At 38.5% G+C, this 99,768-nt stretch carries 85 protein-coding genes, 2 tRNA genes, 1 rRNA gene and 3 riboswitches; of the genes, 78 read left to right on the forward strand and 10 right to left on the reverse strand.

Annotation, left to right across the window (positions count from 1 at the left end; genetic code table 11):
- Positions 1-13: 13 nt before the first annotated feature.
- The 7 genes from rrf (at position 14) to tsaD (ending at position 3,244) form a co-directional block, all read left to right on the forward strand.
- Positions 14-130, forward strand: a 5S ribosomal RNA gene (gene rrf, locus F7732_RS19715).
- A 33-nt stretch (positions 131-163) separates the two neighbouring features.
- Positions 164-237: transfer RNA gene (locus F7732_RS19720), tRNA-Met, on the forward strand.
- A gap of 9 nt (positions 238-246) precedes the next feature.
- Positions 247-323, forward strand: a tRNA-Asp gene (locus F7732_RS19725).
- Positions 324-592: 269 nt separating this feature from the next.
- Positions 593-1,048, forward strand: coding sequence for a tRNA (adenosine(37)-N6)-threonylcarbamoyltransferase complex ATPase subunit type 1 TsaE (gene tsaE, locus F7732_RS19730; RefSeq protein ID WP_151575778.1), 456 nt, complete (start codon positions 593-595; stop codon positions 1,046-1,048).
- Positions 1,045-1,749, forward strand: a complete 705-nt coding sequence (gene tsaB, locus F7732_RS19735; protein ID WP_151575779.1) for a tRNA (adenosine(37)-N6)-threonylcarbamoyltransferase complex dimerization subunit type 1 TsaB — start codon at positions 1,045-1,047, stop codon at positions 1,747-1,749. The genes tsaE and tsaB overlap by 4 nt, the downstream gene beginning before the upstream one ends.
- Before the next feature lie 20 nt (positions 1,750-1,769).
- Positions 1,770-2,219: a ribosomal protein S18-alanine N-acetyltransferase gene (gene rimI, locus F7732_RS19740; protein WP_151575780.1), complete on the forward strand. Its 450-nt coding sequence runs from the start codon at positions 1,770-1,772 to the stop codon at positions 2,217-2,219.
- Positions 2,216-3,244: a tRNA (adenosine(37)-N6)-threonylcarbamoyltransferase complex transferase subunit TsaD gene (tsaD, locus tag F7732_RS19745; RefSeq protein ID WP_151575781.1), complete on the forward strand. Its 1,029-nt coding sequence runs from the start codon at positions 2,216-2,218 to the stop codon at positions 3,242-3,244. Before rimI ends, tsaD begins: the two co-directional genes overlap by 4 nt.
- A 245-nt stretch (positions 3,245-3,489) precedes the next feature.
- Here tsaD and F7732_RS19750 read toward each other — a convergent pair whose 3' ends face one another.
- Positions 3,490-5,409, reverse strand: coding sequence for an ABC-F family ATP-binding cassette domain-containing protein (locus F7732_RS19750; RefSeq protein ID WP_151575782.1), 1,920 nt, complete (start codon positions 5,407-5,409; stop codon positions 3,490-3,492).
- A 165-nt stretch (positions 5,410-5,574) separates the two neighbouring features.
- Here F7732_RS19750 and moaC point away from each other — a divergent pair, with 165 nt between their 5' ends.
- Complete coding sequence (gene moaC, locus F7732_RS19755; RefSeq protein WP_151575783.1) at positions 5,575-6,060, forward strand: cyclic pyranopterin monophosphate synthase MoaC; 486 nt, start codon at positions 5,575-5,577, stop codon at positions 6,058-6,060.
- Between the two features lie 24 nt (positions 6,061-6,084).
- The gene (locus tag F7732_RS19760; RefSeq protein WP_066450597.1) at positions 6,085-6,729 is read left to right on the forward strand and encodes a redox-sensing transcriptional repressor Rex; all 645 of its coding nucleotides are present in this window, start codon (positions 6,085-6,087) and stop codon (positions 6,727-6,729) included.
- Positions 6,730-6,786: 57 nt separating this feature from the next.
- Here F7732_RS19760 and F7732_RS19765 read toward each other — a convergent pair whose 3' ends face one another.
- Complete coding sequence (locus F7732_RS19765) at positions 6,787-6,993, reverse strand: YdiK family protein (RefSeq protein WP_151575784.1); 207 nt, start codon at positions 6,991-6,993, stop codon at positions 6,787-6,789.
- The gene (locus F7732_RS19770) at positions 6,990-7,718 is read right to left on the reverse strand and encodes a CPBP family intramembrane glutamic endopeptidase (protein WP_151575785.1); all 729 of its coding nucleotides are present in this window, start codon (positions 7,716-7,718) and stop codon (positions 6,990-6,992) included. Before F7732_RS19770 ends, F7732_RS19765 begins: the two co-directional genes overlap by 4 nt.
- A gap of 340 nt (positions 7,719-8,058) precedes the next feature.
- On the opposite strand from F7732_RS19770, the gene groES reads away from it, so the two are divergent.
- From groES to F7732_RS19785, 3 genes are all read left to right on the forward strand, one after another.
- The gene (groES, locus tag F7732_RS19775) at positions 8,059-8,343 is read left to right on the forward strand and encodes a co-chaperone GroES (RefSeq protein WP_066450589.1); all 285 of its coding nucleotides are present in this window, start codon (positions 8,059-8,061) and stop codon (positions 8,341-8,343) included.
- Between the two features lie 56 nt (positions 8,344-8,399).
- Positions 8,400-10,031: a chaperonin GroEL gene (groL, locus tag F7732_RS19780; RefSeq protein ID WP_151575786.1), complete on the forward strand. Its 1,632-nt coding sequence runs from the start codon at positions 8,400-8,402 to the stop codon at positions 10,029-10,031.
- Positions 10,032-10,480: 449 nt separating this feature from the next.
- Positions 10,481-11,332, forward strand: coding sequence for a DegV family protein (locus F7732_RS19785; protein WP_151575787.1), 852 nt, complete (start codon positions 10,481-10,483; stop codon positions 11,330-11,332).
- Between the two features lie 480 nt (positions 11,333-11,812).
- On the opposite strand, the gene F7732_RS19790 is transcribed toward F7732_RS19785, so the two are convergent.
- Positions 11,813-13,597, reverse strand: coding sequence for a sigma-54-dependent transcriptional regulator (locus F7732_RS19790; RefSeq protein WP_151575788.1), 1,785 nt, complete (start codon positions 13,595-13,597; stop codon positions 11,813-11,815).
- A gap of 219 nt (positions 13,598-13,816) precedes the next feature.
- On the opposite strand from F7732_RS19790, the gene F7732_RS19795 reads away from it, so the two are divergent.
- From F7732_RS19795 to F7732_RS19835, 9 genes are all read left to right on the forward strand, one after another.
- A complete protein-coding gene (locus tag F7732_RS19795; protein WP_151575789.1) occupies positions 13,817-14,971 on the forward strand; it encodes an iron-containing alcohol dehydrogenase in 1,155 nt (384 codons plus the stop codon).
- 13 nt (positions 14,972-14,984) lie between these two features.
- Complete coding sequence (gene pdxA / locus F7732_RS19800) at positions 14,985-16,025, forward strand: 4-hydroxythreonine-4-phosphate dehydrogenase PdxA (RefSeq protein ID WP_192913063.1); 1,041 nt, start codon at positions 14,985-14,987, stop codon at positions 16,023-16,025.
- 9 nt (positions 16,026-16,034) lie between these two features.
- Entirely contained in the window at positions 16,035-17,276 is a 1,242-nt protein-coding gene (locus F7732_RS19805) for a four-carbon acid sugar kinase family protein (RefSeq protein WP_151575790.1), read from the forward strand.
- A gap of 18 nt (positions 17,277-17,294) precedes the next feature.
- Entirely contained in the window at positions 17,295-18,203 is a 909-nt protein-coding gene (gene dapA, locus F7732_RS19810) for a 4-hydroxy-tetrahydrodipicolinate synthase (RefSeq protein ID WP_151575791.1), read from the forward strand.
- A 45-nt stretch (positions 18,204-18,248) separates the two neighbouring features.
- Entirely contained in the window at positions 18,249-19,238 is a 990-nt protein-coding gene (locus F7732_RS19815) for a hydroxyacid dehydrogenase (RefSeq protein WP_151575792.1), read from the forward strand.
- Positions 19,239-19,343: 105 nt separating this feature from the next.
- Positions 19,344-20,672 carry an SLC13 family permease gene (locus tag F7732_RS19820; protein ID WP_151575793.1) on the forward strand — a complete coding sequence of 443 codons (1,329 nt, stop codon included), beginning with the start codon at positions 19,344-19,346 and terminating at the stop codon, positions 20,670-20,672.
- 226 nt (positions 20,673-20,898) lie between these two features.
- Entirely contained in the window at positions 20,899-21,543 is a 645-nt protein-coding gene (locus F7732_RS19825) for a nucleoside deaminase (RefSeq protein WP_161598913.1), read from the forward strand.
- 362 nt (positions 21,544-21,905) lie between these two features.
- Positions 21,906-24,260: an ABC transporter permease gene (locus F7732_RS19830; protein ID WP_151575795.1), complete on the forward strand. Its 2,355-nt coding sequence runs from the start codon at positions 21,906-21,908 to the stop codon at positions 24,258-24,260.
- A gap of 501 nt (positions 24,261-24,761) precedes the next feature.
- Complete coding sequence (locus F7732_RS19835; RefSeq protein WP_151575796.1) at positions 24,762-25,529, forward strand: ABC transporter ATP-binding protein; 768 nt, start codon at positions 24,762-24,764, stop codon at positions 25,527-25,529.
- 137 nt (positions 25,530-25,666) lie between these two features.
- Here the strand turns inward: F7732_RS19835 and F7732_RS19840 are convergent, their stop codons facing one another.
- Positions 25,667-26,917 (reverse strand): anaerobic sulfatase maturase, encoded by a 1,251-nt coding sequence (locus tag F7732_RS19840; RefSeq protein ID WP_151575797.1) that lies wholly within the window; start codon positions 26,915-26,917, stop codon positions 25,667-25,669.
- Between the two features lie 298 nt (positions 26,918-27,215).
- Positions 27,216-28,052, reverse strand: a complete 837-nt coding sequence (locus tag F7732_RS19845) for a class II fructose-bisphosphate aldolase (RefSeq protein WP_151575798.1) — start codon at positions 28,050-28,052, stop codon at positions 27,216-27,218.
- A 161-nt stretch (positions 28,053-28,213) separates the two neighbouring features.
- On the opposite strand from F7732_RS19845, the gene F7732_RS19850 reads away from it, so the two are divergent.
- Genes F7732_RS19850 through F7732_RS19865 form a run of 4 tightly spaced genes read left to right on the forward strand, consistent with a single transcriptional unit; the run spans position 28,214 to position 32,866 of the window.
- Positions 28,214-29,062, forward strand: coding sequence for a MurR/RpiR family transcriptional regulator (locus F7732_RS19850; RefSeq protein WP_151575799.1), 849 nt, complete (start codon positions 28,214-28,216; stop codon positions 29,060-29,062).
- 59 nt (positions 29,063-29,121) lie between these two features.
- Positions 29,122-30,489, forward strand: coding sequence for a GntP family permease (locus F7732_RS19855; protein WP_151575800.1), 1,368 nt, complete (start codon positions 29,122-29,124; stop codon positions 30,487-30,489).
- A 45-nt stretch (positions 30,490-30,534) separates the two neighbouring features.
- Positions 30,535-31,434, forward strand: coding sequence for a 2-hydroxy-3-oxopropionate reductase (gene garR / locus F7732_RS19860; RefSeq protein ID WP_151575801.1), 900 nt, complete (start codon positions 30,535-30,537; stop codon positions 31,432-31,434).
- Position 31,435: 1 nt separating this feature from the next.
- Positions 31,436-32,866 carry a four-carbon acid sugar kinase family protein gene (locus tag F7732_RS19865; protein WP_151575802.1) on the forward strand — a complete coding sequence of 477 codons (1,431 nt, stop codon included), beginning with the start codon at positions 31,436-31,438 and terminating at the stop codon, positions 32,864-32,866.
- A 61-nt stretch (positions 32,867-32,927) separates the two neighbouring features.
- Here the strand turns inward: F7732_RS19865 and F7732_RS19870 are convergent, their stop codons facing one another.
- Positions 32,928-33,713, reverse strand: coding sequence for a sulfite exporter TauE/SafE family protein (locus tag F7732_RS19870; protein ID WP_151575803.1), 786 nt, complete (start codon positions 33,711-33,713; stop codon positions 32,928-32,930).
- A gap of 195 nt (positions 33,714-33,908) precedes the next feature.
- Here F7732_RS19870 and F7732_RS19875 point away from each other — a divergent pair, with 195 nt between their 5' ends.
- The 21 genes from F7732_RS19875 (at position 33,909) to F7732_RS19975 (ending at position 60,044) form a co-directional block, all read left to right on the forward strand.
- A complete protein-coding gene (locus tag F7732_RS19875; RefSeq protein ID WP_151575804.1) occupies positions 33,909-34,820 on the forward strand; it encodes a LysR family transcriptional regulator in 912 nt (303 codons plus the stop codon).
- Between the two features lie 637 nt (positions 34,821-35,457).
- Positions 35,458-38,106 (forward strand): beta-glucosidase H, encoded by a 2,649-nt coding sequence (locus tag F7732_RS19880; RefSeq protein ID WP_151575805.1) that lies wholly within the window; start codon positions 35,458-35,460, stop codon positions 38,104-38,106.
- Positions 38,107-38,267: 161 nt separating this feature from the next.
- Positions 38,268-39,650, forward strand: a complete 1,383-nt coding sequence (locus tag F7732_RS19885) for a glycoside hydrolase family 30 protein (protein WP_151575806.1) — start codon at positions 38,268-38,270, stop codon at positions 39,648-39,650.
- Between the two features lie 485 nt (positions 39,651-40,135).
- On the forward strand, positions 40,136-40,816 hold the full coding sequence (locus F7732_RS19890; RefSeq protein ID WP_240056699.1) for an ABC transporter ATP-binding protein: 681 nt from the start codon (positions 40,136-40,138) through the stop codon (positions 40,814-40,816).
- 14 nt (positions 40,817-40,830) lie between these two features.
- Positions 40,831-41,574, forward strand: a complete 744-nt coding sequence (locus F7732_RS19895) for an ABC transporter permease (RefSeq protein ID WP_066450540.1) — start codon at positions 40,831-40,833, stop codon at positions 41,572-41,574.
- A gap of 58 nt (positions 41,575-41,632) precedes the next feature.
- On the forward strand, positions 41,633-44,281 hold the full coding sequence (locus tag F7732_RS19900; protein ID WP_161598914.1) for a lantibiotic dehydratase: 2,649 nt from the start codon (positions 41,633-41,635) through the stop codon (positions 44,279-44,281).
- Positions 44,281-45,462: a hypothetical protein gene (locus F7732_RS19905; protein ID WP_151575809.1), complete on the forward strand. Its 1,182-nt coding sequence runs from the start codon at positions 44,281-44,283 to the stop codon at positions 45,460-45,462. Before F7732_RS19900 ends, F7732_RS19905 begins: the two co-directional genes overlap by 1 nt.
- 13 nt (positions 45,463-45,475) lie before the next feature.
- Entirely contained in the window at positions 45,476-46,975 is a 1,500-nt protein-coding gene (locus F7732_RS19910; protein ID WP_151575810.1) for a hypothetical protein, read from the forward strand.
- Positions 46,976-46,977: 2 nt separating this feature from the next.
- Positions 46,978-48,930 (forward strand): TOMM precursor leader peptide-binding protein, encoded by a 1,953-nt coding sequence (locus tag F7732_RS19915; protein ID WP_151575811.1) that lies wholly within the window; start codon positions 46,978-46,980, stop codon positions 48,928-48,930.
- Positions 48,931-48,942: 12 nt separating this feature from the next.
- Positions 48,943-49,866: a thiopeptide-type bacteriocin biosynthesis protein gene (locus F7732_RS19920; protein ID WP_151575812.1), complete on the forward strand. Its 924-nt coding sequence runs from the start codon at positions 48,943-48,945 to the stop codon at positions 49,864-49,866.
- Positions 49,844-50,674, forward strand: coding sequence for a SagB/ThcOx family dehydrogenase (locus tag F7732_RS19925; RefSeq protein ID WP_151575813.1), 831 nt, complete (start codon positions 49,844-49,846; stop codon positions 50,672-50,674). The genes F7732_RS19920 and F7732_RS19925 overlap by 23 nt, the downstream gene beginning before the upstream one ends.
- A gap of 17 nt (positions 50,675-50,691) precedes the next feature.
- Positions 50,692-51,642, forward strand: coding sequence for a hypothetical protein (locus tag F7732_RS19930; RefSeq protein WP_151575814.1), 951 nt, complete (start codon positions 50,692-50,694; stop codon positions 51,640-51,642).
- Positions 51,643-51,656: 14 nt separating this feature from the next.
- Positions 51,657-51,812, forward strand: coding sequence for a thiazolylpeptide-type bacteriocin (locus tag F7732_RS19935; protein WP_151575815.1), 156 nt, complete (start codon positions 51,657-51,659; stop codon positions 51,810-51,812).
- Positions 51,813-51,846: 34 nt separating this feature from the next.
- Complete coding sequence (locus F7732_RS19940) at positions 51,847-52,002, forward strand: thiazolylpeptide-type bacteriocin (protein ID WP_151575816.1); 156 nt, start codon at positions 51,847-51,849, stop codon at positions 52,000-52,002.
- 43 nt (positions 52,003-52,045) lie between these two features.
- Entirely contained in the window at positions 52,046-52,201 is a 156-nt protein-coding gene (locus F7732_RS19945) for a thiazolylpeptide-type bacteriocin (RefSeq protein WP_151575817.1), read from the forward strand.
- Positions 52,202-52,506: 305 nt separating this feature from the next.
- Entirely contained in the window at positions 52,507-53,961 is a 1,455-nt protein-coding gene (locus tag F7732_RS19950) for a hypothetical protein (protein WP_151575818.1), read from the forward strand.
- Between the two features lie 16 nt (positions 53,962-53,977).
- The gene (locus tag F7732_RS19955; protein WP_161598915.1) at positions 53,978-55,252 is read left to right on the forward strand and encodes an aminotransferase family protein; all 1,275 of its coding nucleotides are present in this window, start codon (positions 53,978-53,980) and stop codon (positions 55,250-55,252) included.
- Between the two features lie 16 nt (positions 55,253-55,268).
- Positions 55,269-56,006, forward strand: coding sequence for an SDR family NAD(P)-dependent oxidoreductase (locus tag F7732_RS19960; protein WP_161598916.1), 738 nt, complete (start codon positions 55,269-55,271; stop codon positions 56,004-56,006).
- Positions 56,007-56,036: 30 nt separating this feature from the next.
- Positions 56,037-56,858: a DUF4097 family beta strand repeat-containing protein gene (locus F7732_RS19965; RefSeq protein ID WP_151575821.1), complete on the forward strand. Its 822-nt coding sequence runs from the start codon at positions 56,037-56,039 to the stop codon at positions 56,856-56,858.
- A 322-nt stretch (positions 56,859-57,180) separates the two neighbouring features.
- Positions 57,181-58,449: a diguanylate cyclase domain-containing protein gene (locus tag F7732_RS19970; RefSeq protein WP_151575822.1), complete on the forward strand. Its 1,269-nt coding sequence runs from the start codon at positions 57,181-57,183 to the stop codon at positions 58,447-58,449.
- 155 nt (positions 58,450-58,604) lie between these two features.
- Positions 58,605-60,044, forward strand: coding sequence for a glycoside hydrolase family 1 protein (locus F7732_RS19975; RefSeq protein WP_192913064.1), 1,440 nt, complete (start codon positions 58,605-58,607; stop codon positions 60,042-60,044).
- Positions 60,045-60,142: 98 nt separating this feature from the next.
- On the opposite strand, the gene hmpA is transcribed toward F7732_RS19975, so the two are convergent.
- On the reverse strand, positions 60,143-61,339 hold the full coding sequence (gene hmpA / locus F7732_RS19980; RefSeq protein ID WP_151575823.1) for an NO-inducible flavohemoprotein: 1,197 nt from the start codon (positions 61,337-61,339) through the stop codon (positions 60,143-60,145).
- Between the two features lie 275 nt (positions 61,340-61,614).
- On the opposite strand from hmpA, the gene F7732_RS19985 reads away from it, so the two are divergent.
- The 6 genes from F7732_RS19985 to F7732_RS20010 all read left to right on the forward strand — a co-directional run bounded on the left by F7732_RS19985 (position 61,615) and on the right by F7732_RS20010 (position 66,669).
- Positions 61,615-62,058 (forward strand): Rrf2 family transcriptional regulator, encoded by a 444-nt coding sequence (locus F7732_RS19985; protein WP_151575824.1) that lies wholly within the window; start codon positions 61,615-61,617, stop codon positions 62,056-62,058.
- Positions 62,059-62,304: 246 nt separating this feature from the next.
- Positions 62,305-62,391: riboswitch (cyclic di-GMP riboswitch) on the forward strand.
- Positions 62,392-62,652: 261 nt separating this feature from the next.
- Entirely contained in the window at positions 62,653-63,030 is a 378-nt protein-coding gene (locus F7732_RS19990; protein WP_066450492.1) for a hypothetical protein, read from the forward strand.
- 41 nt (positions 63,031-63,071) lie between these two features.
- Entirely contained in the window at positions 63,072-63,782 is a 711-nt protein-coding gene (locus F7732_RS19995) for a hypothetical protein (RefSeq protein ID WP_151575825.1), read from the forward strand.
- A gap of 612 nt (positions 63,783-64,394) precedes the next feature.
- Positions 64,395-65,090: a methyl-accepting chemotaxis protein gene (locus F7732_RS23520; protein WP_420837706.1), complete on the forward strand. Its 696-nt coding sequence runs from the start codon at positions 64,395-64,397 to the stop codon at positions 65,088-65,090.
- 195 nt (positions 65,091-65,285) lie between these two features.
- Positions 65,286-66,125, forward strand: coding sequence for a hypothetical protein (locus F7732_RS20005; protein WP_151575827.1), 840 nt, complete (start codon positions 65,286-65,288; stop codon positions 66,123-66,125).
- 331 nt (positions 66,126-66,456) lie between these two features.
- Complete coding sequence (locus F7732_RS20010; RefSeq protein WP_151575828.1) at positions 66,457-66,669, forward strand: hypothetical protein; 213 nt, start codon at positions 66,457-66,459, stop codon at positions 66,667-66,669.
- A 134-nt stretch (positions 66,670-66,803) separates the two neighbouring features.
- Here F7732_RS20010 and F7732_RS20015 read toward each other — a convergent pair whose 3' ends face one another.
- Complete coding sequence (locus tag F7732_RS20015; protein ID WP_151575829.1) at positions 66,804-68,288, reverse strand: glycine betaine uptake BCCT transporter; 1,485 nt, start codon at positions 68,286-68,288, stop codon at positions 66,804-66,806.
- Positions 68,289-68,462: 174 nt separating this feature from the next.
- Between F7732_RS20015 and F7732_RS20020 the strand changes: the two genes are divergently transcribed.
- The 3 genes from F7732_RS20020 (at position 68,463) to F7732_RS20030 (ending at position 70,930) form a co-directional block, all read left to right on the forward strand.
- Positions 68,463-69,005, forward strand: a complete 543-nt coding sequence (locus tag F7732_RS20020; RefSeq protein WP_151575830.1) for a TetR/AcrR family transcriptional regulator — start codon at positions 68,463-68,465, stop codon at positions 69,003-69,005.
- 224 nt (positions 69,006-69,229) lie between these two features.
- Positions 69,230-69,745, forward strand: a complete 516-nt coding sequence (locus F7732_RS20025; protein WP_151575831.1) for a CueP family metal-binding protein — start codon at positions 69,230-69,232, stop codon at positions 69,743-69,745.
- 219 nt (positions 69,746-69,964) lie between these two features.
- Positions 69,965-70,930: a 2-hydroxyacid dehydrogenase gene (locus F7732_RS20030; protein ID WP_151575832.1), complete on the forward strand. Its 966-nt coding sequence runs from the start codon at positions 69,965-69,967 to the stop codon at positions 70,928-70,930.
- A gap of 212 nt (positions 70,931-71,142) precedes the next feature.
- Here the strand turns inward: F7732_RS20030 and F7732_RS20035 are convergent, their stop codons facing one another.
- Entirely contained in the window at positions 71,143-72,183 is a 1,041-nt protein-coding gene (locus F7732_RS20035; RefSeq protein ID WP_161598917.1) for an ATP-binding protein, read from the reverse strand.
- A gap of 814 nt (positions 72,184-72,997) precedes the next feature.
- Here F7732_RS20035 and F7732_RS20040 point away from each other — a divergent pair.
- The 23 genes from F7732_RS20040 to ptsG all read left to right on the forward strand — a co-directional run bounded on the left by F7732_RS20040 (position 72,998) and on the right by ptsG (position 99,110).
- Entirely contained in the window at positions 72,998-73,777 is a 780-nt protein-coding gene (locus tag F7732_RS20040; protein ID WP_151575834.1) for an SAF domain-containing protein, read from the forward strand.
- A gap of 11 nt (positions 73,778-73,788) precedes the next feature.
- A complete protein-coding gene (locus F7732_RS20045) occupies positions 73,789-74,940 on the forward strand; it encodes an AAA family ATPase (RefSeq protein WP_151575835.1) in 1,152 nt (383 codons plus the stop codon).
- Positions 74,941-74,952: 12 nt separating this feature from the next.
- Complete coding sequence (locus F7732_RS20050; protein ID WP_151575836.1) at positions 74,953-76,302, forward strand: TadA family conjugal transfer-associated ATPase; 1,350 nt, start codon at positions 74,953-74,955, stop codon at positions 76,300-76,302.
- Positions 76,302-77,228 (forward strand): type II secretion system F family protein, encoded by a 927-nt coding sequence (locus tag F7732_RS20055; protein ID WP_151575837.1) that lies wholly within the window; start codon positions 76,302-76,304, stop codon positions 77,226-77,228. The genes F7732_RS20050 and F7732_RS20055 overlap by 1 nt, the downstream gene beginning before the upstream one ends.
- A 4-nt stretch (positions 77,229-77,232) precedes the next feature.
- Positions 77,233-78,165 carry a type II secretion system F family protein gene (locus F7732_RS20060; protein ID WP_151575838.1) on the forward strand — a complete coding sequence of 311 codons (933 nt, stop codon included), beginning with the start codon at positions 77,233-77,235 and terminating at the stop codon, positions 78,163-78,165.
- 17 nt (positions 78,166-78,182) lie between these two features.
- Entirely contained in the window at positions 78,183-78,389 is a 207-nt protein-coding gene (locus F7732_RS20065; protein ID WP_151575839.1) for a hypothetical protein, read from the forward strand.
- Between the two features lie 26 nt (positions 78,390-78,415).
- Complete coding sequence (locus F7732_RS20070; RefSeq protein ID WP_151575840.1) at positions 78,416-79,804, forward strand: vWA domain-containing protein; 1,389 nt, start codon at positions 78,416-78,418, stop codon at positions 79,802-79,804.
- A gap of 15 nt (positions 79,805-79,819) precedes the next feature.
- Entirely contained in the window at positions 79,820-81,526 is a 1,707-nt protein-coding gene (locus F7732_RS20075; RefSeq protein ID WP_151575841.1) for a hypothetical protein, read from the forward strand.
- Entirely contained in the window at positions 81,519-82,112 is a 594-nt protein-coding gene (locus F7732_RS20080; RefSeq protein WP_151575842.1) for a hypothetical protein, read from the forward strand. Before F7732_RS20075 ends, F7732_RS20080 begins: the two co-directional genes overlap by 8 nt.
- Before the next feature lie 375 nt (positions 82,113-82,487).
- Complete coding sequence (locus F7732_RS20085) at positions 82,488-82,865, forward strand: hypothetical protein (protein ID WP_151575843.1); 378 nt, start codon at positions 82,488-82,490, stop codon at positions 82,863-82,865.
- Positions 82,858-83,502 carry a hypothetical protein gene (locus F7732_RS20090; RefSeq protein WP_151575844.1) on the forward strand — a complete coding sequence of 215 codons (645 nt, stop codon included), beginning with the start codon at positions 82,858-82,860 and terminating at the stop codon, positions 83,500-83,502. The genes F7732_RS20085 and F7732_RS20090 overlap by 8 nt, the downstream gene beginning before the upstream one ends.
- A gap of 14 nt (positions 83,503-83,516) precedes the next feature.
- On the forward strand, positions 83,517-83,987 hold the full coding sequence (locus F7732_RS20095) for a hypothetical protein (protein WP_151575845.1): 471 nt from the start codon (positions 83,517-83,519) through the stop codon (positions 83,985-83,987).
- Positions 83,953-84,354, forward strand: coding sequence for a pilus assembly protein (locus F7732_RS20100; RefSeq protein WP_151575846.1), 402 nt, complete (start codon positions 83,953-83,955; stop codon positions 84,352-84,354). Before F7732_RS20095 ends, F7732_RS20100 begins: the two co-directional genes overlap by 35 nt.
- A complete protein-coding gene (locus F7732_RS20105) occupies positions 84,351-85,052 on the forward strand; it encodes a hypothetical protein (protein WP_151575847.1) in 702 nt (233 codons plus the stop codon). The genes F7732_RS20100 and F7732_RS20105 overlap by 4 nt, the downstream gene beginning before the upstream one ends.
- A 133-nt stretch (positions 85,053-85,185) precedes the next feature.
- Entirely contained in the window at positions 85,186-85,752 is a 567-nt protein-coding gene (locus tag F7732_RS20110) for a hypothetical protein (RefSeq protein WP_151575848.1), read from the forward strand.
- A gap of 234 nt (positions 85,753-85,986) precedes the next feature.
- A complete protein-coding gene (locus F7732_RS20115) occupies positions 85,987-87,690 on the forward strand; it encodes a transglutaminase domain-containing protein (protein WP_151575849.1) in 1,704 nt (567 codons plus the stop codon).
- 285 nt (positions 87,691-87,975) lie between these two features.
- Positions 87,976-88,932: an AAA family ATPase gene (locus F7732_RS20120; RefSeq protein WP_151575850.1), complete on the forward strand. Its 957-nt coding sequence runs from the start codon at positions 87,976-87,978 to the stop codon at positions 88,930-88,932.
- Positions 88,933-90,150, forward strand: coding sequence for a DUF58 domain-containing protein (locus tag F7732_RS20125; protein ID WP_151575851.1), 1,218 nt, complete (start codon positions 88,933-88,935; stop codon positions 90,148-90,150).
- On the forward strand, positions 90,147-92,348 hold the full coding sequence (locus tag F7732_RS20130; RefSeq protein ID WP_151575852.1) for a transglutaminaseTgpA domain-containing protein: 2,202 nt from the start codon (positions 90,147-90,149) through the stop codon (positions 92,346-92,348). Before F7732_RS20125 ends, F7732_RS20130 begins: the two co-directional genes overlap by 4 nt.
- A gap of 63 nt (positions 92,349-92,411) precedes the next feature.
- Positions 92,412-92,513: riboswitch (purine riboswitch) on the forward strand.
- A 177-nt stretch (positions 92,514-92,690) separates the two neighbouring features.
- Positions 92,691-94,211 (forward strand): glutamine-hydrolyzing GMP synthase, encoded by a 1,521-nt coding sequence (guaA, locus tag F7732_RS20135; RefSeq protein WP_192913065.1) that lies wholly within the window; start codon positions 92,691-92,693, stop codon positions 94,209-94,211.
- Between the two features lie 93 nt (positions 94,212-94,304).
- Positions 94,305-94,406, forward strand: a riboswitch (purine riboswitch).
- A 135-nt stretch (positions 94,407-94,541) separates the two neighbouring features.
- On the forward strand, positions 94,542-95,870 hold the full coding sequence (locus tag F7732_RS20140; RefSeq protein WP_151575854.1) for an NCS2 family permease: 1,329 nt from the start codon (positions 94,542-94,544) through the stop codon (positions 95,868-95,870).
- Between the two features lie 126 nt (positions 95,871-95,996).
- On the forward strand, positions 95,997-96,839 hold the full coding sequence (glcT, locus tag F7732_RS20145) for a glucose PTS transporter transcription antiterminator GlcT (protein WP_151575855.1): 843 nt from the start codon (positions 95,997-95,999) through the stop codon (positions 96,837-96,839).
- Positions 96,840-97,046: 207 nt separating this feature from the next.
- Entirely contained in the window at positions 97,047-99,110 is a 2,064-nt protein-coding gene (gene ptsG, locus F7732_RS20150) for a glucose-specific PTS transporter subunit IIBC (RefSeq protein WP_151575856.1), read from the forward strand.
- The last annotated feature ends 658 nt before the right edge of the window (positions 99,111-99,768 follow it).

The following is a 99,768-nucleotide window of genomic DNA, read 5'->3' on the forward strand; positions in this document are numbered from 1 at the left end:
TTCAATTAAATAGTCCGGTGGCGATAGCGAGAAGGTCACACCCGTTCCCATCCCGAACACGGAAGTTAAGCTTCTCAGCGCCAATGGTAGTTAGGGGCTGTCCCCTTGTGAGAGTAGGACGTTGCCGGGCTATTTATTTAATAAAAGAATCTAATACTATTATCGCGGGGTGGAGCAGTCTGGTAGCTCGTCGGGCTCATAACCCGAAGGTCGCAGGTTCAAATCCTGCCCCCGCAATCGTTAAATGGTCCGGTAGTTCAGTTGGTTAGAATGCCTGCCTGTCACGCAGGAGGTCGCGGGTTCGAGTCCCGTCCGGACCGCCATTTTTCATAGATTCAAAGTGAAAGATCGAAACAGTGTTTCGGCTTTTTTTATTTTATACAGATTTGATCATTAACATAAAAAGTGAATGTTTTTTAACACCTTTAGTTGTTTTTGCCCAATGACTGTAAATCATGTACACTACATATAAAGAGTAATCCTTAGGATCAATCCTAAGGATTTTTTTAAGAGGATAAATAGAGTACAGCCAGCTTTGCCGCTGCTGTACCAAACGATAAAGACTGAAATGTTAGTAGGTGCTGAAATAGATATGAATCAATTTCAATTAAGTTCTCTTAAACCGGAAGATACAAACAGATTGGCCATAAAGCTTGCAGAAAATCTTCAGCCTGGCGACGTCATTGCATTAGAAGGTGATTTAGGAGCAGGTAAAACTACTTTTACTAAAGGATTGGCGGTAGGATTAGGCATCACGAAAACCGTTAGCAGCCCAACCTTTACCATAATAAAAGAGTATCGAGGCAGATTGCCTTTATACCATATGGATGTCTATAGAGTTCAAGACTCATTTGAGGATTTAGGTTTTGACGAATATTTTTATGGAGACGGTGTGACTGTTGTGGAGTGGGCTCACTTAATCAAAGATCAGCTTCCAGACGAGCTGCTTACAATCTACTTGTATCATAGCGGGGAGGAAGAGAGAAGAATTGAATTCTCTCCAGCCGGAAAAAGATACGAAGTTTTATGCAAGGAGTTACTAACATGAAAATATTAGCGATAGACACTTCAAATTATCCATTAGGTATTGCTTTGCTTGAAGATGATAAAGTACTGGGAGAGTATATAACAAATATCCAAAAGAATCATTCCATTCGGGTTATGCCAGCAATTGAAGCACTGCTGAAGGATTGTGATACAAAGCCCGCTGATCTGACGAAAATTGTTGTCGCAAAAGGGCCAGGGTCTTATACTGGAGTTCGTATTGGCGTTACAATTGCTAAAACATTAGCCTGGTCATTAAATATTCCTCTAACAGGAGTTTCAAGCTTGGCTGTGCAAGCTGCTTCAGCAGGGAAATATTTTAATGGGTATCTTTCCCCTTTATTTGATGCCAGAAGAGGACAAGTGTATACTGGCTTATATCGTTATGAAAATGGAAAGTTAATGAATATTAGAGAAGATCAGCTGCTGCTATCGAAAAATTGGGCTGAGGAACTGACTCAGCAGCCAGAAAACATTCTATTCCTTGGAAACGACGCAGCTATTCACCGTCAGCAGATAGAAGATATCATGGGTGAACAGGCAATCTTTAGCGGTATAACGGAAATGAATCCGCGTCCTGCTGAATTAGCATTGATAGGGAAAGATATGGAGCCTGAAGATGTCCATGCCTTTGTACCGAATTATATTCGCTTGGCAGAAGCAGAAACAAAATGGCTGGAAGAGAATAAGAAGCAGAAGCTTTGAATAAATGGGGAAGTGTCAAAATGAATAAGTCGTTAACATTTCGGTTTATGAAGGAAGAAGACATAGAGGATGTTTTACAGATTGAACAGGCCTCATTTACAACCCCATGGACGCGAGAGGCTTTTTATCATGAAATGACTCAAAATCGTTTTGCGGTATATGTTGTACTCGAAGAAGATGGAAAGATCATTGGCTACTGCGGCTCCTGGGTGGTTGTGGATGAAGTGCATATCACCAATGTTGCCATTCATCCTAATTTCCGCGGCCAAAAGCTTGGAGAGGCATTAATGAGAAATATGATTGAAGTGGCGATTGAACTTGGTGCCGTATCAATGACACTTGAAGTGCGTGTCTCCAACCATATTGCACAAGCACTGTACCGCAAACTTGGTTTCCAAGATGGAGGCATTCGCAAAAATTATTATACAGATCTTCAAGAAGACGCTTTAGTAATGTGGGTGAACTTATGAGTGAGCAAAATCAATGGATAATGGGAATTGAAACAAGCTGTGATGAAACAGCTGTAGCAATTGTGAAAAATGGGAAAGAGATCGTTTCGAATATCGTCTCTTCTCAAATAGAAAGTCATAAAAGATTTGGCGGCGTAGTTCCGGAAATTGCCTCCAGACATCATGTTGAACAAATGACAATTGTCATTGAAGAGGCGATGAAGGAAGCAGATATTACGTTCTCTGATTTAACAGCCATTGCTGTAACGGAAGGGCCAGGGCTGGTTGGTGCTCTGCTGGTAGGAGTTAATGCGGCAAAAGCTTTGGCATTTGCACATAATATTCCGCTTGTTGGTGTTCATCACATAGCAGGTCATATTTATGCGAACCGCTTATTGACAGAGATGAAATTTCCGCTGCTGTCACTAGTTGTTTCTGGAGGACATACAGAGCTTGTATATATGAAAGAGCACGGTCATTTCGAAGTAATCGGAGAAACACGAGATGACGCTGCAGGTGAAGCATATGACAAAGTAGCGAGAACGTTAAATCTGCCTTATCCAGGCGGACCTCATATTGACCGGCTTGCACAACTAGGCGAGCCAACCATTCCGCTGCCGCGTGCATGGCTGGAAGAAGATTCTTATGATTTCAGCTTTAGCGGATTAAAATCAGCGGTTATCAACACTGTCCACAATGCAGAGCAGCGCGGGGAAAAAATAGAGCCGGAAGCATTAGCTGCCAGCTTTCAGCAAAGTGTGATTGATGTACTTGTTACAAAAGCAGCAAAGGCAGCAAAGGCCTATAAGGTTAAGCAAGTTTTATTAGCTGGTGGAGTGGCGGCTAATAAAGGTCTGCGTGCAGCCTTACAGGAAACCTTTGAACCTCTTGATGAGATTGAACTGGTCATTCCTCCTTTATCATTATGTACTGATAATGCAGCGATGATTGCAGCTGCTGGCAGTATTTATTATGAAAAAGGGATAAGATCACAGTTAAATCTTAATGCTAATCCTGGTCTCGATATATCTATCCACAATTCTTAAACAGTAGGAAAAAGTCCCTGTTCATACAGGGGCTATTTTTTGTGGATAAATAAATTAATTTTCAGAAAAATATAGTGGATATGTGGATAAGTGAACAACTTTTTGTGGATATTGTGGAAAAGTGTGTGGAATACTTATTTTTCAAGGTTTGTTTTGTTAATAAATTTGTGGATAAAAAAAGAACCGAGATGACTATAGTCCCGGTTCTTTCTAGAGAGAATAAATGCCTAAAGGGGGTACGATAATTAATCTGCTAGCTCAGTCCATTCTTCAAGAAGGGTTTCAAGCTCAAGTTTTGCCAGATCATTATCTGTTGTTATCTTTAGTACCCTCTCATGGTCCTGATAAACCTCAGGATCACATAAAAGTTGATCAAATTCTTCTATTTTGAGTTCAAGCTCTTCAATTTGTTTTTCGATCTCTTCTATTCTTCGTTTTCGCTGCCGTTCCAGTTTCTTGGCTTCTTTATCTAATTGATAATTGTTTTTTTCAGTCGAAGATACAGATTCAGCAGTTGCAGAAACAGCATCAAACTTTTCAAGCTCTTCCTGCTCCTTCTTTTTATCCACATAATAATCGTAATCCCCGAGAAACTCCTCGGCACCCTCTTTTGATAGTTCAATTACTTTAGATGTAATGCGGTTAATGAAATAGCGGTCATGAGAGACAAATAAGATAGTGCCAGGATAATCAATTAGAGCATTTTCCAGAATCTCTTTACTGTCTAAGTCCAGGTGATTGGTAGGCTCGTCCAGTATTAGAAAATTGGATTTTTGCAGCATTAATTTGGCTAAAGCAAGACGCGCTTTTTCGCCGCCGCTTAACGTAGACACGGTTTTTAATACATCATCCCCTGAAAAAAGAAAGTTACCTAAAACGGTTCGAACGTCTTTTTCCAGCATTTGCGGATAATCGTCCCAAAGTTCATTTAAAACTCGCTTATTGGATGTAAGCTCTGCCTGCTGCTGATCATAATACCCAATCGTTACATTAGAACCGTGCAGGATCTTCCCTTGTAAGGCTGGAAGGTTTTCAATAATAGTCTTCAGCAAAGTCGATTTCCCAATCCCATTAGGTCCCACTAAAGCGACACTGTCTCCTCTAGTAATCCGGAAAGAAAGGTTTCCAGCAACTGCTTCACCTGCATAGCCAATAGCGAGATCCATAACCTGCAGCACATCATTGCCTGATTGTCTTTCAATTTGAAAGCCAAAAGATGCTGATTTCTCATCGCCAAGGGGACGATCCATTACATCCATTCGTTCTAATTGTTTACGGCGGCTCTGTGCCCTTTTGGTCGTTGAGGCACGTGCTAGGTTTCGCTGAATAAAATCCTGAAGCTTTGAGATCTCTTCCTGCTGCTTTTCATACTGCTTCATATCACGTTCAAAATCTGCTGCTTTCTGATCTAAATAGCGGCTGTAGTTTCCGGTGAACCTTTTGATCTGATGACGTGAGATTTCATATACCTGTGTAACAACCTTGTCGAGGAAGTACCGATCATGCGAAACAATTAAAATAGCTCCTTCATAGCTCTGCAGGTAGAATTCGAGCCATGAAAGGGTCTCGATGTCCAAATGGTTTGTTGGCTCATCAAGAATAAGCAGATCAGGTTTTGTTAAGAGCAGCTTTCCGAGCGCAAGCCGTGTTTTCTGTCCGCCGCTTAAGGATGATATTTTCGCATCATATCCTATGGTATGAAAGTTCAAGCCGTGTAAAATGGAGCGGATATCTGCTTCATACTGGTAGCCTCCATTCTCTTTAAAGCTGACCTGAAGGCGATCATATTCTTTTAAAATGCGGTTATACATTTCTTCGTTGCTCATTGCGTTAGGATCAGACATCTTTTCTTCTAATGAACGCAATTCTTTTTCTTGCTGCTGTAAAGAAGCAAAAACGGTCAGCATTTCATCCCAAATTGTCAGCTCAGATTCAAGTCCTGTATTTTGCGCCAAATAGCCGATTTCAACTTCCTTTGGCTTCATGATTTCCCCGCTGTCATAAGAGATATGGCCAGCGATTATTTTTAATAAAGTCGATTTGCCTGCTCCGTTTCGTCCAACGAGCGCAATGCGGTCTCTTGTTTGTACTTCCATTTTTATATTCGTTAAAATTGGATCAGCACCAAAGCTTTTATTGAGCTGATTAACTTGTAATAGTATCATGATTTTCACCTCTGCAGTATAAGACAAGTGTATCGTATTCCGCTGAGGTTCGGCAATAAACCGGCGTTATTTGAAGAAATTTGCAAATAAATATGTGAATATGAATACAAACTATACACAAATGCACCTAAAATAGTGTATGATTCTGTTGTGAGGTGTTAGTATATGGGAGATTTAACGCATTTTAATGAAGAAGGCAGAGCTAAGATGGTTGATATTGGCGAAAAAGCCGAAACCGTTCGCACAGCTATTGCCCATTCAAGTATAAAAGTAAATGAGGTCATATACGACAAGATTACGTCTAACAGTATGAAAAAAGGAGACGTATTAGCCGTTGCACAAGTTGCCGGAATTATGGCAAGTAAAAAAACATCTGACATTATTCCAATGTGCCACCCAATTATGCTTACAAGTGTGGACATTTCTTTTGAATGGAAGCTGACAGATTCTGATCATATTCTGCAAATTACGGCTACTGCCAAAACAAAAGGCAGCACAGGTGTTGAAATGGAAGCGTTAACAGCTGCTTCAGCTTGTGCGCTGACTGTATATGATATGTGCAAGGCCGTCGATAAAGGGATGATCATTGGGGAAACCTACTTAATAGAAAAAACAGGCGGCAAAAATGGGGATTTTAAAAGAACGGAGTAGGACGGAGAATACGGAGGTACAATGATGTCAACAGAACAAACCAAAATTCCGCAGGCTACTGCAAAGCGATTACCGCTGTATTATCGATTTTTAAAAAATCTGCATGCATCAGGTAAGCTTCGGGTTTCGTCTGCGGAATTAAGTGATGCTGTAAAAGTTGATTCTGCCACGATCAGAAGGGATTTTTCTTACTTTGGAGCACTTGGAAAAAAAGGCTATGGCTACAATGTGAATTACCTGCTGTCCTTTTTTAGAAAAACGCTCGACCAAGATGAAGTAACAAAGGTTGGTTTAATTGGTGTTGGTAATCTGGGGACTGCTTTATTAAACTATAATTTCTTAAAAAACAACAATACAAAAATTGAAGTGGGCTTCGATGTTTCGCCCGATAAAGTTAATCAAAAAATTGGGGATGTATCCGTTTATCATATGGACGATCTTGAAAAGGTCATTGAAGAAAATGACATCCAAGTTGTGATCTTAACTGTACCTTCTCAGCATGCTCAGACGATTACAGATAGAATTTCACAAAGCACAGTAAAAGGAATTTTAAACTTTACTCCTGCTAGATTAACTGTGCCCCCAGCAATCAGGGTTCACCATATCGACTTAGCCGTGGAATTGCAATCATTAATTTATTTCTTAAAACATTACCCGGCAGATATGTAGGAGATCCCTCCAGGAAAGCATGTCTTGTTCAAAATAAAAATGAGCCCTTATACAGGCTCATTTTTTGTTTTCAAGATTTTTAAGCTTAAAGTGGAAGCTGATCATTTTGAGGCCAGCTCCAATGTCAAAGGTAGCAATGATAATGAGAAGGTTTGTCATGAATCCCCACTCTCCGTTTTGCTGAAGACTTTGAATAGCGATGTAGACAAATAGTATGCCAAGGATCAAATAAATGATGCCTGAAAACAGAGGAGTTCTTCTCATAGTAACCCTCCAATAAATGCTGCCACATGTTCCATTTCCTCCAGCCATTTTTCGATTTCTTCCATGTTAAGCTGCATGACGACTACAAGAGAATTCATGGCTACGTGAGCAAAGATCGGCACAAGGATCCGTTTTGTTTTTACATATAGAAAGGCAAACGTGAACCCCATCGCTGAATAGAGAAGCAAATGTTCAAATTCAGTATGTGCTGCCGCAAAGATGACAGAGCTAAGGAGCGCTGATATGAAAAAGTTAAAGCGTTTATGCAGGCTGCCGAAAATAATCTTCCGGAAAATGATTTCTTCTAAAATCGGTCCAATGATCGACACAACAAGAATAACAATTGACGACGTTTCAATGATACTCATGATTTGCTGTGTGTTCTCTGAACCCATTTCAATGCCAATCATATATTCAATATTTGCAGCAACAGACTGTGCAATCAGTGCTAAAAACACCCCGCCAATGGCCCAGGCGATCGATTTTACAACGGATGATTGCTCAGATAAACTCCGCTCCACTTTCATATCCTTTCGCAGCAGGAAAAGAATGATGATGAGGGCTAGAGAAAAGCTAATCACAAGCCAAGAAGACACGGCCGTACCTTGATCCATTCTAGTGCCAGTTATAAGCTCACTTCCAAACACCATAAGCGGCAAGCCGACAATGGAGGAAAGCTGCATGGCAATATACACAATTAAAATAATCCAGTATTCTTTTTTCAAATGATGATCTCCCTTATGACATAGAATCAAGCATATGCTCTTTTAACCATTTTACTCATAAAGAGGGACTTCTTTCAAATAGAAGGCTACCCCGAACAGCCTTTATGCATAAAAAGAATGTGAATGTATATAATGAAGAGGTTGCCAGAAATGGATCTTTCTGGACTCTGGCATAGGCAATAATAGACTTCCTTTTAAAGTCTAAAATTTTTTATGAAAAATACAGCATCATGCTTGCAAATAAAAGTCAGAACTATTAATATAATAAATGTGTTAGCACTCAAGTCGATAGAGTGCTAATAAATAAATCACTACATAATGATTGAGGAGGTTGTTTCACTTGTTAAAGCCACTAGGTGATCGAATTATTATCGAGCTTGTTGAAACTGAAGAAAAAACTGCAAGCGGTATCGTGCTTCCAGACTCTGCAAAGGAAAAGCCGCAGGAAGGCAAAGTCGTAGCGGTTGGTACTGGACGCGTGCTTGAAAATGGTGAGCGTGTTGCATTGGAAGTTGCTGATGGTGACCGCATTATCTTCTCAAAATATGCTGGAACTGAAGTTAAATACGAAGGCAAAGAATATTTAATTCTTCGTGAAAACGATATTCTCGCAGTAATCGGATAAATCAAAAATAGACTTAGACTTATATTAATTTAAAATCTTTGAGGAGGTTATTACAAATGGCAAAAGAGATTAAATTCAGTGAAGAAGCTCGCCGCTCTATGCTGCGCGGGGTTGATACACTTGCAGATGCAGTAAAAGTAACTCTTGGACCAAAAGGACGCAACGTGGTTCTTGAGAAAAAATTCGGATCTCCGTTAATTACAAATGACGGTGTGACAATCGCGAAAGAAATCGAACTTGAAGATGCATTCGAAAACATGGGTGCGAAGCTTGTAGCAGAAGTAGCAAGCAAAACAAATGATGTTGCTGGTGACGGTACTACAACTGCAACGGTTCTTGCTCAAGCAATGATCCGCGAAGGTCTTAAAAACGTAACAGCTGGCGCAAACCCAATGGGTATCCGCAAAGGTATGGAAAAAGCGGTTCTTACAGCTGTTGAAGAGTTAAAAGCTATTTCTAAGCCAATTGAAGGCAAAGAGTCCATTGCACAGGTTGCTGCAATCTCTGCTGCTGACGAAGAAGTTGGCCAATTAATCGCTGAAGCAATGGAGCGCGTTGGCAACGATGGTGTTATCACAATTGAAGAATCTAAAGGTTTCACAACTGAGCTTGATGTGGTTGAAGGTATGCAATTTGACCGCGGATATGCATCAGCATACATGGTTACAGACACAGATAAAATGGAAGCTGTGTTAGAAAATCCATACATCTTAATCACTGACAAGAAGATCTCCAGCATTCAAGAAGTTCTTCCTGTACTTGAGCAAGTTGTACAGCAAGGTAAGCCATTATTACTAGTTGCTGAAGATGTAGAAGGAGAAGCACTTTCTACTCTTGTTGTAAATAAATTACGCGGAACATTCAACGCTGTTGCTGTTAAAGCACCTGGCTTCGGTGACCGCCGTAAAGCAATGCTTGAAGATATCGCAATTCTAACTGGCGGTGAAGTGATCACAGAAGAGCTTGGCCGTGATCTGAAATCTGCTGGTATTGAAGCTTTAGGACGCGCTTCTAAAGTAGTTGTAACAAAAGAAAACACAACAATCGTGGAAGGTGCTGGAGACAGCGCGCAAATCCTTGGCCGCGTAAACCAAATCCGCACTCAAATGGAAGAAACAACGTCTGAATTTGACCGCGAAAAATTACAAGAGCGTCTTGCTAAATTAGCTGGCGGTGTAGCAGTCGTGAAAGTCGGCGCTGCAACTGAAACTGAATTAAAAGAGCGCAAACTTCGCATCGAAGACGCCCTAAACTCTACGCGTGCAGCTGTAGAAGAAGGAATCGTTTCCGGTGGCGGTGTTGCCCTTCTAAACGTATACAACAAAGTGGCTGAGCTTCAAGCTGAAGGCGACGAAGCAACAGGCATCAACATCGTTCTTCGCGCTATGGAAGAACCAGTTCGCACAATCGCACACAACGCAGGCCTTGAAGGCTCTGTTATCGTTGACCGCTTAAAGCGCGAAGACGTAGGCACAGGCTTCAACGCAGCAACTGGCGCATGGGTAAACATGATCGAAGCTGGTATCGTAGACCCAACTAAGGTTACTCGTTCTGCACTACAAAACGCAGCATCTGTTGCAGCTATGTTCTTAACAACTGAAGCTGTAGTAGCTGACAAGCCAGAAGATAACGCTGGCGGCGGAATGCCTGATATGGGCGGCATGGGTGGAATGGGCGGCATGATGTAAGGTTCTAAGCCTTCATCTTGAGAAATAAGTTAATACTATTTCTCACCCATTATGACTAGTCATGTAAATGATTATGTTTTAAAGTATAGACTACTTCCTGGTTTTTAGGAGGTAGTCTTTTTATGTTTGGAAATATGTTATTCAGATTTATGGATGATAGATGTTCAAAACTTGAGGAGTTTTGTAGTAATGAAGGAAGTATGGAGAAGGTTTCCTGTTGTTTTCCGTCTCTGAAATTTCAAAATAGGTCGTATTTAACGTAGTATAGCAAAAGTATTATGCAGCAGTTTAGCTCACTGCACCGGCATTAGTAAAGAAGGTCACTAGAATAAGAGGCTTTTTTAAGTAAATCAATGAGCTGCAAGAAGGACTTGAACCATCTCGTGTATAATTAAAATACAATACGGAAAAGTGAACGCGGACCTTACTATAACCAAGGGGGAAATAGAATGCGAAGAATCATCTTATCGACCGAAAGTGGTGCCGACATACCGGGTGATTTAGCTGAAAAGTACGATATTCAAGTCGTTCCGATGCACATCATTATGGATGGAAAAGATTACTTAGATGGTGATCTGCCGGTCCAGGAGATTTATGACTACTATGGCCGTACGAAGAAAATACCTTCTACTACCTCGACAAATGCTCATGAGTATCAGGAGTTCTTTACAAATATAAGAGGGAAGTTCCCTGATTGCATCATTGTACATATTGGCTATACCTCAAAAGCTTCTTCCTCTTTTCAAAATGCTGTCATTGCTGTGGAAGAATTTGAAGACATTTTTCTGATTGATGCCCTGAACGTTACTGGAGGATTGGCGGCGATTGTACTGTATGCCGCTGAGTTATTAGAAAAAGAACAGAACATTGCTCCGGAACATTTAGTTGAAAAAATAGAGGAAATTGTTCCTAAATCAAGGCTGGCTTTCATCCCAGGCAGTCTCGAGTTTCTGAAAGCGGGAGGGCGAGTAAGCAATATGGCTTCTCTGATTGGAACTCTGTTGAAAATAAAGCCATGTATAGAGTTGAAGGATGGAAAGCTGATGTCGACCAAAAAGTACCGCGGGAAAATGGGTGGAGCTGCTGAAAAACTCTTGAGTGATTACTTAAATCATTTCAACATCGATCGAAAGCAGCTTTATTTTATTTACTCAGTAGGGCTTGATGAAAGAATTATGCAGCGGATGGATGAGCTTGCAAAAGAAAGTGGTTTCCACAATGTAAGATGGATCCAAGCGGGCGGAATGATTTCTACTCATTCTGGTGCTGGGGGCTTCGGAGTAGCAGGATTAGAGCAATAGTACGGAAGACTATATGCCAAAGGACATCATATTCTCAATAAAAAGCTTATATTTTTGTACATGTCATTAAAGATACTACACACTTTAAACTTACGGCTAGCATGATAGATAAGCCAATTCATCCCTTGATAAATATGGTTTTTTAAAGAGGATGGGACATAAGTATTTAACACACCTATTGAACCGAATGGTAAGAAAGGTCATCTTTCTAATCATTCGGTTTTTTTATTTATAATTATAAAATATATTTTATTTACATGAGTGAAATGGAGCGGAGGGCCCTCGACTCCTGCGGGCTGCAGAGCAAAGGGTGAGACCCCGCAGGAACGAAGTGACGAGGAGGCTCAGCTTGCTCCCCGCGGAAAGCGAGGGTCCGCAGCGCAATGGAACGGTCTTGATTAAATACCGAAACCAAGATATTGAATATTCGTGTTTTAGAAATATTAATTTCGTTTTGTCCCTATACGGATAAAATAATCATCAACTCGGAGCCGAATTAATCTTCCTCCATAAAGTGCTTCGGCTTATTCCTAATCTCTTCGCGGTACTTTCTTTATTTTGTCCTTCTTCCTCTAAGACAGCTTGAATGATATAGTAATTAATTTCATCTAATGTTTTGTTAAGTGGTATTGAAGATACTTTAGGTGGATTCACCATAGAAGTTCGTGTCTCTTGTGATAATATTTTTTTTACTAGATCTTTAGATATATAAGATCCTTCTGCCAGAATAACAAGTTCTCTCAGCACGCGATGAAGCTGATCTAAATTGTTCTCCCAAGTAAATTCTTTCATAAATTCCAGTGCTTCTTGCTCAAAGCCAATGATTTGCTTGCCCATTGAAGTATTAAGTTTATTGATATATAAAGCAAGGATACTGGGCAAATCAGAGATTCGCTCGCGGAGAGCCGGTAAAAATAACTGCAGACAAGAAAGTTTATATTTTAAAGAATGGATGATTTCATCATTGTTTAAAGTATCGTTAAGCGTTGCTGAAAAAATTAAACGGTTCCGCTGTGCGAGATTTGATTGCGAAAAGAACTCAAACAGTTTGTTAAACTGTTTTGGATCGAGCGCAATAATTTCCTTAAAATAGATCGTTGTTTGTACATTGTATAATGGCGAATTATAATGCGACAGCAGGGAATTCCACTGCTGTTCATTAATCGTTGCGCAATCTATTGTATAAAGGGGATTATTATTAAAAGGCCCCTTTTTATAAATAATAGATGCTGCTTTTTCCTTCCCTGTCCCACTTTCTCCAATAATTAAGATAGGTAGATGCGTACGGCTATATTCCTCTATTTGCTTTCGAACCATCCCGATAAAATTTGCGCTGCTATAATCATCGTCGTATATAGTTTGATCTGCAGAATCTAAGTTATAGATCGAAAATACATCCTCTTGAATAAGAGGTGCATCTTTCTTAGTGATTTTAATCAAGGTAAATTGTTCGTCATTATGAAAATAAAAATCGTTGGTAATGGTAAAGAGAAAATGATCCACAATTATTTCAAACTTTTGATTTGGAAAAGTTATAAGCTTTTCAAGATAATCATTCACAGTACTAAAAATAGTATCATGATAATCCGAAGCTGTTATATGAGAGAACCATAAATTTCCCTTTTCATTATAGATTAGAAAGTTATCGAAATGGCTTGTGGAAATCTGCTTAAAAATTTCTTTTTCTTTATGAAGCGGCCGCAGTGATTGAACAAGCTGAATAGCTCTATTGAATGAAGAAGCTACACTTTCATTCCCTGAGGAGATAAGGATGGAATTTAATCCAATCTCCTCTGCAACAGTGGATCCTATTCGATCACTTACAACTAAATCGTATTGATGATCTTTCAATCTACTAAGAATAGGTTCGACATCTTCTTCGCTCTCAAAAGTAATGATATCCAGCTTGTACTGAAGCAGATCGGATAGCAATTTTGCACGCTCCGTTATGGTTGAGAAACCTACTACTGCAAACCTGGCATCATACAACTCTGCCATTTTAATCGCGCGCAGCACATCGTAAACGGATATGGATATTTCAATTACAGGAATTTCTACAGCAGTTCGAAGTAACTCAGCGGTCCCGCCCCGGGATATGATAGCGTCAAAGTTTTCATCTGCATGTTTCTTTGCCAATTGAACCCCTTCGCTTAAGTCACCGACTTCTATTGTAAGCATGACGTCTTCACGTTTCATTGAAATGGAGCGTAAAATTTCGGCTAATCCCTCATAAGGCGCAATTGCTAATAGTTTCACTTTGTTCATTAACCAAAACTCCTTCGTTAAATATTACTAATAGTATAAAAATAAAAAAGAAATAAAACAATGAAAACGTTTCAAATTTAAACGTTTTTTTATTTTTATCGGGTTGAAACGAAACAGGAACTGAACGATACTAGAACTGTAAAGAATTTTCTAAGTAATTCTAAATAAAGATTAAATATATGTTTCAAAATGAAACGATTGAGAAAGGGGTTTTAAAATATGGGCTTTCAATTGACAATACCTGCAAATTTATATGGTGGCAGCGGAAGTTTACATGAACTCTCAAATATATTGAAGAAGGAATCAGCAAGAAAGGTTATTGTTTATACAGATAAAGGCATCCGAAATGCCGGCCTTGTAGATGAGCTTTGCAAAGTGTTAGAGGAAACAGGTGTAGAATTTAATGTATACGATGACATTAAACCAGAGCCTAGTTATATAGAGGTTGAAAAGATTCAGGAAGAAACAAAAAATGCTCAAGCAGATTTAATTATTGGCTTTGGCGGAGGAAGCGTTATGGACGCAGCCAAATTATGCTCTGTTTTAATTGGTGCTTCTTACAGCGTGAAAGATTTACTTGATACACCGCAAATAGCTGCGAAGAAAATCAAAACCATTATGATTCCTACAACGTGCGGAACAGGTTCTGAAGCTACTTGTAATGCAATCGTGGCTGTGCCAGAGGAAAAGGTGAAAAAGGGAATCGTGAATAATGAAATGATTCCGGATTATGTTATTTTAGATCCGCAGCTGATTCGCAATTTACCTAAACAAATTATTGCTGCTACTGGTGTAGATGCTCTTGCACATGCGGTAGAATGCTATACGTCAAATAAAGCTACACCGTTTTCCAATGTTTATGCACTTGAAGGGGCAAAGCTTATTTTTGAGAATATTAGACAAGCATACAATGAGCCAGAGAATATGAAAGCAAAAGAGGCCATGTTAATAGGAGCATTCTACGGCGGAGTTGCGATTACTGGAAGCGGCACGACTGCGGTCCATGCCTTGTCATATCCTTTGGGAGGCAAATATCATATTCCTCATGGTGTTTCCAATGCGATTCTTTTTGAAACCGTTATGAATTTCAACAAAGATGCGTGTGCTGATCAGCTCGCTGACATATGTGATGCAATTAATCCTTCTTATTCAGATAAAAGTGTTAATGAAAAAGCACAATATGTCATTGATGAAATTGCAGACATCGTAAAGGTAACCAATATACCAGTGAATTTAAATGAATTTGGTATTCAAAAAGATGATCTGGAATTTTTGGTTCAGGCTGGAAGCGAACAGAAGAGATTGTTAGTAAACAATAAAAAAGAATTATCAAAAGAAGATATCAGACAAATATATTCAAAAGTAATTGGTTAGGAGTTGAGTTATTTTGAATAAAAAACCAATCATCGGAATTACAATGGGTGACCCTGCAGGAAACGGCCCAGAGTTATCAGTAAAAGCTTTGGCGAAATCAGAAGTTTATCAGCAATGTAAACCATTCATTATTGGAGATGCGTCTTGCATAGAAGAAGCAATCGGAATACTTCAGCTGGAAAACGAACTTAAAGTGAATTCTTTTAACGATGTAAAACAAGCAAAATATGAATATGGCGTTATTGATGTACTCGATATGAATCTAGTAGATATGTCCAAAAAAGAATTTGGAAAAGTGCAGGCTATGTGTGGAGAAGCAGCATTTCAGTATGTAACAAAAGCCATCGAGCTTGCTGTTAATGAAGAAATTGATGGGACCGTAACGAATGCTTTAAACAAAGAGGCAATGAACTTAGCTGGCCACCATTATTCAGGCCATACTGAAATATATGCTGATTACACTAATACCAAAAGCTACTCGATGATGCTGGCTCACGATAGTATGCGGGTTGCTCATGTTTCGACACATGTTTCCCTGCGCGAGGCATGTGACAGAGTGAAGAAAGATCGTGTGCTGGAAGTAATCCGTCTCGCTGATGAAGCTTGTAAAAAATTAGGGATTGAAAAACCAAAGATCGGCGTAGCGGGATTAAATCCTCATGCGGGTGAGAATGGATTATTTGGACGAGAAGAAATAGAAGAAATTCAGCCGGCAATTGAACAGGCGATGAAGGAAGGTATCATCATTCCAGATGAACAGTCTGTTCCATCTGATACGATCTTTTCGAAGATGGCTGGCGGCTGGTATGATATTGTGGTCGTTATGTATCACGATCAAGGTCATATACCAATCAAATTAAAAGGGTTCGTTTTCAATAAAGAATTAAATAAATGGGATGCTGTCTCAGGCATTAACATTACGTTAGGTCTTCCTATCGTTCGCGTATCGGTTGATCATGGTACTGGGTTTGACCAAGCTGGCAAGGGTACGGCAAGTCCGGTTAGTCTGCTGAATGCAATTGAATACGCTACTTTATACGCCAACAATAGATAGGAGAAAAAAATGGTAAAATTACTGATTATCGCTGACGATTTTACCGGAGCTCTTGACACTGGTATTCAATTTGCAGAAAAGGGGATTTCTACACAGGTTTTCAATAACTTTAATTTTAAAACGGATGAAATCCCTTCAAATACAGAGGTTTTGGTCATAGACACTGAATCTAGACCTCTATCAAAAGAAGCGGCTTATGAATCTGTTAGGAAGATTTCGGATTGGGCGAGAGAACAAGGAATTGAGATGATCTTCAAGAAAACGGATTCAGCCCTTCGCGGGAATATTGGATCAGAGCTCCAGGCTGTTTGCGACTCTTACCCGGATGAAACACTTTTCTTTATACCTGCGCATCCTGAAATTGATCGAGTGATAAAAGAGGGCACGAGTTATATTTCAGGTCAATTATTAGAACACAGTGTATTTGGCAAGGATCCTTTTGAACCGGTCACAAAATCATTTATACCCGATATTATTAAAGATCAAAGCGACATTGCTGTGGATGTGATCACCAGTGAAGAAGCAATCGACTGGGATACAATCAAACACACTAGAATTCTAGTGTGTGACTCGAGCACTGTTGATGATATAGATAAACGATTGAATGAATTAATGCAAAATAATACAGTGAAATATTTTGCTGGGTGCACAGCGCTGGCAGATCGATTAGCGAATATCCTTTCCTTTAATCGTACAGAAACTGCATCTTATCGGAAAACAGAAGGACTGTATATAGCATGCGGCAGTCTAAATAAGATAACGGGAAAACAATTGGATTTTGCTGAAAAGCACGGTTTTAGTCGTAAGCGCTTAACCCTTCGGCAAAAAAGCCCAATGAATTATTTTAATAGCCCAGAAGGAAAAACATTTATTCAAGAGCTGCTGGAAATCAGTCAGGAAAATAATAAAGTCATAGTTGATACATTCGAGGACGTCATAAATGACAATGGAAAAGACAATAAACCTCAAGAAAGTCTAAGATTCGCTATTGCCGAAGCCCATGGACATCTTGCTGAAGAAATCATGAATAGCGAGAAGGATTGCACCATTTTGATGACGGGCGGCGATACGCTGATGGGTTTCTTAAATGTAATCGGATCCACACAAATTAAACTATTATGCGAAATCGAGAAGGGTGCTGTTTTATCCATCATTGAACATAATGGGAAAAAACTGCAAGTCATATCCAAATCAGGCGGCTTCGGCACTGAAGATGTTTTTTGCAGAATAGCTGATAAGATTCTGAAATAAAAAAAGGAGTGTTTTCATATGAAAAACATTAAATTAGAAGGAATCATTTCCCCAATCTTAACACCAATGAAACAGGACGAAAGTGTAAATTTAGAAGAGCTGGGAAACCAAATTGATCGGCAAATTGACGGCGGGGTACACGGGATCTTTCCTTTTGGAACGAATGGGGAGGGTTATATCCTAAGTGAGGCTGAAAAAGTCGAAGTTTTAGAATATACCATCGATAAGGTGAAAGGCCGTGTTCCTGTATACGCTGGTTCTGGACTGATCTCTACTAAAGATACAGTGCGAATGAGTGTAAAGGCACAGGAATTAGGAGCCGATATTCTATCGATTATTACTCCTAGCTTTGCTCTAGCTTCTCAGAAAGAACTTTACGATCATTTTGTTGAAGTAGCGAAACATGTAGACGTACCAATTGTTCTATATAATATCCCTGCTCGTACTGGAAATAAACTCTTGCCGGAAACAGTGGCTAAATTAGCGAAAGATGTAGATGTGATTGTAGGGGCGAAAGATTCAAGCGGTGACTGGGACAATCTGCAGGCTTATATTCATCTGACAAGAGAATTAGAGAAAGATTTTTATGTTCTATCAGGTAATGATTCTCTTATTCTGCCTTGCTTAAAAGAAGGCGGTACCGGTGGAATTGCTGGCTGTTCTAATGTGTACCCTCAAGTACTGTCTTCCATCTATAATCTGTTCAAACAAGGAAAATTAGAAGAAGCGCAAATGGCACAAGATTCCATTGCTAGTTTCCGTTCGGTATTCCAATACGGAAACCCTAACACTGTAGTGAAAAAAGCAGTATCATTACTAGGTTATCCAGTTGGGGATTGCCGCCGTCCTTTCAATTATCTAAGTGATGAAGGCGTTGCAGCGTTAGAAAAAGTATTGAGCGAAAATAAAGAAAAAGGCATGAATTAATATTTTTATATAAATGGACCTGATCCAAATAAGAGGAGGTACAGCATGAAATTTGTTATGACACAAGCAGTTACATCTGAAGGGATGGAACTGCTTGACGGGATAGCTGATATTTATGTTGCAGATAATCAAGACCCCAATAATTACTTAGATGAGATGAAAGATGCTGATGCCTTAATTGTGCGAATTGCAAAGTGCGATGGAAACGCTATCGAGAACAGTCCGAACTTAAAGGTAATCGGCCGTACTGGTGTTGGTTACGATACTGTGGATGTCGAAACGGCATCCAAGCATGGAATTCCTGTGGTAATAACTCCCGGAGCTAACAACCGCAGTGTTGCTGAACACGCAGTTGCTTTAATGTTTTCCTTAGCGAAAAATTTATTTGAAGGGCAAGTAGAATTGGTCGCCGGAAATTGGGAAGTGCGGGGACTGAAGAAGGCTTTTGAATTACAAGGGAAAACAGTAGGGATCATTGGGTTAGGTTCCATTGGACAAGAAACAGCAAAAATTTGTAAAGGGATCGGTATGAATGTTGCTGGATACGATCCTTTCTTTAAACCAGAGGATGCCGAAAAAATGGGCATTGAATACTTTGGAGATTATCGGAAATTGCTGGAGGAATGTGATATTGTTTCTGTACATGTTCCTCTTACGAAAGAAACCGAAAATATGATATCAAAAAAAGAACTATCAACGATGAAAAAAACAGCACTCATTATCAATACAAGCCGCGGCGGAATTGTAAATGAAGGCGACTTAGTGGAAGCGCTTAACAATGGAACGATTGCAGGAGCTGGCTTTGATGCATTCTGTAATGAACCACTAGGGGCAGATGATCCTTTGTTAAATTGTCCTAATTTAGTGCTTAGTCCGCACTCGGCGGCCCAAACTCGTGAAGCGGTAATAAAGATGGCTACATCATGTGTAGAAGGATGTCTGGCAATCGTTAATGGCAAAAGGTGGCCATATGTTGCAGACCCAGCCGTCTATAACCATCCAAAATGGGAAGGTACTGAGTGGGAAGAAGTATAGATTTTAATAGCAGGAGAATACAGGTGCAAAATGTATTTGTATTCTCTGAAACTTATAGAAAAACCTTATTTCCAGCTAGTATCTTAACTAAAAGGAGGCTGCACAATGGACTCGAGTTATATTGCGATAATCATATCAATTATAACAATAATACTATTCATTTCTAATAAATTGCCAATGAGTGTTATAGCTATTTTTGGTTCTTTAGCAATGGCGTTCTTTATTCCTGAAATGGAATTATCCTCTGTATATTCAGGTTTTAGTTCACCAGGCTGGCCAATGGTAGTCGGGATGCTGATTGTCAGCGATGCATTATTTGAAACAGGTGTTGCTCAAAAAATTGGGCAAAGAATAGGCAATAGTTTTATGGCTAAGACGGAAAGGCGTTTTATCATAACAGTCGCTATTATTTGTACCGTTATGTCTGCATTTATGAGTAATAATGGTTCGGTTGCGATTTGGATGCCAATTATTGCTGCTGTTGCTGCAGGATCAATGGGACGTATCCGCTCGAAAATGGTTATTTTCGTAGCAGGAACGGCTGCTGTTATTGGTGGGGGAAGCACGCTGATTGGATCAACTTCACAACTTTCAGCCAATGCCATTCTCCAAGGATATGAAGGTTTTGAAGCAGGGATGGCCATGTTTGATATGACGAAAATCATGCTTCCTGCTGCTATTGTACAAATTCTTTATTGGGCAACAATCGGTTACCCAATTTTAAAATGGGCTTTGAAACCAGAAAGTCCAGATTTCGATAAAGGGAATGTATATGCAACCGCTTCACAAGATGCACTACAAGAAAAAGCCGATGGTGTACCTAAGTGGAAAGGAAGAGTTGCCTTATATACAATGATTCTTTGTATTGTACTCTTCTTGATTGCTGGCTTTGACCCATTTAAGAATTATTTAAATATCGGGATTATAGGTCTGGTTGGAGCAATGATTGTGTTAGGATCTAAGGCTGTGTCTGCAAAGAAAGCGTTTGCTAACCTACCGTGGGACATTTTAATCACAATTGGTGTCATTTCCGGATTAGGAGCTGGTTTGGATGCCTCAGGCGGCGGAGAGCTTATTGCAAATTCTGTTTTATCCCTGTTTGGTGGAGAAACTGCCTCTATTGTAGTATTAACAGTAGTTATTATAACATTGACAAGTCTCTTGACGAACATCATGCAGAACAATGCTGCTGCTGCAATGCTCACGCCAATTGTTATTTCAATAGCATTTTCTCTCGGTATTAGTCCACTGCCTTGGGTTATTGTTATTGCAGCTTGTTCGAATTTAGCGATCGCAACTCACTATGGTACAGCGGTAAATATGCAAATTCTCCCTGCAGGATATAAATTCATGGACTTTGTTAAAATTGGCGGACCGTTATTAATTCTATTAATCATAACGTTAAGCATCAGTACTTTGTGGGTCTTTTTCTAAGAGAAGTACAAATTTAAATTATATAAGAGATCTGCCATGGTGTTTTCAAAGAGTCAGTTTTCGATGTGAAACTGGCTCTTTTTATTTTATTCCGAAATAATTTATATAAGGTTTTATTCATTTTTTATAGAAGGATATTACTTCCAATCTATTGAATATAAAAAGTTTAGAAAGGTTAATAGGTTTTTCCTTTTTTTATGATTATTTTCAATATGGAGTGGTTCAAGTGAAATGGACAGATTTTACAAATGAATGGCAGGAATGTTTTCAAATAGCATGGGAGTCTTTCCAAGAAGGTTCTAAACCGGTCGGGGCAATAGTTTTTAATGACAAAGGGAATATTGTTTCAAGAGGGAAATGTGCTACGTTTAATCAATTATCGAATACAGTTATATCGCATAATGAATTGGCGCATGCGGAGGTTAATGCATTATTAAAATTAGACAACAGAATACATAAGAAAGTTAACGCGTATGTATTATACTCAACTCTAGAGCCTTGTCCATTATGTTTTAGTGCATTCTACATGAGTGGAATCCGCAATCTTAAATATGCTGCGAAGGATAAATATGGCGGCAGTACAAATTTAAAAGATACAACACCATATCTAAGCAGAAAGCCTATAAGTATAGATGGACCAATCATGTATCTTGAACAATTATCAATCCTCATTAATGTGTACTTTGATTTAAGTATTGATTACGAAAAAGCGAAGCCTGTTCACCAATTAATGTCAGAGGATTACCCGCAGGTCATTAAAATGGCGGAAGAGTGGGTGGAGTCTGAAAAATTAAAGGACGCACGGAATTTAAAAATTGAAGATGTTTTCGATATGTATATAAAAGATTTCCATCAAATTATGCAAGTCTAGTTTATGTTTGAAGAGGTTCTAATTAATAAGGAAGCTTCCCATGAGTTTTGTGGCAGGCTTCTTTTTTTCTGCGAAATTTCATCAGCAAAATGTTATTAGCAAAACTCTCGTAATTGCTAGCTTTAATAACTAGTTCTCCTTATGCTTCTCTTCCTCCTTTCCCTTACGGAAATACAGCTCAAGACGTAGTAAACAATCAGTCTTAAACACCTGTACCCAATAAATACCATTTCGTATGATTGCTACAGCACAAACAATTATCATCATTGAAATCAAAGAGAACAGTATAAAAAGAGGGGTTGATTCCTCTAAAGTAAAAGATAGCTCGAATCCAGACAAAGGTGAAGGAGGGAGAAAAGTTAATGTTTCTAAAAATGATTAAGAACGATTTCAACCGAAATAAACTGGTCACGATCACGGTCTTCTTATTTATTACAATGGCCGTTATTTTAGCAGCCAGTGCAACTAATAACATTGCCAATCTGATTCAGGGGATGTCAAATTTTCAGAAACGTGCAGTGCCAGCTGACATTACGGTGATGCATGCCGGGGATTATGATCAGGCAGAGATCGATCGATTCACTGAACAATATCGTGACCATATTGCCATGCAGGAGACGATGGTGCTTCAGAATATTGATGGAAGCAATATTCATTTCGGTCAAAATCAAACGATGGCTGGAACGATACAGGATATTTCTTTTGTGGTGCAAAATAAGAATTTTGATTTTATCTTGGATCTTGATAATGAAAAGCTGAATGTAAATCCAGGTTCCGCAGCTGTTCCGATCTATTTTATGGAAAAATATGATTTAGAAATTGGTGATCATATTGCAGTGAAAAGCGGTGGGTATAATAAGGAGTTTATCATTTCAGATTATGCAAGAGATTTTGAGATGAACTCTCCTCTTACTTCTTCGAAAAGATTTGTGATCCATCAGGATGACTATAATGAGATGCTGAAAATGCAGGCTGGGGAATTGGAATTTTTGATTGAATTTAAGCTGAAGGAAACTGGTGATTCTGCTGCTGTTCAAAATGCCTATCAGGAATCTGGCCTTCCGGCAAACGGTCCGATTATTGAAGGAAAGATCTTTATGTTGTTTAACGCCATGTCAGATATGATTGTTGCGCTTGTCATTATATTGATCAGTATTCTGCTTATTGTGATTGCTTCACTCTGCATCCGGCTTACATTTCTGGCAACGATTGATGAGGATATTAGAGAAATCGGTGTGATGAAAGCCATGGGGCTAGCCAAAAAAGATATTCAAAAGGTCTATCTTAACAAATACAGATTCATTTCCATTGCTGCCGGTCTGGCTGGGTATCTCCTTTCCTTTGCTATTGTAAATCTATTAAACAGTCATATGAGACTTTATATCTCCTCTGATTTAACAGGGAGTTTAAAATACATCCTTTCGCTTATAGCTCCATTGCTTGTCTATCTCATGATTGTGATGTACTGCAAATCAATACTGAAAAGAATCGATAAGATCTCGGCAGTGAAGGCTTTGCGTGGAGATATCATGGAGTCCGGTAAGACTGGGAAATACAGTTTTCCACTGCTAAATAACAAGTTCTTCAGCACGAATATTTACATGGGACTGAGGGATACAGCGAAGCGTTTCAAGCTATACAGGCTTTTATTTGTTATTTTTATTATATGTACATTTATTATCATACTCCCAGTAAATATCTATAACACGATCCATTCCCCTCAGTTTTCCACCTATATGGGGATCGGAAAACAGGATATGAGAATGGATCTTCGCAGAACGGATACCATTACAGAAGATTTTATCAAGCTGCAGGAAGAGTTGAAAAATGATCATGATATAGAAGAGTTTGCACCCTATAAAACAAGCTCTTACCAGGTGAAAAACGAAGATGGTTCCTGGAACACTATGAATATTGAAACCGGGGATTTTTCCTTGTTTCCATTAACATTCCTGGAAGGCAGAGCTCCGGAGAGGGAAGGAGAAATAGCGCTATCATTTGCAAATGCTGCAAAAGACGGGTTAAACAAGAAAGTTGGAGATGAAGTAACTGTCAGGACTGGCAGGAAGGAACAGACGCTAACCGTTACGGGTATCTATCAGGATATTACGAACGGAGGAAAAACAGCAAAGGCGCATAGCAGTCTTGGAGTAAATGAAGAAGCTATTCTTTGGTATATTGTGAGTCTGGATTTGGCTGAAGGCGTTAGTATACAGGAGAAAATGGATTACTACCAAAATGCTTATCGCTCAGCACAGGTAAATGATATTGAAGAATATACGCAGCAGACACTTGGAAATATCATCGATCAGATGTTTGTCGTGGTAATCGGCGGAATCTCCATTGCTATTATCAAAGCTGTTTTAATTACTGCATTATTTCTTCGGATGCTCTTATCAAAGGATATGTCTCAGATTGCCATCATGCGAAGTGTGGGATTAACGCTAAAACAAATTCGCCAGCAGTATATGGCTGGAACTTTAATGGTACTGCTATTGGGGATCTCAATTGGTGTTCTTGCTTCGGATCTTCTAGGTGAATGGCTTGTAAGTTTGGCTATGTCTTCTATGGGAGCAGCAAGAATAGATTTTATTCAAATTTTATGGCAGACGTGGCTGCTTTGTCCTTTAGCACTGCTTATAGCCGTTGGATTGACGATATTTGTATCTTGTAGGACGGCTGTAAAAGGTGATTTATCTGTTGTTTTAAGAAGTTGATACGGCTAAGCAGAGATGTGGGAAGGGATAGGTAGATCTTTTACACTTTGCAGTTGGAAAATGTGGTTGCGAGGGGGTGAAAACACCCCTTTATAATCTAGATTCTGGAAAATGGTGTCGCGAAAAGTGGAGAAACACTCGTGTGAAATCCAGAATCTAGAAAATGGTGTCGCGAGAAGTGGAGAAACACCCCCTGTGAAATCCAGAATCTAGAAAATGATGTCGCGAAAAGCGGAGAAACACCCCGTGTAATCTAGAATCTGGAAAATGGTGTCGCGAAAAGCGGGGGAACACCCCAATGGAATCCAGAATCTGGAAAAAAGTTTCGCGAAAAGTGGTGAAACACCCTTCTGAAATCCAGAATCTAGAAAATGGTGTCGTGGAAAGCGGAGAAACACCCCTGTGAAGTTTAGAATCTAGAAAATAGCAGCACAAAAAAGAGAGAAACCCCCCACAATAACCTTAGGACTCACAGAAAAAATGGCATGGGAGGAATCATAAATGACCAATATACTTGAAGCAAGCGAGATGACCAAAATAGTAAAGTTAGGAAAGGGAAATGAGATTCATATCTTAAAGGATATAAATCTGACGGTAGAAAAAGGCGAGTTTGTATCGGTTATGGGGCCATCCGGAAGCGGGAAGTCAACACTGTTATACAATATAAGCGGAATGGATCGTATTTCGTCTGGCAGTGTGAGGTTTAAAGGCCGGGAAATCAGCAGTCTAAAGGAAGAAGAATTGGCAAAGATCCGACTGAAAAAAATGGGATTTATCTTTCAGGATATTAACCTATTAAAAAACTTGTCCCTGATTGACAACATTATGTTTCCTGCACTTGTTTCGACAGGGGCAGATAAAAATGCTATAAATCAAAAAGCAAAAAAACTAATGAGGATGACAGGGATAGAAAAACTTGCAGACCATACGATCACACAAGGCTCTGGCGGACAGCTGCAGAGGGCAGGCATCTGCAGGGCGTTGATTAATAATCCAGATATCCTTTTTGGAGACGAACCGACCGGATCCTTAGACAGCAAATCGGCAGAAGAGATTATGGCCATTCTGGCTGAGATTAATCAAAATGGAACAACGATCATGCTCGTTACGCACGATGTAAAGGTAGCTGCAAAAACAGAAAGAATCCTGTTTATGACAGATGGAAAGATTGTTTCTCAGAAGAAAATGCGTAAATATGACGGACAGCAAGACGATAGTAAGAGAAGAGAAGAAAGCATTATGAAATGGTTAGTGGAGAATGGGTTATGATTTTTTTTGATCGGAATATAGTTCTGGAAATTAACTGACCTAAGCAGATTCTATAAACAGATCATGAGACTGCTTTCCCCAATACATTAAATGAAAATGCCTCCTTTCAAAGGGAGGCATTTCTATATCTAATACGATTAGTTAAAACTCAACAACGGCTCGCAGCATTTCTTGAATTTTTTCATGCTTCCACAAATACAATGATCATTTCTTCCAGGCATCTTATAACCAGCATTAATAAGGTCTTGGATTCTCTTTTTCTTTACATTGGATGCGACAATTTGCATTCTTTCATGTGCATAGCGGTACACTTGTTTGTGGCTTTCACAAAAATACTCGACGCCGAATTCGTTATTGGATTTGATTCTGTTGCGAGGACAGCCTCCATGACATAAATGAAGGAATTCACAAGACTTGCATGGATCCGGTAAGTTTGGCTTTAGATCATGAAAATTCTCCATCAATTCATTTGTAAGCAGATCTTCCAGAGTATCAACTCCGACATTTCCTAATCGGTACTCTTCATGTATAAAGAAATCGCATGGATATGCGTCACCGTTTTGTTCTAAAACAAGGTGTTTGGGACAGGTTTCAAGGTGAGAGCATAGGCCGGCATGCTGATTAAGGTACACTGCTAACATGTCATCAAAGAAACGGATGGATGTCTGAGGCATACCATCGTTATACCACTCGTCAAAAATATCGCATAAGAAATCACCGTATTGTTTAGGAGTAATAAGAAAAACACCTGGTTTATTAATTTCCTGTGCTCTAAAATCCATGCAGGGAATGAACTGAACAAAAGGGAAATTTTGTTCCTGATAAAATTTCATTAGATCAGCTGCTCTTGTAATATTATTCTCATGTAAAACGGTCAGGATATTAAAGTCTGCATTTGCATCTTTAAGATACTCAATTCCTCGCATTATTCTTTTATAGCTTCCTTTACCAGAACCCATGACCCGTCTGGCATCATTCATGTCTTCTGGTCCATCCAAGCTTACGCCGACCAGAAAGTTATATTCTTTAAAGAATGAAGCCCATTCTTCATTTATTAACGTACCATTTGTTTGGATGGAATTACTGATGATTGTGTTGTTTGGTGCATGTTTTGCTTGTAAGTGAACCACTTTCCTGAAGAAGTCTATTCCTGCTAACAATGGTTCCCCGCCTTGCCATACAAACGAGACATACCCTTTTGATATATTCATATATTCAGTAATGAATTTTTCTAATACGGTGTCATCTATGTGTTCGATCTTCTTAGGCATTCCGTTGCACTGACTGTAATAGCAGTAGTCACATGCCAGATTGCATGCTTCAGAAACGGTTTTCCACATGACGGATGTTAACGCAGGTTTGAGAGTCGGAATTTCTCCATAAGACATCATTTTCTTCTCCTTCATAACAGCCAGGTTAAGAAAAATGGTAGGTGAAATGGAGAGTGGTTGTCTGTGATATCGGTCACATGGCTATTGATGAGTTTATCTTTATAAAGAGAAAAATACGAGTGTAAAATCAATGTTTAAATAACTCTTAGAGGCTATACATTACTCCTAAACAAAGAGACAGGTGTCTAAACAACCTGTCTTTTTCATAATATACTAGCCCTTTTGGGAGCTTTGTGTTCGGGGGGATATCAGAATGATTGGTTACATACGCAAACGGCTATAACGTAATAATCAATTACTTATTCTTATACAGCTCAATAATCTGATACATCTGTTCAGCCATAACATCTTGAGCAGCGGTCATTAAATTGCTTAAATGAATTTGCGGCTGCTCATTCAGCTGATTTGCGATTTCTGTCACAGCAGCTAATGACACTTCTGTATTTACATTGATTTTGCGTATACCTAGATTAATCGCTTTTAATACTTGATCCTCAGGTGTTCCAGAACCTCCGTGCAGAACGAGTGGGATTTGAATAGATTCTGCAATCGTTTTCAGCAGCTGGTGGTCTAATTTCGGCTCGCCTTTATACATGCCGTGTACAGTTCCGATGGATGCGGCAAGGAAATCTACATTGGTTTCTTTAACAAACGAAATTGCTTCGTCAGGATCTGTTAGTTTTCCATCACCTTCTTCCTCATCAGAGAAGTCACCTTTCGCCATTGACCCGATCTCAGCCTCAACAAATACGCCTGCAGCATGCGCCATCTCAACGACATGTTTGGTTGTTTTCACGTTTTCTTCTAAAGAAAGAGCTGATCCATCGTACATAACAGAAGAAAAGCCTGAAGCAATTGCGCGTTCAATTGTAGAAATTTCATAGCTGTGATCCAGATGAAGAGCAACTGGAATGGAAGCTTGTTCTGCCAGTGATTTTGTAAAGGCAGCAAAGGCTTCCAGATTCATATAATCCTTGTATCGTTCACCATAGGCAATGATGACACCCTTGTTTGCACGTTCTCCAGCCTGAATGGCTGCTTGTGCGGTTTCGGCATTATAGCAATTAAAAGCGGCAATTGCGCTATTTGTTTCTTCTGCTAGTTGAAGTAATTTTTTTGTTGTAGTAAACATTACAAATCTCCTTGCTGTGTAGTTTAATTACAAAGTAATCGTAATATATTACTCTAATTTTGTCGATATTTTGAACAAAAAGTGATGAAAATCACTTTTTTCTATTGTGAAAGCGTTTTTTATGTAGTATTATTACTACAAACTTATATGGAGGTGTGTAGATGCTAAGTTTTCAAGAGCGAATTCTTCAAAAAGAAGATTCTCTTACTGCCTCAGAATTAAAAATTATCGATCAGCTTAAGAAACACGATAAGCCATTTTTATTATCAATGAATGAGCTTTCTTTATTAAGTAATGTAAGCGAACCCAGTATTATCCGTTTATATCGAAAGCTTGGATATACAAGTTATCAAGAGCTTAAGGTAACGCTGGCTCAAGAACTTGCCAATCAGCATTCCAATTTAGCTGCAAATGAAACCGCCATCTTGGAGGACGATTTAGCAGACACAGTGTTTACGAAGATAGGGGATCAGTTTTCGGCAGCAATGCTGATGACGAAAGAAAAGATAAAAGTAGAAGAGATGGAAAAGGCTGTTAAGCTCATCGCTGAAGCTGGACGAATTTTCTTCTTCGGACAAGGGCTCTCAGGTACGATTGCTGAAGATGGCGCTCATAAGTTTATGAGAATTGGCGGCACCGTTTTGGCAGAGAAAGATCCTCATTATCAGGCGATATATGCAAGCCAAATGACAGAGAATGATGTTGTCATTGCTATCTCGCACTCTGGTGAAACCGTCAACATTATTGAGGTGGTTCATATGGCTAAGTCAAGTGGTGCGACTGTCATTATGATTACGTCAAATGAAAATACGACACTAGCAAAAATGGCGGATATTTTACTTTTGACACAGGCACAAGAAACAGCAACACGATCGGATGCGATGACAAGCAGACTCGTGCAGCTTGCCTTTTTAGATACTCTTTATACAAGAGTTGTAGCGGTTGGGGGAGAAACCATAAAGAAAGCGGTTAATAAATCAAGATTAGCTGTTACGAAAATGAAAAAATAAAAAAGTGAAACAATTGAAAACGCTATCTGTTCAATATATTCACTAAAGGGGAAACGTATATGTTAACTGGAAATGCCTTAATTATTGCCTTTATTATTGCATTAGCTGCATTGTTTTTACTCATCATTAAATTCAAGTGGGATGCATTTGTCTCTCTTTTAGTAGTCGCATTAGGTCTTGGATTTGTGTCCAGTATACCTGTTCGAGACGTAGCGGGTATTATGGCAAGCGGATTCGGGAGTACCTTAACGGGTGTTGGTATTCTTATTGGTCTCGGAATTATATTTGGTCAGTACTTAGCTGCTTCCGGGGCAATTAGTAAAATTGCTTCGGGAATGCTTAAAGCATTTGGAATTAAAAAATCTCCTTACGCTTTAGCGGCAACATCCATTACCGTATCCATTCCTGTATTTTTTGATGCAGCATTTATTATTTTACACAAATTAATTCAGAGTCTTTCAATCAAAACAAAGATTTCACTTTCTGCTTTAGTGGCAATCTTAGCAATTGGACTTATTACAGCACATAGCTTAATTATCCCAACTCCAGGTCCATTGGTCGTAGCAGACCAAACAGGTTCTGATATTGGAGTATTCTTCTTATATGGTCTACTTGTTTCAATCCCAGCGGTTCTCGTTGGCGGAGTAATCTATGGGAAATTTATCGGGAAGCGCATTACAAATGAAGGGCGTCTTCATGATTCAGAAGTTTCTGATGAGATGATTGCAGAAGACAATACTGGCAGAAAAGAAATCTCAACAGTTCTTTCTTTTGCAATGCTGGCTCTTCCGATTGTCTTAATTTTATCAAATACGGTTGTGAACCTATTCTTTGCTGACAATCCTGAACATGCTGTTCCGACGTTCTTTGCCATTATCGGTGATAAAAACGTCGCATTGTTAATTAGTGTGATTGCCGCAATGTTTGTTCTAAAACCTTATATTAAAGAAGATACGAAAACGATTTTCTCAGATGCTTTCGATCAAAGCGGGATGGTTCTTCTTATTACAGGTGCCGGTGGAGCATTTGGAAAAATTGTTCAAGAAACAGGATTAGGCGATTTAATCATTGATTTAATGCAGGGACTAAGTATCCCAGCGTTATTGCTTGCTTTCTTATTCTCACAAATTCTTCGCGCATCCCTTGGTTCTGCAACGGTGGCCCTTGTAACCACATCAGCAATCTTAGGGCCAATGGCTGTGGAGCTTGGCGTATCGCCAGTTTTACTAGGATTAGCGATCTGTGCAGGTGGTGTTGGGTTATCAATGCCAAATGACTCTGGTTTCTGGGTTGTAAGTAAATTCGGACGCCTATCAATGACAGAAACATTAATGGTATGGAGCATAGGCGGATTCCTGTCAGGTGTAACTGCATTAACAGTTGTATATATTTTAAGTATGTTCCAAGGATTTTTACCAGGACTATAAACCTTTTGAATACTCTTTAATGAACTAGAAACGGAGATGACTAGAATGGCAAATAAAGTTGGATTTATCGGATTAGGAATTATGGGATTGCCTATGGTGCGGAACCTTTTGAAAAACGGAAACACTGTAACGGTTTTTGATATAAACAAAGCAGCGGTAGATACTTTAGCGGCAGAAGGAGCCGAGCCAGCTGCTTCAGGCAAAGAAGTAGGAGCGGCAAGTGATGTTGTGATTACAATGCTGCCAAAAGGAGAACATGTTCGCCAAGCGGTATTCGGAGAAAACGGAGTAATGGAAGGGACAAGTGAAGGAGCGATTATCATTGATATGAGCTCTGTCTCTCCTGTCGAGTCAAAAGAAATGGCAGAAATGGCTGCAAAAGGTGGAGTACGATTCCTTGATGCACCAGTTAGTGGCGGCGAGCCGAAAGCAATTGATGGAACACTTTCCATTATGGTTGGCGGAGACGAAGAAGCCTTTGAATCTGTGAAAAATGTACTTCTTGCAATGGGTACAGATATCGTACGTGTAGGAGATTCAGGCTGCGGAACAACTGCGAAGCTGGCGAATCAAATTATCGTAAACCTAAATATTGCAGCCGTATCTGAAGCGCTGATTTTAGCAGCAAAAGCCGGCATTGATCTTGAAAAGATGTACCAGGCAATCCGCGGAGGACTTGCTGGAAGTACGGTTATGGATGCAAAAATCCCAATGATTTTAGAACGTAATTTTAAAGCGGGCGGCCGTGTAGATATCAACATGAAAGACTTAACAAATGTAATGAATACAGCTCATGAACTGGCTGTTCCGCTCCCTCTTTCCAGCCAGCTGCTTGAAATTTTCCATAGTTTAAAAGCGGATGGGAAAGAAGCACTAGACCATGCAAGTATTGTTCAGCATTATGAAAAGCTTGCGAACATCGAAGTTTCTAAAGAGGTGAAATAACATGGACACAGTAAAGGCTTCAGCATTACTATCGAATCTTAAAGAACTTAATCGAACTGACATCCAGGCACGCTTAGAAGCTGAACAAACGAATTTCAAGCACAAAGTTGTTGTACTGGACGATGATCCAACGGGCGTGCAAACAGTGCATGGAATCTCAGTTTATACAGATTGGACGAAAGAAAGCATTGTAAAAGGCTTTCGAGAAGAAAATCGTATGTTTTTCCTGCTGACTAATTCTCGTGGATTCACATCGAAGGAAACGAAGATCGCCCACGAAGAGATTGCCCAGCGTGTTCAGGAAGTTTCCGAAGAAGAAGGTATTCCTTTTATCCTTATTAGCCGTGGCGATTCAACGTTACGCGGACACTATCCATTAGAAACAGAAACGCTGAAAACAACGATTGAGCAGCAATCAAGCACTGTATTTGATGGCGAAATTATTATGCCATTTTTCAAAGAAGGCGGCCGCTTAACCATTAATAACATCCATTATGTCCAATACGGAGATGATCTTGTTCCGGCTGGAGAAACAGAGTTTGCTAAAGACCGGACATTCGGCTTTCAGTCCTCGCATTTAGGTGAGTGGATTGAAGAAAAAACAGAAGGTGCGTATACAAAAGAAAACACCATCTACATCAGCCTTGATGATCTTCGCTCAGGCAATAGTGATGCTGTAAAACAGCAATTAATGAGTGCTGCAAACTTCCAAAAGATAGTCGTGAATGCTGTTGACTATGTGGATGCTGAAGTGTTTGTCACTGCGTTATTACAAGCATTAAAAGAAGGAAAAACATTCTTATGCCGCAGTGCTGCTGCTCTCACGAAAGTCATAGGCGGAGTATCAGATAAGCCATTATTATCGAGAGATGAGCTAATCACAGAAGATACAAACCATGGCGGCTTAATTGCAGTAGGATCACATGTACAAAAGACAACAGAACAGCTGAACGAACTATTGGCAAGCGGACTAGTAACACCAGTTGAATTTGATGTACATCTTGTCCTTGAGCCAGAAAAATTTGAAGCAGAAATTAAACGGGTTCGTACGACATGTGAAGATCTAATTAAACAAGGAAAATCAGTTGTGTATTACACACGCAGAGAACGACTTGATTTGGGCGAAAACAAGAAAGAAGAAGAACTGCAGCTTTCTGTTAAAATATCCGATGCGGTAACAAGTATTGTGCGTGACTTAGAAGTCCGTCCGAACTACATCGTTGCAAAAGGTGGAATTACGTCATCAAGCATTGGCACGGTTGGGCTTTCTGTAAAACGAGCGGAGGTTGCCGGCCAAATTAAAAAAGGAATTCCTGTATGGAAAACAGGCGCAGAAAGTAAATTCCCAGGCGTTGCTTATATCGTTTTCCCAGGGAATGTGGGAACAAAAGATACATTAAAAGAAGCTGTTGAAGTATTAGAAGGAAAGTAACGTATTATAAGTTAAATGAAAGAGAGGCTTCTCAATTGAGAAGCCTCTCTTTATTCCCATCCTACAAAAATGCAACCTTCACAATATTATACAAGTTAATGAATATAATAATAAGAATGGCAATGTTAAATATCTTTTCTACCTGGCTATTTGTGATTTTGGTAACAATGCTGGATCCGATCCAACCGCCTAATATACCACCTGGTATCATCACATAAAGCATGGATAGATCGTAGTCTCCAAAGCCGCCTGAAAAAGCAATTAGCAATAAAGCTGACAGTTGTGAAAAGAAAATGATAAAAATAGAATTAACACCGGCATTCTTTGTGCTCATTGAAAATAGAAGGCATAAGATGGCTACATTTAATGGTCCTCCGCCAATTCCCAGAAAGGCTGAGAGAAAGCCGAGAGTACCTCCAACAAGAAAGATGATAAACCCATTCTTCAGCAGATAGGATTTTAAGCTGTGCTTCTTTTTAAAATAAATAAGAATCAGCGTAAGTAATATGGCTAATAAAGAAGATTGAATAATTGCCGTAATGGTTGGAACGTTTAGAGAGATAGCAATCGTGTTAAAAATAGCTTTACCTGCAAGTCCTCCTAAAATGGATCCTGCGGCGAGGATCGAACTTGTTCCTTTATCAATTTTTACTTCCTTATTTCTCAATTTAATCAATGACACAGCAGCCATTGATAATACGGTAGCGGCTGATAATACACCTATCGTTGGCAGGTCAAAGTCACCGAATAGGTCAAGCACAGGCTTGATAATCACTCCGCCCCCAAGTCCAGCAACAGCACCAAATACGGTAGCAATAAGACCAATAGCAAAATATAAAATAAACATACCCTTCAGCCCCTAGCTTTTCTTATGTCAGGAAAACTTTCCTTGATTAAGGATAACAAACATCCTTTACTTTAAAAAATTCCATTATAGAATGAGGTATAACGAGAAGTTATACATAAGTTAACTGCCCAGTAAAGTGGGATAGAGCTGATATATAATAAAACAATAAAATGGAATCGTTTGGGAGGATCAGATTTGAACATTGATAATTTAAAAATGTTCTGTGCAGTGGTGGAAGAAGGAAGTATCACACAAGCTGCTAAGAAGGGTTATGTTTCACAGCCTGCTGTGACGAAACAAATCCGCCAGCTTGAAAACGTATATGGTGCGGCTTTATTTGATCGGTCAGAAAATAAGTTAATTCTTACTGAAGCTGGAAAAGTATTATATCCGTATGCAAAAGAAATGGTCTTACATTATCAGAAATCGAAGGATGCCATCCAATACTTGCTGGAAGAGCAGGATATTAAGCTTAATGTTGGCGCCAGCTTAACAATAGGAGAGTATATCCTGCCTGAATTGCTGAAGCGATATTTGAACAGTCATGAGAATATTAAGTTTCATTTGGCTTTGAGCAACACACCTGATATCTTAGCGAAGCTTAAAATGAATGAGATTGATGTGGCATTAGTGGAAGGCATGCTGGAAAAGGATAAAGAAGATCAGGAACTGCTGACTGAAAAGTTTTCAGAAGATGATTTAGTGTTAGTCACCTCGTACGACCATCGCTGGAAAGATCGAACTGAAATCAATTTAGAAGAATTAACTGAGGAAAAGATGATTTGGCGTGAAGCAATATCAGGCACTAGGGGGTTAGTGGAGCATTATCTTCATGAACGGGGAGTTTTAGTCAATATCCAGGCTTCCATTGAATTAGGCAGTTTGCAAGCGATTAAAAGCTCGGTTGAAGCAGGGCTCGGGATCAGCATATTGCCAAAATTAACGATTGCAAAAGAATTAAAATACAGCTTATTGAGAGAAGTGAAGATTAAAAATTTTTACCTTAAACGAGATTTATATGTAGTAAGGAAAAAGACACGTTTCAGCCAAGCGGGATTGGATCCGTTTGTTGACTATATTAAAAAAAGTTCGGATATTCCGAAATGATGAATGTTCCATTAGCTTTCTACAAGAGGCGTTCTATCAGTTGAAACAGCTGATCGGATAGCCTCTATTTTTGTATTGATTGGCAATGTCCATCATCATTCTTTCTCCTGCGAAACTCTGCCATTTTATATCATTGATAAAAATTAATATCCCCCTTTTATTTTACTATTCTTCAAATAATGTCCAATTTATATTTCTAACGTTTTTCAATAACATGCAGATATCCCTATCAGGTATGCCATTTATATGAACATCATTACAAATAAAAAACAAATTTATCATAGCTTCTAACAAAAGTCCGGGTATGTAAGCAGGCTACAAGGATACAGGGGTAATTTGAATGAATTTTCATAAATAATGAAGCCGATTACACCTAAGTGTAAGCGTTTGTTAACTCAATAACTAACTGGACTCTAGGTAATTAGAATGCAATAGTGCTGCACTTTGAGAGAGGATTGACGTGTATTGGGGCTGCCGTTAGATTGAAGAATGTAAAAAGATAACTGAAAGGTGGGCGGCATAATAGTACCGAATTTGTTGAGGTTTCAGATTAAGAATTTTATAGAACCTTAATTTTAAACCATCACTACATAAAACATAGGCGGAAGAGCAAAATGAGAAAATAGGGGAGGGCAACATGAAGAAAAAGCCAAAGATGAAATTTAAACTAATCATGCTGACATTAATCTTAAGTTTGATGGTTACGCCATTCTCCGCTTTAGCTGCTGAAACAAGTCAGCCGTGGATGAACAAATCTTTATCAGCGAAAGAACGTGCGAATTTACTTTTAGAGAAGATGACATTAGAAGAGAAAGTGAGTTTTGTGACAGGAAACCTTAATAACTTTTATGGATTTTATAATGAAGGATTAGAGCGTTTAGGGATCCCTGCTTTAACAATGGCGGATGGACCAGCTGGTGTCCGTATTGCGAATCCAGATATTCAGGATAAAAAATCAACGGCTTTGCCTGCACCAATCGCTTTAGCTGCAACTTGGGATGAGAAAGCAGCAAAAACCTACGGAGAACTTATAGGAAATGAGGCATTTAATACCACACATAATGTTGTGTTAGGCCCTGGTTTAGATATTGCCCGTTTTCCTTGGGGAGAGCGTAACTTTGAATCACTGGGTGAGGATCAGCTGCTTCAATCTAAATTGGCTGTACCTTATGTTAATGGAATACAAAGTTATCCTGTTATGGCGACAGCGAAACATTTTTTGCTTAATAACCAAGAAACAGAACGATTTACAATCAACTCGGTTGCAAGTGAACGAGCGATCCAGGAAGTATATGCCCGTCCATTTGCAGATGTTATTCAAAAGGCCGATCTAAGCTCAGTAATGTGTTCATTTAATGAAGTAAACGGTACAAGTGCTTGTGAGAATGAGACATTACTATCTGATATTCTAAAAAAACAAATCGGCTTTGAAGGTTTTGTCATGAGTGATTATGGTGCTAACTATACGACTGCTGAATCAGCAAACGCAGGTTTGGACCTAGAGACACCGGGTGCTCCCAATGGACACTGGGAAGAAAAGCTACTTAAGGCAGTTAAAGAAGGACAAGTGTCAGAAAAACAAATTGATGACATGGTTTCCCGGGTACTGACAGAGATGTTTAGCAAAGGATTATTTGATCAGCCAGTTCAAAACAATCTAATTCCAGCTGAAGAGCATGGAGAGGTTGCACGAGAAATCGCTGAACAAAGTATGGTACTTATGAAAAATGAAAAGAATGCATTGCCGCTAGACAAAGATGCATTGGATTCCATAGCTGTTATTGGACCAGATGCAGATAATGCTTCAGCGGCAGGGGGCGGAAGTTCGTTAGTGATTCCAACCTATACAGTTAGCCCGCTGGAAGGCATTAAAAACTACGCAGGCGAAGATACAAAAGTAACGTATGCTCCGGGCAGTGATCCAATTAGTGCTGGAGATATATTACCAGGACCTTCTGCAGTTCCTTCATCTCTTTTAAGTCCTGGAGGAAATGGGAAGGAATCAGGTTTAAAAGGTGAATACTGGACAAATCTTCATTTTGAAGGTGAACCGTATCTTACACGCACAGACAATCAAGTGAATTTTAATTTAGGTTTTTACAATTATGATGGACTTAATGCTCAATCACCTAAACTTCCAAAAACACCAGGTGAGTTTAATCGTGAGATGTCAGCACGCTGGACAGGCGCTATTGCTGCACCAGAAACTGGAGAGTATGTCCTGTCCCTGTCCAGTCTAGGTACTGGAAAACTATACCTTGATGGTAAGCTTTTAATCGATAATGAAAGTAAAAAACTAGTTACAGATCAGAAAACTGTTTCCCTGGAGAAAGGTGAAAAACACCAAGTTCGAATTGAGTACAGCACAGGTGAAGCAGGAGATGCACAAGATTTTGGCGCAATGATCCGCTTTGGATGGGAGCCGCCTAAAGATGCCATAGATCAAAAAATGCAAGAAGCTGTGAATTTGGCAAAGAAATCAGACGTAGCAGTTGTCGTTACACATACGTACGATAGTGAAGGTTATGTAGATAACAATAGTCTTGATTTGCCGAATAACCAAGCGCAGCTGATTGAAAAAGTTTCGGAAGCAAATCCGAATACAATTGTTGTACAAATGAGCGGAAGAGCTGTTCAAATGGATTGGCAGGATGATGTGCCGGCCATTGTTCAAGCTTGGTTTGCCGGACAAGAACAAGGGAATGCCATCGCTAATGTGTTATTTGGCGAGGTCAACCCATCAGGGAAGCTTCCGATCACATTCCCTGTAGATGAACTAAATACACCAGTTTCTGATGAAATTCAATTCCCTGGGGTAGAGGGGATTTCTGAATACTCTGAGGGAGTATTCACTGGCTATAAAGGATATGAAAAAGAAGGAATCAAACCTGCTTTTGCCTTTGGTCATGGTCTATCCTATACAACGTTTGACTATAAAAACGTAAAGGCTAAGGCAAAGACAAAAGGCAAGAATAAAGATACTGAAATTACGGTCGACCTGAATGTCCGCAATACTGGAGACGTAACTGGTTCAGAAGTTGTTCAGGTTTATGCAGGAAAATTACCAGCGAAGGTAGATACACCTGCCAAACAGCTAGCAGGATTTAAGAAAGTTGAACTAAAACCAGGTAAGCAGCAAAGAGTGAAAATTACTCTAGATGCAAAAGCATTCTCATATTGGGATGAAAAATCTGATCAATGGGTTATGCCATCTGGAAAGGTGCCTATTTATGTAGGAAGCTCTTCTGAGGATATTCGATTAGTTGGCAGTGTTCACATTCGATAAGTTCATTAAGTAGAAGCTGGGGTGTTTATGCACCCCGGTTTTTTCAATTAATTAGGAGTCAGTTGAATGAAGTGAAGCTTTAAGGAGGGGATCATATCTATTGGAATAAGTCTTTTTTATTAGCAGGCATAATTGCAATTATAGGAGTATTTATTATCTTCATGAATCCTTCAAAAAATCGAACCGTTGAATTATGGTTAACAACAGCCGACCAGAAAAATCTATTAACCTATCAAGAACCAATCCCTTTAGAAGAGGATCTTGCTCGAGATCTCCCTATCATTCAAGTCGATCCAAATGTAAGGTTTCAAACAATGGAGGGATTTGGAGCTGCAATTACAGGATCTGCAGCCTACCTAATGAACAATAAATTGAGCTCTGATCAGAGAGAGTCACTGCTTAAAGACTTATTTACAGAAGAAGGCATCCATATGAGTTTTATCCGACATACAATTGGAGCTTCTGATTTCTCTGTTAATCAAGACGGCAGCCCGGAAAGTTATACTTATAATGATATTGAAACTGACCATGACTATAATTTAGATCACTTTACAATAGAGAAAGATGAAGATGTTATAACCCTATTGCAGGATATAGTGTCTAAGAATGAACAGATAAAGATATTTGGCACTCCATGGACAGCACCTGCTTGGATGAAGACTGAGAAGACTTTAAATGGCTGGTACTTAGATTACGAAAATAAGAAAGTTTATCAATCTTATGCCGATTATTTTGTGAAATATATTAAAGCCTATCAGGATAAAGGAATTCCGATTGAGGCTATAAGCATTCAAAATGAACCTGAATTTACTTCAGATTCATATCCGAGCATGAGCATGAACGCTGAGGAACAGGCGATGTTTATCAGGGAATATCTTGGTCCAGCATTTTTACAGAATAATATTTCGACGAAAATTTTGGGGTTTGATCACAATTGGAGTGAAGGGCTGGATTATGCAAGTCAATTATTTCATGATGAGGAAACAAGAAAATTTACAGATGGAACAGCTTTTCACTGTTATGAAGGAAATCCTTCTAGCATGTCCGATGTCCATGCTGCCTACCCCGACAAAAACATTTATCTTACGGAATGCAGCGGAGGGGAATGGAGTACAGATTTTGGAAGCAACTTAAGCTGGTATATGACATATCTGCTGATTGGCGGACCTCGAAATTGGGCAAGTACAGTGATGCTGTGGAATACAGCACTTGATGTGAATGGCGGACCGGCGAATGGTGGCTGCACCAATTGCAGAGGTGCTGTAACCATCGATCAGAACAGCGGCAAGGTAAGCAAAAATGTTGAGTATTATGCAATTGGACATGCAAGTAAGTTTGTTGAGCCAGGTGCAATAAGGATCGGGTCGACAAGCTGCAAAGGAGAACTTGAATCAGTTGCTTTTCAGAATCCTGACGATTCTATTATATTAATCATGTTCAACTCTGGAAAAGAAGATCAATCATTTCAAGTAAACCTTAATAGTGAGTATTTTTCTTACACATTGCAGCCAAATAGCGCTGTTACATTTAAATGGGATTCTTAAATAGGATTATTCAACTATTATTTAGGTATAGTAATATGGCCGATAGGAAATCGATCTTTTCAGAATAATATATTTGTATTTATAACAGAAAGTTACAAAGACCTTTTATCAATTTTTAAGGCTATTAAAAAGTCTTTCTTTATCCTTAGATATGATCTGTGCTCGCCACACCTTTAAATTTCTTTAACAATGTAATGAACTTTTAACATTTGAAATACAATCAAATCTATAACTTTTCTTTGATGAAAATTTAGTATTACAGAAATGCAGACTTTCTATAACGGCCCTATTTAGCTGTAAACTTTAGTCATATTTTAATATATATTTTCTTTAAAATGATCTCTTAATCGATTGTGAATTAGGAAAAAATGGTTAATTTGGCCTATTAATACCAATAGATCATACTGTTATATTGGTAATGAAAAAGTCAAAAATGTAAGAAATATTGAAAAATTGAAAAAATAAGGGAGGCGAAATCCATTTTGATGTTAGAAATTCAAGATATTAAAAAACGTTTCGGTAAAAAAGAGGTTCTTAAGGGTGTTTCTTTTCAAGTTGAGAAGGGTGACTTCCTCGCGATTATTGGAAAGAATGGAGCGGGCAAAACGACTCTAGTTAATATTATTTGCAAACTTCTTAAGCAAGACAGCGGGACAATATCTTATAGCTTTCACGAAGGGCAATTATACAATAAAATTGGTGTTCAAACACAAAGTGGAGACTTTGATGACCGTTTAAAGGTTCAGGATATGTGTGAATTATGGAGAAAAATACATAAAGTTGAAAAAGAGCAAGTAGATCAGCTGCTGGAAAAGTTCGATTTGGCAGAAGTGAAAAAGCAATATATTAAAACATTGTCGGGAGGACAAAAGCAGAAATTAAATATTCTTCTAAGCCTAATCAATGACCCAGAGCTTTTAATATTAGATGAGCTGACAACCTCATTAGATGCAATTAGCAGACATGAGATGAGGAAATATTTAAAAATGCTTAACAGCCAAGGGAAAACAATTATTATGGTGAGTCACTATATGGATGAGGTAGAGGAATTATGCAATAAGGTTGTGCTGATGCGTGACGGGATTGTGGAGAGCACCTCTACGCCAAATGAGCTTGTGGGGAACAGCTATAGTAATTTACAAGAATATTTCGTGAAAAGTGTATAAAAGAGGAGGAAAATATGAATACAGTAAATGCCTTGTTTGAATTAGAAGTAAAGAAGCTATTAAGAACATGGATAATATTAGGGTTTGGAGTAATTGCGCCTATCTTTTTCTTAGTTATGCAAACAGAGATAAGCAATAATACTTTAGAACTTTATGGGATGGAAGTTGCTGCTATAGATTTCACGTTTCCCATGTTTGCGTTCCTGAGTATTGTGGTTCTGGCAATAGGAAATGTTGGAATTGGTTTTTCCTATATGAGAAGTATTTACTTTTTTAGAAGGTTGCGATTAGCCTCAGTGAAAAGCATACAGTTCATTACGGCTAATTTTTTTGTGCAATTTCTCTGTGCATTATTTACATTAATCGTATTAATTACCGTTGCAGCAACTAGATACTCACTCACACTTGAAGGCAAAAACCTTTTAAGTTTTGGATTAATTCTCGTCTTATCTTTTATGATGTGCTATTTTATTGGCGTATTTATCGGGAACCTGACAACAGACCCAAAAACGAGCCAAACTCTGTCAATGGCTGTATACTTTGTGATCATCTTCTTAGGCGGTGTTACTTACCCTGTCGAGCTAATGCCTGATTTTATGCAAAGCATCGCAAATATTTTGCCAACAACACATGCTGTAAAAGTGCTTCAAATCTCGTGGAATGGCGGCGATATTTGGGAAGAGATTCATCTAATCTATATTATGGTGACGACAGCTATATTCGCATTACTGTCTGTCAAATTCTTTAAGTATGACTAAAACGATCAGAAAAGAGACTGTTGATTTGTTTCAGCCTTCCTTTCATGGAGCTGAACAAATGAGATTTGACAAACTGCCAGTGTTTTTAGTTAGAAAGAATAATATTCCGATTCGCTATATACAGAAATTTAGCTCCCCAGAATTATACCGCAAGATTCAAATCCACCAGGAATCTCAGAATAAATTAAAAGGTTATATTGATCACTTTATTAAGAATATTGAAGTTGTAATAAAGGAAGTTCACGATAATCAAGAGCGTAAAAAGCTAATTAATTTAAAAAGGGATATCTACAATTTAAGACCTCGTTTTATTAATAACATTCATAAAAATAAAGAAGTTCTTTTACAAACCAGCCTATATGATCAAGCAGAAGCTATACAGCAAGAATATGAGTTCTGCCATTCTTTACTTGAAGAAATAAGAGAGTATTTCGAGGACAAGAAACAAGCAGAACGCTCTGCGCTATATGAGGCATTTTCCAAAGAATACACATTAATGAACACACTTAAATTTATTCAGCCGACCATCATGGAAAAAGCAAGAAGCTACTTTGATCTGCCGGTTGAAAAACATGGCGTAAAACAAAGAAAACTCGATTATACCCTTATAAAACTATTAACACGCGCCACTCTGAAAACCAGCCCTTTTAGTACCCTCACAAAAGTTGGTTTAGGTGAGTTCAGTGATCGTTCACCCATGTATAAAGAAATTTCAGAAGGACGGCAGTATACGGTAACCAATTTAAATATTACCTATATGCTGCGCTTATTTGAAAGAGTGCTCTTAAGGCCAAGTGTCATAAAGAAATTATCATTTCGTTTTAATGAGACCTTAACGGTATTGGAGAATCATTTTTATTGGACCACATTGGCTGATTATCCGCAAAAAAGGAAGAAAATATATCGAACAGCAGATACCTTAATTAAGATTAAATATAATCCTTTAATGGGTTCTATTCATGAAAGATTGAAAAATCAGGAAATAGTTTCGTATGGAGAGCTGGAAAGTGTCTTTGCTGAATTAGGGATTAATAAACAGCAAACTCTGCAATATATTACGAAACTAGCAAGCAATGATTTTATACAGCCTGCAAGAATGTTAAAGGAACAAAGCAATCACGTTTTAGCTGACTTTCTAAAACAGATAGTTGAGTTAGAAGTCATAGAGGAAGATGAAACACTGTTTAAAGTGTATCAGGCGCTATCCCAAATAAAAAATGAATTAGAGACGTTTGACCAGTTAGATGTAAAACAAAGCTACATCAGCTACCAGAAAGTAAATCAGTTATTTAAAGACATTTCAGCAGAATTGCAAATGCCGCCGCTGGATGAAAAATTACTGATCTATCAGGACTTTTTATCTGAGGAAAAACAGTACTTAAATCAGGAAGAGTGGGCAGAACGGGATCACCAATTAGTAACCTTTCAGCATCTTACTGTCCTATTCGATGCTGTCTTAAGACTGCAGTATATATTGGGCAAATGTGTTTTTGAAAAATATGGTGATATGCGGGTTTCTCTCAAAAGCAATGGGCAGGAGGATGTCATTGAGGAACTGCTAAATGCCATATTAGAGCATGCCGGAGAAATATGGGGCAGCCAATTTACTGAGACTGTTCCTAGTTCTGACATTGAAGAAATCAATGAACTGGATCATGCAAAAAATCGTTTTATTCAATATTTAAAAAAGCATGCAATAGAAGAGGATCAGGAAGGTATTAATATTTCGAATGGATTTATTCAAGAATTACTGGAAGGCATCTCTGCGGATTTAAGTGACTATGTACAGTCCAATAGCTTTTTTATCCAGGAAGAAGGCCAAAAAGGACAAATTGTCATTAATAATATGTATGGCGGCTATCTTTCATACTTTTTAAGATTCTTTTATAACATGGAGGGAATTTTAGATTTTCCTCAAGTATCTCAATATGTTAAAAAGAATGTTCATTCCAGGAATATAATCGACATTTATAAATCTTATGGCTTTAATGCAAATGTTAGGCCAAAAATCACCGAATATAGCATTGATGTGCCAAATAGCAGGGTTTCTGACGTGGAAGGATTTGCAGGCATTTTCAGCTGGAAAGACCTTGAGATTCAATACAACCAGAAAACAAAGAAAGTGGATATTTTTGCAAAAGGGCAGCAAGTCAATATTTTATTCCTGGGTTCATTAATGACTAGGCTCATTCCGTCTATAAGTGCGATGCTGCATGCTTTTTCTGCAAATGGAGTTTTGTTTAGGGATGTTGGATCAATTCTATTAGATGATTTTCTGATAAATACTGATGGAAGTTTTACAGTTAAGACTTTTCCGAGAATTACCCTCGAAGAAAGCACGGTTTTAAGCAGAAAAAGCTGGCTTGTAAATACAAATGTAATAGTAAACCACTCCGATGATGATATGGAAAACTATCTCAATTTTATTAAATTAATTGACCATTATCAAATTCCTCATAGAGTATTTCTGCGCAAAAAGATCGGACAAGCTGATGAATCAGGTGAGAACGAAGAAAATGCCGATGGAGCATTTGAAAAACCGCAATATATTGATTTTACTAGTCCGCTGTTATGGAATTTATTTAAAAAGGAAATTGAAGGGTCACCCTATTTTCTGTTAACGGAAGTATTTCCGGATTTTAAAGACAAAGAGAATGAATTTGTTGAAGAATATTTAGTTGAATATACATCAAAAGGAGTTAATTGATGAAAGAAAAAGAATTTCAGCTATTTAGAATCTATATTTATGAATCGCCCAATTTAAGGAAGTTTTTTTATGAGTTACTGGAAATTCTTCATAATGAAAATACCCTGTTAAATCAATGCATCCTGTTAAAAAGCTGGGTTCACGGACCTCACTTTCAGCTTTATTATCAGGTTCCAATTGAAGAACATCCAGAACGTGTGAATAGCAGAATGGAAGAGTTAATACGAAAAAAACTTTCAAGCTATGAAGATACATACACAGACGAGCATTATGAGAAATATGGGCATATTTCAGAACGTCTGGCAATAGCAGAACGATACAGCGGTGAGTATCTGCCATTGAAGAAAAATCATACAATTGAACAAAGTACAAGTGATTTATCTCATATTCATTCTGTTTATGCACTTGATCTATATAAACAAATTGAAATAATGAAAACAGCATTCTTTATTTCAAACTACAGTGAACTATCAAAGTTTAATAATGAGCAGAGAGAATTGCTGTGTTTTAAGTTTATGATCATAGCTGCAGATCAATATGAAATTTCATTTGGAGATGAAACATATAAAGGAACAAAGTACGGATATTTATCCTTTAAGTCACATTATGAAGGCTTCTTAGTTCAGCTTCAAAATGTGGATGCAGTTAAAAAAGACGCTATTTTGCAAAAGATAAATGATCGATCAGCCATAATGGATCAGTTTATAACTGAAGAGTTTTCTTCTTTTGTAAAGAATGTTGAATCAGGATTACCAGATGATAATCTTGAAGATTTCCATGTTTTGAATGGTTGGAAAGAAATGGTAAATGAACTGAAGGAGAGAATTAAAATCGCTTTAGATTCTAACGAGGTGAAGTTAGAGGATTATCATGATATCGCATCATTTTTAAATAGTTCTAAGGAGATAAGTCAATTTCATGATGAATTTGTAAAAGATGATGCATTTAGATCTTTCTCTCAGTCAAAAGGATTTTTAACATATCGGCTGCTCGTTAACTTTTTGTATCAAGTGTTTCCATTTTTGAATATATCACCATTACAAAAAAATAAGCTCTGTAAGCTTATAAGTGAGAATGCACAAAATCATTATGATTTCTCATGGCAGGACTTAAAGAAACTTAGAGGCGATTCATACGAAGGTGATGATATTTACCAAAATATCGGAAGTGGGAAAGGGTAGGAGGCGAGAGATAATGACTCAGCTTATTAAGGGGGATATTTGGTTAACAGGTCATAGTGACAAAATAGATATTAAAACAAAAAACAAAAGATTTCAGATAAGTGATGCAAAAGCCGTCACTGCTTTAAATAAGGTGTTTCCAGATATGAATAAGATGATACTTTCACGAAGGGATATCGCTAATCTGGAGCATGATCAAATAAATCTTATCATGAATAAGTTTCTAAGTGCTAAGGGAACAGACTCGCCGAAGCAGCCTGCTGATTATGAATATATCAATATATTGGAACAGGCATCAGATCATGAGAATGCGTTAGAGGCTATCCATAAAACGGATGGAGCCAGCCTTCTAATAGTGGTGCTGCCAATAGAAAGTGTTCCATATATCTTTATTGGAATGAAACAATCAATTATAAGTTTTATTTTGAGTAAAGATTTGCAGATAAGAAGCGGTAATATTCAGCTGATCCATTCTATGAATTTAAAAAACTCCATACACTATTGTTTATTAGGGCATATTGATCAATCGAAATTGCATGTATTTACTGTGAGTGATGATGATTCTCATCGATTTACTCCGGTAAATATAGTAGATGATCTTGTCAGTGTGGACGAAATGGAGAATCAAGAAGAACTGCTTCATTTTAAAGAGAACAAATTTTTACATGAACCTATAAAAGGATTAAAGAATTTTATAAAGCAAACTCCCTATCTTTTCGGGGACTTTGGATATGGTGATTTAAAGCAGGTGCCGTTTAATATTGCACAATTTACATACATAAAGGAGCACAAAGAAGTCTCTCATTTATACAGTGATACTCATCCTCTCCATGCATTGTTCCATGTATTTAAAGAGGGGATGAGCAAAATGTTAAGTGAAGCTGAACCTGACGGCGATCATTGTCATTGGCTATGCTGCTCCAATGCAGAAGAGTTATATAGGAAGGGAGTTATTCCTTTAATCTTTCATTATTATGAAAATCACTTCCCGGCTCAAATAGAGAGTGTTCATACTAAGTTAAATGAACAGGAACTGGATTCAGAAATATTAAATATGATTCTTAATGTTCATAAAAATCATGCTGCGGCACAGGATGATGTTCAAATCGTACTGGAACATTTACAAGGTACAAATTTTTATTGTATACAGATTGCTGTAAATGGGTATGTTCTGCTGACCGATTATGATGTGAACATAAATAGGTTATTGAATAACGGTATACAGCAATATTATGCAAAACATATTCAGAACAAAATGAGCATCAAGGAAGATAATCAGAGACTCCATTTTAAGCACGGTGCCATTATAAAAAATACTGTGGCCGAATTCATCGTTCCTGATCATTCCGAGGATGTAGGAACAGAGACAGAAAATTTCCTGAGGACGAACAACTTAACGATTCATCTATCACCTTGGAAATATAACCATTATCTTGAAGAAGCAAATCTTAAATGTTTGAAAATAAAGCTGGGGAGCTTTCAAAATGCTAGTGGGGAAGCGGGAGGTGAATAGAAGTGCAGCTTTTTATATTAGACCGGGAGTCTGTACTGCAAAACGAGTTTCTCTATCAGTATAGAATGCTAAACGATCTTCATGTTGTGAAAGATGTAAAGGATGTTAATCCCAATAGTATTTTGATCGGGCTATATGACTTTTTTGACTATGATTTTGAAAAAGAAGCTGTAAAGTACTGTCAGGAGCATGAGATTAGCTACCTTCGGGCAAATTTATTATTTGAAACAGCAACAATTGGTCCTTTTTATACCGAAAATAGCAGCTGTATCGATTGTTTGTATGAACGCTTGTCTGTAAACCAGCCAGAAGAGTTAATGGTTTTATATCGCAATTATAACTATAGTGCAGATTTTCTTGGTGAAAAGCATTTAATCTGGAGAAAGGAATTCATCACCTTTGTATGTCAGGAACTGATCTCTTGGCTGCAAATTTTTCTCCAGAACCCAAAAGAGATCATAAATAAAATCGTTGTCATTAATGATGACAAGAAAAGTATTCAAGAGCATCAAATAAATAAAAATGAATATTGTGATTCATGTTTTCATCTGCCAGACGATTCCGAGGAACTTGGAGCCATTCACTTAAAAAGCCGTTTAAAGCCTTCGAAAGATAAATATCGATTACGGGAAGATTTTGATCCAAAGGTATTTAAGAAAAGAATGGTCGATTTAAAAACAGGTAAAACGATGCATAGTTACTTTGAAGTAGAGTCTAAATATGTTCCGATGGTGGGAACTGAAAATTATATTGAACAAGGTGCAAATGAAGGAGCATTTGGGCGGACCTTTGATTTTCAAAGCTCAGAGTTATCCGCCTATTTAGAGGCATTAGAGCGATATTCAAATGTAGTAAACCGAAAGTCCTTCAGTCGAATTTATGCTTCTTATAATGAAGTAAAGGAATATGCTATAAATCCTCATGAACTTACATTGCATGATGATGTGTTAAAAAATGAATACTTCAGGCTACACGATTATTCTGAGGATTTAAAGTTCCACTGGGTATGGGGATACTCATTTAAGAAAAAGAAGTCTGTTCTGATGCCAGAGCAAATGGTGTTTTATAAGGATGAATTAGTAAGAGATAAACCGAAGCGTTTTGTGTATGAAACATCGAATGGGTGTGCCTTAGGATCAACGATTGAAGAGGCGGTCCTTTACGGGTTGTTTGAAGTAATTGAGAGAGATAATTTTCTAGTTTCCTGGTATAACCGATTAGATCTTACTGAAATAGACATTAGCGGGTTAGATGAAGACTTTCAAATTTTACATGGACTTATAGAAGCAGATGGCTATAGAGTGAGATTTTATGATACGACGATGGAGCTGGGCATTCCTTCTGTGTGGGCTTTTATGGTAAATGAAAATGAAGATGCAGTTGTTAAGACGTATTCAGCTGCAGGGTGTCATTTTAATCCCGAAAAAGCTCTAATGAGTGCATTTATTGAAGTCGTTTCGTCAGTGCCTGTGTACAATAAAGTGTTTGGGGAAGAGCATTTGGTTGAAAGGAAGAATATGATCTTTTCGGATGGAGATAAAGCGACTGAATTTCAGGATCATGTATTGCTCTATTCACACCCTAAAGCACTGGAGCGGCTTGATTTTTTATTGAATAGTACACAAAAGAAAACATTAAATGAACTATATCCAGAATGGTATACAACAGATCATTTTAAACATGCTGATTTAACAGCTGATTTAAATGAGCTGATAGATCGTTTATTGGAGCAATATGATGATGTATATGCAGTTGATATTTCGGGTGATTTTATCAAATCATTTGATCTTCGATGTGTAAAAGTATTTGTTCCCGGCATGTTAACGATGACATTTGGACATCAGTATCGCCGTTTGAACATGGAGCGAATCATCCAAGGTCCTATTATGGCAGGACGGGTACATCAGCCTATTGATGAGAGAGATGTTAATCCATTTCCGCATCCATTCCCTTAAAAGGAGGATTGTATGAATAACAAATGGGTTTCCTTGCATATTTTTGACCATGATATGAGAAATTATGATCCTTTCATTCTATCACTATATGAAAAAATGACCGATTATAAAAATTCCAGACTGGTACAGAAATGGTTTTTTATCCGATATTGGGAAGGCGGACCACATCTCCGCCTCCGATTTATAACGGAACAGCAAGATTTGCTGATTGAACAAATTGAAAATCATGTGAAGTTATACTGGGCAAACACACCAGATGAAAAGCCTTTGACTAAAGCAAACTACTATCAAAACCATCAATTTGACGGAGAAGCTATTTCGATGGAAGAACTGCCCTGGTATGATCATCGGAGTGTGCAGAAAATCCCATACCTGCCGGAAATTTCTCGATATGGCGGAAAAGAAGTTATGAGCCATTCTGAGACAATATTTATGCATTCAAGCGAGTTGATTTGTTCCTTATTAAAGTTATTAAAGCCAGATCCTGCAAAAAAGTTTATTGCAGGACTTGCGATTACAAGGATCTTAATAGAAGAGCTGCTGGAGTTCGAGGATATGGAGGATAATAAACAATTTACGATTTTCTATAAGAAATACTGGGAGTCCTTTGCAGCTGGTAATGAAACAAATGACGTGATGAAACTATTCACTGCAAATGAGAATAGTATATCCAAATTTTATGCTGCACTAAATAATAATGGCACTGTAAAAACATATATTCAGCGAATGAAAAAAGAACTGGCACAAGTAAGGGAAGCTATAGATGATGAGTTATATATTCATAGAATTGCTGCTTCTCATTTACATATGACAAATAACCGCTTTGGGATTTCACCTTTTATTGAATACTGTATCAGTGATTATTTGAGTCAGCATTACAGCAGTGACCAGTCTGGGATAGGAGGGGCTGTCCTTGAAAACCCTGCGGGAATATAAAAATAAAATACATTACTCTTTCTTTGACTCTGAACTTTTTCAGCAGATGGAGCAGCAAAGTAAAATCATCCATGATCTCTGGGAAGAACAAAGACCAAACCACCACTATGATTTTCCGTCACATCGATTACTAACGGAATCAGCTGACATAATTGAAATACCCCTGCTGAAAAAAGAGAGTGTAGAAGAAAAGGCTAGAGTTTTCTTCGATCGGCGTACACATTCACTAGCTGAATTTGACTGCCAATGGTCGAAGGATGAAGTATTCAAATGGATGAACCTCTCTTTTGGTGTATCGGGAGAAAAAGAAATTCCCTATCTGAATAAAAATGGAGAGCCAGCACATAAAACATTAAAGCTTAGAACATATCCATCAGGCGGTTCGATGCTGCCGATTGAGCTATACCTATATTTAAAGGATATTGAGGGATTAGAAGAGGGCTTGTATAAATATCATGGCGACGATCACTTAATACAGCGATTGAAAGGGAAATCAGCACTGGAGCAGCTTGAAGAGCTCTCTCCCATAACAAATTTAGAACTGGAATATCCTTTTTCATTCAAGAGCACCAAAATATTAACTTTCATGGTGGCCAATTATCAATGGGTATTTGCAAAGTATGGGCTCTTAAGTAAACGGCTGGCGACTATTGAGGCTGGGCATATTGGACAAAACATTCAATTAGCTGCGACGATTTTACAGAAAAAATCCTTGCCTATGTGCGGATTTTATGAAGATAAGGTAGAAGAGTTTTTAGAAATTGATCATCGTGAGTGCAGGTGTATTTATATGGTCGCTTTAGGATAGAAAGAGGAGGGGTTCATTTGGCTGCAGCACAATCAGCAGATAATCTTATTTCCATTAATCATAGAATTGATCCATATTATGAATTGCAGCTAAAGGACGAACATTTACTCATCATTAATAAAAGCTCTAAGCTACCGAAGTATAAAATACCTGTACATAATTGGCTGGATGAAGAGTTCTCTATCATTCAAAAATGGTCCAGCGGTTCAGTCGTTGAGCATCAGCTGAAGGAGATTGAATTAACAGGCAAGCAGTCCAATCTATTGACCCTGATCAGACATTTAAAGGGGAAAATCTTTATTGAAATTAAAAGCTATAAGGTTAGAAATTGGCTTTATCATGGGTTATCCCAATATCAAGACATGATCAGCCCTCGAGAAATTTATCATTTATATCAGAATTTAGTAAAAAAAGCAGAGGGAGGTCATTTTCATTTTATCCTTTCACGAGAATATAAAGATCTTCCATTTACAAGCAGATTGATAGATATTAGCAGCTTCTCAAAACTGAATGAGGATGTATTCCATCATGAAATAAGAGGCCGATGGGTGATTGTGATAACTAGCCAAGCCCTAAGCTATTTTCAGCAGCAGCAGATATATAGGCTGGGTGAAAGTAATCCATTTATTCTTGTTTTTACCTTAGATGTAAAAAAACAAAGAATGTTAATGGGGCCAAGACTAAATCAAAAAATTCATGGGTGCCTCCATTGTATTGATTCTATCAATGAAAAAATGATCGAACATTGTGCAAGTTTAAGTGCAGCGGAGGATGATTTAATAGAATATTTTTCTAAAACAATAGAGAATGAGTTGCTGGGTCTAATGATCGATGAATCCTATCAATACAATAGCGGTTTCTCAAGTATTATAGGAAAGCAATTTATTATTGATTTACAGCAACATTATGTTGCATACAAGCAGATTAGAAGAAATATAGCTTGTCCTGTTTGTATGAATATGGCTTGAAGGGAGGTGAAAAAATGAATAACGATATGAATTTAGATTTGGATTTTGAAGTAATTGAGCTTGATGATGTTACAGCTCTTCCAGAAACAGCTGCATCAAGCGGGAGCTCCGGAGACAATGTGTACTCAACATGCGGCTCCAGTTCTTGCTGCTCTTCTTGCTGTACTTGATGAAGGTATTCGGACAATTAAGGAGGTGAAAAAAATGAAGGTGGATGTGAACTTAGACTTAGATTTTGAAGTAATTGAACTTGATGATGTAACTGCCCTTCCAGAAACAGCTGCATCAAGCGGAAGTTCAGGAGACAATGTATACTCAACATGCGGCTCCAGCTCTTGCTGCTCTTCTTGCTGTACGTAATGAGGGAATTGAATGATCACATCAATATTAGGAGGTGAAAAAGATGAAAAACGAAATGAATTTAGATTTGGATTTTGAAGTGATCGAACTTGATGATGTAACTGCCCTTCCAGAAACAGCTGCATCAAGCGGAAGTTCAGGAGACAATGTTTATTCAACATGCGGCTCCAGCTCTTGCTGCTCTTCTTGCTGTACTTGATGATTTGACTGATCAATGGACACTGGGAATGTTCATTGATCAGTCTCCTCTTTCTGAGAGTATCAATTACTGCTTATTGATGTAACTGCCCTTCCAGAAGCAGCTGCTTCGTATTACGCTATTCACATTATATGCAAAGCGGATTCCGATCATACATCATAATTAGGTCATCATACTCTCATAAAAGTAATCTTATCATAAATTTGAAAAAACAAAAATCTAATGAATTTATATGCAAGCTATAAGAGAGTGTGTCTAAAAATATTGTTATCTTTTTTATTTACTTATTATGAAGGAGTTAAACCATGGGGAAATACTTGGTAAATATTAATCAAGAGGCCAGCGGATTATTTGACATTAAATTGACATACGAAGAACCCCTTCTTTTAAGTAAGGAAGAAAGGAAAATAAAACTTCAATCGTATCAGCAGCTGATCGCATTCCTTAACAAAGACGTATTTAGTGAATACATCTTTTTTAAAAACAAAACAAATGGAAGAATAATCGATAGGATGTTACAGCTTACAAAAGAGAGAAGTTCCTCTTTAGGAAATATTCATGTCATTGAGCAAGCAGTTGAGCCAGTTAATGAAAGTCTGCTTATAAACTCTCTGTTAAATGGCTTCAAAACCTTTATTACAGGTATGTATCCGCCGCATTTTCGTTATACAAAATTAAAGCATCTTTTCTTAGAAACAGCAGATATAATAACGCATCACGAGACACAGCAGCGCTTATTGCACTCTAGTAATATTAACTCTTCAATCATTTTCCGCGCTGAAGAACCAATCCATCATCCTGATTGGTTTGGTATTGCACAATTGCATATTCAAGAGATTGATGATGGTTTCTCTGTCAAAATACATACTCAAACCCAAATATATAACCAGAATTTTACCGTCCTTGGCTTTAACGAATATTTCAGCAGCCAAACAAAACTTAACCATACCGGCGAGCCAATATTTTTAACGATGGATACAAACGAAGACTTTGAGATGTTTTCGAGTCTATTGAATGATTTCTATAATGGCGGATTTATGTCAGTAAAAGAAATACTGCCGCATATAAAAGATGAATGCATGTGGGCACAAAAATCGATGTGCACCTTAAAAACAGGGACGAGGATGGCGTTAGGAGACGAAGAGAGGGTTTTAAATTCACCCGTTTGTTATACCGTTCAGCCTGATCAAATCATTCATCAATCATTTAATGATTTATTTGAAGAGCGTTATTCAAAAGCCTTTATTTTATCTAATTGCAGTAGCTGCCCCGTGGCACATCATTGCCCAAGCTGTGTCAAAATGACGGCTGAAACAGAACTAAAGGAAAAATACTGTCAGATTCGCCAGCAGCAAGCCTTTGTTCCAGATTACATAAAAATCAGAAATATACTTAAAAGTTTTGTGAATAGCAGAGTAGATCAATTAGCAGAATCAGATGTGATTCAATTTTCCACAAAAGAAAAGATATTATTTTACCAAGCTGATCATATTCAAGACCAGTCTGTTAGTTATCAAAATTTTTTTCTGTTTTTAATAAAAGATGAAGTTTATGTATTTATTAATCACTCTATGAAATTTTATAAAATAAATACCCTGCTTGCTGTTATACTTGAAGGATTTTTATTTGAAGAGAGCAGGGAAGATATTCAAGCATTTATGATGAAAACGTACAGTTTAAATGGGAACTCGTTTGAAAAGCTTTTATACATGGCTAATCAATTTGGTGAAAAAGCTGGAATTAGCATAGAAGTTAAATGAGCGGAGGAGCATGCGAATGGACGATTATAAAATCATACACCCAATACTGCCTCGTAAAGATTATGGAAAAATAGTAAACGTAAACAAGGCAGAGGGTGTCGTTGTATATAGCGAAGACAAAGAACTATTGGACGGGATTGGCGGCTTGTGGAATGTGATTTTAGGACATGGAAATAAAGAGATCGAGCAAGCCATCGCAGAGCAAATGGCTGAAGTCGGATTCATTAACCCTTGGACATGCTGTACAGATGTTGTGTATAAGTTAGCAGACAGATTAATACACTTTGCAGATGGTGATTTTGCTAAGACCATGTTTACATGTACGGGTTCAGAAGCTGTAGAACTAGCTATAAAATTGGCTAGAAGGCATCAGGCAGCAAAGGAAAAGCATGAGAAAAAATACATTGCCGTATTTGAAACGTCTTATCATGGAACACATTACGGTTCAATGACCGCAACGGGTGTTGATCGGGAATATTATGGACCTTATGGGCCGATGCTGCAGGGTTTCGCTTATCTGCCAATTCCGTTTGAGTCAAAGCAGACAACACAGGCTGCTATACAATCTTTAGAAAAGTTCTTCACTAAGTATGGAGAAAAATTAGGAGGGTTTCTGCTTGAACCGATCCTTGGGGTATCCGGGGTTGTGAAATTACCTCAGTCGTATGTTAAGAGGTTAAAAGAATTGTGCCGAGAGTATGAAGTACTGCTGATTTTTGATGAAATTAGCACGGGTTTTTACCGCACCGGACCTAAGTTTGCTTATCAGGAAATGAACATAAAGCCTGATATATTATGCTTATCAAAAGGGATGAACAATGGCGTTTTGCCGATTGGGGCAGTCCTGATTGGCAATGAAGTGTCACAAATGATCAAAGACCATGACTTTATTAATCATTTTTCGACGCAGAATGCAAATCCTCTTTGCTGTGCAGCAGGTGTTAAAACAATCGAAATCTTAGAGAGAGAAAATTATGGTGAAATTGTTAACCGCAAGGGAGCTTATTTTAAACAAAAACTAGAGGCATTGGAAAAGGAAGTTTCCTTTATTAAAGAAGTAAGAATACACGGTCTGATGATTGGAATTGAATTAGAGATGGAAAATGATTTTTCCAAGGTCCTTGAGTTTGTTACAGACTTAAAGGAAGAGGGCTTGCTGTCTTATCCCTATAATAATAAATATTCAACAGGAATTATGCTGCTTCCGCCTTATATTGTAACCTTGGACCAGATCGACTCAATGGTCACTATTTTAAAAAATACCATCGTAAAACAAATTCAATACAGTTAAAATGGGTGAAAAGACTATGGCTAAGACTGTTTTAATCACAGGGGCGGCGAGCGAAATTGGGCAAGAAATTCTTTCAGTGTTTTTAAATAGGAATTATAAAATAATAGCTACTGAGATCTCCAGCGAAATGGCCTCTCTAAAAGAAATGATTAAGCATGAAGAAGAAAGGGTCAAAACATTTGTACTTGATTTAGAAAAGGATGAAGACATTACATCTTTCACTGCGTCTGTTCTCGCCGATTATCCTATACATGACTTAGTAAACGTTGCCGGAATCAATATTTTAAGAAACTTCTTTGAGTGGACCGCGGAGGATTTAAGAAAAGTCATGAATATTAATTGGGTTGGGACATTTTTGCTGTCTAAGGCTGTCGCAGAAAATATGATTCTTCATTCAATAAAAGGATCCATTACGACCATTTCATCGCAGCATGCTGTTGCTGCCAACAAAGAGAGAGTGCCATATTGCGTAAGTAAAGCCGGACTCGTTCAACTGACAAAAGTTCTTGGATTAGAGCTGGCACCATATAAAATAAGAGCCAATTGTGTTTCACCGACATTTGTTCTTACAGAGAAAAATAAACATTTATTATACAGTAATCAATTTTTAGATCAGGAATTAACAAAAATCCCATTAGGTTCTTATGCTGAACCAAGAGATATTGCGGGTGCAGTTGAATTTTTAAGCTCAGATTCCTCCAGTATGATTACAGGGCATAATTTAATTGTTGATGGAGGCTGGACAATTCAATAGTCCACAAACTTTAATAAGGGAGTAAATTGGATGAAGAAAATAAGTTCTTATATATTTTTAGCTGCCACTGCCTTAATATTGAATGCCTGCCAGCCGTTTGAAGGCGAGAAAATCTCTCAATCCTATCAATATAGCGAAGAGGAAATTAAAGATATTCATACCATTAATATTGATGCACCAAGTACTAAATTAATTGTCGATACAGTGGATGATGACAAGATTTCCGTTCATTTAAATGGTACCTATAGCGGGAAAGAAGAAGATAAGGACGGTATTCTCGAAACAGGGATAGAAGGAAGTACATTTCATGCTGCAGTTGCAGAACAGATTAGTACCAAGTGGATTGAATCCGGGCTAGAGCTTACTGTACAAATACCAGAAAAGCAATATGAACAAGTAAACATCAATGTAACTAGCAAGGAATTAAACACGTCTCCTATTGATGCGAAATCCTTCAATTTAATCTCAACATCAGGTGATCATAATATTGGCGGCTTTAAGGGAGAACGGTTTACTGTTCAATCTACGTCCGGGGACATCAAAATGTATAATATCACTGGTCAGGGGAACATAGAGATGACCTCTGGCAGCCTTATGATTGAAATGGGGGAATTAAAAGATAACCTTTCTATATTAAATACATCTGGAGATATAACGATCCTTTCACCCCAGGATGCATCCTTTTTTATTGAGACAAATGTAAATACCGATACATCCAGTGTTGATGATCAGTTTGATCTTCAGCTGGACGATGGAGATATATTATCCGGACGGATTAATACGCCAGAAGAAACATCTCCGATAATAAAGATGGATACTAACTCTGGTAAAGTGAAAATTGAAACTTATTAATATTATTCTTCCAAAAATTGGTTTACTAGTTAAGTAGATGAGATTTAAAGTATTTGCCGTTTAAACAGTTAATAAGTATTTTTACGAAGTAGGACATTAATTTGACATGTATAGTATGAATTCAATAAAAAAAGAAGTCTATTTTAAGCTATCTGAGCTTTTGAAGGCTTCTTTTTTTTGTATTATAAATCTGATTGCCAGTGAGATATTATATGGAAAAGTCAGTGATAAGGTTGCTAAAAACGCAATTTCCAAGTCCATTTATCTCTCCTAATTTCTGTTATAATAATCCTATTGGTTTAACACTATAGGATGGTGCACAATGGAAAATCTATCTAAAGAGAAAGCACATTTTTGGACTGACGAAGAAAGATATCGTGTATTAGTAGAGCATGTTAGTGATTGGATTTGGGAAGTGGATGAAAAAGGTATTTATACGTATGCGAGTCCTAGAATAAAAGATATATTAGGATATGAACCTTGTGAGGTAATCGGCAAAACACCATTTGATTTAATGGATCCAAAAGAAGCAGAAAAGATTGGTTCAATTTTTGAATATCATGTTGTTAATAAGCTTCCTATTAAAAGCTTGGAGAATATTAATCTGCACCGTGACGGACATGAAGTGATATTAGAAACAAGCGGATCACCTATTATTGATGCTGACGGGAATTGTATAGGCTATAGGGGAATAGATCGGGATATTACGCTAAGAAAGCAAAATGAGCGCAGACAGCAGCAGCTTTTAGAAATAATTGAAGCTTCTCCAGACTTTATAGCAACATTAGATACAGAAGGAAATAGTTTATATTACAACCCGGCAGCACGCAGAATGCTGGGAATCAGTGAAGAACAATCGGGAAGTAAAACAGCGAAACAAAGATGGGTAAATGAGACAATTAAACATAATGGAATTCCAGCTGCCATGGCGAATGGGCATTGGAAAGGGGAAACCTCCATTCTTAAAAGTGACGGGGAACAGGTACCGGTTTCGCAAATGATTGTAGCACATAAATCGGACAATGGAAGGATCGAATTCCTTTCTACAATTGCTCACGATATAACAGAAAGAAAAGAACTGGAAAGAGTGATCGAATATCAGGCGTATTATGATGCATTAACGAATTTGCCGAACAGGCGCTCTCTCTATAAAAAAGTATCGGAATTAATGAATGGGATGATGGAACACAAAAATGCAGCTGTATTGTTTATCGACCTAGATAACTTTAAAGATTTTAATGATCAGTTTGGTCATGAAACAGGAGATCTCATTTTAGTAAGAACAGCAGAACAAATTAAAAAGTGTGTTGGGGAAACCACTTTTGTTTGCCGCTATGGAGGCGACGAGTTCATTGTTATTTTAGAGAATCCAGACAATGTATTGGCAGTAAAGACAGAGGCAGAACGAATCTTAGATTCACTGCAGCAGCCTATTGCGCTTAATGGCCATACGTTTCAAGTGACTGGGAGTATCGGCATCAGTATGTATCCAGTCGATGGAACAGATGTAGCGACATTAATTAATAAAGCAGATCATGCTATGTATGAGGTTAAAAGCGATGGAAAAAACAATTATACAGGCAACTTTTAAAAAAGACCTATGGCTGTTTTTCCATTTGTTGAGATCTTTTTATAGTACATTAGCTATGATTTGATCATAACTGGTGCATGCTAATTTTTGGATGAACATTAAAAAGGTTATCAAAATCAAATTTTTTAAGTCCTACCATTATAGGAGGTAATAAGATGCTGAGTGAAAAAAGTTTTCCAGAACATTTTCTATGGGGTGGAGCAACTGCGGCTAATCAAATAGAAGGCGGCTATCTTGAGGGAGGAAGAGGTCTGAATCTCGCGGATGTCCTGCCTGGCGGACCAGCTCGATTGAAGCTTTTGTCGCAGGCTGGTTTTGACTTTGAAATGGATAAAGAGAAATACTCCTATCCGAACCATGAGGCAATTGATTTTTACCACCGATATAAAGAAGATATTGCTTTGTTTGCGGAAATGGGCTTTAAGGTATTTCGTCTGAGTATTGCTTGGAGCCGTATTTTTCCATTAGGTGTGGAACAGGAGCCAAATGAAGATGGTTTAGCCTTTTATGACCGTGTATTTGATGAGCTTGAGAAGTATGGAATTGAGCCGCTGGTAACCATTGCTCATTATGAAACACCCTTACATTTAATTAAAGAATATGGCGGATGGAGGAACCGAAAGCTAATTGAATATTTCGAGCGCTATGTGACGGTTATACTGAATCGCTATAGGAACAAAGTAAAGTATTGGTTAACTTTTAATGAGATCAATAGTGCTACACATTTTCCGCTCTTTGGTCTGGGCTTTTCTGCAACAAGTGATGAAACCCGTTTACAGGAAAGCTTTCAAGGCCTTCATCACCAATTTGTGGCAAGTGCGATCGCCGTAAAACTTGCGCATAAAATAATTCCAGATTCACAAATTGGCTGTATGCTTCTTTACGCACCGACCTATTCCTATGATAGTAATCCGGTAAACGTTATGTACGCACTAGAAGAAGGAAGAGTCTTTAATTTCTTTTGTGGAGACGTACAAGTCCGCGGGGAATATCCGACATTTATTCAGCGGTATTTCAAGGAAAATGATATAAAAATTGATATGCAGCAGGGTGACTTAGAGTTAATTAAAGAAGGAACAGTTGATTTTATTTCACTTAGTTATTATATGTCCAGAACAGAGAAGAAAGAAAAGAAAGCAGAAGAGATTGGGGAAGGAAACCTTATTGGCGGTGTGAAAAATCCATTCCTTAAATCAAGTGATTGGGGATGGGAGATTGACCCAGCTGGACTGCGGATTGGATTAAATGAGTTATATGGACGTTACCAAAAGCCTTTAATGGTAGTTGAAAATGGATTAGGAGCATATGATAAGGTTGAAGAGGATGGCAGTATTAACGACGATTACCGCATTGACTACCTGCGGGATCATATAAAAGCAATGGCAGAAGCCATTAAAGATGGTGTCAACCTGATTGGTTATACTACATGGGGCTGCATTGACTTAGTGAGCAATTCCTCCGGACAATATTCAAAGCGATATGGATTCATTTATGTAGACAAGCATGATGATGGAACTGGCACGCTAGAGAGAAAGAGAAAGAAATCTTTCTATTGGTATAAAGATGTTATCAGCTCTAATGGGAAAAATCTTTAATTTTTATATGAGATATGGAACCGTAAAGTAACTTTAAAAATAGTCATATGTTATAAAAGCCCGGCTGAAATGCCGGGCTAATTGTATTTATAGTAAATTTATTCAATTTCACCAGCAGGTCCAAAGAATTCAAAATGCATTTGTTCTGATGGCACTCCCCATTCTTTAAGAGCAGCATAGATCATTTTCATAAATGGCACAGGGCCGCAGAAGTAAAAGTCGGCCTGAGAAGTTCCAGCGATTGATTTAAGCCACTCTGAATCTATGAAACCTTCTTTATCATAATTCTGATTTTTTCGATCCTGTTCAGATGGATTGGAATATGCAACATAACTTTTCACATGCTTTGATCTGCTTGCAGCCTCTGTCACTTCATCTCTTAAAGCATGGACATTACCGTTCAAAGCACCATGAATAAACGTAACCTCTCTGTTAGGCTGTTCTTTTATAATGGTGTGCAGCATGCTGACCATTGGAGTCAAACCGACACCGCCGCTGATTAAAATAGCTGGAAGTTTGTTCTGTCCCAGTATAAATTCACCAGCCGGAGCACTAACTTCCAAAACATCTCCTTCCTGAACATCCTGATGAAGATAAGAAGATACCACACCATGTTCTTCACGCTTTACACTTATGCGGTAATAGTCTTTTTCAGGTGCAGCAGATAAGCTATAGTGACGGATATGGGTATATGCATCTCCGTCAGGCTGAACTCTTACAGTAAGATACTGGCCGGCTTGGTAAGAGGCAATGTCCAAACCATCCTCAGGCTTTAAATAAAACGAAGTGATGACATCACTTTCTTTTACTTTGCGCTCAACAATAAAGTTTCTAAAGCCATCCCATCCGCCTGGCTGTTCCTTCGCTTCTTTGTACATTTCTGCTTCAATGCCAATAAACGCATCAGCAATTACTCCATAGGCTTCTGCCCAGGCATTAATAATTTCATCGGTAGCGGCATCTCCTAATACAGCTTTAATGGCAGCTAATAAATTTTCTCCTACAATTGGATAATGTTCTGGCAGGACGCCAAGTGCTCTATGTTTTTGTCCGATCTGCTTAACAACAGGAATAATTGCGCCTAGGTTATCAATATTTGCAGCGGCTGCATAAACAGTATTTGCTAAAGCAGTCTGCTGACGCCCTTCCCTTTGGTTGGCATGATTAAAAATGTTCAGTAACTCAGGATGTTTGGATAACATTTGACTGTAAAAATGTGTTGTAATTGCTTTGCCATGTTTTTCAAGAACAGGAACTGTACTTTTAATGATTTTAACGGTTTCTTGGCTTAACATAATAGCATCCCCTCTGGATTAACATGTATTTTATATGCATGTTTATAATATAATAATAGTGGCAATAAAAGATATATTTTAGATGCATCTTTTGAAAAGTTGTCACATTTAAATAGGAGATTTTGATCATTTTTTCAGCCTGGAGAACTAGGAGCCGCTGCTTAATACAATCTGAAATGCTGGGAAGTCAGACAATGCCAGTGTCTCTTGCGCTTGCCACTTGTCTGCATTTCTAGATATAATACTAGGAAACGAATTAAGGAGCATTAACAAGGATGAGGCTAACAAACTATACGGATTATTCTCTCCGTGTTTTAATATTTTTAGCTCTAAAGGGATCTGAGGAATTAAGCACCATTCAAGAAATAGCGGATTCTTATAATATCTCCAAGAATCATTTAATGAAGATTATTCATCACTTAGGACAATTAGGATATGTCGAAACTATACGCGGACGTAATGGCGGAATTCGACTTGCTAAAGACCCAAAGGAAATTAATATTGGAAAGGTAGTCTACGAAACAGAAGAAGACTTTCACATTGTTGGCTGTTTTAAACAGGGAGAAGGCTATTGTTCAATTTCACCGGCTTGTAAATTGAAAAACGCACTATACGAGGCATTGCAAGCTTTCCTGAATGTTTTATATGGATATACATTAGAAGATTTTGTTTTAAATAGAGTAGAATTAAATAATTTATTTGAATTTAGAGATGTCTAACCAGGTAGCTGCTGCATTTGGGAGGCATTTTTTTTGTGTGTAGGACAGGTCAGTTGACCCAAATGGGAGAGAAGTCTGACCCGCTGCCGAATGTGAAAGTGGGTCGAGGTACCTGTCCTTGAAACCCGCTAAAATCGAATTTGTGTAAAGATTGTTAATCTATAGTAACAATTATCGACAAAACCTGCCAGTTTCTATATAATTAAGTAGGATATTTTCATCATGATATAAGTACTATTTTTCTGAATATGATAAAGGCAAACTTATCGAAAGGTAAGGACGCAAAGCTACGAGTCTAACATCCGTATGGATAATGATAGTCGGGTTGCCAAAATTAATGTAAAGTGATTAATTGGCTATCCTTGTCTAGGATAGCCTTTTTTATACTTTCAAAAAGTATAAATGAGCGGCGAGAAGAAGGCTCGATGCAGTGGTTGATTTTAGGATTGTAGTATTAGTGCAACTAAGCCCTCTGTCTGTGTCCTTTAGGACTTGTCACTCGGCAAGTTTTCTTTATGTTTATTAGACTCAGGTTGGAAAAGAGTGCAGTACAGCAGAGAAGTAAACGACAACATAAAAAAGGAGATTTAGAGGATGATTGTAGTAGATAAAAAGAAATATATGATGGCCATTAATGAGAATCAGAAGGAAGTTCATGTCCAGGTGCGTGCAGGCGCAATGAGAGAAGAAGATGCAGCAGAGTATATGGGAGACTTGCAGGAAACGATTAATCGGGTGCCAAGACAAGAATACACATTTGTTATTGATGCAACGTATCAAAAACCAACACCTTCAAAAGTAGTTCCGCAGATGGAACAAACGATGAAGTTTTATAATTCATTAGGTTTTAAAGATTTCCTGGTTCTTAAGCCAACTTCTAAAATTGCTCAAGTTCAAATTAGAAATGTACTAGAGAGAATTGAATTTACCGGTACTTTTGTGGATCAATTACCTCATTCGATTAAAAGGTAATTCAGCAAACAGTAATCAATCTGAATAAAGGGAGATAGCATATGCAAACGACACAATCACTTTATACATATCATATTGTCGGGCAGGGACAGACAGAATTGATTTCAAAGAGTGCTGAATGTTTGGCACGCTCTTTTTTTGGTATTGATGTTTCAGGGAAATGGGTGCAGGAGCCTATGGTCGGCCAGCTGAATTTTGAATATGAAGACCTTTACGATTTTATTCACGGCTATTTAACTTCTGTTGCTGGCCAAGGATATTGTGCAGTGGCTATGGATGAGCAGGACCAAGTAGTAGGAGCTCTTGTTGGAGATACGAATGCACCTGAAATTATCGGAGAGGATATTTTCGAAGGGTCATTTTCTGATATGAATATTCTTCTTAGTGTGCTCGAAGATGTGGACAAGCGTTTTATGGAAGATTTTCAAGCACGCCATGGCAGAGAGATAGCAGATGGTGAACTATTGCACCTTTTTATGTTAGGAGTCATAGCTGAACATGGGCGTCATGACATTATTAAGCAGTTAGGTGCTATGCTGATTGATAAGGCGAGTACAGAAGGAGTAAAGTTTGTCCTAGGTGAAGCGACAAACCCGAAATCTATTCGTGTGATGGAAAAGTATCATAATATGACCAGATACAAAGATCTTGGCGGTAATTATATTGTTTATGAATATAAAAACCATGATCGATTAAAGGGAATTCCTTCAGAGGTAGCAGACGGAACATATATCCTTGTGAAGGAGCTTTAGGATTTCATCTTAGCATGCATGCTCCTTGTGAAATGTATTGTTAAATAATAACAAATATGTATAACAACTTATTAAATATAGAGTCAGGAGAATTAATTGATTATGGAAGCTATTTTAATTGGAATTATTGTGGTCTTATTGGTAACAACCGTTTATTTTGCTTTCCGCTATTTTTCACTGAAACGCCGCTCACATATTCATAGTGAAATTTTAATTGGCATGAAGGAACTATCAGCTGGAAAGATGATCAGCAAAGTGGATGAGAAAAGTGAAATTCATGCACACTTTAACCAGCTGATTGAATTTTTAGCTCATGCCAGAGAAAAGTTTTCTGTGTTTGCAAAAGATGTTCATACTACTTCGGAAACGCTTGTTGAAAGTGGTGAATACGCTGCTGAAAAAGCTGATATTGTACGAGCGGCCATTGATGAGGTAGGGAGAGGTCTTCAAAAACAATTAATTTCTACAGAAGAAAGCTCTGTATCCATGGAAGATATGGCACAAGCTATTGAAGATTTATCGATTCGCTCTAATCATATCTCTGAACAATCAAACACAACCGTAGAATTAACGCAAGAAGGCAATGAGAAGCTAAAAGATTCATTAAAGAAGATGGAGAGGTTCAATCAAACGGTCAACGTTACCTATGATGCCATCCAAAAGCTTGGGGAAAAATCGTTTGAAATCGGCACCATTGTAAAAGTAATCACAGGCATTTCTGAGCAAATCAATTTGCTGGCTCTAAATGCAGCAATTGAAGCAGCACGTGCAGGAGAGCATGGTAAAGGATTTGCGGTTGTGGCCGATGAAGTCAGAAAGCTTGCGGAGCAATCCCGCCAATCTTCCTCAGAAGTATCGGACATCGTGAAAAATATTCAGGAAGAAACCACTATTGTTGTAAAATCAATGGAACAGGGAACTTCTGAATTCGCAGATACGAACTCTACGATTATCGAAGTTGGAAACATGTTCGAGAAAATTTTAGAAACGACAAAAATTATTGCTGATAATAATGTCAATTCTTCAGCGAGCACAGAAGAGATTTCATCCAGTTCACATCAGATCATGTCAACGATTAGAGAAATCGCAGCTATTTCACGAGAATCCGTTGAAATGTTTGAAGAGCTCATTGAAATCAGTGATGATGAACTGCAAACAATGCAGATTCTTGTGCACGAAGCAAATAATATTAAAGAGTTAAAAAACGATGTTGAAGAAATAATAGTTGCTTGGAATCACCGTGGTGAAGAGACAGCAGCAGAAAACATAAAAGAAACTGCAGGAAATATAAGTGCAGCGGCAGTGTGATTTACAAAAGGAGCATCCATCAGTTCATTGATGGATGCTCCTTTTACTATGTTGTTCAGGACCCAAATTCCTTTTCGACTGTTTCTAAAGCTGCACCAATAACAGTTGATGTATTAAGAGAAAAATCCATACAGTTATCAGATGCATACCAAGCTATCTAATGCATAAGCTAACTGAAAAAAGGAATTAGTATTTATGCCTAATTTTGTGCCATATCTTATTTTAACGGTAATTAGTGTGGCCATTTTGGCTAAAACCATCGTCCAGCAGCGTCAATTTGGCTATTTTGTGCTTTTTCTTAGCTACTCGGGTATGGTTTATATAGCAGAGCTTTTCGTTATGGTGCTTGGAAATTGTTATGTATATAAGCCTGAGGTACTTTCCATTGCATACTATGATCATATCTTAGGAGCTATTGTCTCTAATTTATTTGTGATTCCCGCATTAGGGGCGGCAGCAGCAGTCTATCACCTCAAGGTCCGATGGCTTTTTATCTTCGCAGTAACCCTGGTTGGTGTAGAAATACTTTTTGAGTGGCTAGGGATTTATTATGCAAATTGGTGGAGGAAGGAATATACTTTTATTGCCGTTTTCTTCTTCTTTATTCTCAGCAGGGTGTGGCTGTGGATTCTGCAGACAGGTAAGAGGTGGGTACAGTTCTTATCATTGTGGATGCAGGGCTGGGCTGGAGCAGCAACGGTCATGTACACCATGTCCGTCATAGGGATACGTTATTATCAATATGGCTTTTTTGACAACCCTTATCGTGATGATATTTTTATTTCTGCACTTTTAGCTTTGCTAAAAGGACTGATTTTTGCTGTAGGGGTTTTTTTCATAAGAAAGTTACGCTATCGTTTATTGACGCCATTATTTGTATTCGGAGCAGATATGCCTTTGTATGTATCAGGGGTGCTTGTCATTGAGATTCAATTCTGGCTTTACTCAATAATTTATTTAATGCTAGGTCTTTTGCTGCTATGGTGGAACCATTATGCCTGTAATGTGTTTAGAAGAATGCGGCAATCATTATAAAATTACCAGTTCAGCTGGCTGGAAACTGGGGAAAATACGAAAGAGTATATGGTAGGACCATTTGTACCAGCAGGATCAACGATAACAGAACAAGACCACCATACATTTCTAAAAAGACATGAAATTTTCGTTATTGGTATTGCTGGGCTAAACAAAACGGCGCAAAAAACATGAAATACTATTTTTGAACTTGAAGTGGAACAGCAAATAGCATCAAACCATTGCTGTGAGTACGGTGCAAAAGAAAATGCGATAGTAACTGTACTTCCTGCAGTAGGATTAACTGGCAACTATAAGTTTCACACGCACAGTGTAGTAAGATGAGTACTGCATGAAAATGGAAGCTACAGGTGTTCTTTGTGTGGATACACGTAGTGGAGAAGAGTATATCCAGGAAGAAGAAGTGGTTGTATTATTAGTTTTCCAAATGAATAATGTTAAATTGATGCTGAAATCTGGTCTAGGAATCCAGAAACAGGTCAGGGTGTTGTCGGTAAGAACTATGCTTATCAAAACCACAAAGGGAACTCTAAAGGGAGACTAGAGATATTTGCATCGCCATAATAGAAAGTTTATGAAAATAATCTGTATAAAAAGAGTGATCACCGACTGTGTTTCTTCTATTATATATCCACCTCTATTTCAACTATAAAAGCTCTCCAAATGGAGAGCTTAGATTTATTTCAGCTTTTGATAATCTTCCCTCATTGCTTTTGTTAAGGAAACAATCATAAATAATAAGATAAAGATGAATGGAAATGCAGAGACAATGGATGCTGTCTGCAGCGCCTGAAGTCCTCCTGAAGCGAGAAGGACAGAAGCAGTCGCTGCCTGAATAACGCCCCAGCTCAGTTTTACCACATTAGGAGGGTTCAGACTGCCATTGGTACTTTGCATGCCCAAAACAAAGGTAGCCGAATCGGCTGATGTAATAAAAAATGTGCCGATCAGGAATAGAGCTAAGATGGTAGCCAATGTGCCTAATGGCAGAGAGGAGAACATTCCAAACATCGCCTCCTCTGTTGCTAAATTCTTTAGTCCTGTATTGATCCCTTCTAATTCTTGGAATAACCCGGTTCCGCCAAAAACAGCAAACCAGACAATACAAAAGATCGTAGGAACAAAAAGGACTCCGGAAACAAATTCGCGGATCGTGCGGCCTTTAGAAATTCTCGCAATAAACATTCCTACAAACGGTGACCATGCGATGAACCATGCCCAATAAAAGATAGTCCAATCTTTGACCCATTGGTTAAACTCTGGATCTGCTGGAGACACTCTAAACGTATCTGCAGGCAAATTCTTTATATAAGACCAGGCGGTTGAAAAGATACTTTCAATTATAAAGCCGGTTGGCCCAAGGATAATTGTTAGTAATAAAAGAGCAATAGCTAAAAGAATATTAATGTTGCTCAAATATTTAATTCCACGGCTAATACCTGACCATGCTGAAATCATAAATAATACCGTGACGACAACTATGATAATGAACTTAGTTGAGATTGTATTTTCAATATCTGAAATAAAGGCAAGACCGCCGCCAATTTGAGAAGCGCCAAGACCGAGGGAAGTGGCTACTCCAAAAATGGTTGCAAATACAGCGATAATATCAATGATTTTCCCAATGCCTCCATTTACTTTTTCTCCGAGCAGCGGCTCAAAGGTTGCACTGATCATGCCGGGAGCTTTTCTTCTAAATTTAAAATAAGCAATTGAAAGAGCAATGATTGTGTAAATGGCCCACGTATGAAGCCCCCAATGGAAGGTAGAGTACCTTAAAGCTTTAGCTGCTGCCTCAACCGTTTCTGGATCAGATTCTGGAGCTGATGCAAAATGTGCAAGAGGTTCTGCAACACCCCAAAATATAATCCCAATTCCCATTCCTGCACTAAATAACATAGCAAACCATGTTAAGCGATTATATTCAGGTTTGTCATTTTGATTTCCTAATTTCATTTTTCCATACTTGCTAAATATAAGATAAATAGAATAAAAGAGGAAAATAGCGACGGAGAATATGTATAACCAGCCAAACTTATCAGTTAGAAAAGATTGAATACTCGAAGAAACGTTTCCGAGGTTCTCGGGAGCGAATCCACCCCAAAGAACAAAAATGACACAAATGATTAATGAAATCCAAAATACATCTGTTACTTTTTTCATAGTAATCTCCTTTCTTTCTAAATTAGATAGAACGACCTTTCTATTTTAAACATAAGTTGAATAAGTTATCAACCTTTAGGATTACATGAAAGGGATAAAAAACGTTTGACGATCAAAGCTATAACTTGATAGTCTAAGGAATATTGTTATTTTTTCAAAAGGAGATTTAAATCTATGAGCCGATCTTCAAAAAAAGAAAATTTACTTGCTGTCGCTGAAAGGTTATTTTATGAATACGGGTTCCGCGGGGTGGGACTGAAGCAAATTATTAATGAGGCAAATGTCGCTACGATGACTTTGTATAACCATTTTCCTTCAAAAGATAAATTAGTTGAAGCGGTCCTTAAGCAGCGGGAGGAACGGTATTGGTCATATTTAGATTTGTATATAGAAAAAGATACAGATTCTCCTTTTATTCTAGCGGTTGAGGCTCATTGTCATTGGCTGAAAGAAGAATCACATAGAGGTGATATGTTTTTAAGAGCAATTGAAGATTACGCTGGAGCGGATAATGAAATAGAAAACATTGCACGGGGGCATAAAGCTAAATTGTTAAGCTATTTTCAAAAGCTTGCCCAAAGAAAAGGGAAAGAAAATGGTGTAGATTTAGCAATTCAAATGACATTGCTGCTTGAGGGTGCTACCTCTATGACAACCCTTATTGGGGCAGAAAAGGCAACTGAATACACAGTTGCGATTGCCAGAAAAATTATTTAGCACACATTATAACTGTTCATCAACTCTGATAATATTTATAGCAATTCCATGAATATGAAGTGATAAAATCTACTTCAGATCATAAAATAACAGCACTTTATGAAAAGAAACTAAGGTTCCCGAAATAGAAAAATATTTGTGCAAAATTCTCCACATTCTTTCTTCCTGCTACATGCTATTCTATAAATGTATTGGTTTGTATTTGCAGATTAGGAGGAGAAAGTATGAGGAAAAAGGCAATCATATTGGGGATCGCCTTAGTGGCAGCAGCTATTATTTTTTTAGTCTTTAATTTTGACGAGGAAGCGAAAGACATAAAGGAACTGATAAAATCTTACAGCACAAGTGATATGGGGGAAGATTCGGCTTCGATTACTTCACATGATTTAATTGTTGCAAAAAGTGATGGAAGTAAGCATAGTTATGAGCTGCCGAAAGATGAGTTCTTTGTGTCAATTGCTCCATATATAAATGAAACACATCCCTGTGCTCTTCATAATTTAACCGGATGCCAAGGAGAAATGGCAAATGAAAAATTTGCCGTATATATCGAAGATGAGGAAGGAAATGCAGTTGTAGATGAAGTGATGAAATCTCACGATAACGGCTTTATCGACTTATGGATTCCAAGAGATCAGACATATAAAATTTCTATTGCATATAAAGGTAAAAAAGCAGATTCAACCATTTCCTCTTTTAAAGGAGACCATACTTGTATTACTACCATGCAGCTATCATGATATTAGGCATATTTAGAGCTCTACTGCCCAATGGCAGGAGAGTTTTTTAGTATATAACTATAGATTGGTAAGTAGTTAGTAGGATTCAGAGTTAATAATTATCTTCTGGATATGCAGTGTTTCACGAATATAAAAAAGAGGTAATATGTTATAATTTTCTATATATCCTTAAGCGTTTTCATTAAGATGCTATGAGGATTAGAGAGGCGGGGGATAAGGGTGAAACCAAAAGTTTTTATCACAAGACAAATACCTGAAGCGGCTATACGAAAATTGGAAGAAACATGTGAAGTGGCAGTTTGGAAATATGAAGATATTCCTGTGCCCAGAGATGTTCTGGAAAAAGAAATTACTGAAGCTCATGGATTATTTTGCATGCTTACAGACAGCATTGATGCTGCCTTAATTCAGAAAGCGAACAAACTTAAAGTCATTAGTAATCTAGCTGTTGGCTACAATAATATTGATATAGAAGCTGCGAGTGAGAAGGGGATTAAAGTAACGAATACTCCTGGTGTTCTAACAGAGACCACTGCAGATTTAACTTTTGCCCTTCTTATGGCGACGGCTCGAAGAATAACCGAAGCTTCTGACTTTCTAAGAGCTGGAGATTGGAAAACATGGTCGCCAATGCTGTTGACAGGTCAGGATATCTATAATCGTACATTAGGAATCATTGGACTTGGAAGAATTGGAGAAGCAATTGCACGACGAGCAATAGGGTTCAATATGAATGTAGTGTATCATAATAGAAGCCGGAAGCCAGAAGCGGAAGAGTCGATTGGTTTGACCTATGTATCAATGGATGAACTCCTTCAGACTTCCGATTATGTTTGTATTATGACGCCATATACAAATGAAACGAAAAATCTCATTCATGCTGAACATTTTAAAATGATGAAAGAAAATGCAATTTTAATTAATACAGCACGCGGTGGAATTGTAAATGAAAAGGATTTGTATGATGCCCTTATAAATGGAGAGATATGGGCAGCTGGCTTGGATGTATTTGAAGAAGAACCTGTTCCGCTAGACCATCCATTACTGACATTGCCAAACGTTGTCACACTTCCCCACATTGGAAGTGCTAGTATAAGTACGAGAAGTATCATGGCAGAAGTTGCAGCGTCCGATCTTCTTAAAGCCGTGAATGGAGAAACTCCTGTTCATTTAGTGAATCCATAAGATATAAGAAAGAGCCAAGATTGCTTAATATAACAATCTTGGCTCTTTTATTGAATAGTAATGGTTATTATGTCAGGTTTGCATAAAATTAAGTATGAAGATGAACATTTCCTTTGTATTCTGAATGCTTCAACTGATGAATGGCAACCTAGTTTGCCTAGTCTCTTTAATGAAACTTATATATTTTTAAGGCAAGCAACTAAATCTTATCATTATATGTTTACAGCCTCAGAGCCCGGGTATGTAATTGGTAGTGTTACTATAATTGAAGTGCCCTTTGCATCGCTGGAAAGATGAAAGCGGCCACTATGATTTTCAATAATCTGCTTGCTGATCATTAAACCTAATCCAGTGCCCTTTTCTTTTGTCGTAAAAAAAGGTTCTTGCACTCGATTGAGTAAATGATCTGGAATTCCTGGTCCATCATCACGGAAGGCAATTTGAATAGAATCCTGTATAACATCAAAATCAATGATGATTTTTCCTCCATCCGGCATTGCTTCAATACTATTTTTTAGTAAGTTGATAAAAACTTGTTTTAGCTGGTTTTCGTCACATTGAATAGAAGGTGTGCAGGAACTCATATTTGTTACAATCTCAACATTGTTTAGGATGGCCTGTGTCTCTATTAAGGTGGTAACATCCTCAAGCAATTCCTTCACCTTGTTCATGACTTTAAACTTCATTTCTTTTGGCTTTGCCAAAGTTAACAACTCAGACAGAATTAATTCAATTCTGTCTATTTCTGCGTGAATAATTTCAAAATATGGCTTTGTATCGTTATGATGATCTTCAGTTAATTGAAGAAACCCTTTTATGGCTGTTAATGGATTGCGTATTTCGTGAGCAATGCCGGCAGCCAGCTGACCAGCGGCCATTAGTTTTTCCGTTTGCAGTAAAAGTTCTTCTGTTTTCTTTCGTTCTTTGGTGTCTCTTATTAGCAGATAAACAGCTTTTTCTTCATGGAATACTACGGGAATTGCTTTAACCTCCGCTTCAAAGCAATCTCCTCCATGCCGGTAAAATATAAATTCTTCAAAATGAATGGTGCTCGCTTGTTTCTGGTTCAAAAGTAATTGCTGAAACGGGAGCAGCGAAGAAGTTGATACAGACATAAAAATATTGCTGGCCTCCAGTGCATTTTTGTGAAGAACTCCAAACAAATCCGCAGCATGTTGATTGTTATAGATAATCATTCCGTCCCGTAATAGCATGACTGGATCAGGAGAATGATCCACGAGACTTTTAATCACTTTTTCTCCTATTTTGATTACCCCCTTATATCCGTTTATTACCTGTGATAATTTCCATATTAACAAAAACATCCTTTTGCAGGAAAAATAGGGAAATAATAATACTACCCCTTACCCTGCACTTATCAAAGTTAAACCTCTTTTTGTGAAATATTTTATTAAATAAAGATTGATTTATTTCTATCTCTCTGCCTCCTTCTAAATTAAGTAGGAAATGGGAAGCTTGTCCGCCTAATTTCTCATAACCATCCTGTTCTTTAAAAAGAACAAATACCCTAGAAGTGAAATATTACTCTTAATTCAAACTATTTATCCACGAACAATCACATTTCAAAACACCTGATTAAAAAGAAAATAAGAAAAAATAACTACTATTTGTAACATTTGTAATATAAGGAAAGTGAATTTTAAATTTGTTTTGAAAAAAATATCTATGCTCCTATTAATCGATAGGAATATGGTACCAAGGAAAAATCTCGATTTTGAGAGAATAATAGGGAAAATTTATCAGACATATTTCGACATTGTCCCAGAGAGTTTGACGGGAATGTGAACGCGTGTTAGTTAATATATAGCATCAAAAAAGAAAATTTTTCTAAAAGCATAGGTTTAGTTAAGTGTAACCGAGGTATAAGGTAGGGAAAAGTTTTCCAATATTTCTTATGTTTTGAAAAAGAAAACAGCTTGATAAACGAAATAGAGAACAGGAGCTAATTCTTCTCAAAATGTAAGAGCTGCTGACCAGTGTATTACTTGGGCAGCTGAATAGCTTTTTAAAAAAACAAAAGAACTACTGTGGGAGAGAAGAAACAGGATGTTAGAGTCGAAGAGAAGAGCCGCCATATTTCTATTGCTTGCCTTTCTGCTAGCAGCTGGAGCGGGATATCTTGTTCTGGATAAGGTAAGAGATCTGAATGCAGAATTGGGAGGGATGACGAAAATATATATTGCCAATGGCAATATCCCTGTTAGGACATTAATTGAGGGCAGTCAAATTAGAACAATGGACATCCCGAATAAGTTTCTGAATGATGCGCACATAACAGATAAAGACGAAATTATCAATAATGTTTCAGTTGTGCCATTAGCAGAAGGAGAAATCATTACTAATAACATGTTAAAGCCGTTTACTGAATTGCGGGATGAAAATAACCGTCTTGTCGCTATGTATCCTTCTGAAAAGGTTCAGTTTGATCAAGTGGTTGAGACATTGGATCGTGTCGATATCGTTGTTTCAACAGACAATAATGGTGAGCAAAAGACAGAAGTATTCATGAGAGATGTACCTGTTGCCTTTGCGCAGGGAACGGAAGAGGACTTCGCTGGTGTGGCGCTTGAAGTTAGCATAGAAGACGCTCCTAGACTCATACATATGCAAAATTACGCAGACAAGGTAAGAGTCTTAAAGGCGAATGTTGGGAAAGAGGATATATCTCCAGCTCAGTTGCCAGATCAGCCAGATCAAGACACCGCGGAGGAAGAACAGCCGCCAGCGAATGATGAGGAAGCAGCAAATGAAGAGGCTGAAGCCGAGGATGGTGCAGCTGATTCATCCGAAGAGAGTGAAACAGAAGCCGATCAAAATAATAACTAAGAGGGAATCGTATGGAGTCGAATCTAAAAGTATTATTAGTCAGTGATGATGAGGTTATTCATAATCAGATTTTAAATGCCATGTCAGGAAGCTACTCGGTTCAGCTGATTGAATCAAGAGATGTTGTCAGAGAAATGAACCGTGAAGATCGGGACATTGTCATTTTTGTACAGCCTGACACTGATATTGCAGTTGAGAGTATTGAATATATAAAATCGGTAAGTCCGACTACTTTAGTTATGTTTATTGCGAAAAGCTCCGACTTTAGCCAGCTTCGCAGTATTACAAAGGCTGGTGCTTCTGAGTTCTTTGTTTACCCGGAAGAACATAGTTTATTCATCAGCAGAATACCTGCTATTTTTCAAAGCTATGAAGCTAATAAGTCAAAACAAACTGAAACGTTGTCTTCTTTTACAAGAGGAAGAGGGCAAATCTTTTCGATTTTCAGCGGGAATGGCGGAAGCGGCAAATCTAACTTGGCATCCGCATTTGCACAGACAATTAAGGTCGAGTCAACAGCAGAGGTAATTCTGATTGATTTGAATTTACAATTTGGCGGGCTTGAAACGTTAATGGCCATTGAGTCTAACCGCTCTATAGCTGATCTTATGCCGGTTGTGAGTGAACTTAATGAAAGTCATATCCGAAATGTCTCGCAAAAGCTGGAAAGCTCTAAGCTTGAGGTGCTGATCAGTCCCTGTGATGCTGAGACTGCAGAGAAAATAACAGAGGATTTTGTAGCTAAATTGTTGAGAACATGCAGACGAAGCTTTGATTTTGTCATCGTTGATCTGCCTTCTTATATGAATAATCATGTTGTAACAGCGCTTGAAGAATCAGATCGTATTTTTTATGTGTTAACACCAGATACACCATCTTTAAAGGTGCTAAAGCAATTTGAAGAGCTTTCAGTGAGACTGGGAATTGAATTGCCGTCACGCACTTCCATTATTTTGAATAAAACAAGCAAAGATAATGAGGTGCAGGTAAAGGATATTAAAAATGTACTAAGATTTCCGCTCGCAGCAACTGTCAGATTGGATAATAAAGGACTACAGCCTTTCTTGAATAAAGGAGAGCCAATTAGAAAAACAGCGAAGGAAAGAAGGCTCATTCCATTTGCAAAAGATGTGAAGAAATGGGGACTTTCTGTACTGGAATAGGAGGTTTGGCGAATGGCATCCTTATTTGATAAAAGAAAAGAGAAAATCATCAGCTCAGCCAAACTGCAATCCTATCAATATGAAAATCACTTAGTGGACGAATTGGTTGAGCATTACAAGTCAAGGCTGCTTCGAGATACGAATTTAGAGGCGCTGACCAAGCTGTCCCAAGGGGAAATGCGTCTTAGCATTGAACAGTTTGTGAGCCAATTCATGGCAGAGGAGAAAGTGATTATCTCCCGCCATGATAAAGAGATATTAATTACAAGAATACTAGATGAATCGGTTGGTTATGGACCACTTGAGCCCTTAATAAATGATTCATCGATAACAGAGGTCTTAATCAATGGCTTTGAAGAGGTTTATGTTGAACGGTTAGGGAAGCTGGAGCTGACGGATGTAAAATTTCGCGATGATGATCATGTCAGACATATTGTTGACCGAATCGTAGCTCCAATCGGGAGAAGAATTGATGAAAGCTCTCCAATGGTTGATGCCAGGCTGCCGGACGGAAGCCGTGTCAATGCCGTAATACCGCCAATAAGTCTGAATGGCACATTGGTATCGATCCGTAAGTTCCGGAAAGAGCCGTTTACAATGGATGATCTATTAAACTTCAATGCTCTTAATTCTGCTATGTCCCAATTTTTAGATGGTGTTGTAAAGGCAAAAATGAATACGTTAATTTCCGGAGGTACGGGAAGCGGAAAAACCACGATCCTAAACGTATTAGCAGCATCAATCCCGCATGGAGAGAGAGTTGTAACCATTGAGGATTCAGCCGAATTAAGGCTGAACCGCCCAAATGTAGCTGGTCTTGAAGCACGTCCGGCCAATGTGGAAGGAAGCGGAGAGGTAAGTATTCGTCAGCTTGTGAAAAACGCACTCCGGATGAGACCGGATCGTATTATTGTCGGTGAGGTCAGAAGTGGTGAGGCCTTTGATATGCTGCAGGCAATGAACACGGGTCATGAAGGCTCGCTGACGACTGTACACGCCAATTCACCGGATGACGCTTTAAGAAGGGTAGAAGCAATGGTTGTTATGGCTGGAATGGAGCTGCCCAGTCATATTGTCCGGGAATATATCGTCGGTGCACTAGATATCATTATTCAAGCTACCCGACTAACCGATGGTACAAGAAAAATCATCTCCATTTCTGAAGTTGTCGAAGAGCAAGATGGCTCACATTCTGTAAAAGAAATATTTCATTTTAAAAGAACAGGCATGTCATCAGATGGAGCAATCGAAGGCTTTTATACACCGACAGGTTACATCCCAGCTTCCCTTGATAAGTTAAAGGTCTTTGGAATAAATATCCCTGAGTCTTCCTTTACGCCTGTTTATGAGGAGGTAAAGTAATGGCCGAGTTTTTTCTATCCATGTTTGCCGCTCTTATGTTGATTATCTCCATCTATTTCATACTCGATTACCGGATGAAAAAACGGGAGTGGCGCAAGGATGTTCATGAGTTTTACAACGATGGAGTGAAGAGAAAAAGTGTTATTGTTCTGCTCGGCACGAAGTTTGATCAAACGGAAACAGCGCAGCCGATTTATGAAAAGCTTCGCAGTGCCAATATTCCTTTAACACCATCTGAATACCTTGGAGCACATGTTGTTATTTTTATGGGAATTATTATCGCCTTGCAGAATTTCTTCGGCATTCAATTTCCGGTCAATCTGCTTGTTGCTGCTTTAGTGCTTGAAGGAGGCAAAAGGCTGCTGTTTTTAATACGAAAAAATTATATGAAGCAGCGTATTATTGAACAGCTTCCGGAGATTTGCCGAACATTGGCCAACTCCAGCCGCTCAGGTATGACATTGACGCAAGGAATTAACCTTGTTGCACAGGAAGTGAGTGAGCCAGCTAAAAGTGAGTTCCGCAGGCTCGCTCAGGAACTTTCATTAGGAATCGATTTTAATGCAGGTCTTAAAGCAATGGAGAAACGCATTGACAGCAGGGAGTTTCAGCTCTTTGTCGCCACTATGCTGATCCAAAAGAAGGCTGGAGGGAATCTCTACGCTGTTCTTGATGAAATGAGTCAGACCTTGGAAGATCGAAAAATCCTGCAGCAGGAGATCAAAACAATGACTGCTGAACAAAGATATGTTTCTTATATTGTTCCGGTGATTCCTATATTTCTAGTGTTAATGATGAATAATGTCATCGATGGATTTTTAGATCCGTTATTTTCTGGATTGGGACTCTTCCTGCTCGCATTTTTCGTAGCTGGAACCGTACTAACGTTCATTCTAGTCCGAAAAGTGACGAATATTAGGGTGTGAAAAGATGGATGGATTAATCCTTATTATTGTTAGCTTATGTTTAATCTTTGTTGCCCTTTCTTTAAGAAGCTTTTATAAATATCTCATTTCAAAAGAGAGACTTAAAGAAGAAATAAAAGAGAAAACATTTATCTATAATTCATTTGAAAAAAAGATTACAAGAAAAGAAAAAATGATCTCAAAAATGCTGCAATATGCTGATGACTTTTCTGGCATTGGTCAGAGAATCAATTTCTTTAGTGAAAATGAAGAAATAAAAAAGCAGCTAATGCAGGCTGGCTTTCCATATGGATTGACAGTAGAACGATTTCAAGGTTTGAAAATCTTTTTACTTATTGTTGGTGTCATTGCAGGAGGAGTATCACTTGTTCTTCGACTGCCATTTGCGGAAGTTTCGGTCATTTTGCTGCCAGTGGCCGCCTATATGCTGACGATTTTTTGGCTTAAGAAAAAGGCAAAAAACCGTCAGGCTGAGCTTTCCTATCAGCTTCCTGATTTTCTCGATACGATGAGTGTAACTTTGCAGGCAGGTGTCGGCTTAGATCAAGCTCTTAGAGATATTGTCCCTTATTTTGAAGGACCTGTTAAAGATGAATTTGGCCGGTTTATACAAGAAACAGATGTAGGGGTGCCAAGAGCAGATGCCTATCGAGAACTCTTAAAGCGCAATGAAAGCAGGGAGTTCCAGATGCTGATTAAATCATTAATTCAAGGTGAACGGCTTGGTGTTCCGATTTCCAAGACCTTTAAACAGCAATCCGAAGAAATGCGGAAGATCAAGAAGGAAAAAATTAAAGAGGAGGCAGCAAAAGCCTCACCGAAGGTCACCTTGATAACCACTTTTATTGTTATGCCGTCTGCCATCATTTTAATTGGCGGCCTGATGGCTATCAATATGTTTAAAGATAGCAGTAATTTATTTAACTTATTTAACTAAAAAAGGAGAGATTTACAATGAAAAACATGATGATTAAGGCTTGGACAAAAGTAATGAATCCGGTGAAAAACGAAAAAGGAGCACAATCACTCGAGTGGTTAGGAATTGCAGCTCTACTCATTCTTGTATTAGGGATTGTTTCGACAGCGGTTAGTAATCAGGAAGGTGGAATAAGTTCTATTATTGAAAACATCATTCAAAAGATCACAGATATGGTAGGATGATGAGCAACAATTGGGATGGTGTAACGATGAAAAAACTCAAAATAATTTTATTCATACTCATTGCACCACTATTGCTTCTGGCGTGCAACAATGATGAAAATAGTTCAAATAAAGAAAATGAAATCACTAATAATGAGCAGGAAGTATCATCGGAAACATCTGAAGTATCTGAAACGGAAGATAGTGAACCTGTTGCTGAAGAAGACATTGAGGCTGAGCCTCTTCCTTCTACGTATGAAGAACTTGCTAATCAGCCTGTTGGAGAATTAGCAGATTTTAACCCGTCGAATACGGAGCCGGAGAAGACATTAGAAGCCTTTAAAGATCTTCCTGATATAAGCAATAATCCATCACAGACTGAACTTGATCATTATTATCGTACTCTATTATCAATGGTTCAGGACCAATTTACAGGTCCTGAACAATTGATGAGAAAATTAAAATTTGAAGCTTTAGGGGATCCAGAAATAGAAGATACAAGGTATCAATTGAAGGAACATTTAAATGTAATGATTGTATTAGATGCATCAGGGAGTATGGCGGCTGATGCAAAGGGAACACCAAAAATGACAGCAGCGAAAGAAACGATTACAAAATTTGTACAATCGCTTCCTGAAGGAGCCAAAGTGGGGCTCAGAGTGTATGGTCATGAGGGAAGCAGTTCAAATGAGGATAAGCAGCTTTCATGTTCAAGCAGTGACATTGTCTATCAGGTAAACAGCTACGATCAAAATACATTTAATCAGGCATTAGAGAGTATTCAGCCAAATGGCTGGACACCTACAGGACTTGCGTTAAAGGAAGCTCAAAATGATTTAGCACAAATGAGTGGAGAAAATAACACGAATATAATTTATCTTGTAAGTGATGGTGTATCAACATGTGAGGATAATCCTGTAGAAGCCGCAAAAAATCTCTATAATTCTAATATATCTCCAATTATAAATGTCATTGGATTTGATGTGGATGCTGAAGGGCAAAATGAATTGATTGAAATTGCGAATGAAACTGAAGGGATTTACCAAAAGGTAAATGATCAAAGTGAATTGGAGAAGGAGTTTGACCGTGTCAAAGATCTTGCTGAGACATGGCAGAATTGGAAAGATCAAAGTCAAACGAAACTGGAACGAAAACAAGTACAGAATGATCTTAGTATCTTTAGTTATATTACAACAGAAGAATCCACTGCAACGTATCAGAGATCTGACATTGATACGATTTTGTTCAATTTTAAAGAAGAAGAAAAAATGGATCGAGACTCCTATGATTACTTAAAAAGTAAAAATAAAGAATTTCATGATTGGGTCAAAAAGGAAATTGAGGACTTTAAACTGCAATTAGAAGATTTGAATAATCAAAGTTTTTCAGAAGCACTAAATGCACTCGAGGAAAAATATCAAACTAATGCTCAATAAGTGAGGTGATTATTTTTGAGTGAAAGATTGTTTAAACGTGTGGTTGCTCTTCTAATGATTGGTGTACTAGTCTTTTGGAGTGCTTTTCCAGCAGTTGTTGGAGCAGCTGGTTTTATTACACCGGGAAAACCGATTACACCAGGAAAAAGTTTCACACCAGGTAAGCCAATTTCAGGAGGGACTTTTATTATTCCTGGTAAGGCATATGATCCAGGAAATCCAGTAAATGGTGGTAATGCAGGTGGAGTATCAGGGCAGCCAATTTTACCGGGTTCACCACTTAATCTTGGGTCATTTATGATCCCGAATGCACCTCCAGCACCGCCAAGTTCATTTTATTGGCAGGGAAACCCAATTAACGCTGGTAATGCCGTTCAAGGTGGCAACGCCATTGCAGGAGGCGACGCAGCGAACGGAGGCGACGCGGCGAATGGCGGAAATGCTGCCAACGGAGGCGACGCGGCGAACGGCGGAAATGCCGCTAACGGAGGCAACGCAGTGAATGGCGGAAATGCCGCTAACGGTGGCGATGCAGTAAATGGCGGAAATGCCGCTAACGGTGGCGATGCCGCAAATGGCGGAAATGCCGCTAACGGTGGCAACGCGGCGAACGGCGGAAATGCCGCTAACGGTGGCGATGCAGCGAATGGCGGAGATGCCGCTAACGGTGGCGACGCAGCAAATGGCGGAAATGCAGCCAATGGAGGCGACGCAGCAAATGGCGGAAATGCCGCTAATGGAGGCGACGCAGCCAACGGTGGAAATGGTGCCAACGGCGACGCAGCCAACGGAGGCAACGCGCCATTGGGGAATTCTTCTGATGCAGGTGATGTTCCTCCTTGGTACAATGTCATATTTAAATCAACTGATGGCTCTAAAGGAGTTTTTAGTCATGTGACTGGAGCAATTGGTGACTTTAAATCATTTGGCTTAGGTTTTCTGAATCGGGATGTAGCTGGTGCAGTGTTATCAATGGCTGCTGGATTTAAATATGCTCCGATTCCGGGAACTTCTAACTATGCGATCTATGGGAAAAATGGCTATAACAATAGCTTGCTTGATAATTTATATCAAAGATATAAAAATTACACCTTTAATGGGGAAGAGAGAAATCTCGGACCAAACTCAAGAAGAATTAGTGAAACAAGACTGAATGCTTTTTTGGATAGCAAAAAATTGAGACCGACTGATAGAGGCTTTTGGAGCCATGTTGGAAATTCAGTCAAAAATTCGATTAAAAACAGCTGGAGCCCGTTCAGCAGCAAAGTTTTCAATCCAAAAAACTGGCTGAGCACAAGTGTGTTTAATAAAGATTTCTTTGCCAAGAGCAATATGCTAAAGCTAAGCGGCCCTGTCGGTTATATTACTACAGCTGCGAGCAGTGTATTTGATTATGGCTGGGGATCTAAGAGTGATATTGGCCTCGCTTCTACCAACTTTGCTGCCGATTTAACTACAGATGTGGCTGTTGGTGTTGTATCAACTGGTATCGGAAGTGTGGCTTCCAGTATGGCAGCCGGTGCAGTCGCTGGATCGGTCGTCCCAGGACTCGGAACAATTGTTGGAGCAGGAGCAGGTTTACTTGCAGGTATCGGAACCACTTACTTAATCAATGGAACAGCTACCGGCCGAAAGGTAAAGAAAGCTGTTTCAGATGGAATTAAAAAAGCCTACGATTGGGTTGGCGGAGGCTTGAAGAAACTGGGTGGTTTATTTGGTTAAAGATGTAGAGAGAACAGCAAAGAAATTCTTTGATGGAAATGGAATGTATTTATTAGGCTCAAACCTCTTAATGGGGACTATTTTGAGCCTAATCCCCTCGGGGTCACTTAATATCTTTTTGTTATTCATGCTGATTACAGCGATTGAGGCTGTGATCGCCTGGACTTGGTGGAAGAAGGATATGGAGATTGTCCGGTTTAATTCCTTAACAGCTTTTTTACTCGTAGCTACATTGGGATTATTTGCGGTGTTCCCTTTATTCCGTTTAACAGCGGGCGTACCATTTTGGCTAATCTTGATCGCATACTTGCTTGTAGTCGCATATGCGCTTTATAGGAAAGAAGTTATCTTTCAAGCCTTCTATAATCCGCAGAAGTCCAAATTATATCTCGGTGTCATGCTTGTGCTGGTGATCTTTTTGATCGTTGGTGCTTTCTCCTTCCGATATGGCCAAGAGATGGTTATTTTAGCGAGCCTGAATGATGGTTCGGGAGCTTTTTTTGTTGCAATATTTGCTTATTTGCTGGGCTTATTACTGACGTTTGTATCAACAGCATTATTAAAAAAGCCAGCTGAAATAAAATAGGCGCTATTAAAATCAAAACCTGGAAAAGGAGTCGTGTTTAGGCCGTAATCGAGACACGGAACACCAGGAACTGGAAAACAGAATCGTGTTTAAGCGGTAATCGAGACATGAAAAACCAAAACCTGGAAAAAAGAGTCGTGTTTAAGCCGTAATTAAGACACGAAACACCAGGAACTGGAAAATAGTGTCGTGTTTAAGCGGTAATCACGCCACGAAACACCAGGAACTGGAAAATGGAGTCGCGTTTTAAGCGGGAATCGCGCCACAAAACACCAGAAACTGGAACTCATGTCGTGTTTAAGTCGTAATAAGCTGCAATAAATAGGTGCAGTCAGCTGTTTGGTGAAAATTTCTTTGAATACGGGGGTGTAAGAGATGTTTAGTTTCTCCGGTTTTTTAAAAACGTTAGGCATTGTTTTACTTGTGTTTATTGCCCTGTCCTTTGTTTTGGGCTTCGTGGGACTTAATCATATGGGAGCTTTGCTGGCAATGATGTATTTCTTTTGTTATCTGTTAGCCGGAGTATTGGCCCCTATGTGGAATAAAAAGACGCCGTATTTTGCAAGTTTTATGCTAAGTGTCACGTTAACAGTTTTAAACTTAGTTGCCGCAATCTATTTGCTGGATGTTATGGTTTTGGCCGATCCAGCCGAAATTAACAGCAGCTTGGTTTACAATACAGCATTGTCACTGCTGGCAACATTCGTAACGGTAAAAATAAAGGAGAAGAGAGGGGGAGAAACCTTTGCTTAGAGATGTAGCGGACCTATACAATCGAAATATCATTAATATACTGCTGATATGTTTAATCTTAGTTGTGCCAATTACATTCTTTAACTATGCTGCGATTGTTTACATAATTAATTTAAATACGCTGGAATATGCAAACATTCCTGCTTTAGCATTATGGGTTTTAAACTTCACAATTTTATTCCCTCCCTTTTTTCTCATAGCTAAAATGGATCGAACTGAACAAGAGGTGAATTTAAAGCAAATTCTGTCATTTTTTATCATGAAATTCGGATTTGTGGCTGCCATTACGATTGTATTTTTCGCAATTGGAATGTTCGGATCCGTACTCCTCTTTATTCCAAGTTTAATAGCAGTGCTGATTATTCTACTTTTTCCATTATATGCGGATCGCGAAAGTATTAAGGACGCGATGCAAGGGGTTTGGGAAATTATTAAAAGAGAGCATATATTTTTATTTATCGATGTTCTCATTATTGTTTCCTTGAATGTGCTCGTTTGGTCAGGGTCATTATACTTGCTTGGAGGCTTTGAGAATAACACACTAGTCTTTATTGTTCTTCGTGCCTTAATTAATTCACTCATTTTTCCGGTAGTATATTTCTATTTAACGTTTAAATATCGAAAAGATTTTGCGTAAAGAAGGTGAAGAAAATGACAGAAACAGAACAAACAGCAACTGGATTTAAACAAGTGCATGTTGCGTTAGTTGTATTATTTTCAATTTTAACTCTAGGTGTGTATTTAGCCTACTGGTTTTTAAGCAGACGTCATGCCATAAGAGAGTATGAAGGTTCTGGGTATATCCCGTTTAAGTGGTGGGGAGTCTTTCTCGTTCTTCTCTCATTATCCTTTTTATATAAGTTTATTGGTCCAATTTTTCTGACACCATATGGAGTAGCCCTTTTTGATTCAATTGATATGATATTTTCCTATTATTTTTTAGGAATACTCTATTATTCTGTCTTTCGTTTAAAAACAATTATAGAAGATGCATATGAGGAGAAATTATTTGCCTCTTGGCTTCTTGTGTTATTTCATGTTTGGTATATCCAGTATAAATTGAACAGGTTAGGGGACGTTGATATCAATGAAAAAGCTCTTGCGCCCCAAATGGCAAAATGAGGATGGGGCAATTAGTTTAGAATTCTTAGGAATTTTGCCGTTTTTCTTTCTATTTTTCTTGCTCCTTTGGCAAGTGGTTGGCACAGGCTATGCAGTCTTTACCGCTAAAACGGCAGCGAATGACGCAGCGAAGACCTATGCAGCTACCAATGATCTTCAGGAAGCAATGCAAACAGCTAGGGAATCAATTGGATCCAGCAGTGTTTTATCCTATAAAAATCTCATTCGAGAATATTCGACTAACGGAGATTTCAAGCTTGTTCTGTACACAGAGCACACATTAAGTTTTGTACCGGATATGTGGAGGGAGCAGGCAACTTTCGAATTGAATGAAGAAGCATTTGGAAAGGTTTTGTATACAGAATGAAGTGGCTGAATAATGAAAGAGGAAATGCCGCAATCTTCATGCTGTGGCTCCTTGGGATTGTGGCCATTATATTTGTCCTGACGATCAATATAGTAAAAGTCTATATTGTAAAGGAGCATAGCAGTCTTTCCGCAGAGCAGGCTGCTTTAGCAGGAACGGCAGTACTGATAGAAAATACAGCGCAAGCCATTGAAAACTATGAAAGAAATCCGAACTACCTGCTGATTAGGGAAATTCATGAATTAGCGGAAGGAAAATCGTACTCTGAACAAATTGAGGATAAAAAGAACCAATATCTGAGCAGCGGCAGTGATGAATCGACAGCGTATATTAAAGCTGTTAATGAGGTATTAACACAGGAGCGGTTAATTGAGAATGGTTTTTTAAAACAAGAATTAAGAAGAGAATTATCAGAAACGAAAGCTGGGGCAGAAGCTTTAGTTCGTTCGGCTGTCATGAATGTTATTAACAGTAATCATGCCAGAACAGAGGACACGGAGATCTCATTTTCTCTTGATAAATGGCGAGTTGAGGTGGAATCAACGGTTCGATTTGAATCTGTTTCGGATAATAAGTATATCTCAAGATTTATAGAAGATATTCCGCAAAAAGGGTATGGACCAACTCTTGCTTATATGGAAAATGTATATGCAAGCGGCATGAACTTCCCGGAACTTCCTGAAGAAGAATCAGAATAAGAATAGGATCAAACGGAAAGAACTGACCTTTATTTGCAGCAGGTTTAGTTCTTTTTTCACATTCAGTGTCCTTTCTATTAGCAGATCGCTAAACAGTCTGGCTGTCTTTTTAAGAAAAATAGAGGTGTTTATAGTGAATTTAGGAGCATACCGTGAGGATCCGCTGGCTGATAATATAATCTATCTATGGATCTTACCAAGTTTAGCGATTTTAGGTTTTATGTTTTATCCAGAAGCAGAGCCCATTGCCGTGGTTATTGGCAGTGCAGTGATCTTTTTAATGATTGTATTATCAATTCTGATGAAAATAAAAAAGTGGCATTATTATTTAGGGTTTAGAGGATTGGTTACAGTAATTTATCTTGACCTTACTTCTGTGTTTATGGCATTGACGATCATAAGAGCCGGCGGTGGCATCGTGATTTCAAGCATTCTACTCGTGATGTTAATCTTAACCATTTTTATTGCATTTAGATTCCCGAATTTTGTTCTAACAGAAGCAAATGAACCTCGTACGAAAATTGGGAAGGTGATTGTTTCCTTTGCCTATTTGGGAAGCGCGGCGGCTACGGCGATTGGATATTGGTCTGTAAATGGGTTCGGGGCAAGCCTTGTATTAACAATCGTTTTTGTTTTATTTCTTATTGTGATTGCTTTGGCTCACGCAAGTTTTCGTTTGACATTGAAACGGTCAGAGTAAAAGCAGAAGTTTTATATTATAAAATATCAATCTTTTATAATATAACTGTGTTTGGTGCAGCAGCTTAATCAAAGAGATAAACTTTGAAAAGAGCAGGTCATGTAATGAAAAAAAAGAACTTTACTCATCATTTATTTCACCTTATAAAACCAGGAATGGTTAATTTTACCCAGGAACCTTTCTACTGAAATACCGTAAACATACATAAGAAATAAGCGTAAAGGGAGGAAAAACATGATTAAAAAAGCACCATGGTTATTCATGCTCTTTTTATCGGCATGTTTGCTTCTTTTAGCTGGCTGTGCTGATAAAACGGATAGCACTAATAACCAAGAAGAAGAGGAGACAGAGAAGGCTGATCAATATGACCAGTTAGCACAAGAGAAAAATGAGGAACTGGAGCTCGAACCGCTTGAGCTGACTTCTTATAGCGAAGAAGTAGGAGCGGAAATTGCCGAGCCTGCATATAAGCATTTTGCTGCAAACGGCAAGGTAACCGTTGAAGGCACAATTGAAAAGCATGCTGAGTTGAAGTCAGACTATGTTTGGATAAAAATTCATGCAGACGAGGAAGGCCCTGCGGGTGATAAGCATGAGTATTATGCACCGATTACTGATGGGGAATTTAAACAGGATATTCGCTTCTTTAACGGTGAAGGAGAGTATCGAGTCGAGGTTCAGGTGCCGAGTACGGATCGTGATAACTATTATTATGATACAGCTAAATTTACGGTTGAGAATGTGAATCCAGATATGAATAGGGATATTAGCTATACGCCATTTGGATTTGAAGCCGGATTGAACCTTGAAGGCGATACAAGTTATTTGCAAGAAGAAGAGGTATTCTCCTTAAAAGGAGCAGTGACGGAATTAACGGATGATGATACCTTAATGCTTGTGCTGCGAAAAGACAGCGAAACATGGAAGCATTTAATCCCGCTCGATGGCGGCGAGTTTTCATATGACGTTCCTCTTTTCTATGGAGCAGGCCTTCACGAGCTTGAAGTGCTTGTGCCAGATGAAGAGCGGGAAAATTATTACCAAACGGCAACAACGCTTTTAATAGATAACGAGTCAGAACAAATAATGGAGCCGATTGAATACTCAAAGACATATATGGAGCGAGGAGTAACTCTTGATTTTCCTCAGTATGGAGGAGAAGAGACAGATGGAGTCTATGAGGTTAAAGGAACAATTGACCCTAACGCAGAATTTGGTCCTGAAACAGATCATATCTATATCACAACCAAAAAAGGGGAAGATGAAGCATTGGATGTCATTCCTGTTGAGGATTACCAATTTAATGATTCCTTTCATTTAAGATTTGGTCCGGGCATATATGAAGTGACGGTGAGTGTTCCTGAGATCAAAGAGGAGAATAGTGACTATTTCCGATATTTTGGCTTCGCGAAGTTCCATGTAGATTCCACTGCACCAGATGAGCGGGATCTCCTGCCGTCAAGAGGTGTGCAGTCCGATGACCCGCAAATCATCAGCTTGGCAGAGGAAGTAACCGGCGGCATTGCTGGTGAGCGGGAAAAAGTGAAAGCGGTCTATGAATATGTAGCTAAAAATATTGCATATGATGTTGAAAAATATGAAACAGATAATTTTAATTGGGATGACAGTGCATTAAAAGTTCTGGAACTTAAAAAAGGCGTTTGTCAGGATTATGCGTATTTAGCGATCGCCATGCTGCGTGCTGCTGATATTGAAGCTAGATTTGTAGAAGGCAAGGCGAAAGGAAGCGGCATATTGCCTGGCAATCATGCATGGGTAGAAGCGAAGGTAGATGGAAACTGGCTGACAATGGATCCAACATGGGGTTCTGGCTATGTGGACGATGATGTTTTTACAGCAAAATACAATGAAGACTATTTTGACCCAAATCCAGATGAGTTCGCTAAAACACATACTCGCACTGGTGTAGCATATTAGATTAGTAGTTTGCGGACTGACCTATGAGGGCAGTCCGCATTGTTACATATAAGCTATTATTTGTTTAGTTGAAGAAAAAGACCCAGAATTTTCTTCCCCTCTTCAGGACTGTTTCGCAAGCAGTTTTTTCCCAATTCCTGTTATAATAAAGAAGTGTCATTTCAACTGATTATTCACAACGTTTTGAATTTAAAACAGGACTTTGTTCATTTAGGTAGAATTTATTAGATAGCAGATTAATTTCGACAAATTTCCTTGCTGCAGGTGAGGAACTAGGAGGTAATTATGGGGAAAGATTATATGCATCCAGCCATTGAGCGGGTGCTCAAGAATATAGAGAAGGTTATTATTGGGAAACGTCAGGTTGCAGAGCTTAGTCTTGTTGCACTGCTGGCGGAAGGTCATGTATTGCTCGAGGATGTTCCAGGTGTGGGGAAGACCATGATGGTTAGAACGCTGGCGAAATCAGTAGGAGCGCAATTTCGCAGAATTCAATTTACACCAGACCTTCTTCCGTCTGATGTGACAGGTGTTTCTATTTATAATCCAAAAGAAATGGAATTTCAATTCCGTCCAGGCCCAATTATGGGGAATATTATTTTGGCTGATGAAATTAACCGTACTTCTCCCAAAACACAATCCGCATTGCTGGAAGGTTTGGAGGAAGGCAGTGTCACGATTGATGGTGTTACACATCGTTTAGAGAAACCTTTCTTTGTTATGGCTACACAGAATCCAATTGAATATGAAGGAACCTATCCGCTTCCAGAAGCACAGCTGGACCGTTTTTTATTAAAAATGAAAATGGGATACCCTGATGCAGCCGAAGAGCTTGAGGTGCTGAATAGTGTTCAAAGGCTTTCACCACTTGAAGAATTAGAGCCGGCAATTGATTTGGCGGAGCTAAAGGATTTGCAAATGCAGGTGAAAGAAGTGCATGTAGATGAAACGATTAAAAGATATATCGTTGAAATTGCTGAACGAACCAGAAGTCATGGAAATGTTTATCTGGGGGTAAGCCCCCGCGGATCCATCGCATTAATGAAGGCTGCTCAGGCGTATGCCTTCTTAAATGGAAGAGATTTTGTGCTGCCGGACGATATTCAATATTTAGCTCCAGCTGTATTTGAGCATCGATTAATACTTAAATCTGAAGCGAAATTTGAAGGGATAACATCGGGGGATGTCATAGATCGAATTCTTGCCAGGACTCCCGTTCCAGTTCAAAGGGCTGTGAAATAAATGAAGCAATCTCTTAAAGTATTAAAGGGTGTTTGGAAATTAGTTGTGCTCTTTTTCTTGATCATCCTTACATTTTCATATGCCATGTTTCAAGGCGGGTTTGTCAGCTGGTTTTTATTTTACAGCTTCCTGCCTTTTGCCTTATATGGGCTATTCCTCGTTTTCTATCCATTTCAGCGGATTGAAGCTGTGCGTTCATTATCGAAACACGAGTTTAATGCAGGTGAACAGTTGAAGGTATCAATTGAGCTTGAAAGATCTAATCAGTTTCCGCTCTTCTTTCTTGTGGTTGAAGATTGTATTGATGAAAAAATAAATCAGTTTGGAATGGTCAATAAATCAAAAACGCTCATGTTCCCTGGCTTTCAAAAAAGATTATCCTATGAATATGTGCTTGAGAGTCTGCCGAGGGGCGAGCATATTATTCCTGCTATTCGGTTGAAAACGGGGGATCCGCTCGGTTTAATTGAAAAAGAGATCGTTGTAAAAACAGAAGCGAGATTTGTTGTTTATCCATCTTATGAAGAATTAATTTATAAACCTTTTGAAAATCATTACGATCAAGGAATGACTGCTTCAAGAGAGCGAGTTCAAAGAGATACATCGATGGCGATTGGCATTAGAGAATATCAGCCGGGTGATCGTTTTTCCTGGATAAATTGGAAGGCGACGGCAAAGCGCAATGATATTATGACAAAGGAATTTGAGCAGCGCCAATCTCATGATGTTTATATTATGATGGACTGTTCGCCGCATCGTTCCTTTGAAGCGATTGTATCGTTTTCGGCCTCTATTATGAGAGCCATTTTGCGCAAAGGTGCTCAAGTTGGCTTTTTGACTTCTTCGGCTGATCGGGCTGCTTTTCCGATTCGCGGAGGGGAAACGCAGCAGCAGCAGCTCTTTTATCACCTTGCGAAAGTGAGAGACGAGAGCGCTGTGTCGTTTGATCGTGTATTGGAAACTGAAAAATTTCTCGCGCAGCAAAACTTCAATTTAATGCTTGTGACAGGGGAGTTAACAAAGGCATTAATTGAGAAAGCTGGTTACTTCTCTTCCCGCAAAGGAATCGTAACGATTTTTTTAATAAAAGGAAAAAATGATTCTTCGACAGAATTGGAGCTTGCTTTGAAGTCTGAAAGCACGGCGAGAGGTATTCGTGTTGTGATGATTCATGACGGCAACTTCTCCGAGGCTTTTTCGGAGGTGAGAAAAGCTTGAAAATACGTGATGTGAGAAGAGATTTAACGACACTGATCTTATACGCAATTGGATTTTTTCTGCTGTGGGAATGGTTAAGACCTGTTGAACAGCTGACAGACACCTCAAATATATGGCTATTTATAATGTTTGCAGGAGTATCGTTACTATTAGCCTACTTAGGTACACCCATTATATTGAGCGGTATTGTTAAGATCGTATTTATTTTATATGTCCTTCACTTTTTATATGGAGAAGGTTCGTTTCTGTCGCTTTCATGGGCAGGTTCGTTTCTGGAGGATATCTTTGCTAATTCTGAGACGATCCTCAATCGGGATTGGCCAAGTCTTACAAATCATTTTCGCAGTCTGTTATTTTTTGTGCTTTTGTGGCTGATGACCTATCTGGTTCATTATTGGCTGATGAACAGAAGGCAAATCTTTATTTTCTTCTTTATGACGATGATCTATATCACTGTTTTAGATACGTTTACACCGTATGAAGCGGATATGGCGATCGTTCGAACCATCATTTTAGGCTTCGCTGCCATGGGGATCTTAACCTACTATCGATACCTGGAAAAGGAAGGGGTAAAAGCCTCTCTTCATTTCTCGCGCAAATGGATGCTCCCGCTTGCCATTATGATCGCTCTAAGTGTTGGGGTTGGACTAGCTGCACCAAAGGCTGATCCTATTTGGCCGGATCCTGTCCCGTTTATTCAATCGTACAGTGAGGATAGCGGAGGTCCTGGTCCTGGAATTAAAAAGATTGGATATGGAGAAAATGATTCTCAGCTAGGCGGGCCTTTTATTGGTGATGACACACTAGTGATGAGAACGGAAACGCAATCACGTCATTATTGGAAGATTGAAACGAAGGATATTTATACTGGAAAAGGCTGGATAAGGTCGGAAGATGATGAAGGTGAAGTGTTCTTTGGGGCAGATGAGATTGTGCCTATTCCAGAGCTTACAGAAGATGTGACATCTGAAAAGACACAAAGAACCAGCTCTGTTTTAAATGTTATGAATTATGATCATATTGCTTACCCGCTAGGTGTTCAAACGATTACAACGAATCCTGAGCTGACCTATTCACTTGATTCAGAAATTGAAAAAATCAGCACCCAAAATCAAACAGGCAGAAGTACACCAGCAGCGGAATATGAGGTCACATATCAATCCTCTCAATATAGTGTGACAACACTTCAGTCATCAAATAGGGAAACAGAGCTCCCCGCTGAGATGGTTGAAAGATACACACAGTTGCCGGAAAGTCTGCCGCAGCGAGTCCGAGATCTAGCTGTTGAGATTACAGAGGATGAGAACAATTGGTTTGATATGGCTCGTGAACTGGAGTCCTATTTTAATAGCTCTGGCTTTACCTATGACCAGCAAAATGTGGCAGTTCCTGGCGAAGATGAAGATTATGTTGATCAATTCTTATTTGATACGAAAATTGGATATTGTGATAACTTCTCAACTGCTATGGTCGTGCTTGCAAGATCCCTTGACATGCCTGCCCGCTGGGTGAAGGGTTTTACAGAAGGAGACTATATAGAAGGATCAGGGAGCGGGAGAAGTGTATATGAAGTGACAAATAATAATGCCCATTCCTGGGTGGAAATCTTCTTCCCTGAGGTTGGATGGGTGCCATTTGAGCCTACACAAGGCTTCACTAATAATATACAGTACAACTTCGATACTGAAACAGATACACCTGCACAGCAGACTGAGACTCCAGAGCAGCCTGAAACTCCTGAGCTTGAGGAGGATGTGACAGAAACAGCATCGAATTCAGAAGGGTTTTCTATGACAACTATGTGGAATTCATTTAAAAGCTTTGTCGACAGAAATACTTTATGGATTATTCTGGGGGTACTAATCGCTGCCGCCGTAGGATGGGTTCTCTATCTGAAAAGAGGACGCTGGCTTCCTCGTTATTATGTCTGGAAAATGAAAAACAACAGCAGCAATCAAGATTTTACAGAGGCTTATTTTATCCTTCTTAAAGAACTGGAACGCTATGGCCTAAAGCGTAAGGAAGGGCAGACTTTAAGAGACTATGCTGCATATATTGATCAATTTTTTTCTTCCAATGAAATGGGTGAGCTTACGTCTAATTATGAGCTTTTATTATACAGAGGCAAGCTTGATGAAGATAGTTTCAAAAAGACGAAGGAATTGTGGGAAAATTTAATTAAAAAGACAATAGCTTGACCGTAAAAATAACCTGTTGTTAAAATAGGTTAAGTGAAAAAATGATTTAATAACATTAGTTCAAAATTAAATATAGCAACCCTTCATATATCCTCGATAATATGGTTCGAAAGTCTCTACCGGATCGCCGTAAATGATCTGACTATGAAGGCAGTAATTCTCTTTAGCATATAAAGCCGGAATTCTGCCTTCAGTTTTTTTGAAGAGCAGAATTGCGGTTTTTTCTTTTTATCGAACAATGTTTGGTGCTATAAATTGAACCAATGAACAACCATATAGGTCTTAATACTACTTGAAGAGGTGAACAGCGTGACGGGAAAAACAGAATTGCAAAACCAAGAAATGATCATTGTGCTGGATTTTGGCAGTCAATATAACCAGCTCATTACACGCCGTATTAGAGAATTAGGTGTATATAGTGAATTGCATCCTCACACGATTACAGCTGAGGAAATTCAAAAAATTAATCCAAAGGGCATCATCTTTTCCGGCGGTCCAAACAGTGTGTATGGCGAAGGGTCTTTCCGCTGTGATGAACGTATTTTTGATCTTGGTTTACCGATCTTTGGTATTTGCTATGGTATGCAGCTGATGACTATGCACTTTGGCGGTAAAGTTGAACAAGCAAAGCATCGTGAGTATGGAAAAGCTGTCTTAAATGTACAAAATGAATCAAAGCTATTTGCTGACCTGCCAAGTGAACAAGTAGTTTGGATGAGCCATGGAGATCTTGTTGTAGAAGCTCCACCAGGGTTTACTGTTGACGGCACAAATCCATCTTGTCCAATTGCAGCAATGAGCAATGAAGAAAAAGGATTATATGCCGTACAATTCCACCCAGAGGTTCGCCATTCTGTACACGGAAATGATATGCTGAAGAATTTTGTCTTTAATGTTTGCGACTGTACTGGCGACTGGTCCATGGAGAATTTCATTGAAATTGAGATGGAGAAAATTCGTCAAGCTGTTGGCGATAAAAAAGTGCTCTGCGCACTAAGCGGCGGAGTAGATTCATCCGTTGTTGCCGTTCTTATTCATAAGGCAATTGGTGATCAGCTGACATGTATCTTTGTTGATCATGGTCTTCTTCGCAAAGGCGAGGCGGATAGTGTAATGAAGACTTTTGCAGATGGCTTCAACATGAATGTTATTAAGGTTGATGCGAAAGAACGTTTCTTAAGCAAGTTGAAAGGTGTCAGCGATCCGGAGCAAAAACGTAAAATCATCGGCAACGAATTCATTTATGTATTTGATGATGAAGCAGTTAAGCTTGAAGGAATTGAATTTTTAGCTCAAGGGACGTTATATACAGATATTATTGAAAGCGGCACAGCTACTGCGCAAACGATTAAGTCTCACCACAATGTGGGCGGTCTGCCAGAAGACATGCAGTTCAAATTAATTGAACCTTTAAACACGCTGTTTAAAGATGAAGTACGTGCACTGGGTACTGAGCTTGGCATTTCAGATGAAGTGGTTTGGAGACAGCCGTTCCCAGGACCAGGTCTGGGAATCCGTGTTCTAGGTGAAATTTCTGAAGAAAAGCTTGAAATCGTAAGAGAATCAGATGCGATCTTAAGAGAAGAAATTAAAAAAGCTGGACTGGATCGTGATATTTGGCAATACTTCACTGTGCTTCCGGATATTCGCAGTGTTGGAGTAATGGGAGATGCAAGAACGTACGATTATACAATTGGAATTCGTGCTGTTACATCCATTGATGGCATGACATCTGACTGGGCCCGTATTCCGTGGGATGTGCTAGAACTGATCTCAACAAGAATTGTGAACGAGGTAAATCATATTAACCGTGTTGTATATGATATCACTAGTAAGCCGCCTGCGACGATTGAGTGGGAATAACTGCAAAATACGAACGTTTTAAAAAACGAACATGAAAATGTTCGTTTTTTTTTATTGACTCAAAAGTCCTATACTGCTAAAATAAAAAAGAATTAAATATTTGTCGTAATACGTCGTATAATTTTGGGAATATGGCCCAAGAGTTTCTACCAAGCTGCCGTAAATAGCTGGACTACGAGGTAAGTGTTATGCACAGTTTCGGGTATGATCAGCTATTATTCTTTATTCTTTTTATCCCGCAGCTTTCATAATCTCGCCTTAAAGTCTTAGCTCCGGTTGCTTGCCGGAGCTTTTTTATTTTTAAAAAAGAGATTCATAGGAGGAGAAACAATGAAGAAGTATTTCCAGTTCGAAGAGCTTGGAACAAATTATCGCCGTGAAATTCTTGGCGGTCTGACTACGTTCTTATCAATGGCTTATATTTTAGCGGTAAACCCATTTACATTATCACTGGGAGATGTGCCAGATCTGCCTGAGTCAATGAGAATGGACCAAGGAGCTGTCTTTGTAGCAACTGCACTTGCTGCAGCAATTGGATCATTAATAATGGGGCTTCTTGCCAGATATCCAGTTGCGCTTGCGCCAGGTATGGGATTAAATGCATTCTTTGCTTATACAGTTGTCCTGACAATGGGGATTCCTTGGGAGCATGCATTAGGCGGAGTAATGATCTCTGGTCTGATATTTATTGTATTATCTCTATCAGGTATTCGGGAAAAAATCATCAATGCCATTCCTGCTGAGCTTAAATATGCAGTTTCTGCAGGTATCGGTTTGTTTATTACCTTTGTTGGTGCACAAAATGCAAATATTATTGTGAATGATGATGCTGTTTTATTAGGTTTTGGTGATTTAAGTGATGGCAATGTCCTTTTGGCTATTTTTGGAATTTTGATTACGGTTATATTAATGACAAGAGGAGTTAAAGGCGGAATCTTTATCGGAATGGTGATCACTGCGGTCGCTGGGATGATTTTTGGATTGGTTGGGAAACCTGATGCAATTGTTGGCAGCATTCCTGACGTTAGCCCAACATTCGGAGCTGCTTTTAGTGCTTTTGGTGATAGTTCATTCTTTTCAACACAAATGCTGGTTGTGATCTTGACGTTCTTGTTTGTTGATTTCTTTGACACCGCAGGTACATTAGTTGGGGTAGCCAACCAAGCGGGATTAATGAAGGATAACAAACTTCCTCGTGCAGGAAAAGCGCTTCTTGCTGATTCGACAGCAACGGTTGCTGGAGCAGTGCTTGGAACATCAACGACTACTTCATATATTGAATCAACTGCTGGTGTTGCAGCTGGAGCTAGAACTGGTTTAGCTGCTGTCGTTACAGGTGTGTTATTTTTAATTGCACTGTTCTTCTCACCGCTTTTATCGGTGGTTACTTCTGCCGTAACAGCACCTGCCTTAATTATTGTTGGAGTACTTATGGTAGCTTCGTTAGGAAAGATTGATTGGACGAAATTTGAAATTGCAGTTCCTGCGTTTTTAACGATTTTGGCAATGCCTTTAACATATAGTATTGCAACTGGTATTGCGATCGGGTTCATCTTCTATCCGATTACGATGATTGTAAAAGGTAAGATAAAAGAAATCCATCCAATCATGTACTTCTTATTCGTTGTATTTGTTCTCTATTTTATTTTCTTAAAATAATAATAGCTGGAGACCTGTCGTGAAATGGCGGGTCTCTTTTTTTAATTGATTGACTATTAAATTACGATTGACTTCATATTCATGCTCTTATAACATAAAGTACATAATGCTGGACGGAGAGAGCGTATGAATAATTATCGAATAAAAAAAGCTTTAAATAATAATGTAATTATAGGCACGCATGATGATTTCGGAGAAGTTGTCATTATTGGCAAGGGTGTTGGTTTTAATCGAAATAAAGATGATATCATATCAGAAGAAGCGATAGAGAAATTATTTATCTTAAAAAATGAAAAAGAAAAAGAGAACTATATCAAGCTATTGCCATTTGTTGAGGATGAACTTCATCAAGCTATTATTTCTTCGATTGACTATATTAAGAAGCGCACCAAAAACGCTCTAAATGAACATATTCATGTTGCGCTGACAGACCATCTGATGTTTGCCGTTTCCCGGCTGGCAAATGGAATGGAAATGAAGAACCCGTTTCTGATTGAAACGAAAACGCTTTACCCTTTTGAGTATGATATAGCAAGGGAAGTTGTGGCGATCATTGAGCGTAAAACAGATATTCACCTGCCAGAGGGTGAAATAGGTTTTGTGGCCCTGCATATTCATAGTGCCATGCTTAATAAGGATTTATCAGAGGTTAATCAGCATTCACAGCTTGTAAGCCATATTGTAAATATGATTGAAGACCAGCTCGATATTAAAATTGATAAGGATAGTATTGATTATATGCGTCTTGTCCGCCATATCAGATTTACAATTGAAAGGGTTAACACAGGGGAAAAAGTGGAAGAGCCGATAAAAATATCTTCCCTCTTGAAAGAAGAATATCCTGTGTGTTACAATCTTTCGTGGAAGCTCATTAAGATTATGCAGCAGCAATTGAAAAAGCCTGTCTTTAGTGCAGAAGCAGTTTACTTGACGATGCATTTGCAAAGGCTGCAAAATAAAATTAAATGACTAATGAAATTATGCGTTCTACACGTGTTACTGATTCGATCAGGCATGAGTGAAGAAGGATGATTGATTTGGGTTTTTTAGGGTAACCTACCCTATAGAATCCAATTATAATCCCTTTTTCCTCATGCCTTTTTTGTTGTTATCGGTATTTTAACTCTTATTGAAAACGCTTAATGAGCTAAAAAATATTGTTTGGAGGGTTTACACATGTTTAAAAAGGTTTTCGGTGTCCTGCAAAAGGTAGGGAAGGCATTAATGCTTCCAGTTGCACTCTTGCCGGCAGCCGGTATTTTACTTGCACTGGGTTCTGCTTTAAATAACCCAACCTTATTAGAATTGGCACCGTTTCTTGATAATAGTACGGTTGAATTAATCGCATCGGTGATGCAAAAAGCCGGAGATATTGTTTTTGCCAACTTGCCGGTGCTGTTTGCCGTCGGTGTTGCTGTGGGACTTGCTGGCGGTGAAGGTGTAGCAGGATTAGCGGCGATCATCGGATACTTAATTATGAATGTGACAATGGGAACAGCAGCAGGGATTGCTGCTGAAGATGTCAATGGATTGAATTATGCAAACGTACTAGGGATTCCAACGCTGCAAACAGGTGTGTTTGGCGGTATTATTGTCGGGATCATTGCAGCTACTCTTTATAATAAATTTTTTGAAATCGAGCTTCCTTCTTACTTAGGATTTTTCGCTGGTAAACGGTTCGTTCCGATTGTAACTGCAGGAGCATCTGTCATACTTGGGGTTGTGATGCTATTTATCTGGCCTCCAATTCAAGACGCATTAAATGCATTTTCGCAAAATATGGTTCATGCCAATTTAACGATTTCTGCTTTCGTGTTTGGTTTGATTGAACGTTCTCTTATTCCTTTTGGATTGCACCACATATTCTATTCTCCATTCTGGTATGAATTTGGTGAATACTTAACAAATGCTGGTGAAGTAGTCCGAGGAGATCAGCGTATCTTCATGGCTCAGATCACTGATAATGTACAAAACCTAACAGCTGGAACGTTTATGACTGGTAAATTCCCGTTCATGATGTTTGGTCTTCCAGCAGCAGCTTTAGCGATTTATCACGAAGCACGTCCAGAGAAAAAAGTACTTGTTGGGGGCTTAATGGCTTCTGCGGCGCTTACTTCTTTCTTAACGGGTATCACAGAACCACTTGAGTTCTCATTCCTATTCGTTGCACCAGTTCTATTTGCAATCCATGCAGTCTTTGCTGGACTTTCTTTTATGACCATGCATTTATTGGATGTAAAAATCGGTATGACATTCTCAGGCGGTCTCATTGACTATATCCTGTTCGGTTTAATTAATCCGCAGACAAATGCGTGGATCGTAATCCCGGTTGGGTTAGTGTTTGCTGTTATTTACTATTTCGGATTCAGATTTGCGATTCGCAAGTTTAATCTGAAAACACCTGGCCGTGAATTGGTTGAGGATGAAGAGGAAGAAGCAGCTGGTTCAGGAAAAGGCGGAGATCTTCCGTATGATGTTTTAGAAGCAATGGGTGGCAAAGAAAATATCTCGCATTTAGATGCTTGTATCACTCGTCTCCGTGTATCGGTAAATGACATCGGATCCGTTGATAAAAACCGCCTTAAAAAGCTTGGTGCTTCAGGTGTACTCGAAGTTGGAAATAATATTCAAGCTATCTTTGGCCCGCGTTCTGAAACAATAAAAGGTCAAATCAAAGATATTATGAACGGTAAAAGACCGCGTGCTGTTGAAAAGGCTCCTGAAGGTGGAGTGGAGCAGCAAATTGAAGAAGTGAACCCAGAGGCATTACAAACAGAACATAAAGAAGATTCTTTTGTATCACCGATTAAAGGTGAAATCAAACCAATAACAGAAGTTCCGGATGCTGTATTCTCTGGAAAAATGATGGGTGATGGATTTGCAATTGTCCCTTCAGATGGGAAAATCGTTTCGCCGGTAGATGGAAAGGTCGTTAATTTATTCCCGACTAAACATGCAATTGGCATATTGTCAGACAGTGGAAGAGAGATTCTAATCCACGTCGGCATTGATACGGTTAAGTTAAAAGGACAAGGCTTTGAAACATTTGTTAAAGAAGGAGACGCTATTAAAGCAGGTCAGCAGCTGCTGCAGGTAGATCTTGAGTATATTAAACAAAATGCTCCTTCTATCATGACCCCGATTGTATTTACTAATCTGCAGTCAGGAGAAAAAGTGGTTATCAATAAACCTGGCAATGTGGATCTCAATGATAAAGAAATCATTAAGATCGAAAAATAATATATAATAGAAGAAAGTGGTCAGCTTCCCTGGTGGAAGCTGGCCATTTTGTTTGTCTAAACATGTATGAAGGAATAAAAGAAAGGTATATGGCGTATGTCTTCAAAAATACTGGTGCGTTTTTCTTGTGCGGCACCAATCTGCTGGAGTGCTTGTTTAATGAACAATGATGCAGGTGACGGAGATATTATAAGCAACATATTTTTGGGATATAGAATTTAAGTAGTAAGGAAATTGGATGATGAAGAGGTTTGAAAATTCATTAATAAGGGTATATAGATTATTAAACCTTATATGCTATCTCTTGCAGCGATAATATAATTATAATAAGGTAATTAAAGTTCCTAAATCAGAGCTCAATACTTTTTTTGAAATATTTTTTCAAAAAAATATTAGAATCCTATTGACCTATTTGGGTGTATGATGTTATTATATTTTAGCAGTCGTTATTCAGGAGTCGTTAACAGCTAAGAAAAAAAGTTGTTGACACACATGATAATAACTGATATGATAAGAAAGTCGCTAATGAAGCGGCTGAAATTGCTCTTTGAAAACTGAACGAACAATAAAACGTCAACGTTTAAAAAAGATTCTTCGGAATCAACAATGTACATTATGTACACAAGAGCTAATCAACTCTTTCTTGGAGAGTTTGATC

Origin of the sequence: Bacillus mesophilum (assembly GCF_008923265.1) — a bacterium.
GTDB lineage: Bacteria > Bacillota > Bacilli > Bacillales > Cytobacillaceae > Cytobacillus > Cytobacillus mesophilum.

Excerpts from the sequence above, each read along its gene's own strand:
- tsaE (WP_151575778.1), top strand. The coding sequence starts at position 593 with ATGAATCAATTTCAATTAAGTTCTCTTAAACCGGAAGATACAAACAGA.
- tsaB (WP_151575779.1), top strand. The coding sequence starts at position 1,045 with ATGAAAATATTAGCGATAGACACTTCAAATTATCCATTAGGTATTGCT.
- rimI (WP_151575780.1), top strand. The coding sequence starts at position 1,770 with ATGAATAAGTCGTTAACATTTCGGTTTATGAAGGAAGAAGACATAGAG.
- tsaD (WP_151575781.1), top strand. The coding sequence starts at position 2,216 with ATGAGTGAGCAAAATCAATGGATAATGGGAATTGAAACAAGCTGTGAT.
- F7732_RS19750 (WP_151575782.1), bottom strand. The coding sequence starts at position 5,409 with ATGATACTATTACAAGTTAATCAGCTCAATAAAAGCTTTGGTGCTGAT.
- moaC (WP_151575783.1), top strand. The coding sequence starts at position 5,575 with ATGGGAGATTTAACGCATTTTAATGAAGAAGGCAGAGCTAAGATGGTT.
- F7732_RS19760 (WP_066450597.1), top strand. The coding sequence starts at position 6,085 with ATGTCAACAGAACAAACCAAAATTCCGCAGGCTACTGCAAAGCGATTA.
- F7732_RS19765 (WP_151575784.1), bottom strand. The coding sequence starts at position 6,993 with ATGAGAAGAACTCCTCTGTTTTCAGGCATCATTTATTTGATCCTTGGC.
- groL (WP_151575786.1), top strand. The coding sequence starts at position 8,400 with ATGGCAAAAGAGATTAAATTCAGTGAAGAAGCTCGCCGCTCTATGCTG.
- F7732_RS19785 (WP_151575787.1), top strand. The coding sequence starts at position 10,481 with ATGCGAAGAATCATCTTATCGACCGAAAGTGGTGCCGACATACCGGGT.
- F7732_RS19790 (WP_151575788.1), bottom strand. The coding sequence starts at position 13,597 with ATGAACAAAGTGAAACTATTAGCAATTGCGCCTTATGAGGGATTAGCC.
- F7732_RS19795 (WP_151575789.1), top strand. The coding sequence starts at position 13,817 with ATGGGCTTTCAATTGACAATACCTGCAAATTTATATGGTGGCAGCGGA.
- F7732_RS19805 (WP_151575790.1), top strand. The coding sequence starts at position 16,035 with ATGGTAAAATTACTGATTATCGCTGACGATTTTACCGGAGCTCTTGAC.
- dapA (WP_151575791.1), top strand. The coding sequence starts at position 17,295 with ATGAAAAACATTAAATTAGAAGGAATCATTTCCCCAATCTTAACACCA.
- F7732_RS19815 (WP_151575792.1), top strand. The coding sequence starts at position 18,249 with ATGAAATTTGTTATGACACAAGCAGTTACATCTGAAGGGATGGAACTG.
- F7732_RS19820 (WP_151575793.1), top strand. The coding sequence starts at position 19,344 with ATGGACTCGAGTTATATTGCGATAATCATATCAATTATAACAATAATA.
- F7732_RS19830 (WP_151575795.1), top strand. The coding sequence starts at position 21,906 with ATGTTTCTAAAAATGATTAAGAACGATTTCAACCGAAATAAACTGGTC.
- F7732_RS19835 (WP_151575796.1), top strand. The coding sequence starts at position 24,762 with ATGACCAATATACTTGAAGCAAGCGAGATGACCAAAATAGTAAAGTTA.
- F7732_RS19840 (WP_151575797.1), bottom strand. The coding sequence starts at position 26,917 with ATGTCTTATGGAGAAATTCCGACTCTCAAACCTGCGTTAACATCCGTC.
- F7732_RS19845 (WP_151575798.1), bottom strand. The coding sequence starts at position 28,052 with ATGTTTACTACAACAAAAAAATTACTTCAACTAGCAGAAGAAACAAAT.
- F7732_RS19850 (WP_151575799.1), top strand. The coding sequence starts at position 28,214 with ATGCTAAGTTTTCAAGAGCGAATTCTTCAAAAAGAAGATTCTCTTACT.
- F7732_RS19855 (WP_151575800.1), top strand. The coding sequence starts at position 29,122 with ATGTTAACTGGAAATGCCTTAATTATTGCCTTTATTATTGCATTAGCT.
- garR (WP_151575801.1), top strand. The coding sequence starts at position 30,535 with ATGGCAAATAAAGTTGGATTTATCGGATTAGGAATTATGGGATTGCCT.
- F7732_RS19865 (WP_151575802.1), top strand. The coding sequence starts at position 31,436 with ATGGACACAGTAAAGGCTTCAGCATTACTATCGAATCTTAAAGAACTT.
- F7732_RS19870 (WP_151575803.1), bottom strand. The coding sequence starts at position 33,713 with ATGTTTATTTTATATTTTGCTATTGGTCTTATTGCTACCGTATTTGGT.
- F7732_RS19880 (WP_151575805.1), top strand. The coding sequence starts at position 35,458 with ATGAAGAAAAAGCCAAAGATGAAATTTAAACTAATCATGCTGACATTA.
- F7732_RS19885 (WP_151575806.1), top strand. The coding sequence starts at position 38,268 with ATGAATCCTTCAAAAAATCGAACCGTTGAATTATGGTTAACAACAGCC.
- F7732_RS19890 (WP_240056699.1), top strand. The coding sequence starts at position 40,136 with ATGTTAGAAATTCAAGATATTAAAAAACGTTTCGGTAAAAAAGAGGTT.
- F7732_RS19895 (WP_066450540.1), top strand. The coding sequence starts at position 40,831 with ATGAATACAGTAAATGCCTTGTTTGAATTAGAAGTAAAGAAGCTATTA.
- F7732_RS19900 (WP_161598914.1), top strand. The coding sequence starts at position 41,633 with ATGAGATTTGACAAACTGCCAGTGTTTTTAGTTAGAAAGAATAATATT.
- F7732_RS19905 (WP_151575809.1), top strand. The coding sequence starts at position 44,281 with ATGAAAGAAAAAGAATTTCAGCTATTTAGAATCTATATTTATGAATCG.
- F7732_RS19910 (WP_151575810.1), top strand. The coding sequence starts at position 45,476 with ATGACTCAGCTTATTAAGGGGGATATTTGGTTAACAGGTCATAGTGAC.
- F7732_RS19920 (WP_151575812.1), top strand. The coding sequence starts at position 48,943 with ATGAATAACAAATGGGTTTCCTTGCATATTTTTGACCATGATATGAGA.
- F7732_RS19935 (WP_151575815.1), top strand. The coding sequence starts at position 51,657 with ATGAATAACGATATGAATTTAGATTTGGATTTTGAAGTAATTGAGCTT.
- F7732_RS19940 (WP_151575816.1), top strand. The coding sequence starts at position 51,847 with ATGAAGGTGGATGTGAACTTAGACTTAGATTTTGAAGTAATTGAACTT.
- F7732_RS19945 (WP_151575817.1), top strand. The coding sequence starts at position 52,046 with ATGAAAAACGAAATGAATTTAGATTTGGATTTTGAAGTGATCGAACTT.
- F7732_RS19950 (WP_151575818.1), top strand. The coding sequence starts at position 52,507 with ATGGGGAAATACTTGGTAAATATTAATCAAGAGGCCAGCGGATTATTT.
- F7732_RS19955 (WP_161598915.1), top strand. The coding sequence starts at position 53,978 with ATGGACGATTATAAAATCATACACCCAATACTGCCTCGTAAAGATTAT.
- F7732_RS19960 (WP_161598916.1), top strand. The coding sequence starts at position 55,269 with ATGGCTAAGACTGTTTTAATCACAGGGGCGGCGAGCGAAATTGGGCAA.
- F7732_RS19965 (WP_151575821.1), top strand. The coding sequence starts at position 56,037 with ATGAAGAAAATAAGTTCTTATATATTTTTAGCTGCCACTGCCTTAATA.
- F7732_RS19970 (WP_151575822.1), top strand. The coding sequence starts at position 57,181 with ATGGAAAATCTATCTAAAGAGAAAGCACATTTTTGGACTGACGAAGAA.
- F7732_RS19975 (WP_192913064.1), top strand. The coding sequence starts at position 58,605 with ATGCTGAGTGAAAAAAGTTTTCCAGAACATTTTCTATGGGGTGGAGCA.
- hmpA (WP_151575823.1), bottom strand. The coding sequence starts at position 61,339 with ATGTTAAGCCAAGAAACCGTTAAAATCATTAAAAGTACAGTTCCTGTT.
- F7732_RS19985 (WP_151575824.1), top strand. The coding sequence starts at position 61,615 with ATGAGGCTAACAAACTATACGGATTATTCTCTCCGTGTTTTAATATTT.
- F7732_RS19990 (WP_066450492.1), top strand. The coding sequence starts at position 62,653 with ATGATTGTAGTAGATAAAAAGAAATATATGATGGCCATTAATGAGAAT.
- F7732_RS19995 (WP_151575825.1), top strand. The coding sequence starts at position 63,072 with ATGCAAACGACACAATCACTTTATACATATCATATTGTCGGGCAGGGA.
- F7732_RS23520 (WP_420837706.1), top strand. The coding sequence starts at position 64,395 with ATGGAGAGGTTCAATCAAACGGTCAACGTTACCTATGATGCCATCCAA.
- F7732_RS20005 (WP_151575827.1), top strand. The coding sequence starts at position 65,286 with ATGCCTAATTTTGTGCCATATCTTATTTTAACGGTAATTAGTGTGGCC.
- F7732_RS20010 (WP_151575828.1), top strand. The coding sequence starts at position 66,457 with ATGAAAATGGAAGCTACAGGTGTTCTTTGTGTGGATACACGTAGTGGA.
- F7732_RS20015 (WP_151575829.1), bottom strand. The coding sequence starts at position 68,288 with ATGAAAAAAGTAACAGATGTATTTTGGATTTCATTAATCATTTGTGTC.
- F7732_RS20020 (WP_151575830.1), top strand. The coding sequence starts at position 68,463 with ATGAGCCGATCTTCAAAAAAAGAAAATTTACTTGCTGTCGCTGAAAGG.
- F7732_RS20025 (WP_151575831.1), top strand. The coding sequence starts at position 69,230 with ATGAGGAAAAAGGCAATCATATTGGGGATCGCCTTAGTGGCAGCAGCT.
- F7732_RS20040 (WP_151575834.1), top strand. The coding sequence starts at position 72,998 with ATGTTAGAGTCGAAGAGAAGAGCCGCCATATTTCTATTGCTTGCCTTT.
- F7732_RS20045 (WP_151575835.1), top strand. The coding sequence starts at position 73,789 with ATGGAGTCGAATCTAAAAGTATTATTAGTCAGTGATGATGAGGTTATT.
- F7732_RS20050 (WP_151575836.1), top strand. The coding sequence starts at position 74,953 with ATGGCATCCTTATTTGATAAAAGAAAAGAGAAAATCATCAGCTCAGCC.
- F7732_RS20055 (WP_151575837.1), top strand. The coding sequence starts at position 76,302 with ATGGCCGAGTTTTTTCTATCCATGTTTGCCGCTCTTATGTTGATTATC.
- F7732_RS20060 (WP_151575838.1), top strand. The coding sequence starts at position 77,233 with ATGGATGGATTAATCCTTATTATTGTTAGCTTATGTTTAATCTTTGTT.
- F7732_RS20065 (WP_151575839.1), top strand. The coding sequence starts at position 78,183 with ATGAAAAACATGATGATTAAGGCTTGGACAAAAGTAATGAATCCGGTG.
- F7732_RS20070 (WP_151575840.1), top strand. The coding sequence starts at position 78,416 with ATGAAAAAACTCAAAATAATTTTATTCATACTCATTGCACCACTATTG.
- F7732_RS20085 (WP_151575843.1), top strand. The coding sequence starts at position 82,488 with ATGTTTAGTTTCTCCGGTTTTTTAAAAACGTTAGGCATTGTTTTACTT.
- F7732_RS20095 (WP_151575845.1), top strand. The coding sequence starts at position 83,517 with ATGACAGAAACAGAACAAACAGCAACTGGATTTAAACAAGTGCATGTT.
- F7732_RS20100 (WP_151575846.1), top strand. The coding sequence starts at position 83,953 with ATGAAAAAGCTCTTGCGCCCCAAATGGCAAAATGAGGATGGGGCAATT.
- F7732_RS20105 (WP_151575847.1), top strand. The coding sequence starts at position 84,351 with ATGAAGTGGCTGAATAATGAAAGAGGAAATGCCGCAATCTTCATGCTG.
- F7732_RS20115 (WP_151575849.1), top strand. The coding sequence starts at position 85,987 with ATGATTAAAAAAGCACCATGGTTATTCATGCTCTTTTTATCGGCATGT.
- F7732_RS20120 (WP_151575850.1), top strand. The coding sequence starts at position 87,976 with ATGGGGAAAGATTATATGCATCCAGCCATTGAGCGGGTGCTCAAGAAT.
- F7732_RS20125 (WP_151575851.1), top strand. The coding sequence starts at position 88,933 with ATGAAGCAATCTCTTAAAGTATTAAAGGGTGTTTGGAAATTAGTTGTG.
- guaA (WP_192913065.1), top strand. The coding sequence starts at position 92,691 with ATGATCATTGTGCTGGATTTTGGCAGTCAATATAACCAGCTCATTACA.
- F7732_RS20140 (WP_151575854.1), top strand. The coding sequence starts at position 94,542 with ATGAAGAAGTATTTCCAGTTCGAAGAGCTTGGAACAAATTATCGCCGT.
- glcT (WP_151575855.1), top strand. The coding sequence starts at position 95,997 with ATGAATAATTATCGAATAAAAAAAGCTTTAAATAATAATGTAATTATA.
- ptsG (WP_151575856.1), top strand. The coding sequence starts at position 97,047 with ATGTTTAAAAAGGTTTTCGGTGTCCTGCAAAAGGTAGGGAAGGCATTA.